Source organism: Lysinibacillus sp. HST-98 (assembly GCF_016757845.1).
Lineage (GTDB): Bacteria > Bacillota > Bacilli > Bacillales_A > Planococcaceae > Lysinibacillus > Lysinibacillus capsici.
In genome coordinates this window covers 345,765-455,534 of sequence record NZ_JAENHX010000003.1, presented here as the reverse complement: position 1 = coordinate 455,534, position 109,770 = coordinate 345,765, and the positions used below count along the sequence as shown (strand labels likewise).

At 38.2% G+C, this 109,770-nt stretch carries 128 protein-coding genes, 5 pseudogenes and 2 CRISPR repeat arrays; of the genes and pseudogenes, 28 read left to right on the top strand and 105 right to left on the bottom strand.

Features of this window, described 5'->3' with window-relative positions:
• Positions 1 to 4: 4 nt before the first annotated feature.
• On the top strand, positions 5 to 97 hold the full coding sequence (locus JIN86_RS10950; RefSeq protein ID WP_370568678.1) for an IS3 family transposase: 93 nt from the start codon (positions 5 to 7) through the stop codon (positions 95 to 97).
• A gap of 30 nt (positions 98 to 127) precedes the next feature.
• Here JIN86_RS10950 and JIN86_RS10945 read toward each other — a convergent pair whose 3' ends face one another.
• On the bottom strand, positions 128 to 1,009 hold the full coding sequence (locus tag JIN86_RS10945; protein WP_004228643.1) for an AraC family transcriptional regulator: 882 nt from the start codon (positions 1,007 to 1,009) through the stop codon (positions 128 to 130).
• Between the two features lie 561 nt (positions 1,010 to 1,570).
• On the opposite strand from JIN86_RS10945, the gene JIN86_RS10940 reads away from it, so the two are divergent.
• A complete protein-coding gene (locus JIN86_RS10940; protein WP_004228646.1) occupies positions 1,571 to 1,783 on the top strand; it encodes a hypothetical protein in 213 nt (70 codons plus the stop codon).
• 37 nt (positions 1,784 to 1,820) lie between these two features.
• Here JIN86_RS10940 and JIN86_RS10935 read toward each other — a convergent pair.
• The 3 genes and pseudogenes from JIN86_RS10935 to JIN86_RS10925 all read right to left on the bottom strand — a co-directional run bounded on the left by JIN86_RS10935 (position 1,821) and on the right by JIN86_RS10925 (position 3,067).
• Positions 1,821 to 2,377: pseudogene (locus JIN86_RS10935) on the bottom strand (isochorismatase family protein).
• 64 nt (positions 2,378 to 2,441) lie between these two features.
• Positions 2,442 to 2,654: an O-methyltransferase gene (locus JIN86_RS23550; RefSeq protein ID WP_004228649.1), complete on the bottom strand. Its 213-nt coding sequence runs from the start codon at positions 2,652 to 2,654 to the stop codon at positions 2,442 to 2,444.
• A gap of 209 nt (positions 2,655 to 2,863) precedes the next feature.
• A complete protein-coding gene (locus JIN86_RS10925; protein WP_004228651.1) occupies positions 2,864 to 3,067 on the bottom strand; it encodes a hypothetical protein in 204 nt (67 codons plus the stop codon).
• Positions 3,068 to 3,264: 197 nt separating this feature from the next.
• Between JIN86_RS10925 and JIN86_RS10920 the strand changes: the two genes are divergently transcribed.
• On the top strand, positions 3,265 to 3,465 hold the full coding sequence (locus tag JIN86_RS10920; protein ID WP_004228654.1) for a hypothetical protein: 201 nt from the start codon (positions 3,265 to 3,267) through the stop codon (positions 3,463 to 3,465).
• 196 nt (positions 3,466 to 3,661) lie between these two features.
• Here JIN86_RS10920 and JIN86_RS10915 read toward each other — a convergent pair whose 3' ends face one another.
• The 3 genes from JIN86_RS10915 to JIN86_RS10905 all read right to left on the bottom strand — a co-directional run bounded on the left by JIN86_RS10915 (position 3,662) and on the right by JIN86_RS10905 (position 5,256).
• Positions 3,662 to 3,817: a hypothetical protein gene (locus tag JIN86_RS10915; RefSeq protein ID WP_004228656.1), complete on the bottom strand. Its 156-nt coding sequence runs from the start codon at positions 3,815 to 3,817 to the stop codon at positions 3,662 to 3,664.
• Positions 3,818 to 4,171: 354 nt separating this feature from the next.
• Positions 4,172 to 4,810: an NAD(P)-dependent oxidoreductase gene (locus JIN86_RS10910; protein WP_483306275.1), complete on the bottom strand. Its 639-nt coding sequence runs from the start codon at positions 4,808 to 4,810 to the stop codon at positions 4,172 to 4,174.
• Between the two features lie 59 nt (positions 4,811 to 4,869).
• The gene (locus tag JIN86_RS10905) at positions 4,870 to 5,256 is read right to left on the bottom strand and encodes a hypothetical protein (protein WP_004228661.1); all 387 of its coding nucleotides are present in this window, start codon (positions 5,254 to 5,256) and stop codon (positions 4,870 to 4,872) included.
• 504 nt (positions 5,257 to 5,760) lie between these two features.
• Between JIN86_RS10905 and JIN86_RS23545 the strand changes: the two genes are divergently transcribed.
• The gene (locus tag JIN86_RS23545; RefSeq protein WP_225340918.1) at positions 5,761 to 5,994 is read left to right on the top strand and encodes a hypothetical protein; all 234 of its coding nucleotides are present in this window, start codon (positions 5,761 to 5,763) and stop codon (positions 5,992 to 5,994) included.
• A 116-nt stretch (positions 5,995 to 6,110) separates the two neighbouring features.
• Here the strand turns inward: JIN86_RS23545 and JIN86_RS10895 are convergent, their stop codons facing one another.
• The 5 genes from JIN86_RS10895 to JIN86_RS10875 form a co-directional block, all read right to left on the bottom strand.
• Positions 6,111 to 6,410, bottom strand: coding sequence for a GPW/gp25 family protein (locus JIN86_RS10895; RefSeq protein ID WP_004228664.1), 300 nt, complete (start codon positions 6,408 to 6,410; stop codon positions 6,111 to 6,113).
• A gap of 159 nt (positions 6,411 to 6,569) precedes the next feature.
• A complete protein-coding gene (locus tag JIN86_RS10890; protein ID WP_004228669.1) occupies positions 6,570 to 6,770 on the bottom strand; it encodes a hypothetical protein in 201 nt (66 codons plus the stop codon).
• A 377-nt stretch (positions 6,771 to 7,147) separates the two neighbouring features.
• Positions 7,148 to 7,831 (bottom strand): DUF1963 domain-containing protein, encoded by a 684-nt coding sequence (locus tag JIN86_RS10885; protein WP_004228673.1) that lies wholly within the window; start codon positions 7,829 to 7,831, stop codon positions 7,148 to 7,150.
• Positions 7,821 to 8,396, bottom strand: a complete 576-nt coding sequence (locus tag JIN86_RS10880) for a DNA-3-methyladenine glycosylase I (protein WP_004228676.1) — start codon at positions 8,394 to 8,396, stop codon at positions 7,821 to 7,823. The genes JIN86_RS10885 and JIN86_RS10880 overlap by 11 nt, the downstream gene beginning before the upstream one ends.
• A gap of 27 nt (positions 8,397 to 8,423) precedes the next feature.
• Positions 8,424 to 9,020: a class I SAM-dependent methyltransferase gene (locus JIN86_RS10875; protein ID WP_004228679.1), complete on the bottom strand. Its 597-nt coding sequence runs from the start codon at positions 9,018 to 9,020 to the stop codon at positions 8,424 to 8,426.
• A gap of 125 nt (positions 9,021 to 9,145) precedes the next feature.
• Between JIN86_RS10875 and aac(6') the strand changes: the two genes are divergently transcribed.
• Entirely contained in the window at positions 9,146 to 9,580 is a 435-nt protein-coding gene (aac(6'), locus tag JIN86_RS10870) for an aminoglycoside 6'-N-acetyltransferase (RefSeq protein ID WP_004228681.1), read from the top strand.
• 62 nt (positions 9,581 to 9,642) lie between these two features.
• On the opposite strand, the gene JIN86_RS10865 is transcribed toward aac(6'), so the two are convergent.
• The 20 genes and pseudogenes from JIN86_RS10865 to JIN86_RS10770 all read right to left on the bottom strand — a co-directional run bounded on the left by JIN86_RS10865 (position 9,643) and on the right by JIN86_RS10770 (position 32,933).
• Positions 9,643 to 9,834 carry a hypothetical protein gene (locus JIN86_RS10865; RefSeq protein ID WP_004228683.1) on the bottom strand — a complete coding sequence of 64 codons (192 nt, stop codon included), beginning with the start codon at positions 9,832 to 9,834 and terminating at the stop codon, positions 9,643 to 9,645.
• 455 nt (positions 9,835 to 10,289) lie between these two features.
• On the bottom strand, positions 10,290 to 11,831 hold the full coding sequence (locus tag JIN86_RS10860) for a right-handed parallel beta-helix repeat-containing protein (protein ID WP_004228686.1): 1,542 nt from the start codon (positions 11,829 to 11,831) through the stop codon (positions 10,290 to 10,292).
• A gap of 213 nt (positions 11,832 to 12,044) precedes the next feature.
• Positions 12,045 to 13,310: a CRISPR direct-repeat array (repeat unit 29 nt; unit sequence ATTTATATTCCACTTAGTTAATGTAAAAC).
• A 60-nt stretch (positions 13,311 to 13,370) separates the two neighbouring features.
• Positions 13,371 to 13,589 (bottom strand): annotated as a pseudogene (locus JIN86_RS23965) (Dna2/Cas4 domain-containing protein); the annotation flags it as partial.
• Positions 13,590 to 13,652: 63 nt separating this feature from the next.
• Positions 13,653 to 15,881, bottom strand: a complete 2,229-nt coding sequence (cas3, locus tag JIN86_RS10850) for a CRISPR-associated helicase Cas3' (RefSeq protein WP_202341930.1) — start codon at positions 15,879 to 15,881, stop codon at positions 13,653 to 13,655.
• 46 nt (positions 15,882 to 15,927) lie between these two features.
• Positions 15,928 to 16,662 carry a type I-B CRISPR-associated protein Cas5b gene (cas5b, locus tag JIN86_RS10845; RefSeq protein ID WP_202341929.1) on the bottom strand — a complete coding sequence of 245 codons (735 nt, stop codon included), beginning with the start codon at positions 16,660 to 16,662 and terminating at the stop codon, positions 15,928 to 15,930.
• A gap of 12 nt (positions 16,663 to 16,674) precedes the next feature.
• Positions 16,675 to 17,553, bottom strand: a complete 879-nt coding sequence (cas7i, locus tag JIN86_RS10840) for a type I-B CRISPR-associated protein Cas7/Cst2/DevR (RefSeq protein WP_004228700.1) — start codon at positions 17,551 to 17,553, stop codon at positions 16,675 to 16,677.
• The gene (locus tag JIN86_RS10835; RefSeq protein ID WP_237497214.1) at positions 17,546 to 19,249 is read right to left on the bottom strand and encodes a Cas8a1 family CRISPR/Cas system-associated protein; all 1,704 of its coding nucleotides are present in this window, start codon (positions 19,247 to 19,249) and stop codon (positions 17,546 to 17,548) included. Before JIN86_RS10835 ends, cas7i begins: the two co-directional genes overlap by 8 nt.
• Before the next feature lie 12 nt (positions 19,250 to 19,261).
• Positions 19,262 to 19,999 carry a CRISPR-associated endoribonuclease Cas6 gene (cas6, locus tag JIN86_RS10830; protein WP_004228706.1) on the bottom strand — a complete coding sequence of 246 codons (738 nt, stop codon included), beginning with the start codon at positions 19,997 to 19,999 and terminating at the stop codon, positions 19,262 to 19,264.
• A gap of 778 nt (positions 20,000 to 20,777) precedes the next feature.
• A CRISPR array of direct repeats spans positions 20,778 to 21,588; the repeat unit is 29 nt; unit sequence GGTTTTCATTAACTAAGTGGAATTTAAAT.
• Between the two features lie 142 nt (positions 21,589 to 21,730).
• Positions 21,731 to 22,690 carry a hypothetical protein gene (locus JIN86_RS10825; RefSeq protein WP_202341928.1) on the bottom strand — a complete coding sequence of 320 codons (960 nt, stop codon included), beginning with the start codon at positions 22,688 to 22,690 and terminating at the stop codon, positions 21,731 to 21,733.
• 71 nt (positions 22,691 to 22,761) lie between these two features.
• A complete protein-coding gene (locus tag JIN86_RS10820; protein ID WP_202341927.1) occupies positions 22,762 to 24,444 on the bottom strand; it encodes a methyl-accepting chemotaxis protein in 1,683 nt (560 codons plus the stop codon).
• A gap of 162 nt (positions 24,445 to 24,606) precedes the next feature.
• A complete protein-coding gene (locus JIN86_RS23540) occupies positions 24,607 to 24,891 on the bottom strand; it encodes a hypothetical protein (RefSeq protein ID WP_237497213.1) in 285 nt (94 codons plus the stop codon).
• A gap of 220 nt (positions 24,892 to 25,111) precedes the next feature.
• The gene (locus JIN86_RS10810; RefSeq protein ID WP_202341926.1) at positions 25,112 to 26,668 is read right to left on the bottom strand and encodes a YndJ family protein; all 1,557 of its coding nucleotides are present in this window, start codon (positions 26,666 to 26,668) and stop codon (positions 25,112 to 25,114) included.
• Entirely contained in the window at positions 26,637 to 27,248 is a 612-nt protein-coding gene (locus JIN86_RS10805; protein WP_202341925.1) for a DUF4166 domain-containing protein, read from the bottom strand. Before JIN86_RS10805 ends, JIN86_RS10810 begins: the two co-directional genes overlap by 32 nt.
• Positions 27,249 to 27,253: 5 nt before the next feature.
• Positions 27,254 to 28,147 (bottom strand): DoxX-like family protein, encoded by an 894-nt coding sequence (locus tag JIN86_RS10800; RefSeq protein ID WP_202341924.1) that lies wholly within the window; start codon positions 28,145 to 28,147, stop codon positions 27,254 to 27,256.
• Positions 28,148 to 28,539: 392 nt separating this feature from the next.
• The gene (locus JIN86_RS10795) at positions 28,540 to 29,106 is read right to left on the bottom strand and encodes a hypothetical protein (protein WP_202341923.1); all 567 of its coding nucleotides are present in this window, start codon (positions 29,104 to 29,106) and stop codon (positions 28,540 to 28,542) included.
• A gap of 470 nt (positions 29,107 to 29,576) precedes the next feature.
• Entirely contained in the window at positions 29,577 to 29,807 is a 231-nt protein-coding gene (locus JIN86_RS10790) for an alpha/beta hydrolase (protein WP_004228725.1), read from the bottom strand.
• 32 nt (positions 29,808 to 29,839) lie between these two features.
• Positions 29,840 to 30,364, bottom strand: coding sequence for a tubby C-terminal domain-like protein (locus JIN86_RS10785; protein ID WP_004228727.1), 525 nt, complete (start codon positions 30,362 to 30,364; stop codon positions 29,840 to 29,842).
• 121 nt (positions 30,365 to 30,485) lie between these two features.
• Entirely contained in the window at positions 30,486 to 31,202 is a 717-nt protein-coding gene (locus JIN86_RS10780) for a toast rack family protein (RefSeq protein WP_009371057.1), read from the bottom strand.
• A gap of 112 nt (positions 31,203 to 31,314) precedes the next feature.
• Positions 31,315 to 31,695, bottom strand: a complete 381-nt coding sequence (locus JIN86_RS10775; protein ID WP_004228732.1) for an SRPBCC domain-containing protein — start codon at positions 31,693 to 31,695, stop codon at positions 31,315 to 31,317.
• Positions 31,696 to 31,724: 29 nt separating this feature from the next.
• Positions 31,725 to 32,933 (bottom strand): MFS transporter, encoded by a 1,209-nt coding sequence (locus JIN86_RS10770; protein ID WP_004228741.1) that lies wholly within the window; start codon positions 32,931 to 32,933, stop codon positions 31,725 to 31,727.
• Between the two features lie 136 nt (positions 32,934 to 33,069).
• Here JIN86_RS10770 and JIN86_RS10765 point away from each other — a divergent pair, with 136 nt between their 5' ends.
• Positions 33,070 to 33,927: a LysR family transcriptional regulator gene (locus JIN86_RS10765; protein ID WP_004228746.1), complete on the top strand. Its 858-nt coding sequence runs from the start codon at positions 33,070 to 33,072 to the stop codon at positions 33,925 to 33,927.
• Between the two features lie 109 nt (positions 33,928 to 34,036).
• On the top strand, positions 34,037 to 34,906 hold the full coding sequence (locus tag JIN86_RS10760; protein ID WP_004228749.1) for a DMT family transporter: 870 nt from the start codon (positions 34,037 to 34,039) through the stop codon (positions 34,904 to 34,906).
• A 34-nt stretch (positions 34,907 to 34,940) separates the two neighbouring features.
• Here the strand turns inward: JIN86_RS10760 and JIN86_RS10755 are convergent, their stop codons facing one another.
• The 19 genes from JIN86_RS10755 to JIN86_RS10665 form a co-directional block, all read right to left on the bottom strand.
• Positions 34,941 to 35,930, bottom strand: coding sequence for a sensor histidine kinase (locus tag JIN86_RS10755; protein WP_004228752.1), 990 nt, complete (start codon positions 35,928 to 35,930; stop codon positions 34,941 to 34,943).
• Positions 35,927 to 36,598, bottom strand: a complete 672-nt coding sequence (locus JIN86_RS10750) for a response regulator transcription factor (RefSeq protein WP_009371055.1) — start codon at positions 36,596 to 36,598, stop codon at positions 35,927 to 35,929. Before JIN86_RS10750 ends, JIN86_RS10755 begins: the two co-directional genes overlap by 4 nt.
• 2 nt (positions 36,599 to 36,600) lie before the next feature.
• The gene (locus tag JIN86_RS10745; RefSeq protein WP_202341922.1) at positions 36,601 to 37,584 is read right to left on the bottom strand and encodes an alpha/beta hydrolase; all 984 of its coding nucleotides are present in this window, start codon (positions 37,582 to 37,584) and stop codon (positions 36,601 to 36,603) included.
• Positions 37,585 to 37,709: 125 nt separating this feature from the next.
• Positions 37,710 to 38,129 (bottom strand): DUF1801 domain-containing protein, encoded by a 420-nt coding sequence (locus tag JIN86_RS10740; protein ID WP_004228761.1) that lies wholly within the window; start codon positions 38,127 to 38,129, stop codon positions 37,710 to 37,712.
• 41 nt (positions 38,130 to 38,170) lie between these two features.
• Complete coding sequence (locus JIN86_RS10735) at positions 38,171 to 39,982, bottom strand: ABC transporter ATP-binding protein (protein WP_004228764.1); 1,812 nt, start codon at positions 39,980 to 39,982, stop codon at positions 38,171 to 38,173.
• Positions 39,979 to 41,712 carry an ABC transporter ATP-binding protein gene (locus JIN86_RS10730; RefSeq protein ID WP_202341921.1) on the bottom strand — a complete coding sequence of 578 codons (1,734 nt, stop codon included), beginning with the start codon at positions 41,710 to 41,712 and terminating at the stop codon, positions 39,979 to 39,981. The genes JIN86_RS10735 and JIN86_RS10730 overlap by 4 nt, the downstream gene beginning before the upstream one ends.
• Before the next feature lie 479 nt (positions 41,713 to 42,191).
• Positions 42,192 to 42,875, bottom strand: a complete 684-nt coding sequence (locus JIN86_RS10725; protein ID WP_370568675.1) for a hypothetical protein — start codon at positions 42,873 to 42,875, stop codon at positions 42,192 to 42,194.
• On the bottom strand, positions 42,872 to 43,366 hold the full coding sequence (locus JIN86_RS10720) for an ECF transporter S component (RefSeq protein WP_202341920.1): 495 nt from the start codon (positions 43,364 to 43,366) through the stop codon (positions 42,872 to 42,874). Before JIN86_RS10720 ends, JIN86_RS10725 begins: the two co-directional genes overlap by 4 nt.
• Positions 43,367 to 43,397: 31 nt before the next feature.
• Positions 43,398 to 43,790 carry a bifunctional adenosylcobinamide kinase/adenosylcobinamide-phosphate guanylyltransferase gene (locus JIN86_RS10715; RefSeq protein WP_004228774.1) on the bottom strand — a complete coding sequence of 131 codons (393 nt, stop codon included), beginning with the start codon at positions 43,788 to 43,790 and terminating at the stop codon, positions 43,398 to 43,400.
• Complete coding sequence (locus tag JIN86_RS10710; protein ID WP_202341919.1) at positions 43,742 to 44,338, bottom strand: histidine phosphatase family protein; 597 nt, start codon at positions 44,336 to 44,338, stop codon at positions 43,742 to 43,744. The genes JIN86_RS10715 and JIN86_RS10710 overlap by 49 nt, the downstream gene beginning before the upstream one ends.
• Entirely contained in the window at positions 44,311 to 45,087 is a 777-nt protein-coding gene (gene cobS, locus JIN86_RS10705; RefSeq protein ID WP_004228776.1) for an adenosylcobinamide-GDP ribazoletransferase, read from the bottom strand. Before cobS ends, JIN86_RS10710 begins: the two co-directional genes overlap by 28 nt.
• Before the next feature lie 20 nt (positions 45,088 to 45,107).
• Positions 45,108 to 45,683, bottom strand: a complete 576-nt coding sequence (locus JIN86_RS10700) for a bifunctional adenosylcobinamide kinase/adenosylcobinamide-phosphate guanylyltransferase (RefSeq protein ID WP_202341937.1) — start codon at positions 45,681 to 45,683, stop codon at positions 45,108 to 45,110.
• A 12-nt stretch (positions 45,684 to 45,695) separates the two neighbouring features.
• Positions 45,696 to 46,304: a histidine phosphatase family protein gene (locus tag JIN86_RS10695; protein ID WP_004228778.1), complete on the bottom strand. Its 609-nt coding sequence runs from the start codon at positions 46,302 to 46,304 to the stop codon at positions 45,696 to 45,698.
• Entirely contained in the window at positions 46,301 to 47,395 is a 1,095-nt protein-coding gene (locus JIN86_RS10690; protein WP_004228779.1) for a pyridoxal phosphate-dependent aminotransferase, read from the bottom strand. The genes JIN86_RS10695 and JIN86_RS10690 overlap by 4 nt, the downstream gene beginning before the upstream one ends.
• Positions 47,382 to 48,338, bottom strand: coding sequence for an adenosylcobinamide-phosphate synthase CbiB (cbiB, locus tag JIN86_RS10685; RefSeq protein ID WP_202341918.1), 957 nt, complete (start codon positions 48,336 to 48,338; stop codon positions 47,382 to 47,384). Before cbiB ends, JIN86_RS10690 begins: the two co-directional genes overlap by 14 nt.
• Positions 48,335 to 49,018 (bottom strand): adenosylcobinamide amidohydrolase, encoded by a 684-nt coding sequence (locus JIN86_RS10680; RefSeq protein ID WP_202341917.1) that lies wholly within the window; start codon positions 49,016 to 49,018, stop codon positions 48,335 to 48,337. Before JIN86_RS10680 ends, cbiB begins: the two co-directional genes overlap by 4 nt.
• Before the next feature lie 204 nt (positions 49,019 to 49,222).
• Positions 49,223 to 49,408 carry a hypothetical protein gene (locus JIN86_RS10675; protein WP_004228787.1) on the bottom strand — a complete coding sequence of 62 codons (186 nt, stop codon included), beginning with the start codon at positions 49,406 to 49,408 and terminating at the stop codon, positions 49,223 to 49,225.
• A 104-nt stretch (positions 49,409 to 49,512) separates the two neighbouring features.
• The gene (locus JIN86_RS10670; protein ID WP_202341916.1) at positions 49,513 to 50,871 is read right to left on the bottom strand and encodes an aspartate kinase; all 1,359 of its coding nucleotides are present in this window, start codon (positions 50,869 to 50,871) and stop codon (positions 49,513 to 49,515) included.
• A gap of 561 nt (positions 50,872 to 51,432) precedes the next feature.
• Complete coding sequence (locus tag JIN86_RS10665; RefSeq protein WP_004228793.1) at positions 51,433 to 52,185, bottom strand: glucose 1-dehydrogenase; 753 nt, start codon at positions 52,183 to 52,185, stop codon at positions 51,433 to 51,435.
• A 202-nt stretch (positions 52,186 to 52,387) separates the two neighbouring features.
• On the opposite strand from JIN86_RS10665, the gene JIN86_RS10660 reads away from it, so the two are divergent.
• The gene (locus tag JIN86_RS10660) at positions 52,388 to 52,999 is read left to right on the top strand and encodes a TetR/AcrR family transcriptional regulator (RefSeq protein WP_004228796.1); all 612 of its coding nucleotides are present in this window, start codon (positions 52,388 to 52,390) and stop codon (positions 52,997 to 52,999) included.
• A gap of 80 nt (positions 53,000 to 53,079) precedes the next feature.
• On the opposite strand, the gene JIN86_RS10655 is transcribed toward JIN86_RS10660, so the two are convergent.
• The 14 genes from JIN86_RS10655 to JIN86_RS10595 form a co-directional block, all read right to left on the bottom strand.
• Entirely contained in the window at positions 53,080 to 53,925 is an 846-nt protein-coding gene (locus JIN86_RS10655) for a nucleotidyltransferase (protein ID WP_202341915.1), read from the bottom strand.
• A gap of 107 nt (positions 53,926 to 54,032) precedes the next feature.
• Positions 54,033 to 56,162 carry a type IA DNA topoisomerase gene (locus JIN86_RS10650; protein WP_004228801.1) on the bottom strand — a complete coding sequence of 710 codons (2,130 nt, stop codon included), beginning with the start codon at positions 56,160 to 56,162 and terminating at the stop codon, positions 54,033 to 54,035.
• 164 nt (positions 56,163 to 56,326) lie between these two features.
• The gene (locus JIN86_RS10645) at positions 56,327 to 57,427 is read right to left on the bottom strand and encodes an alpha/beta hydrolase (RefSeq protein ID WP_202341914.1); all 1,101 of its coding nucleotides are present in this window, start codon (positions 57,425 to 57,427) and stop codon (positions 56,327 to 56,329) included.
• Positions 57,428 to 57,928: 501 nt separating this feature from the next.
• Positions 57,929 to 58,246 (bottom strand): hypothetical protein, encoded by a 318-nt coding sequence (locus JIN86_RS10640; protein ID WP_004228809.1) that lies wholly within the window; start codon positions 58,244 to 58,246, stop codon positions 57,929 to 57,931.
• A 147-nt stretch (positions 58,247 to 58,393) separates the two neighbouring features.
• The gene (locus JIN86_RS10635; protein WP_202341913.1) at positions 58,394 to 59,218 is read right to left on the bottom strand and encodes a copper amine oxidase N-terminal domain-containing protein; all 825 of its coding nucleotides are present in this window, start codon (positions 59,216 to 59,218) and stop codon (positions 58,394 to 58,396) included.
• Positions 59,219 to 59,469: 251 nt separating this feature from the next.
• Entirely contained in the window at positions 59,470 to 60,585 is a 1,116-nt protein-coding gene (locus JIN86_RS10630) for a hypothetical protein (protein ID WP_202341912.1), read from the bottom strand.
• Positions 60,572 to 61,069 (bottom strand): RNA polymerase sigma factor, encoded by a 498-nt coding sequence (locus tag JIN86_RS10625; protein ID WP_202341911.1) that lies wholly within the window; start codon positions 61,067 to 61,069, stop codon positions 60,572 to 60,574. The genes JIN86_RS10630 and JIN86_RS10625 overlap by 14 nt, the downstream gene beginning before the upstream one ends.
• 249 nt (positions 61,070 to 61,318) lie before the next feature.
• Entirely contained in the window at positions 61,319 to 61,816 is a 498-nt protein-coding gene (locus JIN86_RS10620; protein WP_202341910.1) for a hypothetical protein, read from the bottom strand.
• Positions 61,817 to 61,952: 136 nt separating this feature from the next.
• Positions 61,953 to 62,459, bottom strand: coding sequence for a GNAT family N-acetyltransferase (locus tag JIN86_RS10615; RefSeq protein WP_202341909.1), 507 nt, complete (start codon positions 62,457 to 62,459; stop codon positions 61,953 to 61,955).
• Positions 62,460 to 62,560: 101 nt separating this feature from the next.
• Positions 62,561 to 62,791, bottom strand: coding sequence for a hypothetical protein (locus JIN86_RS23535; RefSeq protein ID WP_274772861.1), 231 nt, complete (start codon positions 62,789 to 62,791; stop codon positions 62,561 to 62,563).
• Positions 62,792 to 62,944: 153 nt separating this feature from the next.
• Entirely contained in the window at positions 62,945 to 63,256 is a 312-nt protein-coding gene (locus tag JIN86_RS10610) for a hypothetical protein (RefSeq protein ID WP_202341908.1), read from the bottom strand.
• Positions 63,257 to 63,411: 155 nt separating this feature from the next.
• Complete coding sequence (locus tag JIN86_RS10605; RefSeq protein ID WP_202341907.1) at positions 63,412 to 64,005, bottom strand: VanZ family protein; 594 nt, start codon at positions 64,003 to 64,005, stop codon at positions 63,412 to 63,414.
• A 162-nt stretch (positions 64,006 to 64,167) separates the two neighbouring features.
• Positions 64,168 to 64,659 carry a hypothetical protein gene (locus tag JIN86_RS10600; RefSeq protein WP_202341936.1) on the bottom strand — a complete coding sequence of 164 codons (492 nt, stop codon included), beginning with the start codon at positions 64,657 to 64,659 and terminating at the stop codon, positions 64,168 to 64,170.
• Positions 64,659 to 64,865: a helix-turn-helix transcriptional regulator gene (locus JIN86_RS10595; RefSeq protein WP_004228831.1), complete on the bottom strand. Its 207-nt coding sequence runs from the start codon at positions 64,863 to 64,865 to the stop codon at positions 64,659 to 64,661. Before JIN86_RS10595 ends, JIN86_RS10600 begins: the two co-directional genes overlap by 1 nt.
• Before the next feature lie 253 nt (positions 64,866 to 65,118).
• Between JIN86_RS10595 and JIN86_RS10590 the strand changes: the two genes are divergently transcribed.
• Entirely contained in the window at positions 65,119 to 65,610 is a 492-nt protein-coding gene (locus tag JIN86_RS10590) for a DinB family protein (protein ID WP_202341906.1), read from the top strand.
• Positions 65,611 to 65,770: 160 nt separating this feature from the next.
• On the opposite strand, the gene JIN86_RS10585 is transcribed toward JIN86_RS10590, so the two are convergent.
• From JIN86_RS10585 to nagZ, 5 genes and pseudogenes are all read right to left on the bottom strand, one after another.
• Complete coding sequence (locus JIN86_RS10585; protein WP_202341905.1) at positions 65,771 to 66,664, bottom strand: SDR family oxidoreductase; 894 nt, start codon at positions 66,662 to 66,664, stop codon at positions 65,771 to 65,773.
• Positions 66,665 to 66,945: 281 nt separating this feature from the next.
• Positions 66,946 to 67,884, bottom strand: a complete 939-nt coding sequence (trhO, locus tag JIN86_RS10580; RefSeq protein WP_202341904.1) for an oxygen-dependent tRNA uridine(34) hydroxylase TrhO — start codon at positions 67,882 to 67,884, stop codon at positions 66,946 to 66,948.
• A gap of 165 nt (positions 67,885 to 68,049) precedes the next feature.
• Positions 68,050 to 68,478, bottom strand: a complete 429-nt coding sequence (locus JIN86_RS10575; protein ID WP_004228838.1) for a hypothetical protein — start codon at positions 68,476 to 68,478, stop codon at positions 68,050 to 68,052.
• Between the two features lie 156 nt (positions 68,479 to 68,634).
• A pseudogene (locus JIN86_RS10570) lies at positions 68,635 to 68,859 on the bottom strand (nucleoside transporter C-terminal domain-containing protein); the annotation flags it as partial.
• Positions 68,860 to 68,946: 87 nt separating this feature from the next.
• Positions 68,947 to 70,635, bottom strand: a complete 1,689-nt coding sequence (nagZ, locus tag JIN86_RS10565; protein WP_202341903.1) for a beta-N-acetylhexosaminidase — start codon at positions 70,633 to 70,635, stop codon at positions 68,947 to 68,949.
• Positions 70,636 to 70,827: 192 nt separating this feature from the next.
• Here nagZ and JIN86_RS10560 point away from each other — a divergent pair, with 192 nt between their 5' ends.
• Positions 70,828 to 71,223 carry a glucosamine 6-phosphate synthetase gene (locus tag JIN86_RS10560; RefSeq protein ID WP_202341902.1) on the top strand — a complete coding sequence of 132 codons (396 nt, stop codon included), beginning with the start codon at positions 70,828 to 70,830 and terminating at the stop codon, positions 71,221 to 71,223.
• Positions 71,224 to 71,372: 149 nt separating this feature from the next.
• On the opposite strand, the gene JIN86_RS10555 is transcribed toward JIN86_RS10560, so the two are convergent.
• The 4 genes from JIN86_RS10555 to JIN86_RS10540 all read right to left on the bottom strand — a co-directional run bounded on the left by JIN86_RS10555 (position 71,373) and on the right by JIN86_RS10540 (position 74,153).
• A complete protein-coding gene (locus tag JIN86_RS10555; protein WP_202341901.1) occupies positions 71,373 to 72,152 on the bottom strand; it encodes a class I SAM-dependent methyltransferase in 780 nt (259 codons plus the stop codon).
• Between the two features lie 136 nt (positions 72,153 to 72,288).
• A complete protein-coding gene (locus JIN86_RS10550) occupies positions 72,289 to 72,504 on the bottom strand; it encodes a hypothetical protein (protein WP_004228847.1) in 216 nt (71 codons plus the stop codon).
• 160 nt (positions 72,505 to 72,664) lie between these two features.
• Positions 72,665 to 73,198: a GNAT family N-acetyltransferase gene (locus tag JIN86_RS10545; protein WP_004228849.1), complete on the bottom strand. Its 534-nt coding sequence runs from the start codon at positions 73,196 to 73,198 to the stop codon at positions 72,665 to 72,667.
• Between the two features lie 103 nt (positions 73,199 to 73,301).
• Positions 73,302 to 74,153 (bottom strand): GNAT family N-acetyltransferase, encoded by an 852-nt coding sequence (locus JIN86_RS10540; protein ID WP_004228850.1) that lies wholly within the window; start codon positions 74,151 to 74,153, stop codon positions 73,302 to 73,304.
• A 288-nt stretch (positions 74,154 to 74,441) separates the two neighbouring features.
• On the opposite strand from JIN86_RS10540, the gene JIN86_RS10535 reads away from it, so the two are divergent.
• The gene (locus JIN86_RS10535) at positions 74,442 to 75,614 is read left to right on the top strand and encodes a multidrug effflux MFS transporter (protein ID WP_202341935.1); all 1,173 of its coding nucleotides are present in this window, start codon (positions 74,442 to 74,444) and stop codon (positions 75,612 to 75,614) included.
• Between the two features lie 67 nt (positions 75,615 to 75,681).
• Here JIN86_RS10535 and JIN86_RS10530 read toward each other — a convergent pair whose 3' ends face one another.
• Complete coding sequence (locus tag JIN86_RS10530; protein ID WP_225341028.1) at positions 75,682 to 76,182, bottom strand: hypothetical protein; 501 nt, start codon at positions 76,180 to 76,182, stop codon at positions 75,682 to 75,684.
• Between the two features lie 95 nt (positions 76,183 to 76,277).
• Between JIN86_RS10530 and JIN86_RS10525 the strand changes: the two genes are divergently transcribed.
• On the top strand, positions 76,278 to 76,730 hold the full coding sequence (locus JIN86_RS10525) for an NUDIX domain-containing protein (RefSeq protein WP_202341900.1): 453 nt from the start codon (positions 76,278 to 76,280) through the stop codon (positions 76,728 to 76,730).
• 32 nt (positions 76,731 to 76,762) lie between these two features.
• Here the strand turns inward: JIN86_RS10525 and JIN86_RS10520 are convergent, their stop codons facing one another.
• Positions 76,763 to 77,206: a GNAT family N-acetyltransferase gene (locus JIN86_RS10520; RefSeq protein WP_202341899.1), complete on the bottom strand. Its 444-nt coding sequence runs from the start codon at positions 77,204 to 77,206 to the stop codon at positions 76,763 to 76,765.
• 10 nt (positions 77,207 to 77,216) lie between these two features.
• The gene (locus JIN86_RS10515) at positions 77,217 to 77,549 is read right to left on the bottom strand and encodes a MazG nucleotide pyrophosphohydrolase domain-containing protein (protein WP_009371002.1); all 333 of its coding nucleotides are present in this window, start codon (positions 77,547 to 77,549) and stop codon (positions 77,217 to 77,219) included.
• A gap of 64 nt (positions 77,550 to 77,613) precedes the next feature.
• Between JIN86_RS10515 and JIN86_RS10510 the strand changes: the two genes are divergently transcribed.
• The gene (locus JIN86_RS10510) at positions 77,614 to 78,189 is read left to right on the top strand and encodes an LOG family protein (protein ID WP_004228864.1); all 576 of its coding nucleotides are present in this window, start codon (positions 77,614 to 77,616) and stop codon (positions 78,187 to 78,189) included.
• A gap of 137 nt (positions 78,190 to 78,326) precedes the next feature.
• Here the strand turns inward: JIN86_RS10510 and JIN86_RS10505 are convergent, their stop codons facing one another.
• Positions 78,327 to 78,524, bottom strand: a complete 198-nt coding sequence (locus tag JIN86_RS10505; protein ID WP_202341898.1) for a transmembrane Fragile-X-F protein — start codon at positions 78,522 to 78,524, stop codon at positions 78,327 to 78,329.
• Between the two features lie 112 nt (positions 78,525 to 78,636).
• Between JIN86_RS10505 and JIN86_RS23530 the strand changes: the two genes are divergently transcribed.
• The 5 genes from JIN86_RS23530 to JIN86_RS10490 all read left to right on the top strand — a co-directional run bounded on the left by JIN86_RS23530 (position 78,637) and on the right by JIN86_RS10490 (position 81,076).
• Positions 78,637 to 78,876, top strand: coding sequence for a hypothetical protein (locus JIN86_RS23530; RefSeq protein ID WP_237497211.1), 240 nt, complete (start codon positions 78,637 to 78,639; stop codon positions 78,874 to 78,876).
• Between the two features lie 75 nt (positions 78,877 to 78,951).
• Positions 78,952 to 79,176: a hypothetical protein gene (locus tag JIN86_RS23525; protein WP_237497210.1), complete on the top strand. Its 225-nt coding sequence runs from the start codon at positions 78,952 to 78,954 to the stop codon at positions 79,174 to 79,176.
• Positions 79,176 to 79,298 (top strand): hypothetical protein, encoded by a 123-nt coding sequence (locus JIN86_RS23790; protein WP_255538266.1) that lies wholly within the window; start codon positions 79,176 to 79,178, stop codon positions 79,296 to 79,298. Before JIN86_RS23525 ends, JIN86_RS23790 begins: the two co-directional genes overlap by 1 nt.
• A gap of 235 nt (positions 79,299 to 79,533) precedes the next feature.
• The gene (locus JIN86_RS10495; protein WP_202341897.1) at positions 79,534 to 79,779 is read left to right on the top strand and encodes a YkuS family protein; all 246 of its coding nucleotides are present in this window, start codon (positions 79,534 to 79,536) and stop codon (positions 79,777 to 79,779) included.
• Between the two features lie 130 nt (positions 79,780 to 79,909).
• The gene (locus JIN86_RS10490; protein ID WP_202341896.1) at positions 79,910 to 81,076 is read left to right on the top strand and encodes a Ger(x)C family spore germination protein; all 1,167 of its coding nucleotides are present in this window, start codon (positions 79,910 to 79,912) and stop codon (positions 81,074 to 81,076) included.
• Between the two features lie 340 nt (positions 81,077 to 81,416).
• Here the strand turns inward: JIN86_RS10490 and JIN86_RS10485 are convergent, their stop codons facing one another.
• The 3 genes from JIN86_RS10485 to JIN86_RS10475 all read right to left on the bottom strand — a co-directional run bounded on the left by JIN86_RS10485 (position 81,417) and on the right by JIN86_RS10475 (position 83,689).
• Positions 81,417 to 82,577, bottom strand: a complete 1,161-nt coding sequence (locus tag JIN86_RS10485) for an MFS transporter (RefSeq protein WP_202341895.1) — start codon at positions 82,575 to 82,577, stop codon at positions 81,417 to 81,419.
• Between the two features lie 179 nt (positions 82,578 to 82,756).
• On the bottom strand, positions 82,757 to 82,909 hold the full coding sequence (locus tag JIN86_RS10480) for a hypothetical protein (RefSeq protein ID WP_202341894.1): 153 nt from the start codon (positions 82,907 to 82,909) through the stop codon (positions 82,757 to 82,759).
• A 126-nt stretch (positions 82,910 to 83,035) separates the two neighbouring features.
• Positions 83,036 to 83,689 (bottom strand): hypothetical protein, encoded by a 654-nt coding sequence (locus tag JIN86_RS10475; RefSeq protein WP_202341893.1) that lies wholly within the window; start codon positions 83,687 to 83,689, stop codon positions 83,036 to 83,038.
• A 575-nt stretch (positions 83,690 to 84,264) separates the two neighbouring features.
• On the opposite strand from JIN86_RS10475, the gene JIN86_RS23785 reads away from it, so the two are divergent.
• The 4 genes and pseudogenes from JIN86_RS23785 to JIN86_RS10460 all read left to right on the top strand — a co-directional run.
• Positions 84,265 to 84,396, top strand: coding sequence for a hypothetical protein (locus JIN86_RS23785; protein WP_255538265.1), 132 nt, complete (start codon positions 84,265 to 84,267; stop codon positions 84,394 to 84,396).
• A 10-nt stretch (positions 84,397 to 84,406) separates the two neighbouring features.
• A complete protein-coding gene (locus JIN86_RS10470; protein ID WP_202341892.1) occupies positions 84,407 to 84,595 on the top strand; it encodes a hypothetical protein in 189 nt (62 codons plus the stop codon).
• A gap of 120 nt (positions 84,596 to 84,715) precedes the next feature.
• A complete protein-coding gene (locus JIN86_RS10465; RefSeq protein ID WP_004228879.1) occupies positions 84,716 to 85,336 on the top strand; it encodes a hypothetical protein in 621 nt (206 codons plus the stop codon).
• Positions 85,337 to 85,422: 86 nt separating this feature from the next.
• Positions 85,423 to 85,575 (top strand): annotated as a pseudogene (locus JIN86_RS10460) (IS3 family transposase); the annotation flags it as partial.
• A gap of 324 nt (positions 85,576 to 85,899) precedes the next feature.
• On the opposite strand, the gene JIN86_RS10455 reads toward JIN86_RS10460, so the two are convergent.
• The 5 genes and pseudogenes from JIN86_RS10455 to JIN86_RS10435 form a co-directional block, all read right to left on the bottom strand.
• Complete coding sequence (locus JIN86_RS10455) at positions 85,900 to 86,238, bottom strand: inorganic diphosphatase (protein WP_009370982.1); 339 nt, start codon at positions 86,236 to 86,238, stop codon at positions 85,900 to 85,902.
• A gap of 17 nt (positions 86,239 to 86,255) precedes the next feature.
• Positions 86,256 to 86,840: pseudogene (locus JIN86_RS23960) on the bottom strand (DDE-type integrase/transposase/recombinase); the annotation flags it as partial.
• A 2-nt stretch (positions 86,841 to 86,842) separates the two neighbouring features.
• Positions 86,843 to 87,211 (bottom strand): helix-turn-helix domain-containing protein, encoded by a 369-nt coding sequence (locus JIN86_RS10445; RefSeq protein ID WP_004228886.1) that lies wholly within the window; start codon positions 87,209 to 87,211, stop codon positions 86,843 to 86,845.
• A 74-nt stretch (positions 87,212 to 87,285) separates the two neighbouring features.
• Positions 87,286 to 87,828 carry a hypothetical protein gene (locus JIN86_RS10440; RefSeq protein WP_225340902.1) on the bottom strand — a complete coding sequence of 181 codons (543 nt, stop codon included), beginning with the start codon at positions 87,826 to 87,828 and terminating at the stop codon, positions 87,286 to 87,288.
• A gap of 51 nt (positions 87,829 to 87,879) precedes the next feature.
• The gene (locus tag JIN86_RS10435) at positions 87,880 to 88,512 is read right to left on the bottom strand and encodes a hypothetical protein (RefSeq protein WP_004228889.1); all 633 of its coding nucleotides are present in this window, start codon (positions 88,510 to 88,512) and stop codon (positions 87,880 to 87,882) included.
• 1,731 nt (positions 88,513 to 90,243) lie between these two features.
• Between JIN86_RS10435 and JIN86_RS10430 the strand changes: the two genes are divergently transcribed.
• Complete coding sequence (locus tag JIN86_RS10430) at positions 90,244 to 90,630, top strand: tyrosine-type recombinase/integrase (protein ID WP_202341890.1); 387 nt, start codon at positions 90,244 to 90,246, stop codon at positions 90,628 to 90,630.
• Here the strand turns inward: JIN86_RS10430 and JIN86_RS10425 are convergent.
• Positions 90,584 to 91,540 (bottom strand): PD-(D/E)XK nuclease family protein, encoded by a 957-nt coding sequence (locus JIN86_RS10425; protein WP_370568677.1) that lies wholly within the window; start codon positions 91,538 to 91,540, stop codon positions 90,584 to 90,586. The genes JIN86_RS10430 and JIN86_RS10425 overlap by 47 nt on opposite strands.
• A gap of 12 nt (positions 91,541 to 91,552) precedes the next feature.
• Positions 91,553 to 92,293: a sulfite exporter TauE/SafE family protein gene (locus tag JIN86_RS10420; protein WP_004228897.1), complete on the bottom strand. Its 741-nt coding sequence runs from the start codon at positions 92,291 to 92,293 to the stop codon at positions 91,553 to 91,555.
• Between the two features lie 93 nt (positions 92,294 to 92,386).
• On the opposite strand from JIN86_RS10420, the gene JIN86_RS10415 reads away from it, so the two are divergent.
• Positions 92,387 to 92,884, top strand: a complete 498-nt coding sequence (locus JIN86_RS10415; RefSeq protein ID WP_202341888.1) for a DUF1648 domain-containing protein — start codon at positions 92,387 to 92,389, stop codon at positions 92,882 to 92,884.
• Between the two features lie 55 nt (positions 92,885 to 92,939).
• On the opposite strand, the gene JIN86_RS10410 is transcribed toward JIN86_RS10415, so the two are convergent.
• From JIN86_RS10410 to JIN86_RS10385, 6 genes are all read right to left on the bottom strand, one after another.
• On the bottom strand, positions 92,940 to 93,569 hold the full coding sequence (locus JIN86_RS10410; RefSeq protein ID WP_202341887.1) for a type 1 glutamine amidotransferase family protein: 630 nt from the start codon (positions 93,567 to 93,569) through the stop codon (positions 92,940 to 92,942).
• Between the two features lie 73 nt (positions 93,570 to 93,642).
• Positions 93,643 to 94,602, bottom strand: coding sequence for a helix-turn-helix transcriptional regulator (locus tag JIN86_RS10405; RefSeq protein ID WP_202341886.1), 960 nt, complete (start codon positions 94,600 to 94,602; stop codon positions 93,643 to 93,645).
• Between the two features lie 77 nt (positions 94,603 to 94,679).
• Entirely contained in the window at positions 94,680 to 95,312 is a 633-nt protein-coding gene (locus JIN86_RS10400; protein ID WP_202341885.1) for a hypothetical protein, read from the bottom strand.
• A gap of 8 nt (positions 95,313 to 95,320) precedes the next feature.
• Positions 95,321 to 95,488: a hypothetical protein gene (locus JIN86_RS10395; RefSeq protein WP_202341884.1), complete on the bottom strand. Its 168-nt coding sequence runs from the start codon at positions 95,486 to 95,488 to the stop codon at positions 95,321 to 95,323.
• Positions 95,481 to 95,666 (bottom strand): helix-hairpin-helix domain-containing protein, encoded by a 186-nt coding sequence (locus JIN86_RS10390; RefSeq protein ID WP_202341883.1) that lies wholly within the window; start codon positions 95,664 to 95,666, stop codon positions 95,481 to 95,483. The genes JIN86_RS10395 and JIN86_RS10390 overlap by 8 nt, the downstream gene beginning before the upstream one ends.
• A gap of 72 nt (positions 95,667 to 95,738) precedes the next feature.
• Positions 95,739 to 96,341 carry a CPBP family intramembrane glutamic endopeptidase gene (locus JIN86_RS10385; protein WP_202341882.1) on the bottom strand — a complete coding sequence of 201 codons (603 nt, stop codon included), beginning with the start codon at positions 96,339 to 96,341 and terminating at the stop codon, positions 95,739 to 95,741.
• 229 nt (positions 96,342 to 96,570) lie between these two features.
• Here JIN86_RS10385 and JIN86_RS10380 point away from each other — a divergent pair, with 229 nt between their 5' ends.
• On the top strand, positions 96,571 to 97,263 hold the full coding sequence (locus tag JIN86_RS10380) for a class I SAM-dependent methyltransferase (protein ID WP_202341881.1): 693 nt from the start codon (positions 96,571 to 96,573) through the stop codon (positions 97,261 to 97,263).
• Between the two features lie 193 nt (positions 97,264 to 97,456).
• Here JIN86_RS10380 and JIN86_RS10375 read toward each other — a convergent pair whose 3' ends face one another.
• Positions 97,457 to 97,897: a GNAT family N-acetyltransferase gene (locus JIN86_RS10375; protein WP_202341880.1), complete on the bottom strand. Its 441-nt coding sequence runs from the start codon at positions 97,895 to 97,897 to the stop codon at positions 97,457 to 97,459.
• A 110-nt stretch (positions 97,898 to 98,007) separates the two neighbouring features.
• Between JIN86_RS10375 and pdxR the strand changes: the two genes are divergently transcribed.
• Complete coding sequence (gene pdxR, locus JIN86_RS10370; RefSeq protein ID WP_202341879.1) at positions 98,008 to 99,390, top strand: MocR-like pyridoxine biosynthesis transcription factor PdxR; 1,383 nt, start codon at positions 98,008 to 98,010, stop codon at positions 99,388 to 99,390.
• A 32-nt stretch (positions 99,391 to 99,422) separates the two neighbouring features.
• Here pdxR and JIN86_RS10365 read toward each other — a convergent pair whose 3' ends face one another.
• The 5 genes from JIN86_RS10365 to JIN86_RS10345 all read right to left on the bottom strand — a co-directional run bounded on the left by JIN86_RS10365 (position 99,423) and on the right by JIN86_RS10345 (position 103,177).
• Positions 99,423 to 100,646, bottom strand: a complete 1,224-nt coding sequence (locus JIN86_RS10365) for a GNAT family N-acetyltransferase (RefSeq protein WP_202341878.1) — start codon at positions 100,644 to 100,646, stop codon at positions 99,423 to 99,425.
• Entirely contained in the window at positions 100,643 to 101,371 is a 729-nt protein-coding gene (locus tag JIN86_RS10360) for an AAA family ATPase (protein WP_202341877.1), read from the bottom strand. The genes JIN86_RS10365 and JIN86_RS10360 overlap by 4 nt, the downstream gene beginning before the upstream one ends.
• A gap of 440 nt (positions 101,372 to 101,811) precedes the next feature.
• On the bottom strand, positions 101,812 to 102,369 hold the full coding sequence (locus JIN86_RS10355) for a hypothetical protein (RefSeq protein ID WP_202341876.1): 558 nt from the start codon (positions 102,367 to 102,369) through the stop codon (positions 101,812 to 101,814).
• A 200-nt stretch (positions 102,370 to 102,569) separates the two neighbouring features.
• Positions 102,570 to 102,968, bottom strand: a complete 399-nt coding sequence (locus JIN86_RS10350) for a hypothetical protein (protein WP_004228939.1) — start codon at positions 102,966 to 102,968, stop codon at positions 102,570 to 102,572.
• The gene (locus tag JIN86_RS10345) at positions 102,965 to 103,177 is read right to left on the bottom strand and encodes a helix-turn-helix transcriptional regulator (protein WP_039884758.1); all 213 of its coding nucleotides are present in this window, start codon (positions 103,175 to 103,177) and stop codon (positions 102,965 to 102,967) included. The genes JIN86_RS10350 and JIN86_RS10345 overlap by 4 nt, the downstream gene beginning before the upstream one ends.
• A gap of 317 nt (positions 103,178 to 103,494) precedes the next feature.
• Here JIN86_RS10345 and JIN86_RS10340 point away from each other — a divergent pair, with 317 nt between their 5' ends.
• Positions 103,495 to 103,710, top strand: a complete 216-nt coding sequence (locus JIN86_RS10340; RefSeq protein ID WP_202341875.1) for a hypothetical protein — start codon at positions 103,495 to 103,497, stop codon at positions 103,708 to 103,710.
• Between the two features lie 277 nt (positions 103,711 to 103,987).
• Positions 103,988 to 105,379, top strand: coding sequence for a class II fumarate hydratase (fumC, locus tag JIN86_RS10335; RefSeq protein WP_202341874.1), 1,392 nt, complete (start codon positions 103,988 to 103,990; stop codon positions 105,377 to 105,379).
• Positions 105,380 to 105,531: 152 nt separating this feature from the next.
• Here fumC and JIN86_RS10330 read toward each other — a convergent pair whose 3' ends face one another.
• The 5 genes from JIN86_RS10330 to JIN86_RS10310 all read right to left on the bottom strand — a co-directional run bounded on the left by JIN86_RS10330 (position 105,532) and on the right by JIN86_RS10310 (position 109,735).
• Complete coding sequence (locus JIN86_RS10330) at positions 105,532 to 105,756, bottom strand: hypothetical protein (RefSeq protein WP_004228947.1); 225 nt, start codon at positions 105,754 to 105,756, stop codon at positions 105,532 to 105,534.
• A 392-nt stretch (positions 105,757 to 106,148) separates the two neighbouring features.
• Positions 106,149 to 106,931 (bottom strand): DUF4085 family protein, encoded by a 783-nt coding sequence (locus JIN86_RS10325; protein ID WP_009370962.1) that lies wholly within the window; start codon positions 106,929 to 106,931, stop codon positions 106,149 to 106,151.
• Positions 106,932 to 107,358: 427 nt separating this feature from the next.
• Positions 107,359 to 108,363, bottom strand: a complete 1,005-nt coding sequence (locus JIN86_RS10320) for a hypothetical protein (RefSeq protein WP_202341873.1) — start codon at positions 108,361 to 108,363, stop codon at positions 107,359 to 107,361.
• A gap of 50 nt (positions 108,364 to 108,413) precedes the next feature.
• Positions 108,414 to 109,013 carry a hypothetical protein gene (locus tag JIN86_RS10315; protein WP_009370959.1) on the bottom strand — a complete coding sequence of 200 codons (600 nt, stop codon included), beginning with the start codon at positions 109,011 to 109,013 and terminating at the stop codon, positions 108,414 to 108,416.
• Between the two features lie 164 nt (positions 109,014 to 109,177).
• Positions 109,178 to 109,735, bottom strand: a complete 558-nt coding sequence (locus JIN86_RS10310; RefSeq protein WP_202341872.1) for a GNAT family N-acetyltransferase — start codon at positions 109,733 to 109,735, stop codon at positions 109,178 to 109,180.
• Between the last annotated feature and the right edge of the window lie 35 nt (positions 109,736 to 109,770).

Below are 109,770 nucleotides of genomic sequence, written 5' to 3'. Positions count from 1 at the left end.
GTATATCGATTACTACAATAATGAACGAATTAAACAAAAACTGGCCGGTATGAGCCCGGTAAAATACCGAACTCATGCCAGCCAATTAGCTGCATAACTAAAACTCTAACTTTAAGGGGTCACTACCTTATGCAAGAGGCTTCTTTTTCTGAAGAGGTATCCAAATTTCACTTGTAAAGGTTGGTGAGGAAAAATCCGTGCTTGTATGACGCACGATTTCTGGACCAGCAACCTGTTCATAGCCAGATGATGGGAACCACTCCGCATAAATGCGCCCCCATGTTTCCTGCAGTGTTTGTGGGAATGGTCCAACTGCTTCAAAGACAGCCCATGTACAAGCGGGTACATCCAACTGTGAAAAATAGTGAGACGTTTCGGTTGTGGCTACGCCGATATAATGATCAAGTTCGCCCTTTTCCTCCATTCTGCTCTCGGAAAAGTTAGTGGAGGCTTGGATAATTCCCATTGGTTCTACATTCGATAGCTTTTTTAGGTGCCCAATATCCTCCAATGTTAATGAACGTGCCATTTCAGTTATCGCTTGATTTTCTCCTTGAAAAACGATAGGTACTCTTTTCATGAGACCAACGATGTGAAACGCTTCTTTTTGTTGGAGTCGGTAATTCATTTCACAACCTCCTTGTATGGTAAGTTGGAAGGTCATTCGTGGAAACGCTTTTAGGTGCTGACCATTTTGCCTCGCCTCCGATGGTGTGATGCCATGCATTTGCTGAAAGGCTCTTGTAAATGCATCTGCAGAGCGATAGCCATAACGAATCGCGATATCGAGAATTCTCATAGATGAATCTGATAATTCCAGTGCGGCAAGCGTTAGACGCCTACGACGAATATACTCAGACAGCGAGATGCCTGCCAGAAAGGAAAACATACGTTTAAAATGATATTCCGAGCAATAAGCTAATCTCGCAGCTTCTTGCACATCAATTTCCTCTGTTAGATTGGCCTCGATATACGCAATCGCCTCATTCAACCTTGTTAAAGAATCCACTTCTATCACCTTCCTTATCATTACTTTAGCAGGAATAGTAGCCCTCCATCCGACAATTGGTGCCCCATTTAGTCGCCTTCCAAAAAATAATCTATCGAACAGGCAGATAACTAGCTTTTAAAGCTACTTTCACATACATATAATAGTGTAAAGCTAATTTTAGCCTTACACCTCCTGACTTGATACTTAGGGTCACTGCTCGCACAGTGGCCCTATGAAAATAATAGATCATTGTGTCGCACCATAATTTCCGTTACAATATTTGTAAGAATTGTCTATTGAGCTGAAGGCAGTAACATGAATCGTCTTTTCCAGTGGTACAAGCATTTGCATACTCATTCCTATAATTATTTTAAAATCCTTTCATGATGAGGATGTTTTTCGCCATTCGTAAAAAAGCAAAATTTCTACTGCGTCTCATCCTATTGATTATTTTACTGTTTTTAGCTATAACTGCCATTGTGTATCAAGCGATAATGTCTATTATTTTTTTCAATCCTACTACTAGGCATGTTAGGTATGGCACTTTTTTTACATAGAAAAGATGAAGGAGAACAATAAATGGTGAATAGTAAGCTATTACTTCTAATATTAGGTTGGGTCAATGTGGTAGCTGCCCTTCTCCTATTCCAAGCTTTTTGTGGGCTTATGGCAATTTGTATGGGCATCGTACTTAAAAAGGATTATCAAGCACCAACCCATGGGCTGGTCTTGATAGTAGTTGGTATCTTGAGTACTGTTATAGGTTGGTTGCTCAATCACTTCTATATGTAAAAATGACCAAGAACCTCGATTCTTGGTCATTTTATAATTAGCGATAACTATTGTGTGTGGGTTCAAATAATGCTTCGTCGGCGTTTCGTACAAGTGAGAAATGATCCACATTATAATGGCCATGTAGGATGTCGTTATGGTGTGCAACCGTATCTTCTGGTGATAAGTAGCGGAACCATTTGTTGAATGGCCATCTCCCACCAAAGTGACATCAAAGCCCTGTATAGTTGCTGCTCTAACTGCTGTATCCACACAATGCTCGGTTTTGCAGCCCATTATCACCAAATGCTCTACCTTATTGGCCTGTAAATAATCGAGTAAGCCTGTCTTATAAAAAGCGTTGGTAGCCAGTTTATCAAAATAAACAGCGGTAGTCGGTACTTGGATCGCTTGATGTACCTGAAAGCCTTCCCCTTCTCCACCAGCTACATCCTGATCACGCACAAAGATAATATGTGCCTCTGCCTCAATAGCTTTTTGAATAACGGCATTGATGGTTTTAAGCAATTCATCCTTGCGATAGACGGCTTGTTCATCCTGATTTCCCTCGATTAATTCTTGCTGTGCATCAATGACCACTAGTGCTTGCTTCAAAAGCATCTCTCCCTTATCGTTTGCTAACAATATTTTACCATTAATAGTTAATTTCTGATATGCATTATTTTATAACTTTTGAAACCGTCATGCCATCCCCAATGGCACTTGGGTGTTGCCATTTTTCATAGTTATCCTTATCAGCATCAATGAAAAAGAAATCAAAACACTGTCCTGTTGCCAGAAGCTTTTCAGGCTTTCCAATGCAGGATCTGTTATACGTTACCTGCTCAGCAAAGCCTGCCTTGGCAAAAATTCTTGGCTGCCAGCTGTGCATATTTTTCCTTTAACTCTAGGGAGGTCACTTTGCCTTCCCCTTCCATTCCTCTCGCTAGACAAATTTCTAAAATAGCCTTTAACCTAGTAATCAATACAAGCATCGTCAACAGCTTTCCTGATGATCGAGACACAGAAATAGCAGGCATACCATTTTCGTCAATGGAGGACAGGACATCCTCTAATAGGGCATCGTACTGATAAAATACCTCATCTATATAATTTCATGTGCGTTATCTTCCTCTTGTAGACTGTCGTTTGTTTCATTTTCTTATCGGTGGCTTTTAATTCACCGACTAAAATTTGCTGAATGGATTGAAATTCTGGCTGTTCTAATTGCTGTTTAATGGTTGCTCGCTTCACATGCAGCATCACATCTCTAAAAATGAAATCGCTTTGCCTTTTGCTCCTCACTGTAACGCGCCTTCCATGCCTCTGTGGCACCCTCCACGGTGATGTACCTCTCTCATATGCTCTCTAAATCCAGATCCTTCATTTCTAAAACACCCCTTTTATGTACAAACGTATACAAATTGCCAATTAAACATAATGCTTTCATGCTCCAACATATGTTAGACAATAGTAAACGTATCGGAATGGAGGTAAGATGAGTGAAAAGGGTTATAAAATATGTGTTGGGCATCGGTACATTATTGATACTGTCAGGCATATTTTTAATTGGGGTACAATCTCACTATAATCAGAAGGAAATTAAAATTGCCAGTAAGCTATGTCTCGAAAATGGCGGACAGCCTACTATCATACGCGATTATTTGGCCTTGAATTACTCCTTTTCCTGTCAGAAGAACTGAGGTAGTACATATATGGATGGTGAACTGCGATGCTAGAAAATCGAGTAAATTTCATCTATCTTTCAGGCAAATGGCTAGCTAACAAGATTACTTTTACATACAAATAGTAGTGTAAAGCAAATCTAGCCTTTCCACAGCTCTCCTGTTTTGAGGTCACTTTCCTTGGAAGGTGGCCTTTTTGGCATGAAAAAAGACGTCATGTCGACGTCTTTAATGTTTGATCGATATCCTCAATCAACCTATCCACTTGTTCCTTTGTTATCTTGATGACATATAATTCTGTCGTTTCGATTCCATCAAGGCTTGTTAGGTGTTTAGGATATTGATAGTTATTTGTTATCTCCTTGTCCATACAATCACCTCTTCAATAGATATATTCGACATAAAGTATAGCAAACCTTCTATAAAAAGGAAAATAACAGTATATTTTTTCACTAAAATAGCTATCATTTGGACGATTTAGGATGAAAAAAGGTTAAAACGATAAGTCCATTTAGACTATCCTTGTGTAAAAGTGATTATTGCTTACCAAATTTCGCAATTTTTTTGAGGTAGAATGACCCGGTGAAAACAATGATACCTCCATAGACTTGCAGCATCACATTACAGGCACTTCTTCAATGGTTATACTGAGAAAGGTACACCCAACGACAATGATTACCATCTCGATGATGACAAGAATATATTTCACCGTATTTCCTCTTTTCTAGTAGGCTAGTCCGACACGTGTTTTCATGAATTCCTCGCTAAAGATTTGTTGGTAGGCAAAATCTGCTGTATCCGCTACAGAAATTTCGCTACCTCCCTCTGGCAAGAAGTTGCGTTCTGCTCGATAGTTTCCTGTCCAGGGTCCATCAGGTAAATAAGTAGGACAAACAATTGTCCAATCCATAGCAGATTGCTCTAATTGTTCGAATACACGCTGGTGCTCCTGTGCAGCAAAGGTCGATTTTCGTTTCGATTCCGTTGATTGGTAACGAAGAAGAGTTGGCGTTACACGACTTTGTAAGATCCCAGCTGTTCCAATCGTAATGATTCTTGTCAACTGTTGCTTTGTCATCGCTTCAAGAATCAATGGTAAGCTAGCCGATAATGTAGTGCCTCCATCTGTATTTAATGCACTCACCACCACATCTACATGATGCATTGCCTGCTCGATATCCTGCTTGTTTAAAACATCACCTTTCATTACACACAGCTGTTGGTGATGGTGCGGTAATTTATCAGGATTTCGAACTAAAAGGGTGACCTCATGCTGATCCTTTATTGCTAGTTCCACCAACTGGCTGCCGACACGTCCACTCGCGCCTAATATTAATATTTTCATTTCTTTCACCTCTTTTATTATTATATTACAATTCCCTTTATATGTAAAAAGGCACAAATCACAGTGCCTTCCCTCGACTATTCACGCTCTAGTAGTTGAACATCGACCATAAATAAATGCATATTATTCTTTTGGGCCAGCTCATCGATAATCGATTGAATTTCACTTTCTGTACTGACATCAATTTCTTCCCCATCGTGTAATTGAATAGTGATGACTTGATGCGCTGGAGAGTCTATTAGATAACCGACTGTACTATCAGGTGAGTAGCCTGCCGCTCGTATGGCCTGTAACACTTGTTTTGTAAAATTCGTAGCTTGTAATTTTTCGCCAAGCTCCTCTGCATAGGGAGTTGCTCTTTCAGGGCTCGGGGCTATAATAGAAGGCTCCCTTTGTGCCTTCCACAATGAAATCACAACCAGTAAGCACATGAATAAAAAGAAGATTTGCAGAACACTTTTCATACATTCGCTCCATTTCTCCATGAAATTTACAGGCGGAAGTCTAGCAATCTTTTGCCCTGAAATTGTTATTATTCTCACAGCTATGTATGGCTATTTCTCTCTTTAATTATTAAAAAATAATTTTCTTCTTGTACAGAGGGCAAATTACCAAGAAGTTTTGTTTGTGGCTTCATAGATTAGAAATGTAAAGGTTAGCGCTACCATTACTAAAAAACTAACAAAAAGGGAGATTAAAAGATGCAGGATAGTAGATTTAGTCAATATATGAATTGGAATCATAAAAAAGAAAAGTGCTGTGAACAATATGTAAAATGCTATTGTCATTTAGAAAAAAAATGTGAACACAAACAAGAAGAATGCAAATGCAAACAGAAGCATGAGCATTGCAAATGGGAACAGAAACACCAGCGATGTAAGTGTCATGAAAAGGATGACCATTGTAAATGGGAACATAAGGAGGATTCTTGCTCCTGCAAAAAAGAGGAGGAAGAGTACTACTACGAGATGGATTATTCCAAAGATCACAAGTGTAAAGGCTGTATTTGTCATCAATTAAGATGCTTATCTCCTGGCACTTTGGTAGATGTTATTTTAGCAGGTGGCGGTAGCTTTGTAGGAATTTTCTTCATCAGCTTAGATCCTAAAACTTGCTGTGCTACATTCTTAGAGGTAGATGCAGCAGCAGCAACACCACTTATCATTGATTGCCAGCAAATTATTGCCATTAGAAACGCGTAACTGTTCCATTATCCTATTTGACACCAATTCATATACCATAATCCTACCACTATAAGCACATTTAATCTTCTGCCAGGTTCGCGAAAACCATACCTGGCAGAATTCATATTTTTCAGCTATTCATTGACAATGACTTTGACAATGGGCTCTAATTTTCCTCTATTCACATCGCCAAGATAATCAACATCCACTACGACAGCTCGTGGCTCAAAACGTTGGATACATTCAATGAGGCGTTTTGTGTTTATTTTCTTCATACGCTGGAAGGGTTTACGAATATCAGTCCTTGTCACATATTCGCGAAGCGGACAAGGAATCGTAAACGTCGATAAAATAAATGCTACATTTTGTAATATACCTTCCACGCCTGTAGCATTACCATTAACATTACTTAAAGCCGTTACTTGATGTGTCATTCTATCAACCTTTCTTCTACGTTCATACGATTGGTACGTTGGAAAAAGAGCACTTTGTTATTTATGCTTGCTCATTAAAAATTATGAACGCTTTGTTTTTATGTACCCAATGTTATTTTTATTCAAACAACATTCTAGTTGATAGGTTGACCTACAGGCTTAGCGCATGATGGCATAGTAAATAACATACAGCCAGCTAAAACAGCCGTGGATAATTGCCCAGATGATGGAGTGATGCACACTCCATGAGATCGTAATTGCTAAAACCGAACCAAAGCCAATGCCATTTTTGACCACCGTTTTATGCTCCACTTTTCTCACCTTCCTTGTGCTTTTTAACTCTCCTTCTTGCCATCGCAATCGGTTTCCCTCCTATCTTTTTCTATGTTTATGCATGAACGAACAAGGGCAATCTGAAAGAAAGGATGTGATATTATGATATTTTTCATGCTGACTGCCACGATTGGCATCCCAAGCCTTATGGTGTATCTTCAGCACAAATGGGTTAGCTTTCGCTTTCTTTTCAACATACTAGGCGTCATTGCTGCGATTCTGTTTAGCACGATTGCCGCTACAGCTATAACGAACATTATTCTTGAGGATGTGGTCTTTATGACAACGATTCATGCTGTGTTCTTAAACCCAGTCTTTCTGATTACAGGGGCGTACGCTGGCTTATATCTGATTTACCGGTTCATCATGATAACAATTCATGAAAGAGACAAGCCCCCATCCCTTTAGTAGAAGTCACAATAGACGTGCCAAGTCTGGATGGTTGGATTGTAGAAAAAATAAAAATTGCCATGATCCACAATGTTCAAACGTGCTTTTGCATCGGAGGCAATTTGAAGGACAAATGGCGCATCGTCACCAAAATCAACGCCACTTTGACAAAAGCTCGGATAGCCACCAATTTTATGGAACGGATAGAGGTTTTCAACGATATCCTCAAAATAGTCGAGCTGTTCTTCCTGCTCCAATGTCAGAATCTCTTCCTCCAATTGAGCAGGAATACCACCCCCATCCCATGTTGGATAGTCATTTGTCATATGTTGCGGTAGGAGTGGAAATGCACGAATTTGTTTATGCTGCCATTCGCGCTTCACTAAGCCTTCCAAAGTGGTGTACGTTCTAATATCAAAATAAGAACAAAGATCATCCTCCATGAGATGATCTAATAGACGTTCATCAACAAAGACTGTGACTAATTGAAAAGGCTTTAATGCCATCGGTACGTAGGGTAGGTCTTTTAGAAAGAACGTAGCGAGCGGCTGATAGCCAGATGTTGGCTGCTCTTCTGGCAAGGACCAGCCAACATAGCCAATCCAGCTTTCCAATAAATCATGTGTAGGTCGAATACCACCCGTTTGAAAAATCGTGGCCTGCTTGGCTAATTGAGCCCGAATTTGTTCAATGGCCATCCGCTAGCTCCTTTTGTCGACAGCAGCAATCCGTTGTATGGTCGTTTACCATGCCCACTGCCTGCATAAAGGAATAACATATTGTACTACCGATAAATTTAAAGCCATCTTTCTTCAATTGCTTGCTCATACGATCACTAACTTCTGTCGTCACAGGCACCTCTTTGATGGATGCCCACTCATTCATAACTGGTTTGTGATCTACAAAGCCCCAAATATAATCTGAGAATGAGCCATGCTTTTCCTGTATTTGGAGATATGCTTTAGCATTTGTCACCACACTAGCTATTTTTAATTTATTGCGAACAATCCGTGTGTCTTGCTGCAATTCCTCTAGCTTGTCTGCTGTATAATGGATAATTTTTTCCACATCGAATTGATCAAATGCCTCACGATAGCCTTCACGCTTTTGGAGAATCGTCCACCAGCTCAAGCCAGCCTGTGCCCCCTCCAAGCAAAGCATCTCGAATAAATACTGGTCATCATAGACCGGTACACCCCACTCCTTGTCATGGTATTCCACATACAAAGGCTCATCTAGCTTGACCCAATCACATCTTTTCATTTTTATACCCTCCATTTTATGTATCCTTTACTTAATAGCTGTAATGCAAAGCCATCCTTTACTTGATTTTTCCGTGACATAAACGGTTTGAAAACCGATACGTTCTAATAATTGCTTCGTTGCCTCAGGTGTTTGATAGGCTTTCATATGATAGTTCATCTTGTAGAGCTCTGCTATGATAATAAATTTCCCACCGTTTTTCAGAACCCGCCATACTTCCTCTACATTCTGCTCCAAGGATGGCCAAAAATAGTGCGTTTGAAAGGCCGTAATCGCATCAAAAAACTGATCATCGTATGGAATGTTTGAAACGCTTGCTTCTTTCACAAAGACCCTACCACTGGCAACATTTGCTTTATTCAATTTGATCGATTCCTTCACTGCCTGTGTGGAAAAATCTATCCCATATATTATACCATTTGGATTCAATTTGGATAAAATTTGGAGCGTTTTCCCACCACCACAACCTATGTCTAATACACGATCACCGTCATTGATAGCTCCTTGCCTGATGAACCATGCATTCATACCACGATGGGCAAAATTCATGATTTGTAGCATCGTTGAGCCAATCCATCCATTTGGCTTTTTCGCTTGTTCAATTAACGTTTGCAAGAGTGACATGATTGGACTCCCCCCTTCAAGTAAAATTGTTAAAATAGAAATTAGAGCTTTAAAATAAAAACGCTTACTAGTTTGTACGTACTTCAAAACAATTTGTTTCATTTTTTACAAAGGAGGAAGATTTCATGATACAACAAGCAAAGCAGAAGGACGCTCATGCTGCAGCCTCATTAGCCCTACTACTCTGGCCCAATCATACACTAGAGGAATTTACCGAAGAGATGACACAGCTGCTAAAGGAAGAAAACGCAGCTATTTTCCTTGCCTGTGACGATGACGAAGCCGTTGGATTTGCCCAATGCCAGTTAAGAACAGATTATGTAGAAGGCACCGACTCGAGTCCAGTGGGCTATTTAGAAGGCCTTTTCGTGAGGGAGGACTATCGCCAGCAGGGCTATGCAAGACTGCTTGTGAAGAAATGTGAGCAATGGGCAAAGCATAGGGGCTGTCTAGAGTTTGCCAGTGACTGTGAATGGGGCAATGACGAAAGCCTAAGGGTTCATCTTCAGCTCGGCTTTACAGAAGCCAATCGCATCATTTGCTTCACAAAAAAATTATAAAAATGGCTGACAAAAAAATCACAGGCGTTGCAAACATAACACCTGTGATTTTTCGACATTTTTTAGTTTAGATATGTATTGTTGGAAATATTTCGTTCGCGCTCATCTATGATTAAATGGATCATTAATGCGAGTTGTTGTTCGATTCGCATATTATTTAGATGTAAGATATCAGCAATTACATTCTTTTGCTTCTCTGCTAATTCCATCTCCTCTAGCATTAACATAATTTCTTCTTTTGTCAGCCCAAACATACTCATATCACCCCAATACTCTCTCTATTTATTATTTTAAAATCATTACTCCCATTTCATAATTAACGAAAATTTATCTTATTGCATGAACCATTTTTACTAATTATAGGTTTAAACATGGAAAATAATCAATCTATTATCCATATTTATTTAATATTTTTTTTACATTAAGTAAAAACTTTTATTATGTTGGTTATAACTTATACAAAGATTGTATAAGTTTTCCTGTGGAATATTTCAAAATATTGCAGTAATTGCAACAAGACATCTATACCATTATAAAAATATTCTTGCATTTTGTCGAATTATAGATTTTTTTGCACAAATTAAAATTAATTTACAGCTCAAATGTATTCCTTTACCCATTTTTCACATATTTAAAACATCAATACACGAATCCATAAAAAAAGTAATTTCAAAATTGAAACTACTTGTCTTATTTGTATAATCGGCTTTTATATTATTTTTTTAATATCATGTTTCACTATTTCTATTTTCATGTCCTCAATTTGGGAAACCTTTGATACTGTATCCTTCTGCCATGTCGCTGACTGTACATGTCCTTGCACAAATAATTGGCTGTTTTCCTGGACCACCGCTGGAGCCTTTACTGCAGCTATATCTGTATGACGCATTTCCAATAAGGATTTATTGGACAACGCTAAAAATGGTCTAGCCGCCTTATCCACCCTACAATTTTCAATACGCCCCATTGATTGATCTGACCAAATCATGGCATAAGAGCTTTCTTGACCATCTTTAAAATAGCTATTAGCTATCTCAAAAATTGCATCAATGCACGTGATTCCGTTTCCTTCCATTTGTTCAAAGGTGCAATAGTGTGTAAATAATCGGGCATTGTTGATATAGATATGGTGGCTTTGCAGCTCTCGAATCGTTGTATGATGCATCATGATTTTGGCATGTTCATTACCATAAACACCCCCTGATTGCCCAAATTGAATAATCGATTGCTGTAGCTTTAATCCACTAGCATCAACAATAATATGAAATTGCTGATGGTTTTGAATTTTACATTGGTTCATCGAAACATTTGCTTCATCCACAATGGTAAGCCCGACAGCCATGCCATTGCGAACATGACATGTATGAAATTCCACCTTGCTATTTTCAATCAACACCTGCGCCTTGACATGCCGAGAAACTTGACAATCATAGAACTTAGCTTCGGTTTTTTCTCCAAGATACAGCCCATGACTTTGACCATCTGAAAAAATAGAATCAGATACCATTAGTTCACTGCGATGAACCACCATATTGGTATCAAGATGCTCTTTTATTTCACAGCCATCCATCCTGAAAGTCGTGCTATCAAACAATTGAATGCCTACCCCTTGCCCTTGGTGAACTAGACAATTGGTCATCGCAATCTCACTCGACGCAGCCATTACTTGTGCCTTGTCATGACCATGAATTTCACAGTCCTCCATTGTCAGCTTGACATGGCGAATCGCAAAAATACCATGCTTCTTCCCTTCCAACAGCATACAATTCGTCAAGGTCAGCTCACAGTTTTGAGCGATAATCTGTGCCTTCCGATGATGCTCAAATGTCGTGTCGACTAGAATAACACTGGAACCATTCGCCACACGCAAACCAAAATGATTCAGTGGCGTAGCAAGCACTGCACAATTTTTCATCAGCAAACTACCATAGCTCACCATCATCTGCGTTCGAATCAATTGCTCCTCAATCACACAATTCTCAAGCTGTAAATCGCCTTTCACATACAGCCCCTGCCCTTGCCGGAACCGTAAATTACGCATCGCGACAGGTGTTTGATAGCGAATAAATACGCCACCCTTGATGGTCACATTGCCAACCCCATACAACGTCAGCCGCTTGGCAATATCCAAGCTTTCCTCATAAATCCCATCCCGAATTTCAATCATATCCCCAGGCGCCGCCTCTTCAATCGCCTGCCCGATACTTTGATAACGATGCATAATACTCCTCTTCACCACAAGTACAGCCATTTACACACTCCTAACCAAAAAATGTTCGTACCCTATTTATATACCGAACATGCTTGTGCTTATTCAATTTTGTGTAAAATTGCTGGAATATGCAGGCGTTTATTTGGAATGTTTGACGGTTTAATGAAAGTGGGGTGGTTTTAGGCTTAAATATGAAAAGCGGTTAAGGGTATGCTGTTCGTTTTTTGGGTTGGTATCGGGGTTTTAGAGTCTATTTATATTACACTTAGTTAATGTAAAACAATGACGGTATTTATTGAAGTTGCTGAGAATGACGAATCCTCAGCAACTTATATTCCACTTAGTTAATGTAAAACATTTCGAGATTGCCAGATGGTTGAGTAAATGCTCCATTTATATTCCACTTAGTTAATGTAAAACAGTCACAGGTGGAGGCTCAATTTCAACGTGGTGAAATATTTATATTCCACTTAGTTAATGTAAAACCGCAATTGAACTATTATTTCTGGAGTACCTTCGTTATTTATATTCCACTTAGTTAATGTAAAACTATTTGGAATTTTTTAACTGAATTAGTTGGTACGCTATTTATATTCCACTTAGTTAATGTAAAACTGGAAGTCACTTAGTACCAACAACCGAATATGTCAAATTTATATTCCACTTAGTTAATGTAAAACGCCTGTAATCCCTGATCAGTTAGCTAAAGTTGATTTATTTATATTCCACTTAGTTAATGTAAAACGAAAATACGGTAAGACGACTACGAAATGGTGAAGCGATTTATATTCCACTTAGTTAATGTAAAACATCCACCATTTGTAAATCCACTTGCCGTAGTTTGATATTTATATTCCACTTAGTTAATGTAAAACGCGGTTCTTTAACCAGAAAATTTGAGCAGTTACGTCATTTATATTCCACTTAGTTAATGTAAAACCATGAATGCATTCTCTCGACACCCCGCAAGAACATATTTATATTCCACTTAGTTAATGTAAAACTTGCTGCATTTCCTCGTTATAAAATGTCCAATCATCATTTATATTCCACTTAGTTAATGTAAAACACTTTACCGACGCTAAGTCGTTCATGATAATTCATTATTTATATTCCACTTAGTTAATGTAAAACATTGCACATCCAACAATTACATCATTAACTTTACGATTTATATTCCACTTAGCTAATGTAAAACAATTGTTGAAACCTTTAGTTCCATCATTGGTGATGTAATTTATATTCCACTTAGTTAATGTAAAACTATATAATCAGCGACAATCAATTGCTGCTGTAATATTTATATTCCACTTAGTTAATGTAAAACTATTATTGACGATGTTCATCAGCCCTGCACCAACATTTATATTCCACTTAGTTAATGTAAAACGTAGCGTAACCTTGTACAGCCAGACTAACAGTCATATTTATATTCCACTTAGTTAATGTAAAACGTTAATGCAGCCACTCCTGCAACCGCTAAACCTACATTTATATTCCACTTAGTTAATGTAAAACCCTTGCGGCAGAAATATCTCCATCATCCTGTGACGCATTTATATTCCACTCAGCCTGTTCCATTTTACTACTAGATTTCACTTCTCCTACATAATGCTTGTCCATCATATCAATCCGAATTAAATTTTCTATCCATACTTCTTTTGATTTTTGGCGTTGATAGGACGTATCGTGCAATACCTTCCCTTGCTGTACTTTATCGTCCTCATCCTCAAAGCCAAGTTGATGTGAATGTAACCATAGCTTGCGCTCGCATACTTTCAAATATTGGACTTGCAAACCGGTTGCCTTTAAATCATCCCATTGCAAATGCTTTCACTCCTTGTATGGTATTTTCCATAATTATTGAAAGAAGGCATCTACATCATTTACAAAAATTAAGCCGAGTTCCTCTGTATATTGATAGGTCACAACTGGATATTCTGTATAGCGATCAACTCTAATTGTTGAAGTAACCTCTCCATTTTTTCGTTTTCTTGCATTATCATATGCCCAAGTTGCGATAGGCACTGTGAATTTTTGCAATTCAATTAACAAATTAATCTTCGCCTGCCATGCTAATCTTTTAGATAATTCATTCTTTATATTCTCTATTTCTAATTCATTTTCCCTATAAACACCATATGGTATCACCAATTGATTTTGAATATCTCTTAAGGTCGGCTTATTCTCCTCTTGATAAGGTAATAAATCCTCATACCAGGCTAATGTTTCATCGAATGTTTGAATATATTCGCACTCTGCTCCTAAAGCTTCTCTACTATACACTTGCTCCACAATTTCCATTTTAATTTTCTCATCCATTAGCTGATTGTTATATTGCAGTAGCACTTCCTTGGATTTAGAAAAAATTGTAAAATCAACAACAGATTTTTTGTTGTTCGCAATACCTGATGGCAATGGCTCGCCTGTAAAAACGTAAATATTTGGTATGTTTTTTACATAATCTCGCGTTCGATAAATACGTCCCATACGTTGAAATAAACCTGATGCCTCTGAAAGCTCAGTAAATAAAATATCAAAATCAATATCAACGCTTGCCTCTACTAACTGTGTAGTAATCCATATTCCCGTGTTTAGGCAATCTTTGTTTCCTAATGCTAAAATTGCATCTTCCTTTTCTTGACGGTGCTTGGTGATAAAACGACTGTGTAAAAGAGAAGCCTTTACCCCTGTTTCTTCAAATTCTTTATATAATTGCTGTGCTTTCGTCACCGTATTCACAATGATTAATACCTTTTTTTCCATTGGATGCTTTAAAATTTCTTCTATCGTCAAATCCTTTTCAACAATTTGCATAAAATGACGCTTAATTGGCTGATTATTGGCAGCGAATTTTAAAAATGGGTCTTCTCGTTTTTCAAATGGCACTTCCAATCGTTTCAACGCTTCTATGAAAAGTGGTGGCAATGTGGCAGTCATAATTAAAAACTTACCGCCTATATCCGTAACATACTTCAACCCTAATACGATAAAGGCAGCTAATCTTGCGCTGTACATTTGAATTTCATCAATGATAATTTTGCTATAGGCTAATGTGGCAAGTTTCATTTCAAAGCCTGGATATAACCCGACAAAATCAATAATTTGATCGATTGTCGTCACTGTAAGCGGCATAGATAAATTTTTCGCATGTGTAATCGTTTTTAAATCAAGGTCTTGCTCATCTGCACGTTTGACATATTCAGCATGCATACCACTATGTAGCAATCCTGTATTCTTTTTGCTGCAACCAATTTCATTAATCAATCTGTCATAAATCGCATTGATGGACACTTTTAATGGCAGCGTGAAAATGCCCTTGTCATTACCAAGCCACCAAAGAGCTGCTTCTGTTTTCCCAATCCCCGTTGACGCAATGACTATATGATTCTCTTGTTGGAGAGTATATAAATAGTCTTGCAACTCATTCCTAGTGCGCTTTTTATTATCAAAATACTTTTTCATTTTTTGCGGTAAATCTTCAGGAGGAATTTCAACTTCATAATCTCCACTTGCCGCATAATCCAACTTGTTTAAAAAGCCCTTTATGCGAACGAAACGATACAGTTGCTCACGGTTTTTAAGAAATGTTCGATCGGTAAATTTTCGATAATCAAATTTAGGTTCTTCACGAATATTAAAATCATCATTTAATAGTGACACATATTTTTGTAAATCCTTTTTAATCTCATCACCACTCTCGTACATATTTTGCTCTGCTCGTTCGTGGTGATAATAAACAGCTAAAATTAATAACGTAGCATCCTCTTTACCATAGAGAGTGATTAGATTTTTAATCGGCATAAAAGCACAGCTTAAGTAATTGTGAGGAATTTCATCTATTTCAGGAAATAAATCCTCTATACGCTCTTCTATTGTGCGTACTTTATTCTGAAATTTGGTATTTGCCTTTCCTAAATCATGGTACTTCACCGCTTGTAATAAAATGTCCCAATCTTTCTTTGACAGTGCATTTGGATAAATCTTACGAAATATTTCCCATTTTTTAATTAAATGGTTTGTATGCTCAATAATCGTTTGTGCGGCGGATGTTTTTGTTGCTGATTTTGCTAGTAGCTTTTCAAACATCTACAAACCTCCTTATAAAAAAAGAATGGAGAACATTCCCCCACTCTTATACTAAAAATACGGTATAGCCATCCTTATCGAAAAGCACGTTTTCATATGCAGCAAGATAGTTAGTTGAAGAAGCCGGTACATGGGAAACAATCACCTTTTCCCACTGACGAATGTGCTTTCCTTTAGCAATTTCTAATAATTTATATGTTTTATTTAAACGATAGGATGTACCGACTTTTCCATAAATATCATTCTTGGTCATCGCTTGCGGAATAAAAATATCAAAATCAACTCTCTTGTCTTCATCCATTTTTTGAATTTCTAACTCCACTTCCGTCACTACATTAATCTGCAATAAATCCTCGCGTCTACCTAGTGATAAATATTCAGCAGGTGATTTTAGTGCGTCAATAATGATTGGAATGTATTGCTTGTCCTCTGGTACAATATGCAATACTAGTTCGACATCTACTAATAGCTCTGTTGTGGAAACACCGCGTGTAATCCCCTGTGATTTCCCATCTGATAACTCCACTTTCAACTGATGGCGACCTTGCTCATACGAACTACCAGCAAACTCATAGCGCGTCCATAAATCATTGACCTTTGCATGATATTTCCCCTGAATACTCACCTGCATTGGCACATAACTTGTAAAGCCACATGCCGCATGCACCATGCCAATAACAGTTGAGTACGGGGGCAGTGGATATGATTCCTTTAATTGAAAACTCGTAGGCTTTTTGTAGTTCACTAGGTTCTGATAAGCCTCAATCCGAATCCCCTTCATATGTTCACCTGCTTACTTATAATAATCTGATACAGACTGCTCTAGCTGCGCGAAGAAGTCTGCCATTGGTTTTGCTTGTAAACTTTGCTCAATTTCCTCGTCGTTTGCTAATAATCCTTTGACTAAGCCAACATGTGTATGTTGTTGAATATGTGAATCCAATGCTAAAATTCCCTCAACCGTTGCAACGGCAAGCTTATTATTTTGAAGCTTTAACCGATTTTCGAAAAATGGATTTTTTAAATCATAGACACCACCGATCGCAAAAATTGGAGCTAAATTCTCTCGACGCCCTTTTATATCACGATATAAAAATTTTAATGTACGTAATAAAGAAATAACACGTTTAGCACGTTCCTCTAATGGAATTTCAATTTGATCGTTTGTATCAATCCCAATCTTATCTAAATCCACCGTTAGTGTGTATGCATAAAAGGATTTATGAATTTCACTTTGTGCAATATTTCCACCTCTTAATTCCTCATTAGCTGTTGCACTTTTATGGCGGTCAAACAACCCTTTATTCGTTAAAAATTCTAAATCTGTATTATAACTTTCCAATGCGACAGCATTGGATAAGCGTACCACGGCAGCACGAGTTCTCGGTGGTTTTACCGTTTTCATATAGCCGAACAAATCAATTTCAGGATAATCTGCGATTGTTGCATCTGGGTGAAATTGAATAACGGAGCCATCCATACCCAATGGCGTGTGATTGATATCCATTTGTTCGACAATGTTATAACGCAATGCTTGACGTGAAATATACGTGTACACTTCATGATCTCCACGGGAAATTTTTTTCAAAGAAGCAACGTTGCCAACACCCTCACCATAGTTGGCACTTTCTGCTTCAACTATCATACTGACTGTTAATCCTTTTTTATTCATTTACTTGCTCCTCCTTTGCCATATCCTCTTTTTTGAAATCTTTTCCATTTAATCCTATTAAAAATGCGTAGCCAATTGTTTGGAATTTTTCAATATCACTGAGTGTTGTTGTGAAAAATAGGGGGATACCTAATTTTTCATGGCGTTTATAGCTATACGCCTGTACAATTGTTTCCATAAATTTATTAGGATTTTTTACTTTTAAAGCATTTAACAAACGGTGTGAAATAGCATTTAATTTTGTTTCTTGACCTCGATATACTTTTCTTAATTCGTAGCCGCTAATCCGAATACTTCTTAACTCTTTATCTGTCATATAATGTGAACCTCCATTTAATACATAATTTGAAATTTTCAGAATTTTATAGATAGAAAAAGTATCCGTATATTTATCATCGATTACTAAACGTATTAAACGATAGAGTAAATCACTAAAGCGTTGTCCATTATAAAAACGTCGAATAACTTCTTGATAGAGGCTTATATAGTCTCCGTTTTCCTTAACAAATTTCCCCGTCAAGTAATGGAAGTCATTCCGGTTATCATAAAGCTGCTGTGCTTTGTCACGGGATAACATATTGAATGTATAAGGTCTGGATTCATTATTTTTGTCATATTTAACAATCTGGATATTGTCAATTTCTACATTCTTCTTGTTTTCTGCGTGTTGATACATTTCATTGATAATTTTTGAATATGCCATTTCCTCCAGCTTATCGCGTGTATATTCTTCTCCTCTATCGTTGCGTAACTGAATTTTATTGTAAGCTAGTAACTCGACAATGGATTGATTGCTATTGATAAAGAGACCTATCCCATTTTTCAATGTGAAGCCTAATGGCAGACAACTATACACAATATTACAGATTGGACAAATAAATAGATTGCGCTGATGGTTCCAATAATGCGAGGATTTTCTTGCCCCATCAACCCCTAAATTTTGTACCCAAGTAAGATCAAATGCCTCTGAGATAGACTTCATTTTATTGTCACAGCACGCACATGTTAATTTATTTTTTCCATACTTTTTTTCATCTTTCTTTGACGTTAGAAAATCTTGAGCAGGTTTGATGAAGTAATTAAAATATTCTTCATAGAGATCCTTTTTACTTGCATTGCTATTTAGGAAGGAGACATTGGACCAAAAACCTTGAATAACTTGATATGTAAGGACACGTGGGATGATAAATCGCTTTGCATCCTTATGCTTTAAATGCTCGACAATTTGTAGTAATGCGTCCACAGCGTCTCCAATTTGAGGCTGAATTTTTTCCAAGGTTTCTTTTTTCCTCTGTGTTACCTTTTTTAAACTTTTTGCAGCCTCTAAAAAATCAAATGGAATCGCAGACAGAAATGGATAGACATTCTTATAACTATTCGATGACAGCCAGTATTTCACTTTTTCAATATGGGCATTGAGCCGTTCTAAGTTTTTTTCATCTCCAATGTCAGTTTTCGCTCTTACTAAAAACTCTACAATAGTAGGATTAGTCATTTTATAGTAATTTGTTTCATGTCCATATTGAGCAGATAAATAGGCAAAATAATGTTCTTCAAAGTTCGCTAAATTGCTTTCTGGAAAACTAATAGTCTGATAATCGCTCTTACTATACTCTAGCTTTGCATAGTCAAATACACGGCAAAGTCCCAAAATACTGGCATTGTAAATTGTTTCATCTAACTGTAGTTCAATCATTCACTTCACCTCCTACTCATTCACCATTTCAATGCAGCCTAGCATTTGTGATCTTCTAAAACCAATACCCGTCTGCGTTAATAAAGCTAAATCTTCTGGATGTCCTCCTAGTACAAAGCTTCCTTCAAAACCATTCAAATAAAGAATTCCTTTTTCATTTAAATTTTTAAGCTTGTCATGCTTTAACTGCACAACTTTTTTATGCATCATTACTGATGTAAAAACTAGTGGCTGATGCAATGTCCGCCCAGCAACAGATTTTAGGCATTCATTTGCTGCATAATTCAATTCCTTCTCATAATCAGGATCATCAATATTTAAATATTGATTGTTTTTATCTTTAATAACGATGGTGCTGTTTGTTTTAAATAGAGCTTGAGATTTTGTAGGTAATTTTTCAGATAAAAATTTAACATGCTTAATGTGTAGGGTGTATGACTTATATTGCATTTGCTGATGCTCAAGTAAGCCATTATACAGAGTTATCATAAAATTTATATCAGAAGAAGAAATGGTCATACGAATGTCTTGATGGATGATAAATTCATCACCTTCTAGCGTATAACCATTTAAATAAATCGCTCCTGTAAAAGGACGCATCGCCTTGTTAGCTTGATGTTCCTCAAAGCTATACAAACTTTCCTTTAATTCTGGATTGACAGAAGATAGTCCGGCTTTAACTACACTCCCAGCTAAAAAATGATAATGCTTAGGTATTTTCTCCGCTTCCATAATGATCTGCAACCTCATTTGGCTTCACCTCCTTTTTATTTCATAGACTACTCCTAGATATAGTAAGGATATTTTTAGGAGTTAATTTACATTTATAGTAATTTATTTTTCACATTTAGTCAATATTTTCTAAAAATTAAATTATTATTAAAATTATATAGGATAACTATTTATTTTGTGATTTTATTCTCATTTATTTTCTTAGCTTTTATTGATAAGATAGGAAAATCATGTTTAACTAAGTGGAATTTAAATATATATTTTTAAATAATGTTTAATTTTTTAGAAAACTATCTCATTTTTTATTAACTATGTGGAATTTTACTTACTTCAAGTTCTTACTTTCTTAAAAAAAAACTACAAAAGAGCCTACTTGAGACTATTTCGAGTAGGTTTTTTACATAGCTGATTACTTTTAGTAATTCTAACAAACTTCATTTAATTTCCTTTACCCTCTTCACTAAACGCCGATTACACATGATGAGGATGTAACACAAGTAAGGCAAATTTATAAAGCATGAAAATATTTAACATAGATACAAAACTCCCTATGAGAATGTGGTCGACATGACCTATTACTTGAATAAAATGGATTTTCTCCTCTTTATAAAAATTGCAGTGAATCATTTTACAACATTAAATCCCTTCAATGCTTTCCATGCCAAGCATTGAGGCACTTGAATAACAAAGGGAAATTTTCAAACTACAGATTGACTGCAAAAAAATGATATTAGTCTCAAAGTACAACCTGATAAAGCGTTGAAAAATAAGGTTTTTTTGATTATGCTTAAGGTGGGGTTTTCATTAACTAAGTGGAATTTAAATCATGAATTAGCTCGGTGCAGTCGTTTACTCGTAAACGGGTTTTCATTAACTAAGTGGAATTTAAATGTGATAAAAGCAAAAGAATTATCTCAATCAGAGTTGGGTTTTCATTAACTAAGTGGAATTTAAATGCTAAAACTGAGTATGAATTCCCAGAGTTTGATCTGGGTTTTCATTAACTAAGTGGAATTTAAATTACACAGTTGATCGACACGCTCTGTCACTGCCTGTCGGTTTTCATTAACTAAGTGGAATTTAAATGGACTTGTTTAACATCACTTATGTGTTGTACTTCTGGGTTTTCATTAACTAAGTGGAATTTAAATGATGGCACTTTAATTAGATATGATGCGATTAATCACGGTTTTCATTAACTAAGTGGAATTTAAATAAGTATTTGAGGAGCGATTTGTTGAGTACGACATTGGTTTTCATTAACTAAGTAGAATTTAAATTCAATTTCAAGCAGGATTGAGACTTGAGCATTTGTGGTTTTCATTAACTAAGTGGATTTTAAATCAGTAACAACAGCAAGTCATATCGCAAACTCGTTAGGTTGGGTTTTCATTAACTAAGTGGAATTTAAATAATGGCTCTAATGCTAATGCAAGCTCCCTTAAATTCCGGTTTTCATTAACTAAGTGGAATTTAAATGTTTCACCAGAGCGTGATGCTGAATTAAAGTCTGAGGTTTTCATTAACTAAGTGGAATTTAAATAAGGTAACTTAATCAATATGATGAAAACAGCAGGGGGTTTTCATTAACTAAGTGGATTTATAATAAGTAAATAGGTTAGGAAGATATTGTCCAACTGAAGGCATTTTTATTAGCAAGTGGCATTTAAACCCTTGCAATCTATTATTCGCTAAAAAAACCAACAACAACCCAATCCCCTCGGTCATTGCTGGTTCTTTTCATTTACATTATTTCTTGCGTTTCACAAATACAATAACAAAAATAGCGGCTAGTGCTGCTAGGATGGCGATCATCCATACTGTGTTTGAGTTGGATGTTGTGTCATCTGCTGCGGCTGCTTGTTGCTCTTCTTTTGGAGTAGCGTTCGAAGACTCCATTTCTTTGGCATCCTCTTTCACCACTTGTGCAGTGCTAATTTGCACATATTGTAGTGTTGCTTCATTCGAGGCGGATGCTTCATGCTCGTGGCTGTCGCCATGGCCTTCTGCATGATCCCCATGGCTTTCCTCTTGCCCACCGTCATGTCCATGATGGTGATCCGCTCCTGTTGTAAAAATAGAACGTTCTAGCTGTTGCCCTACCCAGCTTTTGGCATCTGTTGAATCGGCAAAGATGCGAGGGTGTCCTGACAGCATGTATGTTTTACCGTCGATGATGATTCCTGTTTGGTCACCTGTGACTACGTCTTCAATCGTACCCGTTGGTCCTTCTGCAAAGCCGCCCATCTGAATAAGCGTATGTCCGCCCATATCAAATGTAAGGTGCTCTGTTAAGAATGCAATGTACTCTTCTTTCGTCATGGTTGCGTCAGGATTGGCTAGCTCAAGTTTATGATGAAAAAGTGCTGTATTTATTTCCTTGTACGTTATATCTCCCTCTAGCGAAGACACGTAATCCTCTTTTTGAGCTGCTTGTGCTAGCTCATCCACTGTGGCTCCCTCAAGGCCGAAAAAGCCACCTACCCAGCCTGCAAAGTCCTTGCGTGAAAGATTGTCTGTTGGGTTTAAGGCCATATCCTTGCCATTGTACCCAAGAAGCCCAATACTGTGTAGTACCATAATGTCCTGAATATTGGCGGCTGTTTCAGGGACATCCGTGAATAGTGTACTTTTATCCATCGTATGGGCGTAGGCAACGGGTGCCATGAATAAAGTACTCATCAATAATAAAAGTAAATATTTTCTCAAAATGATTCCACCTTCCAATCCCTTAGTATACAGATGAAATGTGAGGGAAGTTTGAAATCCACAGGTAATTTTTATAGCTTAAATTGACAAATCAGGGCGTTTAGTTGTTCAGCCATTTCTGCTAAATGCTCGGCACTATGTTTAATTTCCGCCATGGAGCTTGCCGTTTGCTCAATGGTAGCCGATGTTTCCTGAATGCCTGCCGCTGATTGTTCGGAGACAGCAGCAATTTCATCGACTGCTTTATTAATCGTGACCGTATTGTGAACAACCTCTGCTAGCTCCACTGACATACCTTCAATGCCTGTCGCAATGGCCTCTATAGCATCCGCAATTCGATAGAATGTCGTATTGGTTGCGGCCATTTGCGTTGTGCCCTTTTCTACTTCCTCATAGCCTTGCTCTAGCGAGGAGGCTACTGTATCGGAATCATCCTGGATTTTTCTAACAATCGCTGTAATATCATCGACGGAAAAGGCGACCTGTTCGGCTAACGTTCGAACCTCGTCAGCCACCACGGCAAAGCCTTTCCCCTGTTCCCCAGCTCTAGCTGCTTCAATCGCTGCGTTCAATGCGAGTAAATTGGTTTGGGCAGCTATCGTTTGAATGACCGCCACAAGCTTAGAAATCTCCTGTGTTTGCTTACTTAAGCCATTTACCTGATTCACCGCGTCCTTCACTGTATGCTGGATGGCTTCCATTTGTTTTGTGGAAGTGGTCATTAAGCTTCTACCTTCTTGCGTTAAAGCTTTTACGTTCTGTGAATACTGTAGAACATCTTTACTGCCGTGATGAACCGTAGTGACTTTGCTTGCAAAATCACTCATGGAGGAAGCGACATCAGAGGCGTGACCTGCCTGTAATTCTGTCCCACTTGCCATTTCTGTAACCGTATGAACAATTTGCTCTGTTCCTGTTTTAACCTCTGAGGTCGACTGAAGAAGCTCCTCACCATGTGCCGCCACATCATTGGACACCGTTTGAATATGCTTTAATAGACGATTTAAAATAGCTGACATCGTATTAGTCGCTTCCATCAGTTGTCCCACTTCGTCCTTCGATTGAACCTTCAAAGGCGGCTCACTTAAATCGCCATTGGTCATTTGTTGCATACGCTTGGTTAACGTCACGAGTGGTCTTGAAATACCAAGAGCACTTAATAGCTCAATTATCACTGCTAGAAGAACAATCACCACACCTACGATAATGGCAATTCGCTGTTTCTGTTCCCCAGCGGCAACACTGTTTTTCCCTACTTCATTAATGGCTAGTTTTCGTTGCTCAGCTAAGCCTTCGTAGCCTTCACGAATAGTTGTAGCTGTGTCATCCATTTTTGTGAGGTTTTGAGTAGCCAGATTGGTGTTCCCTTGGTCATATACCGCAAATACCTCTTGTTCAATATAATGGTTCCATTCCTTAGACATCTCCGCAAATTGTCCGAATTCGCCTGAGGAAGAGAATGCTGATCGTTTTTCTTCATTGCTTAGTTCCTTTGCAACATTATCCTGAAATATCTCTTTATACTTTTCTCTCCCAGAAAGTACATAGCCTCTAGCTGCCGCTATTCTTAAATCAATGGACTGTGCCTGCTCGTAATCGATGATTAATAGTTGTAATTCTTGCTGTACTATTTGCTCTGTCGCATCATTGCTTTGCTTGATGGCAAAGTAATTGTAAACAATATATCCCATCACGATTGCAATCACAATGCTAAAAGAAAAAACAATGCGTCTACTGATTGTTTTGAACTTCATTTGCAAAAACCCCTTATTTTCCTAATCTATTCCATCATTAAAAATCTACCATTTAATAAGGGCGATTAGCGGTTTTAGGAATTTTTGCTATATTTCCAGAAATAACTTGGTCAATATAATGTTTTTTATAGCATCTTTTATCGTACGCCTTTAGTACTATTCTTAATCCCAGCCATTGAACATTACATCGCCAATGGTTTGGCTATTAAAATAAGAGACGTATTTCCATTCTGTAGTAGATAGGCTATGGAACGCCTCATCCTTTATTAGTAATGTTGTAAGTGTCTCCGCTTCCAAGCATTTTCGCATAGGAAAATATTTATGCAGGTGAGGCTTGGATAAAAAGGTAAAGCTACTCTCCTCCTGCCTGGTAAAGGCGATGTACGGCATCAAACGATGATGAAGGATCGTCAGTGTTTCTCCATCGATTTCGATCAATGCCTGCATATAAACAAAGGGCGCTTGATCGATAAATTGCCGACCTTCGCTCGTTGTTCGCTTGTCACTAAATGGTACACCATCGACTGAAACATGCGCATGTCCTGCTCAATTAAATGCGCTGCATCGAAACCAGAAATTCCTTTTGTTAAACGCAAGTCATCCATCACTCCTTGTTCTTTGTCTCTATATAGGACCTTCTCGTTTGGATGAGGCATTTCCTGCCAATCTATGCATTTCTTTTAATGTGATAATCAATTTGTAAAAACGGAATACCAAATAACGTCATCTGATGAAGAGCTGACAATGTCTTGTCATCTACCGCAGAAATTTGAAAATGCTCCTGTAAGGGTAGCCTCATCACATTTTTTCCTATCGCCAAATAAATTCCTGCTTCTCCAGCATGGCGACTTGTTAGGTGTAGTTGACCATTTTCTTCGTAGGCATACAAAATGCCAACCATTGTTGAGAACGGGAGTGGTAAGGCTATATTCATATAGGTCGTTTCGTTGCTTGTGTGCTTCGAATAAATCGCGACAAAAACGGTTTGCTGATGAATTGTCCGAATCCATGCACGTGGAGACGGACGGCTATCTTGTGCAGAATCGACCTGAACAATGCTACCCGTCATCTCAACTGGCTTACTGGAAAAGGGTAAATTGAGCTGTTGGAGAAAACGACCCATGCCTTGATAAAGAAAGGCAAAAGGTCGAAACCAAGTCTTCCAATGCACCCTCGAAAACAGACGATAGGTCGTTGTATGCTCATAAAAATGTGGAATGACAGGCGGTAGCTTTGCTGTATTGACAAAATCCTGTAAGGCATCGACCAAGCCAGGGTGTGGTATATTCTCATGATGTAGCTTCCCGCGAATTTGGCTTACAGGGAACTCAAACGGACGCTGTGTTGTTGGGGGGACAGCCATTAGCCAGGCGATGACCCCTAAAGCCCCAAAGAAAACACCATTGATCACACCATGGAATTGAAGCATTTCTGGAATGCCGATGGAAAAGTTTCCGCTGACACGACTGTAAACATACAGACAAGACCCAAGAATCGTCAGACAGAGCGCTCCATAGGAAATCCTCAGCAATAGCCCCTGTCCAAACGGAAGCTTTGTTTTGAGCGCTACGAAAAACAAGCCGTAAATGGCGAAAATATAAAGAGCAACGGCAATGATTTCGATGAGAACGGAAAAGGCAATACCTATCGCAACAAGGATTGGTCCTGCTAGCAATATCATCACCATGACACGATACCCGTTACTATCATGTAATCGACCTAAAAGTCCTACGGAAATGGGTAATAAACAAGCTGAATAATGAAAGTGAATCGCTGTTAACCACGTTATTAATGGTGAAAAACCCGTATCCATGTTAGCGACATAGGCGAAAAACCACAAACCACCAAGAGCTAGGTAGAAAAGCCCCATGTCGATAGCAAACTCCGCAATATTCGTAAAGCCTCGTTGTAAAAATCTTTTCACGCCTTGTATGGCAATATAGAAGGTATACAGTAAATACATGCCTGCCAAAACATTAGCCAATAAGCCATCCGTCGACCAATGCAGCAGTGTAACGGCTAGCATCATCGCCAAAATAATGGCTGTGCCGACTTTCTGAACATCCACAACCATTGATACCATGGTGGGAACGAAAACTAGTTGAGCAACGGTTAGTAACCATAAGTAATTGGGTTGCCCACTAAGCACAAAGCACATCACCGTAAACAAAATCCCTAGTAAAAAAATAAAATTACTTCGATTGTTGCGTAAATTCACCAGCATACAACATGAGCCTCCCTATGAATGGATTATGAATGGAGACATGAATGGTAAAGACATTTTTCGATTCATCAAAGCCTTCCTCTACAATGACTCGGCCCTCTAACAGTCTAGGCATCGGGCATTCGAAACGCGAGAGGACTAACCGCTGCTTACCTGACCGAATGACTAGTGTCCCCGCTCGTGTCACCGTAAAGTGCAAATCAGAATAAAAAAGAGCGGGTGTGCCTAAATAATCTCTCACAATTTTTTGGATTGGATCAATGGTCATCCTTGCATCAAAATGTCTTGTTTTCTGCGGGAAATAAAAGGTGCGCTCCCATAGTACCTCTAGTTCCCCACTTGGTAGGGCTCTGCATGTATTCGAAATGGTAAAAGGGATATCCTCCCCTGACTCTGGGAACAGAAATCGCGTTTTCGCAGCCAGTGTATAGAAGGGACGCATCCATTTAGCACCAGATTTTATTTGATGCATCACGCCCTGAGCAAAAAATGGTTCATCTATTGGTAACGCATAACGTTGCTGTAGCATCGGATGAAGTCTCGCAAAATCATCCCCTAATATTGATTGATAGATCGTCATCCTTGTTATCCTCGCTTTCTTTTGCAACTTTTAGCACTGGGTACATCCTTACTTAAGCTAAAGCCGACAATCGACAACACCCATAAAGCGCTATTAAAGGTAAGTGGATTAAAGGGTGCTTGTACACTTGTCGGGTCCGCAACAGTAGCAGCTATCGTCAAGAGCGGAAAAATGATAATTTGCATACCAAAGAGCCAGCGTTTTCCTCGCGGGTAAAGCCAACATAAAGCAAAGAGAATTTCCGCAACCCCTATCCAAATAACCAGATAATCTGCATGATTTAGTAATGAAGCCGTCATCTTTGATTCCTGCGGATGTAAATGGATAATCTTCGGTACAAGACCATGATAGAACCAGACAAAGCAAAAGAATAGACGCATGAGCATCGTTAAAAAGAATCGTCTATACTGTGCAGCAGGATTTTCTCCTTTTTCTAGCCATCTTTTTAAAACATCAAAGCTGAGTGCCGTCGCCCACCCCATTAATGGACGAAAAAGTAAATCAAAGAATACGCCAAGCTTGCCGTAGCGTGTGTCATAATCATATTGGGTCAGAAATGTCAGCCCCTGTTGATGCGGGATATATTGCCAATAGCCCTTTCCCTCCGCTATGGGTGAGCGCTTTTGAGGCGTACCAAAATGCAGTGAGGATGTTCGCGTGCCATTTTCTTTATGATGCTCCCCCTTGCTTTCTCCCCAGCCGCTTACCTGTAAGCCTGGCATGACCTTCGTTTCATAGGTAAAACGCTGTGGCTCCTCAGTTGCTTTTTTCGGACTATATGTAATCGATGTAAAACGTAAATCCCATTGCTCATGCAGCTGAGGATTTTGTGTATAATCCCACGCTTTCTCTATAGGAGCCTGAATGTCTATCTCGACATAAATAGGCTTTCTGCTCATAAACTCACTCCTTTTTTGATGAAGCCACTATCATTATAGCAGTAAATTGATAACCTTCTATTAAATGGGTATGCAAATTACGTTTCTCAATAAAAATAAAAAACTTGAATCGAAAAGATGACTTGAGTCTAATGGTATCGTTTGTACTATATTTTTAAATAGTTTTAACGAGAATACTAGGCTTTATTGATAATGGTATACCCATGTCCGATTACTTCTTCACATCAGGCATCAAGAGCATGCCTTTATGTTCTTACACTCATTCACTCTCCAGAGTCTATGGGATGAGCCGACCAAGCTAGAAATTTAAATAACAACAGCCCCTCTATTAATAGAAGGGCTGTTGTTTTTCCTGTTCAAAATTATGGTCTTGAAGGGTCCTTTACAAAATGTTATGGTTTTTGACACGCAAAATTATATCCACCAATTTTTCTAGCCTCAGTAGCATTGGTTTGTCCATTTAAACCAGCATCTTCTCGGGAGTCAATGATTGGATTCCCTCCCTGTGCAAAGCATTTGTTCATATAATTCATTTTTTCTTTATGTGTCAAGTATCGGTCCCAGAAGAAATAGCCTATGAAAGAAACCAAACCAATTCCTGCAAGCCATGCTATAACAGCATATGGTGTTACTTCTCCATCTTCATTTTCTTTATAAATAATTGTGCCTTCATAATTGTTCATGTCTAGCCCAAAGGTTAAAAGTTTATGATGAACCTCATTAGGAGATAGTGATTCAAGAGATTCGTAATAATTTAATTCTTCATCTGTGAAATGATATAATTTCTGAGCTGCTTCTTCATCAAACGCTAATGTTTGCGTAGCCAAGTTATAGTAGATGGATTCGGCTAAAACACTTTCTTTACGTCCATATTCATCAGCATTCGCAAAATTCGGAAAAATTGTAGCAACAATTAACGTAACAATCAAACTGCAAATAAAAAATTGAAGCTTCTTCATCACAGTAAACCTCCTTGTTTTATTTATTTATGTTAAAATATTACATTTATGGATAATGTAACATTATCTTTATTATACATATAATCCAGATAAATGTATAATATATAAAGAAAGTGAGGTGTTTTTTTGTATTTCTCAAATATACAATTATTAATGCTTGTATTTGCTTTTGTTATTGCGATTTTGAGTGTGATTAAAGTGTATCAAATAAAAAAAGAATATTTGATTAAACACAGAGAATTAGAGGTGGAATACGAAAGAATCCAACTGGAGAAACAAAAACAAAAGATTCTTTAATTTAGTATGAAACTTACTATATAAAAAGTGCACCTCGTCATTAGATTTTCCCTAACGATTGGGTGCACCTATTTTTTTCTAAATTGCTCTAGCTACTTACCCATTGATTGGGTAAGCTTTAATGTCAAAATGTTTCGCTGGATAAAACACTGACCGAAATTATCGGATAGCCTTCAATCATTCATGACATCTTGCCACCAGTCGTCTACCTGATCGTGTAATAACTGTTCTGGATGAGTGCCATGTCCACGATATAACGGTGCATAGCAAGTATAGCCTTGGTTATGTAGTGCAGTGGCTACTTTCTTCATATCTCTTGTATGACTTGTAAAGGAATGTAAAAGCAATAGGGCATGCTCATTTCCCTCTAAATAAATCTCTTTTGCTGGTAATATGTTTAGCACTTCATCAAGCCCTTTCTTCCATCTACCTTTATTTAAGCCCCAACAAACAGCACTGCCTGTCCGATGGCAATAAAAAAGGCTTCCTGCTGAATGGGGCTGCTGTCTTCAATTTGCAGCGTAATGTCAAAATGTGTCTCGCAGAAAGTCGCTTGCCAGCGTGCGATAGGCTGTTCATTCACAGTAAAAACAGACCAGTCCTCCATTTCTTTGTTAAGCTTGATTTGCTGTTCGCCATCGGTAATGACTAAATCGGGAATCATGATTTGCCAGCCATCGTAAGCAATCATATAGTCTTTACCTGTTACTAAATCCTTGCCACGGAAATGGACACGCCCACGACGGGATACTTTTTTACACGTAAAAAGTGGCTGACCATTGCGATCGTGGACATCAAAACGAACGAAATAACGATAGTCCATCGTTTTATCGAATGCTTTTTTTAGTGCATTGGCATACACGCGTTGAACGGTGGACGATTCCTCCCCCGCTTCATTTAAAATCGTAACGGTCTCTGTTGACTCAATGGCCGCTGGTTGCTTGTATGTATAGGTCTTCAATCTATTCGCTCCTTTGAAACAATTGCTTTTCTTAAAGCTACCATAAAATAAGCGTCAAATACAAAGGATGTATTTGACGCTCCTATTGCGGCTATTTCAATAAAGTGGCCTACTCCATTTTCTATCGATCTAACTTAAAGGTAATTTCCCCGATGCCCAATTCCGAATTGACCTCTAGCACGACATCTGCCTTGTCGTAAGCTTCGTTGACATAGACACCATTCCCTTTTGACATAAGACCCTCCACATTAGACGAGCCAATGCCTTTTTCCGTCGTTAGTTTCACGCCAACCTTTGAAGGTAAAATAACTGTTGTTTGACCGACACCTGTTTCAATAGTTGTTGTAAAGCTCTTCTTCCAGTCGCCACCTAGATTAACCGTTAGATCACCGACACCCGATTCAATATCGAGTTTTTCCAGCTGAAGACCCTGTAAATCGAGGTTGGCAAGAGAGGCACCCGTTTCCACAGTCAGATCCATCGGGATGCTGTCGTTCAGTTGAATCGCCCATGTGTTTTTAATATTGGAGAGCCCCAGCTTTGTTGAGCCCTTATGCTTGATTTCCACTTCTCCTGTATCGCCATGTACATCATAGTCTACCTGAGGGGCTAGCTTTTTTACATTATATTCTGCGTTGCCCTCCACCCATTCCTTTGCACCACTCGATACATTCATTTCGCCAACACCTAAATCAATATCTACCTCTAATGCTTTCGCTTTATCCTTTTCCACCAAAATGGCTTCCTCTCGCATTTTATTTGGAATAAAGGAAAAGCACCCCGATAATACCAATGCTGACGTGCCCATCACGACACCTAAACCTACTAATTTTTTCACTATTATTTCCTCCCACCGTATAATCTACCAATAATTTCATTATATAGGAGAAGGGAAATTAAAATACGACCCTACGCTTGAATTTCATCTAAGACCTAAGACGTAGAGAGGCTTACTGATAAGGAATGTTATGCCCCTCAAGCAATGCCTTTAAATTCGCAAGAGAGGCAGCATAGCCTGGCGAATTAAAGCTCACTGTAGTGCCATTACCCTGTTCGGCTAGCGTAATAGCAATTAATGTTTCAGGCACTTCTAGATAGAAGGAAAATTCCTTATTTTTCTTCACTTGCTGAATCGTTAGCTCCATCGGCAGTTTTTCAGAAAGCTGATTATGTGCATTTGGCATTAAAGTACATGTCATTTTTTCTCCAGCTGCTAGAATAGGGATGTCCCATGTGGAGCCTGTTGCGTACCATTGGGAGAGGGATTGCTCCTCTGTAATCGCTTGCCATACTTTATCAATCTTTGCCTCAATCCAAATCGAACTGGTCATTCGCAGCAACCTCCATTTCCTCTTTTCCATTATTTTACCGAACTTTCAGTAGTTATACTACTTTGGGATGTTCTGTATAAGTGAAATGCCCCCAGTATGACCATCACAGCGATGACATCCAAAGCGAGCTGATAGCTGGAAAAAACAGCAACCAATAATCCATAAACTGTTGGTGCCAAAACAATAAAGAACTGGTTAATCGTTAACGCTGCACTAACTGTCAGTCCTACTGCTTGCGAATCGGATTGTTCCGTGACACAAGTGATATATATGGAATACCAGCCAAGCGCTAAAAACCCAAATACACTGCAAAAAATAATCATGAGGCCCTTACTATGTATGACAAAGGGCAAACAGCCCACCATCAGAAATGTAGCGACCATGACGAGCACTAATAAAGGCTCTCGTTTTTGAGCGAAATATTGATCACTCATCCAAGCAAGTACAATTCGCCCAAGCATCCCACCAAGTAAAATCAGACTTAAATAGCGCCCTGCCTCGGTTAATGTATACCCACCTTCATGATGTAAATAGCTCATAAAGTGAGCAATGATAATCATTTGGAGGGACATCATGACCATGCCCACAAAAAATAAAGGATAGAGCGCTCGATTGTGCCGAATAGCACGCATCTTCTCTTTAAAAGGAATGAGAGGTGCCGTAGCGGTGTCATGCTGTTTTGGTTCTTTGTACAGCAATAAAAATAATAGTCCCCCACCAACCGCCATCAAGCCCTGTGCTAAATGGACAGAGGATAGATGATGATGTTGATACAAATAGGTCAGCAAAGTGGAAGCCAATGCACCTCCAATCGGAATACCTGTTTGGCGAATCCCAATAGCCAGTCCTCGATGCTTGTTAGGAAACCATTTCACAATAGCAGTACTGCCACCTGTTTGCGCACTGCCATACCATATCCCCACAACTATTAATACGAGAAGCAATGTCGTATAATGATTCACGGGTATTAGCAATAAGGCTGACAGGCCCAGTAGTATCGAGCCCCATCCAATAATCTGCTTTTCTCCCTTTTTATCCATGAGATAGCCGAATAGTAGCATGGAGAAAATTGGCCCTATATTGACGGCTGAAACAATTAGCCCTGTTTGGAAGGACGTTAAGTGCCATTCCATTTGATAAAAAGAGGCAACTGGCCCCATTCCGTAGGTCACAAAGGTTGCGGCTGTCTGCGAAAGTGTAGCCACAAGCAATACGACCCATCGATAATATGTATGCATCATAACCCTCCATCAGGTTACTGCTTTTGCAGTCTACCTTTTCATTATCTAGAGTGTACGTGGACAGCTAGCGTACGTAAAATGGAGGAAAATGATAGCGGCTATTAAAAAAATCTATAGGTATGTGAGGAACAACATGAACATTGAAGAAATTGCCTTAAAAATGGAGCTTTTAGAGAGGCAAAACTTGAGTAAATCGGCTGAAATCACCAATTATACACAATCTGCCTTAACAGCAAAGGTGAAAAAAATGGAGCGTGAAATTGGGCAGGACGTCTTTAAACGAACACCCCAAGGCTTAAAGCTGACAGAGGTAGGTCAACATTATTTACAGTTTTTAAAGAAAGTTACCGAGCAATATGAAGACTTTTTACATACCATCGGCCCTACACAAACGAGCATTTTGGTTGGTACATCTCATACAACCATAAAAATATATGGTCCATCCATCATGAACGCACTGCAAACTAGTCGAAGTCCGATAGATATTGATTTCACTGTGGAATCAAGTACAGCCTTAAATCACAAAGTTCATTTGGCGGAAATAGATTGCGCATTAACAAGTAATCCAATCAAGCATTATAGCGATCTACACTATGATGTACTAGCCACAGAGACATTTGAAGTTATCTCAAGCTCCGCTCCTATCATCGACTTTGAACAACGAACACCTGTCACATTGCTTGTGTTAAGTAAGGGCTGCATGTATACCCATGCATTAGCACAATGGCTCACTGACAAACAGGTACCTTTTACGATGAAGGAGATTAAATCGGTTAGTAGTATTTTAGATTTTCTTGAAATCGAGCACACATTGGCTGTATTAAATACCAAATTACTAGCACTTTATCCTTGTCCTGACCTGCATTTTTATGATTTAGACGGGCTTCACAATGCGATCGAAACAGTTTATATCTATAAAAAAGATGACAGTAAGCAGCCTTTCATCCTGCAATTAAAACAGGTCATTGAATCCTTGCTTGAGCAGAATTAGCTCCATAAACCTATTTGGTGCTAATATTCTAAAAACCCTATATTATTCACACGGACTACACTATAATAGGTTTGTCATTATTAATCTTGTAAATGCTTAGGAGTACATCATGTTTTATTACATCTCGTTATTTTTTGCAGTATTTGCATTATCTACCTCAGCAATCTTTGTTAAGCTAGCTGATGCACCACCAGCGATTACGGCCTTTTATCGACTATTCTTTGCGATGCTAGTGCTTCTTCCATTTTTATTGGCAAAGAAGGACTTGCGGCAGGAGCTTGCTAGCCTATCGAAAAAGCAGTGGGGACTTGGCATTTTATCAGGCTTATTTTTGTCCTGTCATTATGTGTTATGGTTTGAATCATTAAACTACACCTCTGTGGCTAGTTCAACCGTCATTGTGACACTACAGCCACTATTTTCTTTAGTAGGTAGCTATTTTTTATTTAAAGAGCGATTTTCGAAAGGAGCGATTGTTGGCTGCTTCGTAGCGATCATCGGCTGCTTCATTATTGGCTGGCAAGATTTCCAGATTAGTGGACAAGCCCTTTATGGCGATATTCTTGCCTTTATTGCGGCAGGTATTATTACAGCCTACTTTTTTATTGGGCAATCAGTGCGCAAGGATTTATCGCTCATTCCCTATTCCATTATCGGCTATGGCAGTAGCTCGATCTTTTTAGCCGTTTATGCCCTCTTTATGAAAGAATCATTTTTCGATTATTCAGCCTCCACCTGGTGGTCCCTTGTAGGGCTGGCTGTCATTGCAACGATTTTCGGGCAAACCATTTTTAATTGGCTGTTGAAATGGTTAAGTACAACGGTGATTTCCATGAGTATTTTAGGCGAAACAATCGGCACCTGTATATTAGCTTATTTTATTTTAGATGAGATGATTTCCGTTCAACAGGGGATCGGTATTTTGGTCATTTTACTAGGACTTGCCCTGTTCTTACTGCAGCAACGAAAATCAGTGTAAAAGAAAAAACAACGGCAAAGGCTGCCGTTGTTTTTTATTGGTGTGTAAAGTAGAAGGTCGTGCCTTGCTTGTTTGATTGTAAGAGAGCTTCGATATTCAGTGTTTTAGCAATATCCTGAATGATTTTAAGCCCAAGTCCGCCATGCTCATCTTCAGGCGTAAAGCCAATACCATCATCACACATGACAACTTGCCCGTCCTTGATCGTTACCTCTAGCTTGGATGCTTGGGCATGCTTTAATGTATTTTGAAAGACATTATCGAATAAACGCTGTAGCCACAATTCATTGCTAAGCCAAGTTGCTTGTAAATCATCATGCTGAAAATGCAGCGTAATATTCTGCATACGATATAGATACTGCCACTTCTTTATCATCATTTGTAACAATGGGACAAGTTGAACCTCCTCCTGCATGACATAGGACTGTTCACTCGTATCAAAGGACTGTAACTGAAATGCATTTGTTAAATTCGTGATATATTGAATTTGTGCATGTAAGGATTCCACTAATTTGGGCTGCCCCTGTAGTTGATCCTCTAGATAAAACAGTTGCAAGCGGATAGCCGTTAACGGCGTATGGATGTCATGTCGCAACTTTTGTAGCAGCTCTTTTTGAAGCTCCTGCTGCTGGGCAAGCTCTAATTCTCGGTAAGTTGTACGCTCAATTAAGAGATTGACAGATTGGCTAAGCCGCCCGATTTCATCCTCACTTTTTATCGTTAACGTGTCAGGTATTCGCTCATTACTCGCTAGTTCTCGTATTGTTTTATTAAGTAGTGTGATTTTGGATAGTAACGAATGAATCGATGTGGAAAATAGCCATGCGAGCATTCCTAACGCTAGCACAAACGCAATCAGCATCACAGGATAGGCATAAGACTCATGAAACGGAATACCGTCATTTTTCATTTTAAAGGCCTTGTCATACAAAATTGACATGGCCACACTAATGCCTAATAGTACAACCGGCACACTCCCAATGGCTACAAATAATAAAGTACGGTATTTTGTTTTTAATGTCATTTTTTATTATAGGTATTTAAACGATACCCTTCTCCATAAATATTTTGCACAATAGTGCCTGCTAGGTCCTGTAGCTTTGTTCGAATTTTTTTAATATGGACATTCAAAATATTATGATTGCGTTCATCGAGCGGCCAAAGATAATCAAAAAAATGTTCCTTTGTTAACACTCTGTCTCGATTGTCAAATAAATAAAAGAAAATTTTTCGCTCGATCGCTGTCAGGGCGATTTCATCATGGATACTACGATGAAATACTTGACGGCGCTCCCCATCAATCAATAAATGCTGAATTTGCGTAAATGTACCATACTGTTGTGCTAGCATTTTTTGCATTCTTAGCAACAGCTCTCGCGGATCAAATGGCTTTGTTAGGTAATCCTCGCCGACCATCAACCCCTCTAGCTTACTTTCAATATCGTTACGTGCCGATAGAAAAATGATTGGAATATTTAAGCCTAATCGTTTAATATTTTTGCTTAATTGATAGCCATCCTCTCCTGGCAGCATAATATCCATTATGACTAAATCCACCTGCTGAATCAGCGCCATCATATCCTTGCCATCTGTTTTCCAGATTGCCTCATAGCCCTCACGCTTCACTATTTTTTGTAGTAGATCACCAATCATGTGATCGTCTTCTATAATTAAGATTCTAAATCCTTTCATACTTATCGACCTTTCTCATCACCCGTTGTTTTCATAAATTCCATTGCCAGTTGATAGATTGCATCTGGCTGATAGAGATAAATACTATGTGTCCCACTGACCTCCTTCACCTGTGCATTAGTGAATTGCTTTGCAAAGTCAGCATAATCCTGTCGGTTTTGCTTCGTATATTTCGAATGTTTATTTTCTTCCGCAATCGCATCAATTAGTAAGATAGGCGTGTCTTGCGGCTTTTTGAGCTGTTCTGATTGTAAACTATTTTCGTAGACCTGCAACAGCTCATTTTGCATATCCTCATTAAAAAATTGCTTAAAGGACAATGCCTGATAGATTTCCTTTTCCTGTGCTGTTAAAAAGGACATGTTCAATACTTGCGGATTATAGACCTGAGATGGCATAAGTCGATGTAAGCCCAGCTTAGTAGCGAGATGCATTCCCCTTACCATCCAACGATCGACCGTCCCCATTTTATGCTTTACATATTGACTAGGTAAGCCAATGTCCAGAGCGATGATGCTCTTTACTTCCTCTGGGTATTTTTGCGCCCAGTAAATGGCCTCTAGTCCAGAAATGGAATGTGGCACAAGAACATAGGGCGGTTCAAGCCCACTTTGCAGAAGTGCCTGTCGTGTTTGCGCTACAATCGTATCGATTCCTCTATCATCATGGGCTACGTCGCTATAGCCATAGCCAGCTCGATCCACTACCGCAATTTGATGATGCTGTGAAAACTTACGATACAGCCCTTTTAGCTCATATACGGGTGCTGCGATACCTGAGCCAGCCATAAAAATATATGTATCCTCGCCAGCCCCCTCCTGATAAACATGGATGTTTTGTCCATCTACATTGTTTAATGTGCCGTTAGGTTGTAAAATAGTTGACTCCTTCTGTATTAAGCTATAGTGATAAATACAAATTATCACCATTCCAAGCACAATCAATGCCCCCATATAGACAATCATTTTCTTTGCTTTCTTTTTCATACGTATCTCCTCTTTTCGTTGATACTTGCAAGGATACACGGTAAAAATAAATTTCTACTAAACTTTTGGAGAAAATAGATAAATTTCATAAAAAAAGCTACCTAACTAATAGGCAGCTCTCTTGATTAAGCATCTGGATAGGTTTTTCGTAAAAAATCGATCGTTTGTTGTATAAGGGCTTTTAAGATGTCTTCATTCACATCAGCTAGCTTATTAATATAAACGCAGGCTTTTCCTGTTGTGTGTTTACCAAATTGTTGTAATAATTGCTCACGTTCATCCCCTGGAGCAAAATATAAGCTAATTTTCGCTTTGCGAGGGGAATAGGCAGCTAGTGGGGCATCTCCTTCATGGCCTGTTTGATATTTGTAATGATATTTACCAAAACCTATAATGCTCGGTCCCCACATTTTGGCTTCATAGCCTGTGACCTCTGTAAAGATGTCCAATAATCGATAGGCGTCTTCTCGCTTTTTTGGATGGTCTACACTTTCAATAAATTCAATGACACTTACATCGGTTTCTTTGGTCTTTAATTCATACATGTCAATCCCTCGCCTTCCGGAAGATGTACCTTTATTATTCCCTATTCTACCTGCTCTAACAATAGTTTTTGTTGAAGATGACGATAGATCCCCTGCTGCTGCATCAGCTCTTGGTGATTGCCCTGCTCGACAATTTCTCCCTGCTGAATCACAAGGATTTGATCGGCATTTTCGATTGTTTTGAGTCGATGGGCAATGACAAAGCTTGTGCGTCCCTGCATTAAATGCTGTAAGCCTTTTTGAATATCCACCTCTGTTTGGGTATCCACACTTGATGTCGCTTCATCCAAAATTAAAATATCTGCATTTTCTAATATCGCACGCGCGATCGCAATAAGCTGACGCTGCCCCTGACTTAAATTGGCTCCCCCTGCCTGTACGGGCGTTTCGTATTGGGCTGGTAAATATTTTATAAAATGATGGGCATTCGCAATTTTTGCCGCTTCCACAACCTCTTCATCTGTCGCATCTAGCTTCCCAAAGCGAATATTTTCACGAATCGTTCCCGAGAACAAATAGGTGTCCTGTAAAACCACACCGACTCTTTGGCGAATCGTCGCCATCTGATAGTGTTCAATATTATGCCCATCAATTAAAATCTCACCTTGATCGACGTCATAAAAACGTGTTAATAAATTGATAATCGTTGTTTTGCCTGAGCCTGTTGGGCCAACAAGAGCAAATGTCTCTCCTGCCTTGGCATGGAAGTCAATGTTTTTTAACACAGGCTTATTTGGCTCATAGCTAAATGATACTTGCTTGAAAACAACATCCCCCTTGAGCGATGCCGTCTTGATAGCATTAGGCTTGTCGGCTACCTCTGAGGGTTCATCTAGTATCTCAAAAACACGCTCTGCCCCAGCAATAGCAGACTGGAAGGTGTTTAATAGATTAGATAGCTGGTTAAGCGGACGGAAAAATTGCCGTGTATAGGTCACAAAGGCGGCAATAATCCCCACTGTAACAATACTCTTTACTGCTAAAAAGGCACCTGTTCCGATGACGACAGCAAGGCCTAAATTATTCATAAAGTTATTAATCGGACCTAGTAAGCCAGAGGTAATTTCTGCTCGTTGGGCAGAGTTTCGTAGATTTTCGTTTTGCTGATGGAACGTATCAATCGTTTGCTGTTCCTTACCAAAAAGCGTAAGTACCTCCGAACCTGTAATCATTTCCTCAATATAGCCGTTTAGCTTCCCAAGATCCCGTTGCCGTGCAGCATAATTTTTACTGCTGCGTTTAATGATTTGCTTGGTTGTGAAAACGATCAGCGGAATAATAATCAATGTCACGATTGCTAATTGCCAGCTTAATGTAAACATGGCGATACTGACACCAATTACAGTTAAAATGGACGACACGATTTGCGTAACACTTTGCGCAAGTGCGGTATTTAAATTATCAATATCGTTGGTCACACGGCTCATTAGATCCCCAAGTGCCCGCTGATCAAAGAAACGTAATGTCAGCGTCTGAAGCTTTTGAAATAGTTCCAATCGCAATGTCCGAATGGTTTTCATCGCCACATGAATCATGACATAGGTTTGCAGCCATGTCAGAATAGAGGCTACTGTAAAAATAACGGCCAACAGGATGCCTAAACGAATCGTTCCGTCGATATCCTTTTTCATAATATAATCATCTATAATATGTCCAATCATATAGGGCCCCGCAAGGCTTAAAAAGGTCGAGGCAATGACAAAAAGGATAGAGAAAAACAGCCCTACTTTTTGTTGCTTGACATAGTGCCATACACGTGACAATGTCTCCCTTTGATTTTTCGCCTTCTCAGCTGGTCCACCCATACGCGGTCCACGTCCAAAATTCATTTGCTTTGGTTGACTTTGGCTCATTCTTGTTCACCAGCCTTTTGCTGTGACGCATAAATTGCTTGATAATGCGCATTGGATTGTAGAAGCTGCTGATGGGTTCCTTGCCCAACAACGTCGCCATCCTCTAGTACCAAAATAACATCTGCCTGCTGAATGGAGGCAATTTTCGACGCTACGATGAAGGTCGTTGTGTCTTGATAATAGGTGGCAATAGCTCGTTGCACATGTTGTTCCGATGCACTATCGAGCGCTGACGTTGTATCATCCAGCACCAAAATGGCAGGCTTTCGAATAAACGCACGACTTAATGCAAGGCGCTGCTTCTGTCCACCCGAAAGATTCGTAGCACCCTGTAACAATTCATGCGCTATGCCCTCATCAAGTCGCTCTACAAATTCACTGGCACAGGCGGCCTCTAATGCCTGCTGTATGTCCTCAGCTGTGGCATCATCCTTACCGAGACGAATATTTTTTTCAATCGGCCCAGAAAACAATAATGCTTTCTGAGAGGTAAATCCGATATGCTCACGTAGGGTTGCGAGTGAGTAGGATTTTAGCGGTTTTCCGTCTATGCGGATTTCGCCACCAGAGGGATCAAATAAGCGAGGTAATAGCTTCACCAGCGTCGATTTACCACTACCTGTTTTCCCAATAATGCCGACCGTTTGCCCTGGTTTGACCGAAAATGAAATCTTTTTAAGGACATCCTCAGCTGTTTCATAGTAACGATAGCTCACCTGATCAAAGTCAATGGCCCCTTTTATTGGATCTGTCAGCGTATGTTCCGCTTCCTTAACAGCAATCTCTTTGTTTATTACGTCCACAATGCGTTCTCCTGAAGGCAAGGCTCGCGCTATTTGCATCAGCACCATACTAGAGGACATCAGTCCATTTAAAATAATCGTTAAATAGTTGATAAACGCAAGAATAACGCCCACTTGAAGCGTACCCGCATCTACCTTAATGGCTCCAAGCCAAAGCGCCGCTACAATCCCTAGATTGACAACAAACATCGTAAAGGGTACAAGCACGCCGACAATTTGCTCAGCTGTAATAAAACGTTTCGTCAACGCCTCATTTAATTCTCCAAACTGTGCTACCTGCTGTTTTTCACGGCGAAAGGCTTTAACAACACGAATACCCGCCAAATTTTCCTGTAACTTCGTATTGACGGCATCAATCGCCTCCTGAACACGACGATACAATACACCCGAATACTTTGTGAAAAAGTACATTGCGATAATCAACAATGGCACGATAATGAGCAATATGGAAAAAAGCTCACGCGCTGTGACAAACACAATAATCACTGCGCCGATAAAGAGCAATGGCCCACGCACAAAAATACGCAGCGTCATCATAAAAGCACGCTGAATACTTTCCACATCACTCGTTAAAATCGTAATCAGCTTCCCTGTTGTAAAAGCATCTCGCTCCTTGGCTGAGTAAGTCATCATTTTCTCATAAAGAGCCTGTCGAACATCCGACGCAAAATGAATCGCCGCCTTTGAGCTATAATACGAGCAACCAACCCCACCAATAAGTCCGAGCCCTGCACTGCCAAGCATCCACACAAACATAGTCAATACGTAGCGATTATCCCCATTGGCAATCCCCGTATCAATCATATGCTGCATGATAGTCGGCTGAATTAAATCCATCGTCACCTCCAGTACCATCAATAGCGGTGCAATCAAGGTGAAAAATTTATAAGGCCCTAAATACTGCCCTAATTGTTTAATTGCCTGCATACATTCGTCTCCGTTCTATTTAAATCCCATTCGTTCCTCATTATAACTGAAAATCATTCCCATTTGATAAATAATTTTTCGGGTCTCGTAATATTATTGGAGTGGTTTAATTGAGTTGAAGAGTCTCATAAGGAGAAAAAATCTGATTTCTATGCAGATTTTGGAGAGGGGTGACTTTTTAGAGCGAATTTCCACTTCTATAGGAGCGGCTTTCATCAGCTTTGGAGCGAGTTTAGCCTCCTTAGGAGCGGCTTTCTTCCACTTTGGAGTGTGGTTACCATGCTCAGGAGCGACTTCCTCACCTTTCAGAGCGGGCATTTTCCTTTACAAGCAACAGCCAGCTACTTTAGATTCAGCGTCATCCTGTTAATTAAGTAAGGAACCACCCAGAGCAAGGATTAGATCGAAGTAAAATAACACTTGCTCTGGATTATCTGGACCTGTCCCAAGAAACAATCATTTGCTCAAACCAAGCCCCATCACTTTTCAGAAATGTGTAGTTTCTCAAAATTTCGCAGGAAAATTTTTTGTGCCTGTGACTCATTGTCTGCAGCAATTCCTAGCAAAATGACCGTACAGGGGCCTGCTGATTTTGCACCATCAAGGGCGCATTCCACATGTCGCTCCCCAAACAGACGGGCAAATTCTCCTTGTAGCCCCCTTGATCCGACTGGCCATATTTGCTGAACAATTTCTGCCTGCCATGCCTTGTATATAGGCAGCAACTGCGCCACATCTTCAGGTTGTGCCAACACCTCTTCCCCTACAAGCGGCAGGCCATAGGTGTACCAGCTAAGCTGATCGTGGTCAAATGCTCGACGCTGCTGGATTTCTCCAAGCATTGTAACAGCTAAGCCTGACTGCAATGTGGGCATATTGGATTCCGTACTCCCCGCAATGGCTGGACATGTAAGATCTGCCTCTGTAAACACTTGCTGTATACCTTTTTCATAGCGAGACCATGCGGCATCTCCAGAAAAATTCGCAAGTAGAACTTGAACAGGTAGTGCCTGTGCCGCTAGCTGTTCTAAAAAGGTCACACGTGCTGTCATATAGGCCGTTAGTTGATCGGGTGCTGACACAACATCTTGCGGTTTTTGTCCAATGGCTGCGGCATTATCCATTGTTGCAATGAACGTGCCAACTTTCATCGCATTTCTCACTGTACACGACCTTCCTTACGCACAAAAACCTTTGACAGAATGGGCATAACTACCGAGACAATAATTAAATTGATCACCGTTGCCATCAGAATACTGCCTAAAGCACCCCAGAAAAATGCTGGACTAATAATAAAGTAGAATGGGAGTGGCGCTACAATACCGTTTAATACTAAGGCAACAGGCCATTTCCAAAAGTGTAAGCCTTTTTTATGCATCACCCCAAAGACCCATACGACAATCCACATTTCTACCGCGATAATGATATGTAATGGTCCTAATGGGAAGCCAGATGTTAATGCCGTAATAAAATGCCCGATCAATCCAGCAACCCCTGCTAAGATGGGGGATAGAAAGACAACACCTAAAAAGGCAGGAGCCGAATCCAGTGCAGCCGTTGAAATAAACGTTGGTACCTTAATCATTGCCCCTACTGCACAGATGGCCGCTACCATTGCTGTCAAAACCATTTTTCTTAATTTTTGTCGTTCCATTTCATTCCCTCTTTTCTGTTGAATGTCTACTTTACTTCAATGGCTCAGCTATTCCATACCAAATCCGTACAACTTGCTCTGCTTCCTTGAACAAAGCTTGGTATAGACGACCACAGGTATCGCGTAGCTGTCGGGCTTGTTTTTCCATTGGCACAACTCCACGCCCCATATCCGTCACAATAAGTGCGAGTGTGCAATGCTGCTCAATCTCTTGTAATGTGGCTAGCACCTTTTGAACGATTAGTTCATCTTCCTCCAAATTTTGTGTCACAAGCCATTTTTCTAAGTTCTTTAGGACAAGGACATCACAGGCGGGCGCTACCTCAGGTAGTTCGCCAGCAATCATAACCATCTGTTGCTGTTCATACAAGCGCCTCACATAGTCGGTTTTGCCGTTATAGGCACCTCCGATAAAGACATGCATCGTACTCCCTCCTCCCAAGCCTTTCTTGTAAATGTTAAAGCAAATTGTTTATCATGTGGCACCTGATAGGACCAAAAAGGCTGTTCTGTTGGTGCAAAGGCAACAAGTAAGGCACGAATAACCCCACCATGAACCACTAAATAATAGCTATCCTCATTTTTCGGTAAATAATGAAATCCATCTACAACACGTTTCATAAAATCATCGAATGCCTCACCCTGTGGAGGGGGTGTACGGATTGGATCATCTATCCATGCCCGATAGTGAGCATCCATTTTTAGCTCCTCATAGGTTTTCCCTTCGAATGCACCAAAGCTCGTCTCTCGAAGGGATGCCTCTGCCTGGTAGCTAGCATTGGGAAAATAATGAGCAGCCGTTTGTCGACAGCGCTGTAGATCACTGCCATATACTTTTTTAACATTTGCATCCACAACAGCAAGCTTGGCTGTATCTGCTAATGGTGCGTCCGTCCAACCAAGGTAACGCTTTTCAAGATTCTCTTTTGTAGGCGCATGCCGCATTAAGCACACAGTAACAATGTCACCCATAGTACAACCTCCATTCCTTCAATGGAGGCACCCAGTAAATCGCCAGATACTCCACCAAAATTACGCAACGTAAATTGTCGAAAAATAAAAAGTGCAATAGCTAAAACGACGACTAGGACAACGGGAAGAAGTAAGAGCTGCGTGCTGATAAAAACAACCGTCATCGCCAATACGAGCGATAACAGCATGATCACTTTTAATCGATTAGCGTTCATATGAGACTTAAAAAAATAAGCAAGACCTTTTTCCTTTGAGCAATGGAGTGACATAAAATAAAAGCTCATGCCCACTCTTGTTAGAAATGGGACGAATAGTACCATCCACAAGGCGAACCTCTGCTGCACAAAAAGCTCATGTAGAATAACAAATTTCCCCATTAATAAAAACACCACAGCCAATACTCCGAACGCTCCCACACGAGGGTCATCTAAAATCTCCAATCGTTTTTCTCGATCTCTATAGGAAAAATAGGCATCGCCCATATCAATAAAGCCGTCTAAGTGCAAACCACCTGTCCATAAAGCAAATAGCCCTATCACAGTGAAAGCTAGCATCACTTCACTGCTTGCTGTCCACTGCATAAGACTATAAAGTACGGCTGCCACCGTTGTTCCCATTAAAGCACCTATCCATGGTAAGCAAGCAAACATGCCTGTGATGGTGGACCTCGTTAACGGAAGCTCTTTATGTACTGGCAATACCGTAAAAAATTGAAATGCCAGTAGGAGGCTATGCCAAAAATTTTTCATCCTCTTGCCTTCCTTCTTGATTATTTCCATCTCTTTACAATGCCATAGTTCATTTCATAGGCCTCCTGTGCCATAGAAACCAACCATTGATGGAACTGTCCGAGCGTTTGTCGGTATAATTCTACTTCATCACTAGCATAAGGAGGTTCATCAAACAGTTCATTGGATACCACAAAAAAAGTCAAATCCTTCTTCAGTAGTGACAAGATCGCCTGCTTGACGGCCTGTAGCTTATTAGCTAAACACCCAGGCTGTTGTAAACAGGGTGTCCCCTTGTCATAGCCTTCGTAAAAAGCATTGGTCAGCCACGTTGTCACGCAATCCCACAGCACCACATCTCCCTCCTGAAGTGTCTCAAATACTTCAGAAATTGCATAGGGAGCCTCCACCGTCAGCCACTGAATAGGCTGGGCCTGGCGATCTGCCTGATGCCGTAAGATTCTTTTTTCCATTTCATGATCTAAGGCAATACCCGAAGCCAGATAGAGCAAGCGTTTCGCTGTACTTGACTGCGCCTCATAATGCTGAAGCGCTGCTTGCTCTGCAAAATGGGATTTACCACTACGTACACCACCTGTAATAAAAATAAGCGGCATGTAGGACACCTCCTATTGTAAATGCTGTAGATTACCAATATCCTTCACAAGCCATTGTTGACCTTGCCGTTCAATCACTGTCACACTTGTCCCATGAATGTACGGGGCTGCCCATAGCTCACTAATGCTGCGCTGTAAAATAGCATTGATGATGCATTTAATCGTTACAGCGTGGGAGACAATGAGGATAATTTCATTGCGATGTTGGGCTGCTATTTTTTTTAATGTAAACATCGCTCTTTCTGTTACGGCTCCAAAGCTTTCTGTATGACTCGCAACAAACTGCGCAGGGTAGTTCGTATATAGCTCATAATCAAGCTTATATGTCGCCAGTATATCGTCGATTGTCTGCCCCTGCCATTTCCCTAAATAGATCTCCCGTAAATCATCTTCATAGGCAATAGGCAGCTTGCGATTGGCCATCAAAATAGCCATTGTCTCTCTTGCACGACCACTTGAACTACAATATGCAGCGGTAAAAGGAATCTGTTGCAGTTGCTTGTGAAGTTTTTCAGCCGCTGCTCTACCGTTTTCCGTTAATGGAGAATCCAGCCACCCCTGTAGTCGATGCTCCTGATTCCATTTCGTTTCCCCATGTCTTACTAGATAAAAAGTTGTCACTTTTCTCTCCCCTTATTTACGTTAAACCACGCTTGTAGACAATTATGTAAAGATGTCATGGCTGCAATGTCTTTTATGCCAATACGGAACCACTCACCCTGCAAACCTTGAAAGTTTTTTGTGTGACGCAGCACAACACCCTGTGCAAGACAATAGGTGAAAAAGGCATCGGCTTGCTGTGTTTTCGGTAAGGAGAAGCACACATAATTCGTCACACTATTCGTTACTTGGCAGCCATTGTCTTGTAAGTAACGATGCAGCCATTCCCTTTGCGCTGTGGCATAGGTAATTGCCTGCTGACAATAGTGCTGCTCGTCTAAACAGCTTGCCCCAATTACAAGCGCAAAGGCATTTAAATTCCAATGCGGCAGCAGATCTTTTAAGGCGCTCACAATAGTAGGTTGTGCAACCAAATACCCAAGTCGTAAACCTGGGATCGCATACATTTTAGTCATCGAACGAACAACAATAACATGTGGGTTTTGTGCACTAAACGGAATCAGCGAATGCGCCTCATCTACCCAATCCATAAATGCCTCATCGATCACAAGCTCACAGTTAACGATTGCTCCGTGTGCCATTAAGGCGAGTAAATCTTTCTTATTTGGCAGTACGCCAGTCGGATTATTAGGTGTACAAAGATAAACAGCATCTGCCGTCATCATTTCCTGCTGTAGCTGCTCTAATGGCAATGTGTAATCGATAAAATCCGTCACGACAATAGGAACAATCGTAGCACCTGCTGCACGCAATGTTCGCTCATACTCTGAAAAAGTCGGATGCACAATGATGACACGCTTATTGGCATAGCGTCTTGCTAGTACACTAAAAAGCTCTGAAGCCCCATTGCCTAGTAAAATCGTATTCTTCGCTACTTGATGAAAAGCAGCGACCTTTGTTAAAAAAGGTTCTCCATCTGGATCTGGATAGCGCTGAATTAGTGGATAAAAAGTACGCCAACGTGCCTCCACAAAGGCTGGTGGTCCTGCCGCATTGACATTTTCGCTGAAATCATACACCACCTCAGGCATCATTAAGCCTAATTGCTGATAAACATTTTGCGGATTTGCACCATGATTAGGTAACTGCATAAATTAACACCTCCACCGCTAACATAACAAGCGCAAACAGCACTGTGGCAATACGCATATGAATAATGGACGTTGCAATATGTTCTTTCGTTAATGGCACTAATTTTTCCCCCATAATTGCTCGATGAGAGACAACGCCCTGATACGTATTTTTTCCTCCTAGCTGTACACCAAGCTGCACTGCAGTCGCTGCCTCTAAATAGCCACTATTTGGACTAGGATGCTTCTTTGCGTCCTGTACCCAACGCTTTAAGCGCTTGCCAAGCGAACGATCTGTTTCATTTTTCGTACCAAGCACGATCAGTAAGCCTGTAATGCGACTTGGAATAAAATTCAGTACATCATCAAGCTTGGCTGAAAACATACCAAAGTCTTTATATTTTTCATTTTTATAGCCCACCATCGAATCCAATGTATTGACAGCCTTATAGCCCCATAAACCAATTGCCCCAAATAAAAAGGCATAAAAGAGTGGAGCTGTCACACCATCACTTGTATTCTCAGAAACCGTTTCTACCACACCACGCACGATTTCATCCTCGCCTAGTTTATCGGTATCACGTCCGACAATCCAAGACAGCTTAACACGTGCTTCGGCAAAATCCCCTTTGACAAGCGGCACATAGACAGCCATCGCCGCCTCCTTCAAGCTCCGCTGTGCCAGTCCGATACCAATCAGAAGACCCTCTACAAGGATGCCAAAAATGATACTCACCTGATAGCTTAATAATAGAGCCAGCGTCACTACAAACATGGTCGTGCCAACAACAGCAAGTGCCATCACTGTCCCACGTAGCTTGCGCCATTTACCCTTATTCCATAAAGCTGTTTGCGATTGAATCAAGTGTCCAATCCAGCGTACAGGATGAGGAAGCTTCGGAGGGTCCCCTACTACTAAATCAAAAATAAGCCCTATGATGCAGGCAATCACGATAGCAATCATTTAGACCTCTCCTCTTTATCTTTTTTGTATTTCCTAACCGCCTCACACATCGTTTCATAAACACCATAGCCAATGACCTTGCCCAGCATGGTGATGGGACCTGCATATTGATGGAAGTCCCCTTCTTCTGTCGAGGCAATAAGTAAGCTATCAGTAGATGTACCTGTAGCTTGTGTGCCTGTCGTTGGATCTGTAATACCTTCATCTACTAAAGCCTTGACCTTGGCTTCCGTAGTTGAAATCATTGCCTGAAAAAGTGCCTCATCAGACAGCTTGCCATTGATCAGCACCCAAGTATTAATGGTGCCTGCATGGTACTGCTCCTCTCGTTGAAAAGCACGGGTAATATCCACCGCATTGCCAAGCCCTGCGGTAATCATAATGACAAGGTGGATTCCCTCATATGTAAAGTCACGAATAGTCGCAAACTTAGCTTGGACAGCCGTCATCATAGCCACTGTCTTGTCATGCGGGAAATGCTGTGCCTGCAAAAACTGCAGCAATTCCTGATGTGGCTGTCGTTCATCATAGGTAATAGGCACCGTTCGATTCATCAGATACGTATAATAACCAAAGCCTGGGTTATGCATGGCTGAGGATACAACCTTCATGGCTGAAGCTGTTTGAAGGGCAACATAATCGTCAAAAATATGAATGCAGTCCTTAGTAAGTATAGGCAATCAATCGCCTCCTCGCGATAAAGTTATGACGGAACATAAAAAAACAAATTCTTACAAAGAAGAATTTGTACGGTCGATTCTTTATTAAAATTTGAACCTTCTGAACATTTGTACAGCATAACAACTTCATAATACTCAAATTATTTATTTTCTTTGAAATTGTATCACAACTTTGGCGATTGTCACAATTCCATTTTCAAAGTGTTATTGCTGCTTTTGTTTGAGATTCTTAAAGCGGATAACAGAGCCAACGATAATAAAGACCCACCCAATGCCTATGTAAACAATTTTCATTGTTTTTGTCGATGACGGTAAAATATCCATAATCGTTAAACAGACAAAAAGTATTCCAATGACTGAAAAAAGCATACCAATTGTTAAATTTTTCACGAATAACCCTCCCAACTATGTACGCCCTCGATTTTACCGTATTCTCAGCAAAAAGAAAACACTAATCCAAGCAAGAAACACTTGGATTAGTGATGATTGTGTCATTATGCTTTTGCATGGGCAAAAAACTCTTCATATAACGCTTGTAAAATGCGGTTTTCATATTCCTGAAGGACACCAAACACGAGGCTCACTTCAGAAGAACCTTGATTAATCATTTCAATATTTGCGCCAGTTTTTGAAATCGCTGTGGCAGCACGGGCAGCTAATCCTGTGTTATGACGCATCCCTTCGCCCACAATCACGATCATGGAAAAACCGTGACGCATTTCTACATACTCTGCATGTAGCTCTTCTTTCACACGACTAAGAATGCGTGCTTCATTTTCTGGTGTTAGTTGATTCGAACGCATGATGACAGAAATATCGTCTAAACCAGATGGTGTGTGTTCATAAGAAATATTCTCATCTTCTAAAATTTGGAGTAGCTTACGTCCAAAGCCTACCTCACGATTCATCAAATATTTAGAGACATATAAAGTTGAAAAGCCACTGTCTGCCGAAATCCCTGTAACTGGACGACCTGTTGCAGGACGGCTTGGTACAATACGTGTACCTGGGGCTGTTGGATTATTTGTATTTTTTATGTTAACGGGCACCCCAATCTTGTAGACAGGCATTAACGCTTCATCATGGAACACTGAAAAGCCTGCATATGATAATTCGCGCATTTCGCGATACGTAATTTCTTTAATTTCCACTGGATCGTTGACGACTTTCGGATTCGCGGAGAACACACAATCCACATCCGTAAAGTTTTCATACAGCTCCGCTTCAACGGCTGCTGCTAAAATGGAGCCTGTAATATCAGAGCCACCGCGGTCAAATGTTCGCAATACGCCCGCTTTAGTGTAACCGAAGAACCCTGGGAACACAATAATTTCTTTTGTGTCTTTTAAAGGGGCTAAATTAGCATACGCTTCAGGTAATGCAAAGGTTCTTTCTGGTAAATCATTGACCACTAAACCTTCTTTAGGACTGACATAGCGTGCGGGCATACCAATGGCATTAAAGTAAGCGGCAATAAGCTTGGCGTTATTATCTTCACCTGCTGCTTTAATACTATCGATGAATAATTCCACATTTGTTTTGTCACCTTGTACACGTTCACGTAAATCTTCTGTGATTACGTCACAAATGGCATTATCTAGCCCCAAACCGTCCGCAATCGCTCTAAAACGATCCACAACAGTCTGCAATTTTTCCTCTGTATTCTCTTGTTGTAACGCTGCATTTGCTAATTGTATTAATAGGTCTGTTACTTTTATATCGTCACCAGAACGTTTCCCTGGTGCTGAAACGGCAACAATCTTACGCGCCGGATTAGATTTTACAATGGTTGCTACTTTTTGTATTTGTTCTGCACTTGCTACAGATGTTCCACCAAATTTACACACGATCATATCTATCAAATCCTAACTTTTTCAAATTAATTGTATTCCTCCACAAAACAATTGACTGTACACAGTGTACAAATTATCGTTTCCTACGTCAATACAATTTAAAAAATTCACGCAATTTTTCGAGAAATATGGACAATTTTCGTACTGTTTGATTTATTATACGGATTTCACATGAAATAGTTAAGGTTTTTGTGAATTTTTTTTCGTGACGTTGACATAATCGTGAAATTTCTCGTTTTGACTTTCTTCTATATAATGAAGAAAACGCTTTCTCCATTTATGATATGCACAAATATCCACTATGTTTGTGCTATTTTTGTATGTATCGTTGATTCCTTCAGCAAAGCTTTTTCTTTTATTTATGAGGGTTCTCTCTCGTATCGAGGGGTTATTGATCAATCGCGGGTATTTGCCTCTCTACCGCGTGTTTTTCCCTTCGATTCGCGGGTATTCATTTCTCTACCGCGTGTATCTTCACTCGATTCGCGGGTATTCTCACTCATCTGCATAAAAAAACTAGGCTCACGTCGAGTGATGCCTAGTTTTGATTTTGCTATTGGATTAAATGGCTGTCCAGCCGCCGTCGATTACGAGCTCTGCGCCTGTCATAAAGCGGGATTCGTCTGACGCTAAGAACACTACGCCATAAGCTACATCTTCAGGTTCACCGAAGTATGGTAATTGCGTGTAAGCTTGATAGTATGGCAATGCACCGCCCTCTTCCATCGTAGGCGCTGTCATTGGTGTTACAATAATGCCTGGATGAACAGAATTCACACGAATTTTATCTTTACCATATTCAATTGCAGCCGATTTAGAAAGCACACGAAGCGCTCCTTTTGCTGCTGTATAAGGGCTTGTACCAGCCATTCCCACGATTCCACCGATCGAAGAAATATTGATAATTGAACCACCGCCAGCTTTTTGCATTTCAGGAATCACATATTTCATGCCAATGATACAACCATTCAGGTTAATATCCATAATTTTATTCCATTCAGCCATTTCCATGTTGGCAATTGTTTTAGGTGATGAAACGCCCGCATTGTTGACGAGGATATCCACTTTGCCATATGCCTTTACAGCCTCGGCAATCACTGCTTTCCACTCATCCTCAGAAGTAACATTATGTTGAAGACCAATAATGTCGCCACCATTTTCTTTAATTTCTTTTACTAAATTATTCAAGGGCTCGATTTGTACATCGGTTGCAATGACCTTTGCGCCTTCTTGTGCAAATAGTTTTGCCTCAGAAGCGCCCATTCCCATTGCTGCTCCTGTAATAATTGCTACTTTCCCATTTAAACGACCCATCATAAAACTCCCTTTCTTCTATATAAATGAACAATTCGTGAATACGTTAACAACTAGTTGTATTATCGACACGGTGTCGTTAATATAATTATAACGCGCAATTGAAAAAGGGCAAACAACACCAAAGCCCATCATGATGCTTTCACAACACTTGCAATCGGACTGTTGTTTAAATAGAAAATTTAATACAAGGAGCTTCAACATGTCGAAAAAAATGGACCCTCGCGTCATCAGAACGCGCCAATTATTAAGAGATGCACTAGTGGCATTAATTGATGAACAAGGCTATGAAAAGATTACGGTACAAGATATTACACAACGGGCTACATTAAACCGTGCCACTTTTTATTTACATTACCGTGATAAATTAGACCTTCTCTATCAAAGCTCAGAAGAAGCCTTGCATGAGCTTGTAAGTAGTATTCATCCACCCTTCGAAGAGAAGAAGGATTTTGATTTATTACCAAATTATGACCAGCCACATGAGACATTTATGCATTTATTTGAACAAATAGCGCTGAATAGTAAGCTATACAAGGTCTATCTCACGGAAAAAAATATCCCTTATTTCTCCGATGGCCTTAAAGACATTATTATCAATTTTGTCTCGAGCGGCATTCAAATGATGGAGCCTGACGACCAAAAGCTGACCGTGCCGCGCGAAATGGCCGTCCGTTTTTATGCAGCCGCCTTTCTTGAAGTAATCGTCTGGTGGTTAGAAAATGATATGCCCTATACCCCCAAATTTATGGCGACCCAGTTAATGCGTATTACCATTAAAGGCCCTTATATTGACAACCCTTTTGAAAAATAAAGCAGAACACCAAATTCCAATTAACAACAAAAGGTAATCACAACGCATATGTGATTACCTTTCTCTATTTGTCTCGAAAGTTATACGATTTTCATGTTTAATTCTCTAGTAGGGTTATAGAATTGTAACCATTTCTCAGCTTCACTGACCATCCACGTTCCAAATTCATTTAAAAACAATAACAAAACGTTCGTATCGATTATGGGTGTTATTGCATATTCAAGTGCCCTTCTCATGTCGCTTTCCTTGTCAGGGAAATATTCCGAGAACCGTTTGTAGGCGGGGTATAAATCCCTTGTATAGGTGTTTTCCTTCGTTATGACAAGTGCAAGCCCTGCTCTTACAATAATTTTCATAATCCACTTGCAACAATCTTTAATATCCTCTGTATCCGCATTATCTTGAAGATCATCACAGGCATTTTTTATTTGCCCCTGCAAATGAATAAGGTGGTCATTCGCTAAAGCCTCGTCCGCTTTATATCTTGATAATCGAGGTATTAAATCCTCTCCAAAGACACATATACTATGGGTTTGGAGGATGAAACTAATGATTGAAAAAGATGTCGTATTTAAAATATCTTCTTTGCCGAATACACTTAGCTCAATCCCATCTACACAAGGATGGTTTTGAGTTAACGCTTGTTCTACTTCTTTTATCCGCTTTACCTGCTGTTTTTTAGGCTTTTGCTTCGTAACCGCTATGGTGTCTAAGTCAGCTACCCCTTCAATACCTATCCCCTTTGGAATTGATCCCCTTATATATAGGCTATGTAAGTCATCTTGGAGAAGGGTGCGATAGGTATGAACCACATCGTTGATGACAGGAAGAAAAATAGGGTTGATTTTATTCCAATCTGCTTGATTAATAATGTATCCATCACGATCTGTCAGACATAAGCTGCCAATTTCTTTTATAGTCGTCATTACATCGCTCCTTTTAGGTGACTGATTTACTTAAAAATAGGATAGCATGTCCTATACAAACACACTAACCTACTTTCATGTTGGAAGTCCTTTGAAACTATCAGCATTTACTTTTCTTTAAATTCAAATTCAATTTTTCCTTCTACCAAACGTAGGGCTGCATTAAATGGTTTGCCACTCTGTGATTTAAAGCCTTTCATCAAAGCAGTTTTACCACTCTTACATAAATCATGAATGTTTTTTTCCGTTAGTTTTTTTCCTAATAGCCTTTGTGGGAACGTTTGCTTACAACCATTTTTATAATTCGAACAACCGTAAAAGCTTTTACGCAAGCCTATTTTCCCTTCCTTGCATGCTGGACAGATGGCAATATCTTTTACCACGGCTGGTTTAAACTGCTCTGCTTCAATTGTCAGAGACTCTAACTGTTTAGGCACCTCTGCTATTAATTGATGAATAAACTTGCCTATGCTTTCAATAAAATGCTTGGCAGAGCCTTCCCCCTTACCAATTTTATGTAAGTAAATTTCCCATTTAGCCGTCATGGAAGGGCTTGACAGTAATGTCCCTTCAATTGCCTGACATAAAAGCTCCCCTTTAGGTGTAATGCTCACGATATTTTTTCGTACTTCAATAAATCCATGCTTCTTAATCGTCTCGATAATGCCACTCCGAGTTGCTTCCGTCCCAATCCCTTCAATCGATTTCAGCACCTCGATTTCCTCTTCATCCTCAACCGATTTACCACAGGTTTTCATCATCGTAATGAGTTGACCTTCTGTATAGGGCTTCGGAGGTGTTGTCGTGCCTTCTAGTATAGCAATCTTACTTTGTACCAGCTCATCTTGGAACACAACAGGTAAAGACTCCTCACGCGCCTGCACCTCTGTCTCATTTGAAAATAATTCTTTCCAACCTTTGACAAGCTCTGTTTTCCCTACTGTTTTAAACTCTACATTTTTGACATTCGTGATAATCGTTTTTTCATCGTATTCATAATCCTGATGAAACATAGCGAGTGTCGTATTGAGGATTTCAAAATAAATATTTCGTTCATCCGCATTCATGGATTGCAACGCTTTGGCCGTCGGTATTTTTTTCGTTGGAATAATCGCATAGTGCTCCCCAACATTGGCACTGTCGACATAGCGCTTGTTCTTCCCTCGATTGATTGGCTGAAATGCTTTTCCCACGAGCTGCTGATAGTTTCCTAATGATTCATTTAAATAGAGAAACTCATTATGCGTAATGAGCTGTGAATCGGTACGTGGGTAAGAAACGAGCTTTTTCTCATAAAGTGATTGCGTAAGTTTCAACACATGTGATGGACTGTATTTCCAACGTTTATTGGCAGCCGCTTGTAAAGTTGATAGCGCATGTAGTTTAGGTGGTGCCATCCGCTTCGTTTTGTTCGTGACACTTGTAATGAGACCTGTATCATGCGGTTCAATCCCATGCTGTTGCAATAACTGCACTGCCTCAGCCCGCTCTTTTGTCTTTAGCTTTGCCTTCCCTTTATACACACCATGTTGAGCTTTAAATACCCCTTCGATTTCATAAAATTTCTCAGGTTTGAACTGTTCAATTTCCTGCTGTCTTTTATAAATTAAATAGACGGTTGGCGATTGTACTCGTCCGATGGAGATACTGCCCTTGAAGCCCTTTTTCTGCAACAGTAGCGTATAGAGGCGACTACAGTTCATACCCACTAACCAATCGCTAATTTGACGCGTTTTAGCTTCTTGGTACATCAGCAAGTCCCGCTCATTACCTTGCATATGATTAAAACCTTTTCGGATTTCCTCCACTTCTAATGAATTGATCCATAAACGTTTAACTGGCTTATTGACTTTTGTCATTTTCAAAAGGGAGTAGAAAATATTTGAACCCTCCCGTTCACTATCACAGCAGTTATAAATCATTGTTACTTGGGGATCACTAAAGATTTTTTTGACTGCATTGAATTGTGGATACATTTTAGAGACCACTTTATCTTCAAATTTTTGCGGAATGATCGGTAATGAAGCAAGCGACCACTTCTCCCATTCCTTGTGATATTCTTTCGGCTCCTTTAATTCAACAAGATGACCAACCGCCCAGGTAATAACTGCACCATGAGGAAAAGTAGAACAAGGTTCCAGTTCAATAAAGGTTTTCTCTTTTTGCTTCACTTTAAAGGCGTCTGCATATGCTCTTGCTTGAGATGGTTTCTCTGCTAATATAGCAATTTTCCCCATTAATCATCACATCTTCTTTACAATATTTTAGTAGCTTTTTCTATAAAAACATAAAACCCAACTAATCACATTAGTTGAGTTTATTTTGAAATACCTTACTACTATTTTACTTTAAACCATATAAAATAGCACTTACTAAAATCTTTGACCACTTTTAAAGCAAATTATAAAGAATCAAAAATTTTCTTTACCCATTCAAGATACGCTCGCATATAGTATTCCTGCTTAAAGCCATGATTCTGACCCTCTGCTACTATCACAGTCACATCCGCGTCTGCGTTTCGTGCAGATTGGATATATTCCTGCGGACCTTTTACCCCAATTGCTAAATCCTTTGTCCCATAAGCTATAAACTGAGGTATATGAGCTGTCCTGAAATGCGTAGATAAATCTGTCTGCTGCAAGAGCTCTTCCCGCTTTTCTGGATTTCTGACATCTTCATCATTAAAAGAAGCAAAGAGCATGGGCACATTATAGCGATACGTCAATGCAGGATAAATCATAGCAGCGGATGCTACTTGATCATCAACAGCATCAATGGCGTCAGGCTGATAACTAGTAGGAAACAGATTTTCACCCTGAATAAGGTTAATAAAGCTACCCGTCTGATAACCTCCAGCACTAAAACCTATTAAACCAATTTGATCTGGATGGAGACCATAATCATTGGCATGGTAACGTAGATAACGGACCGCACGCTGAACATCTAGCTGTGGAATAGGCCACTCATAGGGATTGGAACGATAGTGGAGAACGAATGCATTAATACCTGCTTTATTTAATGATGCAGCTACTTCCTTTCCTTCCGCTGTTCCTCCATCCATTTCCTTAAAGCCATAACCACCACCTGGCATAATAATGACGGCACTGTCACTGTTCGCGACCGTATAAGGAATCAGATAGGGCTCATCTTCATAGGTTGATTTTTCATAGCCCCCTTCAATTTCATGGATATAGGTAAAGGTATCAATGGCCACTTCATTGTCTTTATAGTCTTCTCCCACAATGCCAGTGGAAAATTTGAATGTCGCCAAAAGTCTGTTAGGATTGCCCTTAATATTCATATCGTCTAGCTTGCTTCCCGAATGATTACCTGCCACTTCTGCTCCCCAAATCTCCACCTTGTCTTCAATATCCGCAACTGGCTTGCCTGGTTTATTTCCTAACGGATTAATCACAAGAATAGCGTATCCAATCCCCATAAACAAAGTCAGTATAACTAGAAGGATTCCTGCTATCTTGGCTATCTTCTTCGCTACCCTCATCATCATAACCTCCATTAAATTTACTTATGTATCGTTTACTATTTATTATCTCGGGTAAAGGATTATTAACCTTTAGCTCATTCTTTAGCAAATAACGATTGAAGATCTTTTATAGCATTACAAAATTTTTATTCTTCCATTTTCTAAAGGATTAAAATGACCTTACTAAAGAAATGTCTGAAGACCACAAATTTTTTTAAAAAACTGCATACGTACCTTGCGTAAACTATATTATTAAAACACAACAATAATTTTTTCTAAAGATGGGGTAGGTATTGTAAAAAAAGGAGGGATACGATGTTTGATGAAGCTGCATATTTTATTTTTAGAGCGCTGTTAATTTTAACGGTTTTGGTTGTTGTGGTTGGAATCCCACTTGGTGAAATATTGATTAGAAAAAAATAAAACTGCATCTAAATGGATGCAGTTTTTGATTTTTATCCTACTTTGTGTCGGTAATAGATTTTGGGATTGTTGAAATAACGAACTATAATAGAAGTCTTAAAATGGATTTTCACCTTTTATAAAAGGAATAAAAACTACATAAATTGAACCAATAAAAATGAGCCAAAAGATTACGGATGTACGTCGCTGTTTAAAGATATTACTTTCCTGAAAAATAAAAATACCGACAATCAACGAGTATAAGACGAATAAAATATACGATAATCCAAACCAGTTTACCCATACGTTACCTGTAAATTGAATTCCAAAATTCTCGTATATAGGTCTTAAAATATAAGTTGTAAAAAGTAAACCAATTGATAGAATTACAATGATTTCGAGTAAACTAAGTACAACTTTCTTCCATTCATCCAAATAAATTACCTCATTTCTTCTGACAACATGAAAATATAAACCTGCGTAATGGTACAAACAAAGTTGCAATTTTGTTTAAGTAGAAAAAGGCTCTACTCCTTATTAAAGTAATTCCGTTAAAACAATAGTAAAACACTATTATCCACCTTATGGAACTGTATTACTCATAACCGTCACAAAGCCGTTCATCGAGGCATTATCAATTAATTGAAGTATGCCTAGTCTTGCGGTATCACTGTATGCATACCAATGATTTGCAGTAGTATCATGCACCAATACTCCGCCTAAGTCCCCTGTTGAAAAATAAATATCAAACCGTTTGATACTGTTCGAGTCTTGGTCTAAAAAATCAAATTGCGCATTTTTATCATAGTCCCCTACTGGAATGGGATGAGCATCCCAAGGATTATAAGTAGGTGCTTCGACTTTACTTCTATTATTTTTTATAAAAGTATTATAAATAGCTTCGTTATAACCATTCCCATTAATTTGCTGTATGACTCCGCCTAATGTCATATGATATTCGTATTGCAATGCTTTTACTTTTATACCATCAATAAAGAGAGGCTGTGTCTCAACTGTTACTGTACCGTTATTGTAAGTGACATTGCTGCCAAATGTTTCGGCAAGAAAACGCATCGGAACAAAAGTACGATTATTCCTCATGTATGGCTCTACATCAAGCAGTTCTGTTTTACCGTTTTTCATCACTTGATTACGATTAAGCTTTAGTATGACCTGCATATCGTTTTTAGTAAGTGTGATTTGAGCATCTGTCCAAGTAACATTTGCCCCTAAATTTTCACTAATTACACGTAATGGAACCATTGTCCGATTATTTTTAACTTCTGGGTGTACATCGGATGCAATGGTAACACCGTCAACTTTTATTTGAAAATCGGCTGCATATGTAGGTGATGAAGTCATGATTAGAATCAACACAAGAAAAATTCCTGAGAACACTTTTTTCAACTTTGAACACTCCTTTTCTTAAAACTCACTATTCTCCCCAAAAATACATTTCACTAAATATTTTACCATAAAAATCCACATATATCGTTAAACTATTCTATTCTTTATTCAATCTACATGACCTATTAAAAGAAGACGCGTTTCGAAATAAACGCGTCCGATTGTTAGATAAGGATACTGATGAAAATTATCCAATAACGCTTTAGGAAGGTTTTTGCCTTCATGCGTAAATTGATGTTCTTTCTAAAAAGCTAATAAATTCCTCTACTAAAGGCTGGCTGCCAAATTCCTTGGGCATTTTTTTCCATACTTAGCTCTATTGGTCCTTCAAGTGAGATAAATTTTATAACCCCTGTTGTATCTGTTTGCTGCTCAAACTCTGCATGTTCTAACCCCGCAAAGAGATTTGCGATAATAAGGCGATTTATTTCCTTTGTAAACAACTCCTGTCGTACGATTTTCGTTTTCTCATAATGTCTTCTAACACTTTCTGTTTCATCGTTCCTATTTGTTGTGAACAATGCTTCATATGTTTCATAATCTTTTTCCATATCACTCATTAAAAACATTTTAGTAATCGCTTGGGGTGTCATATTTTTTAACTTTTCCATATTATAATCCTCTTTAAAGGCATTAAAAACTTGCTGCTCCTGTTCAGTCAATTCAAATGTTAGCTCAAAATTTTGGAATCCTACGACCTTACCTACTAATTGTCCCTCACTAATTTTCATAATCGTATGGCCCTCGTCACTGTCATAAACAACCATTTCTTTTTCTTTCGCAGAAATCGATTTGTCATTGAATAGCGCTGGTCTTGTTCCAAAGTTATGAAAAAAGTAAGGGTTTTTCAATGGGTCATTGATATCCTCTTTTTTTATTTGCTCATTTAATCCATGAACTTTTAATGGGATATCATCTACTAAAATTTGCCCTTGCTTCATTGTTACATGATCATTACCTAATCCTAATACAGTTGAAACGACAAGCCCATCCGTTCCATAAAAGGCAATATAATCTCCATACGTAATGGGGGCTTCTTTATCGATAATCATTGGCAAAAAATGCAGCATCCATTGTTTTCCAAGTAGATGAGCATATTGCGGTTGAATGATGTCTAACGAAGAAACATCATCGACAATCGGTAGTAGCTCAGTTTGCTGACTTGCGGTTTGTAGGTTATTCTTTTGAGAAAATTCGACGAATAGCATTAACCCAATAATGAAACAGGCTGCAATAGATACAGAGACTACCTGCCAGTTAAACTTTCTTTTTATGGGTTTCTTTTGCAATATACGTTGCTTTATGTCGTTTGTAAATGGGGCATCTTGTCGCAATTCTTCTTTTAGCTTGTCTTTAAATTCCTTCATAAAATATTGCCTCCAGTTCCGGATTTGTTTTCAACAATTCTCTCGCTCGACGAATCCTTGTACGAACGGTGTTTTGTGAGATGTTTAATAAACTAGCAATTTCAGAAACATCAAATTCTTCATAATAAAACAGTACAATGACTTCCCTATAATGAAGTGGTAATGCAAAGACAATTTGCTTTAAAGTTGCAAAATCCTCAGTTGCTATATATGTTTGCTCAACTGAGGGTTCAGTTCTGCCTAGTGGTAAAAGTTTTGAAATAAATGATTTTCTCTTTTGTTTACGTAGTTCATCGTGACAGCAATTAATAGCGATACGAGTTAAATACGTTTTCAATGAAGCATCTTTTCTAAAATCGTCTTTATGTAATAAATACTTCATGAGTACGTCCTGTGTAATCTCCTCTGCAAGCTGAAAATCCTTCATATATAAATAGCTAAGATGATACAAATATTCACCATATTGTTCTACGATTTGTTCCAACAACAACTCACCTCGTTTCAATCCTACTACTTAGACGCTCGTTTTCTAAAAAATTGTTCAATCTCCTGGAAATATTTTAGAATAGCCTTTTTATCAAGATTGCAGTAGTATGCAATGCACTTATAGATGATGCAACAGTACCTATGTATTAGATGGGCTTACTGATAATGGCCCTTTTCATGAAGAAAGACGCTTTCCTATTATTTCAGAAAAGCGTCCGAGAAGATCGTTATTCAACTTTATCTATAGTTAGTTCAAGAAGGACTGTTCTTTTTTCGATTTGTTAAATAAATCTATTCTTTCTTTTATACTTTCGTTCTTACTAGTATCCCACCATTCAACCACCACATAAATCTCATGTATATCTTTCAGTGTAATAAAGTCACCATTTTTATTGATGTATGGCCCTGCAATAGCACCAGTTGTATATTCTGCTATATTCGTCTCACCAGTAACTGAACCAGTATGAACCACTGAATCATCACTATCGATAACCACATGCGTTTCAAAGTGGAAGAAATCTGTCATATACGTATTGACGTTTTTCATTTTTAAGGTTCCAAATCCTGCTTTAAAGTCTTCTGGTGTGATAACAATTTCATATCCTGTTAGATTCCAGCTTTCACTTTCACCCATCAATAATAAATAATAAGTATTACCACTTTTTTGAGCATTGCAGCCAGATAGTACAAAGAACGACAACATCAAATAAATGCAAGGTACTAAACCTTTTATATGCTTCTTCATTCCATCCCCCTTTGACAAATTTTCGCATAAATATTAAATTCCCAAAAAGAATGCTATTCAACTCTTTAAAAGAAAAAGCCACGTTCCTATATATAAACGCGCCCTTTTCTGGAATAAAAAATGAATTACTCAATATTCATATACTTTTGTAGGCAACTTGAACGATTTGTTGTTCACCATTCTTCTCAAAAATCTTATAATTTTCCATCCCGATTTTTTCCGCAACTTTTTGGGATGGGATATTTTTTAAGGTCGTGTATGAAAATATTTCGGAATAGCCCAGAACATTCCATGCATATTCCTTACAAGCACACGCCGCTTCTGTGGCATACCCTTTATTCCAATACGCTTTAATAATGTGAAACCCGATTTCAGGTAACCATACACCGTCAATGTTCTGCATGGTTATTCCACAATCACCGATAAATTTATGCCCATCTTTTAAAATAACTGCCCATAGTCCGTGATTATATTGCCTATAATTTTTCTCATTCCATCTGATCCAATTTTTAACCTCTTCTTGATTAAAGGGATGAGGATAATATTGCATAGACTCTGGGTCGGAAAGCACTTTTGATAATTCATGATGATCGTCCATTTTTAACGCTCTAAGATATAATCGTTCCGTCTCGATTATCTGCAAAATGCCCACCCTTTGCTTTTAATTTATTTTGCCACAAAATATCACGCATTCCTTTTTAGAAATGCGCAGTACCTGTTTTTAAGCACATTTGAAGCTAAAAGTTACCCAAAGTAATGATGAAAACACCAAACAACAAGAAACAGACTTACGATCCCCCAAGCAGTGGTACTCCATATCCACCAAACTACAGATTTAGCTTTTGATGAATTTTCCTCTTCTTCCATATTCAATTTTATAAAAGCGACCTTACTTTCCATATCTTTTTTCATAGAGGCGAGCACAACAAATCCAATTATTATGAAACCAATAGTTATCAAAAGTAGTAGGTCCACCTATACACTCCCTTTATATAATTGAATTTCACCGCAATTTATTATAATAATTAGATTCTACAAAGATAACAATAAACCCATTGTTCTTTAAATGAAGAGAGCATTACTTATTAGCGAAATGTGCTCCCACTTAAAACACTGGAATCTACTATCCTACTTTTTGTTCTGTCTGTATACAATAAAAGTAAGTCCATTTAATATAAATGTAAAAATGAGAAGAACTGCTGTGGCTATCACGACTGCACGTGTCGTGTCCATGAGTGCCGTCCAATCCTCAATTTTTACTAAATGATAATTATAGAACATCTGAAAACTAATTGAAATAGCACAGGCACTGATGCTGAGAACGGAAAGGATGCCCCAATTAGAATGTTCATGTTTTTTATTTCCCATGAGATAAATAACTGGAAGTATCCAAGCGATTAGTCCTAGTAAGAGACTGCCAATATTAAGCCAACCAATCATAACGAATCCCTCTTTCTATTTTGTATTGCTGTTTAACAATACTTAACGGTAAATTGTAGGAAAGGTTTCAAATAACTGTATTATTCAACAATATTGCCCTTTAAAAGAAAAAGACACGTTGATTAATAAACGCGCCCATTGCCGAAAACTATTATTCAATTAAAACTACCATTATAAACTTTATCTTTTCGCTTCACTTTTATTTGCGTAAATATTTTCACTATTAATATACCAACTATTCCACCAAGCATATTACATAATAAGTAGATACCATCTAGAGAACCAATGTTCCTAGGAACTAAACTAAACGCCCCTAATAGTAGACGTAAAAGCTCTATTCCTAAACAACACAATATCACTATAAAAATGGCTTTATTTCTATTGTTAAAATGGAAAAGAACGAATAAAAATATCCCTAAAGGAAGTAATAATAAAAAATTATAAACTATAGCTGAATAGCTCCACAAATACATACTGAAGTGGATACCATCAAAAATTCCAAACCAATCATTAGCTGTAATAAAACTCCTACTTTTGTCTGCTGGATTTAGAGGTAAAAGTGTTATTCCCCCTACTTTAATTTGAAGTAAACATAGTAAATAGAAGAGAAAGCTATATAAAGTAACGCGTCTTTGATTAGGCTTGATTTCCTTTCTAAAGTAATCAAGAAATACATCTATAAAAATATAGACCAACAACACTAAAAATCCGAAAGGAACAATATTATATAGAACATAGTTTGTATGCAAGTAAACACCTCCTAAATTTTGTAACAACTATCATTTTACTTATTTTAACAATGTTAGTCAAAACCATTTTTCCATTTAGATGCTTTTAATGTCATATATAAAAAACACCCCTATAGACCACCATATCTATAGGGGAAAAAACGGTACGATATTATATGAAGCTTAGTAGGTTACCTCAGAATCTTTTCGCTTTGGCGTAAGTGCCGTAAAAAGCGCAATTAAATTAGGAGGAATACTAAATAATAAAAACAGCCAGTTTGTTGTCAGGATCGAGATGATCGTGAATATAATAATGGACGTCATGAAGACGAATAGGCCCACCTTCACACGCGAGGGCTGTAACGGGGCTGCACTGGACATATTGATGGTCAAAATAATCCCAATGATTCCCCAACTCGCTACGTGTGTTAATAAAAGGATACCTAAAACCATAGCAGTGCTTAATTGAATCCCAAAATTGAGTAACGTAAAGAAAACATACAGCGCTCCTAATGTCACATACCAAGAATAGGACCTGGCCTTTTGCCAAATATGGTAGTACAGCTCGTCTAATCCTCTGTTTTTTCTAGCTTTCTGTCGCCCGAACCACCATCCAAGGAGTCCACCAATCACTCCCCCATACAAACCAATCATACCCCAGATATTAATCTCCATCACTCATTCTCCTCCTCTTCAAATATAAACACCTCTTCAATTGTGCTATTGAACGCTTTGGAAATGTTGTAGGCAAGCTCTAAGGAAGGATTGAATTTTCCTGATTCAATAGCAATGATCGATTGCCGTGATACGCCAACTTGTTTCGACAATTCTTCCTGTGTAATCTTCTTCAATTTTCGTAATTCTCGAATTCTGTTTTTCATAATGCCTCCTTTATAAATGTAAAGCAAACTATACATTTAATGTTAAGTAAAGTTTACTTTACATCACTACATATGTCAAGCACACTTTACAATTTAATTTTTAATTAGAAAATGTCTAGGAGACATAACACCAAGATTCAAAAGATCATTAAAAGCTAAACAATGTCGATCTATTATTATGTACTATTTTTGGAAGATTTGATAAATTAATAGTAAGGAATGTTTTGAGCGTTACAACAAGGAGGTTATCCAAATGAGTAAAAAAGAGCTCTTGCAAAATGGAGTCAATCAGGTGTTTTACGAAGAGGAATGGTACCCACCGTTATCAGACGCATTAAAGAATCTCACTGCTGCGCAAGCTAGTTGGCAACCAGAAGGTAATGCTGCTAATACGATTTGGGAAAATGTAAACCATTTATTAATCTTTAAAGAGCGCTTACTTTCTCGCTTACATAAAGATGAGACATTTGTTGCTCCACAAAATAATGATGAAACGTTTGTCCAAGGAGAAGCCCATGATGAAGATGCTTGGCAAGAAACAGTGAAACGAACACTTCACGTACATGATGCCTTAAAATCTTCATTAGCATCCCTTCAAGAAGAGGCATTAGATCAACCTAGTCCCGCTCTTCCAGTTTGGCAACAATATCTAAATATCCTTTTGCACGACGCTTACCATACAGGACAAATTGTTCAACTTCGTAAACTACAAGGTTCATGGCCAGCTAAGCGCTCCTACTTATAAACGATGATTCCAATTGGTGATTGAAAAGCAGATGCCCCCTAAAGTTAGAGACAAACTACTAACTGTAGGGGGCATATCATTTAGTTCGTTTTCATTATCAATCTTAAGCTGTTTATCTACCATACTCAGATCACTGATGTCGAGAGAGGTTTTATTAAGTTTACAAGTCTATCGGCTTACCACCTGTCACTCCATAAATCTGACCCGTGATATAACTTCCTTCATCGGAGGCAAGCAGAACATACACTGGTGCAAGCTCTACTGGCTGTCCCGCACGGCCAAGGGGCGTATTTTGGCCAAACTCAGGAATCTCTCCTTCCAATTTTCCATTATCCAACTGCAATGGCGTCCAAATTGGTCCTGGTGCAACACCATTGACACGCACCCCTTTCGAAGCAAAATAGGAGGACAGGGATACCATAAAGTTGCTTATTGCACCTTTTGTCGCAGCATAATCCATTAAAGATGAGGATGGATCGAAAGATTGGACCGATGTGGTGGTGATAATTGCACTTCCTGGTTCCAAATGTTCTTCAGCAGCTTTTACGGTCTCGAACATGCTGATGATGTTTACTTTGAAAGTGTCTTGCACTTGTTTAATTGTTAAGTCACTTAGGGATGGCTGTGCGATCTGTTGCGCAGCATTTAATACAAGAATGTCCAATCCGCCAAAGGCTCTCACGGTTTTTGTAACAATCTCTGTCGCTGCGTTATCTTCTCGCAAGTCATACGGTAGCAGTAATGCTTTTCTTCCTGCTTTTTCAATTAATTCTTTAACGACGTTGGCATCTTCCTCTTCACCAGGGAAGAATTGGATGGCTACATTGGCTCCTTCACGTGCATAGGCAATAGCAGCAGCACGGCCAATCCCAGAATCGCCTCCTGTAATTAAGGCATTGCGCCCTTCTAGACGATTGTATCCTTTATATGATTCTTCTCCGCAGTCAGGTTTGGGGATCATTCCATGCTGTAGTGCTGGCGTGTTCTGTTCTTGATTTGGGAATTTTTCGGTATGAAATTTTTTACGTGGATCGGTTAGATGTGGGTTTCCCATCAACTATCATCTCCTATTTTGAATAGTTAGTGACAAACACTTTGCGTGCTTGCACTCTTTAAATCCTGTTACATTTTGTTGAATACCCTTTGAACATTTACTTTAAACAGCATCAGAACCAATGATTGAGTCATTTACTCTTCTTACAAAAGAAAAAACACCCTATATAAGCGAGCAGACTAGTCCAATGTTGAAATGGATAGTTTGAACACTTACATTGAGTGTTTTAAGAACCTTTATAAACCTAGGGTATGAAAGATATTTAATAACGCTTTGTTTGTTTAAATTAACGCCTCAATTGCTTGAGCTACTTGCTCTTCTGTTAAATTGTGACGCACGATGTAGCGATTGCGCGCATGCTTTGTACATTCGATTGTACAGCCACCTAAATGCTTTGCTTCATTTTCTTCGGATGCGATGATTTGCTTGTTACATTCAGGATTTGCACAGTTAATGTAACGTTCACAAGATTCACCGTCATAGTGATCACGACCGACAATCACATGCTCTACTTGATTGATTGGCACTGTTAAACGCTCATCGAAAACGTACATTTGCCCATCCCATAATTGACCTTTTGCAACCGGATCTTTTCCATATGTTGCCACACCACCATGTAATTGACCAACATTGCCAAAGCCTTCACGTTTCATCCAACCTGAAAACTTCTCACAACGAATACCACCCGTGCAATAGGTTAAAACATTTTTCCCTTCGAAGAGCTCACGGTTTGCACGGACCCATTCTGGTGTATCACGGAAATTTTTTACCTCTGGTCGAATCGCGCCACGAAAATGGCCGACATCGTATTCATACGTGTTACGCACATCTAATACTACTGTATTTTCATCTTGCATTTCAGCAAGGAATTGTTCTGGTGACAGGTAGCGACCTGTTAATTCATGGGGGTTGACGTCTTCTTCTAAGCCTAAGTTGACTAACTCAGGACGTGGGCGAACGTGCATTTTTTTGAATGCATGTCCTTCTGCCGCATCCATTTTAAAGACAATGCCTTCGAATAATGGGTCTGCTTGCATGTTTGCCATGTATTGCTCTGTTTGCTCAATCGTCCCCGAAACAGTCCCGTTAATGCCCTCATTGGCTACTAAAATACGACCTTTTAAACCGATTTCTTTACACATTGCTAAGTGCGTTGCTGAAAACGTCTCTGGGTCTTCAATCTTCGTGTAATGGTAATATAATAAAACTTGATAATTCATTGTTTTCCACCTATCATTTCAATATTTGCAGGATATTCCTGATAGTGTCTTTTACGACCTATTAACCATAAAGGATAATCCGTTAATATGCTATCGGTAATTAGACTGAAATGAGTAGAAATATTTTTCCATATTCCGCTAGATGAAAAAAGACACATTTATTCGTTAAACAAATTTTATATTTTTCTTCACCGCATTTTCTACTAAAGCGTAGAGTAAACCCGCAATCCCAAAAATAAGCATGGAATTAACAATACTTACATTATATTCTTCTATAAATCGCGAATCATAGATGATTGTTAAAGAAAAAGCCCCTATTGCCCCACCAAATAAAGTAAAGGGAACCACTTTGAACAGCCCATTTTTCATAAAACGACCCACAATAAATGTTAGCGGTAAAAACGAAATCGGATAGAGAATAAAAGCAAAAGAACCCATTAAGAACATATAACCAACGCCTAAATCACGAAATCCCATCATATATTCTGATGTTCTGATTTTTCTTCCTTCTAAAACCTCTAAGCCAAATCCTGCTAAGGCAAACAGCACTAAAAAAGGTATCCACATGAGTAAACAATGATAGAAAGTTCTCATTCTAATCCATCCTCTTCTGAATCTTATACTATTGGTACAATTAAACCTCATACTATATCAAACGAAAATTGTGGAAGAAAGTTACAATGCTTTTCACCCGTCAAAAGATCAATAAAAAGCCTATTTTAGGGATTAATACGCCTAAAATATGCTCTTCTAATTTCTTCTATTTACACTTACAAGTGAGGCACCGTATAGCAATTTTAATCCAAAGCGTGCCACCACATTGCCCTGCTTTTCATTTAACCCTTTTACGGCATCTACGATAGTACCAATCGAGCCAACGTTAGCAAAGGATATGAGGAAAACAGAGACAATCGCTGCTGTACGCTCACTGAAGCTATCTTGGATTTTAACGAAGTCCAGCATGGCAACGAATTCATATTTGAATTCCTTATCCACATTCTCACCCTATCCATCATTCACAAAAAGGAACATACACTGGTAGCTGTATGTCCCTTTTAGCGTTTATTTCATATACGTATTCAAAACTTTTTCGATGTCTGTATTAAGCTTGTTGATATCGACTGCTGGCACGGGCTGATTGACAAGCTGATATTTTTCTTTTAGTTTTAGGATTCTTTGGACACTTTCATTTATGCGTTCCTCTGTTATTTCCCCATTGCTGACAGCTACCTTCACCGCTTCTATCGCTGCTGTCATATTGGCATATTCATGCGCGATTAAAATAATATCACTACCAGCCTTGATTGAATCAACAGCTGCTTGCCCGATCGCATAATGATTCGTGATGGCTTTCATCGTCATATCATCAGTCATCACAACACCATCAAAGCCCAGTTGCTTTCTTAGCATACCCGTGATAATTTCCTTCGACATTGAGGAAGGATACTGGGGATCAATCTTTGGCAATAAAATATGTGCGACCATGACGACATCTGCACCACTGTTAATGGCCTCTTTAAATGGGACAAGCTCTAGCTGATTCAAATCGTTCAAGCTTTTTGTCACCTTTGGCAATTCTAAGTGGGAGTCCACAGATGTGTCACCATGCCCTGGGAAATGCTTCACGACAGGAATAACCTGCTCCGACTCCAGACCCTTCATTGTTTGAATGCCCAATTGGCTGACGATAGCTGGATCATTGGAAAACGAACGATCCCCGATAATTGGATTATTCGGATTGCTATTGACATCTAATACAGGCGCAAAGTCCAGATTGAAGCCAAATGCCCTTAATTGCTCCCCTAATAATTGGCCTATTTCAAATGAAAACTTGGATTGGTTAATGTCCCCAATTTTTTGGTTCGTTGGGAAATTGTTTAAAGCGCCTGGTAATCTGACTACTTTTCCACCCTCTTGGTCGGTGCCAAGGAAAAGTGGTAGCTGATTCTTCGAATTGGCAGCCATTATGTCATTCATCAATGTGACCGTTTGCTGGGGTGTTTCAAGATTATTGCCATAAAGAATCAAGCCACCTACTTTAGCCTTTTGAATAAGGCTTGTTGTCTCCGGCTGAAGCGTCGTGCCTGAAACACCTGCAAACATCATTTGACCGATTTTCTCGTCCAATGTCATTTGTTCCACCGTATCTGTCGCTTGTGGCTTCAGTTCCGTATAGATCGAAATATGATGAACAGTAGGATTGGCATCACTGTCAGTCGGTTTTGGTAAAATCCACTTTAATTGATAGCTGGCATTTACTTGGTAGACAAGAATAATTTGATTGGTCGTCGGATCCTGATAGTAACGAACTTCATCAGCTTCACCCAACTTATTTTTAATATCTGCTAAACGAATGCTTTTGATAGTCTCTTTCGATGAACGGATATCGAAGGCCTGTGAACCTCGATAACCAATCGTCACATCCTCATAATCTTCATATTGTCCATTGGCAATTTCAGTAACTTGCTGCGGTTCTCCCCATTGCTCACGAACCACTTGTTGTTCTGTATCTCCTGCTGCAAATGGCACATCAGGTACTTTCCCTTCTCGTGCGAATTGAGCAATATCCTGTATGAGAACCTCTATATTCTCTGAACCACCTTCCTGTTCGGACGCATCCTCTTGAACGGGCGTTGTCTCAGGATTTCTAGTCGGTTGTGTGACTGGTCTCATTTTCATGCCGATAAAAAAGGCTAGACCCATTAACATCAGCACAAGAATTAGCAGCACACCACGTCTTCTTTTATGCATGTAAAACCTCCTTCACCAAGCCATTTGGCGACATCGAAACAAATCTATCAACTAACGTTATCATAACTGTCAACTGAATTCAAAGCGCACGCTGTTTTACAGAATCGCAGCCTTCAATAGAAAATATTATCGTAAGCTAGCAAAAATGCAAAAGAAGATGTTAAAATATTCACATAGAGGGGGATATAACATATGGGGAAATTAAGTAAAAGAAATATATTGTGGATTGTGCCAATCGGTATCTTAGCGGTATTTTGGTACTTCTATGGTCCACAAAAAGATATTACCGACAATGAATATATTACATACGTAAAAAACTATTCCTATGAAAATAGCACAAAAACTTTGGAGAGTGCCTTTGCCTCTGCCTGTGAAAATCCATATTGGGTCTATTTTGAAACACAAAAGGGACAGGATGTTGTAGAGTTTGAGGGTGATTGCACGGTTAACAATGAAGTAGCCAAGGTCAATGTACAGTTTCTTGTAGACAACGACATCACAAGTATTCAATCAGGTGCAATGCTTGTCGATAGTAAAATGCAGGAAGAAGCAGACCGCGATGAATTTTTGCTAGCACTTGCTAAATAATGAGGGTTTGCTCTGGGAAAGCGGATAAAATGTGTAAAGTAGTGGATAGCAATCCTAAAGTGACGGATAGCTCTGTGAAAGCGGAGGAAGATTTTGATGCTGCAATCGAATAAAAATGGAGAGGGTTGATCCTCTCCAGAAGGTGGTTATTATTTTTTCTTAGCGATCCAAATCGTCCATCGATCCTTTTCCATGATGGAACCTTCTGTTGTGATCGCATTCCTTATATCCTCAAGAAGGGTCGATAATTGGTTGTCATTCAATTCATGTAATAGACTACGCCCCACCCTGCCCTGTAAATCAGCCAATAATTGCTCCTTATTGGCATAGACCTGTCTCGTCTCCCATAGTTTTAACTCACTCATTTCTTGAAAGCCTACTTCTTGTAAGCTTTCTGTCACCAACTGACTAGTGTGTCTGCGCTCTACTTCCTTTTGAATAAGCGAAGGAAAACTTTCAAAGAAATAGCCCCTTATATGATGAGCATCCCCTGGAAGTAAGCAATCCTCTGGGGTGCGATCCTGTACGATAAAATAACCGCCTTGCTGTAAAAGCCGAAAAGCCTCTTGAAAGCATGTTTTGACATCTTGTATATGATGAATTAAGGCTCGTTCAAGCACGATATCAAAAGTATCCCCTGCAAGCCCTGTATTGAAAGCATTTCCTTGGACAAATGTGATTTGCGGATATGCTCGACAATTTTCTTTCGCTCCGTCTAGCATGGCTAGTGAAAAGTCTACACCTGTTACAGATGCCACCCCCATGTCGACAAGTGCCTTGGCATAAATTCCTCCGCCACAGCCGATATCTACGGCCTTTCCCATACGATGAAAAGGAATATGTTTCGCTAACGCTGCCTTCCATAAGCTATCTGCCTGTCTTGTTGTATAAGACGTACGATGTTGCTGATTGTGGAAATCAATCCCCATTCTCTTCACACTCCCCTTTATTTTAGTGTACTAGTAGATCACCCATAAGAAAAATCTATAATTATTATAAAAATTCATAAGATTACCTTATCAAATGAAAAACCCCATGCAAGGTTATGCATGGGTTGAGCTACCATTAACTATTTCTAGTAGGATGGGAGGACTTTAATATGGTCCGTTCAATTATTCTAATTTCGTTATTTAGTTTTGTAATCGCCGCTTCAATTTGTTGATACCGCTCCATTCGCTTGACCTTCTCTGTTGGAATGGAATCCTTTAAAGCAGCCTGTCCTGCGTATAAGCTTGACAGTAAATCTAGCTTTTGAAAATAAGCTGTGCTATATTGCTCCATAACACCCAGCCCCTCATCTGTTACTTTTTTACACGAACTTATGAATTGTTGTTCATATAAGAACTATAACCGAAAAAAGCAGCCTCAAAACTCGATCTAAATTATTATTTATTATCCATTTCCAAGTAAATGATTATTCTATAAAAGCGCTAAAGCTACGTTAATCATCTTTTTTTAACAAAGAATAGATAAATGTATCATGTGCTTGTCCCTTTTGAAACATATAGTCCCTCAATATACCTTCCTGTTGGAATCCAAGCTGAATTAAAAGCTTGGAAGATGCCTCATTCTCTAAAAAAACAACGGCTCCAATCCTGTTTAAGTTCATATCCCCAAAAGCATAAGCAATTACTTTCTGCACAGCTTCTTTTGTATAACCCTGCCGCCAGTAATCAGGATGAATTTCATAGCCAATTTCTGCTCGCTGATGTGCCGCTGACCATAAATGGAAGCCAACTGTACCAATCACTTCATTCGAGTCTTTTCGTTCAATTCCCCAACGAATCCCGCGCTTTTCCTCAAAGGTTTTGGCAAATTGCTTGATTAATTGCTCGGCCTGCTTTAAGTCGGCAAAAGGCTCCTGCCCATAATAGCGTGTTAAAGCCTCATTGGAAAAGCAACGAAAAATTGCTGGAACATCCTCCTCTGTGAGTTCTCTTAATCTCAGTCTTGCTGTCTCTAATTCTGGAAACATGCTGTTCCCCTCCTCTACCATCCATATCATTCTCTACTCTTCCTTCAAAATCCTTTTTTAGCAACATAAACGTGCAAACCTCAAAGTAGGCTTGCACGTTTGATTAACCAAAGGCTTGTGCTGCTAGAGCAAATAATGTTTGATTTCTTGTAGGTATTTTTTTGGCATTACGGATCATGACAGGTGGTGTTGCAGCCATCGTAAAACCACTCTGTTGTAAAATTGGACCAAGCTCCATTTGAACAGATGGACAGTCGATACGTAATTTCCCCTGATAGCCCTTAGCCAATTCATTGATAATATCATGCGCTATTTCTTTACTTGGCGCGACGATTGGTCCTAAAAGAAGATAAATCGGCCCCGCGATCGTTAAGCCATAGCCAATCATTTGATTGTCTTGATTTTTCACAACAACACAGCGCTGTGCCTGCTGTATTCTTTTACGCAGAAAGATTCTTCTACTATCCCCAAATGCTGCTGCATCAAGTTTGGCAAGCTGTTCAAAATCCTGTTCTTGAAATTCTTTGATGGTGCCTAAAAAATCGGATTCTCTTGTCGTCTCAACAAATTTGTCTGCCAAATATTTATGTACATGCTCAACCGTCGTGAAGCCCATCTTTTGATATAAAGGTTGTCCTTCTTTTGTAGCTACGAGCATAATCGCTGTTTCCACTGAAACACTATCGATACAGGCTTGTATAACAATTCTACCTAAGCCAAAACCTCTGCATTGCTCATGCACAATCACCATGCCAATGGAAGCTACATTTGTATCGTAGGGAATAATGGCTGCACAGGAAACTATTTTTCCTTCCCTATTTTTATGTCCTACTATTCTACCTGCTGCCATAATCGTTTCAATTTCGTAGGCATCGTAATCCCATCCAACGGAAGCTGATAGCTCGATTAATCCCTGAATATCGGTAGAAGTAAATAAAGTTAGCTCAAAATTCAATTAGATACACCCTCTGTCATCCAAATTCAAAAGAACATATGTTCCATTTTACAAAATCCCCCTTCCATATACAAGCAATATCTTTTAGCTTTAGCAATTATTACTATATAATTATTGTAAAATAGCCTATAATAGTTGCTAGACTATGCACTCCTACTTCAAGCATATAAAGGTGATTTCAACATGACATCCTATGAACGTATTCTTATAATGGTCCCGCCGTTTCCCTAGCTACGCAATCTACTTGTATCTAACAAAGTAGAATTTTGCTTGTAGGAGGGCAATATGTTGAAAAAACAGGCAGTACCATCTTTATTATTAATGATTGTTCTTGTGGCTTTTCCACAGATTAGTGAAACGATATACACACCATCACTTCCGGACATTGCCTCTGCACTTGGTGTAACCAATAGCTCTGTCCAATTAACATTAAGTATCTATTTTATTGGCTTTGCATTCGGCGTTTTCTGCTGGGGATGGATTTCTGATTTGATTGGCCGTAGACCTGCCATGCTAGGCGGTTTAATTTTTTATGGAATAGGTAGCCTACTCTGCTTTTATGCAGAGACAATTCCTTTTCTATTAGCAAGTCGATTGCTACAAGCATTCGGCGCTGCCACTGGCTCCATTATTACGCAAACCATTTTGCGTGAAAGTGTGACGGGAAGTCAACGCCATGCAATGTTTGCTCAAATTTCAGCCGTCATTGCCTTTACCCCAGCGGTAGGGCCGTTGATTGGTGGTTGGGTGGATCAAGCACTAGGCTTTCGAGCCGTGTTTTTTGTCCTTGTCATCATGAGTATTTTGTTATTTATCTATGCTTATTGCAGACTTCCAGAAACAACCAATCCTGCAACAAGACAAAGAACTGCGATTTTGCCTGTCGTCAAACGCATTTTCGCTTCACCCATCGTGCTTGTCTATGGTCTACTAATTGGAGGCATCAATGGTATTCTATTTAGCTACTATGCCGAAGCACCCTTTATATTCATTGAGCATTTCCGACTGTCACCTGGCCTGTACGGATTTCTTGGCATTATAGTTGCCCTTGCTTCCATAATAGGGGCTATGATTTCAAAGCGACTCGTCATCAGCCATCCGCCTCAAAAAATCATCCATGTTGGCTGTTTGGTAATGCTTGGTGGCACTTTGCTTTTGACCATCGTCTGTACGCTACCTTTACACGCGAGCATGATGGCCATCGGTATGCTGATTACTATTTTTATCACACTGCTAGGCTCGGGCATTGCACTTCCTAATTGCTTAAGTTTAGCGTTAGTAGATTTTCAGGATGTGATTGGCACAGCAGGCGCTATTTTTAGTCTCGGCTATTACTTACTCGTCAGTGCCATCACATCTGGCATGAGCTTACTGCACAACGGTTCTTTACTAACAATGCCACTTTATTTCTTAGGTCTATCCTTGATGATGTGGCTTGGCGGGAGAAAGTTTATTCGATAATGGAAGAAAGCGGGCTTCCAATCCTATAAAATAGATGAGCCACCCTAAAATTTTAGGGTGGCTTCTCCTATCCTTGAAAATAATAATCCAACACTTCCTGAGGGGTATGAAAAACTTTGTTGCTTTGCGTATTATAAAGAAATTTGGGATTCGTACAGGCTTTCTCTAGACTTTTTGCTTGCTTTAGCTTATCCGTCATTTGCTCAATAATATCTGTGTAGCCATCGAGCTGGTTTGAAATTTTCGGTAGCATCGTTGGTGAGATATCGAGTACAATAGAGACTTGATCCTCAGCATAACTATTTAAATTGATAAAAAAGCATTCTTCCAAATGCTTTGAATGTTTGTCTACATTAATGACAGCCTCTTGATAATTGGCGATTAGCCCTGTTGATGTATTCGTAACTGTAAAACCTTGCTGTGTCAAATGCTGTTCAACCAGCTTTAAAAACTGCTCGACCTCTGCATCTAGCTTTGGTGTAACATTGGATTGAATTAAATCATTACATTTCTGATAAATGGTATCTATTTCAGTCTGTTTTTCGACAAGTAATTTAAAATTAGACATTGAATACACGCTTCATCTCCCCTTTTTACTAAGGTAGACATTCATGAAGCGTTTTAGTCATGATCACGAAAAATAACAATTAAAAGGAGAAGTCGATGATTAGAAATTCTGTCAAAGCCATCATCATCATGGATGGGAAACTATTGCTAACAAAAAATCAAGATGTCGAGGGCTACTTTTACCTTTGCCCAGGTGGTGGACAGGAGCATGGAGAGACCTTTCACAAGACATTGCAAAGGGAATGCCTGGAGGAAATTGGCTCCTCTGTTCACATTGGAGAGTTGTTATTTATCCGTGAATACATCGGACAAAATCATGAGCATGCCGCCTTTGACGCTGATGTACATCAGGTAGAATATTATTTCCTCTGTCAGGTAAATGCGCAAACTTGTCAACCAACCAATCCAGATAGTCTTCAAATTGGGACACAATGGATACCGATTGAAAAGCTTCATACATATAGACTTTACCCCAAAGCACTTATCCAACCGTTACAGAAGTTTATACGAGGACAGCAAACAACAATCTATTTGGGCGATGTCAATTAAAACAGGCTGTCTATTCCTTAGACAGCCTATTCTTAAAGAAGCACTTTCACCATCGTATAATAGCTACTGCCTGGTGGATAATCTTTAATTTCCCCCACTACTTGATAGCCATGTGCTTCATAAAAGGTACGCGCTTGAAACTCGTAGGTTGTCAGTAGGGCTTTTGTTGCCCCCATATCCTTGGCTACTAACTCTGCCTGTGCTAAGAGTTTTGTGCCAATTCCCTTTCCACGATATTCTTCACTAAACCAAAATTTATGTATTTCCACCCATCCCCAGTAGACTTCAGCTGTTATACCACCTATCCATTGCTGCTGCTGATCTGTGACGATTAACTGTAAAGGAAGAACCGCATCCTTCTTTCTACTTTCACGATGATGAGGAGATTGCTCATTATTATAGGCACGAATTTTATCGCTTAAAAAATTCGTAAAATCCTCATGCTGTTCCCGTAAAACCTCTACTTGATATTCCATCTCGCTCCTCCTATTCCTGATAACGCTTTAACAGCTTGTCTTGATGAGCTGCAAATATTTTTTCTAATGGAATATCGTACTGATTAGCAATCACGATAAGATTTCCTAGGACATCCCCTAGCTCTTCAATTAGCTCCTGTTTATTTTCTTCAAAGGATTGTGTTTTTTCATCTGGTCGATCTCTACCAATCTCGATTGCTCGAATCGCCCTTGCTACCTCACCTGTTTCTTCTGCCAAGAAGCCAATACGTGTAAAAATATTAAGCTCTGACCAGCCACGTGCTTCATAGTAATCCTTTACCCAGCGTTGAAAGTCATTTAGTTCCAATTCTACTTCCTCCATTTCCTTCCTCTTCAAAATAAATTATACTATAAAAGAATTCGATCAGATATGGAGGAAATCAGCTATGAAAAGTATTGCCGTATTTTGTGGATCCAGTCTAGGGGCTTCCGACGCTTATCGTCAAGGAGCGATTTTACTAGGAAAAGAATTAGCTAAAAGACAAATTACGCTTATTTATGGTGGTGCTTCTGTAGGCATCATGGCAACAGTAGCGAATACAGTGCTAGAAGAAGGCGGCAAGGTCATTGGGGTGATTCCGACATTATTAGAAGAACGTGAAATTGCGCATCAACAGCTGACAGAGCTGATTGTTGTAAAGACGATGCATGAACGCAAAAGTAAAATGATGGAATTAGCAGATGGCTTTATTGCCCTTCCTGGTGGACCTGGAACATTAGAGGAATTTTTTGAAGTATTTACGTGGAATCAAATCGGTCTGCTTCAAAAACCTTGTGCTATTTTCAATATGGAACGCTATTTTGATTTATTAATATCATTCTTTGACCATATGCAAAATGAACAATTTTTAAAAGCACAATATCGTGAGGCACTTATTGTTGATGAGGACGCAGCAACCCTATTAGATAAATGCGAAAGCTTTGTTCCTCCAGCTGTGAAAACCTATGAATTAAGCAAATAATAACGTGGTGAGGTTGGACCTAATTGGACGAACCTCACCTCTTTATTGACCTAATCTCCACTACTATCCTACATGACAACGCGAAAAAAATGATGGATCTAGTCGTTCAGATTACTAGCGATTTGGCTACTATGATTTCATAAGTCCGCCTTCTTTTCCCTCTTCTTCACTGCTACCACAGCAATCAATACCATCCCAAGCTTCACCACCCCAATAATGGCATACAGACTAAACGAAAGAATCGCTGGGAATAAGACGAACCACCACGACCATGTAATTACTTCTGTTAGCTTTAATACGATAAAGACAATGGTCAACACCTCAGCAATGCCCATCTTTTCACCACCTTACTACCCATTCTTGACTTTATAGTGACTATATACCTTACGCTAAGGAATATAGCAGGAAAAATTCCCCTTTTTTAAATCATACAACAGGATGTGTAAGATGCCGAATATTTTTGTAAAAAGCGAGTTTGCCCCTTTAAAACGAGTTGTCATGGCGCAATCGGCATTTGCTTTTCCGGCTAAGGAGGCTCCACCAGATGATGAATTTTTAACAGAAGAAACTTTAGCTCTTTATGCAAGCGTTGATACACTCGGTAAAAATTTTAAAGATGTCTTTCCAGAAAGACAGCAGCAAGGGGAATTGGAACAAGCAATTTTAAACAAAGTATTAGAAAAATAGAACTAGGGGTTCCCTTCGATTCCCACATAGACGCAACGAAATTTTGCCCGTACGCAATCTTTTAGCGATGTCTCCATGCCAAAGCCTGATATGGCAGATGGTTTGGGTGCTGAGGGTGGCGATGTGTTAGTATTTGATAATACGATTTTCATCGAAAATTCAGGAATAGCCTCCAATAAAAATGGTGTGCAATGGCTGCGTAGTTTAGCAAGTAACTTTGATTATTCGGTGATTGGAGTGCCACTTCATCCAACCATTCTTCATCTTGACTATGGCTTAGCCTCGTTAGAGAGGGTCTAATGATTGTCTGCGAGGAAGCACTCATTGATGGTATTCCCGAACAGCTAAGAGATTGGGATAAAATTCACGTTTCCCTAGAGGATGCCGCAAAACTTGCTACTAACGGTTTACCTATTGAATGAAGAAGTCTATATGACAGACAAAGAATTTACATGGATGGGCAAGCAACTAGCGAAGAGAGGTGTCACCGTAGAATATGTTGATTTTACGATTTCTCGAAGCTTTGGCGGTTCTTTTAAATGTAGTACACAACCCCTATTACGCACGGATCTCTAGCAATTATCTCTCCCCACTAAAAAATAGTATGAATAATGAGCAACCTGAAATGGCACATTACTTGTAGGAGGTGGACAAGAAATGTCTAGAATTATTGGTGTGGAACAATCATTAACGAATATCGAGGATGCTTTAAAAGCACAAGGCTATGAAGTCATCCAGCTTCGCAATGAAGAGGATGCGAAAAAATGTGATGCTTGTATCATTACAGGTCAGGATCGTGATGTCATGGGAATTAGTGATCCAGTTATGGAAGGTCCTGTGATAGATGCGGATGGACTATCGGCAAACGAGGTCGTTGAACGCGTCCAAAAATATTTCCACTAAAATCATTAGTGCTGTCTTTACGTCATTTTGACGAGAGCAGCACTTCCTACATACTAAATGGTCGCTACTTATAATACCTTGCGTTCTTGTACAAACTAATATACACGAACTTCAAAAAGTAGGGAGATATATGAGCCAAAAACAGATTGCACTTGTTATTTTAATGCTGACGACTACACTACTGCTATCCGGCTGTTGGGATGTAACAGAGCCACAACGAATGTATTACGTACAAGGTGTGGGGGTTGACTATAAGGATAATGAATATACAGCATACTTACAAATTATCAACTTTGCTAACGTAGCGAAAACAGAATCAGCTAACCCTAATGCAGCGCCTACCGAAATTGGTCAAGCCAAGGGTAAGACAATAGAAGAAGCCATTTACAAATTGTATCGTTCAATGGACCAAGAAGTATTTTGGGGACATATGACCTTTCTTCTCTTCTCAGAGAGTGCTATGAAAGCTGAACATGCGATTGCGGTTATTGATACTTTTCTACGCTTTCGAGAGACAAGATATCATATTTGGGTTTACTGTACCCAAGATCCTATTGAGGATGTTTTATTAGTTTCTCCATTGTTAGAGAAATCACCAACTGCCGCCAAATTAAGTAATCCTAAAAATACAGCGAAGCAGGAGTCATTTGTAGAGCCTGTTACTTTAAGACAGCTCGTCATTGGCTTAAATGAGCCCAACCACGAAATGAAAATTCCTTATGTAACCGTCAACGAAAACTGGGAGACAATGGATGGCCCCAAAAAAGAAACCTTTTTTGCTGGCGTTGGTATTCTTTCAAAGGATAGTTTTAAAGGCTATATTAAAGGCAAATCTGCACGTGGAATAGAGTGGATGAATGATGAAACAAAGCAAGGAGAAATCACCGTCGAATTAGAAAATAATGAAAAAAGTGATTACTTAACCGTCGATATTAAAAAGCTAGATGTTAAAGTCAAGCCAATTGTGAAAGGTAATGATGTAAAGTTTGAAGTAAATTTAAAGTTCGATACGATTTTAAATGGTTTTAAAGGGAAGCTGACACCCAATCAGGTAAGAAAAAAAGTAGAAAAAGCAGTCAAGGAAGAAATCCTAACTACCTTTGAGGAAGGACTAAAAATGGATGCGGATATCTTTCGCCTATCCGAATATCTCTATCGTAGTAATGTAAAGGCTTGGAAGAGATTAGAGAAGGATGGCAAAATTCCTTTAAGCAAAGATTCCATTAGCAAAATCGATATTCATATTAATAAAGTAAGCCCTGGCCGTAAAACATTTGCAGAAACAATTACTGAATAATAGGTAGAGACCATCCAAATGGCATGGTCTCTTTCTTATGGCCATCTTGTCATGCTCTATTAATGGAAAAGATTTAGGAAAATTTTAACAGACAGGAGATCAAGACGATGATATAAAGGTTTGGAGGAATAGTTTGGCGAACAAAGAATCTATATTATGTAAAATAACCGTAGATCGAAACCTTGATGCTAGAATTAAACGATGGGAGTGGGACAATCTTTAAACCTCAAAACCTCTAGAGAGTATCAAATTTGGCAAGTTTATCAGGGCTAAAGATCCAATACGTTTTATAGTTCAAAGAAAAATGGACCAGCACTTGAGACTGGTCCTTCTTCCTATATTAATGGTTTGTTTTCTTATTAAGAATGTAATCCCGATAGACTAACAGAGCGACAAGAAGGAAGCTAAGGCTAACAAGACGGAAAATCATTTCTATACTTATCCATTCGGCTAAAATTCCTAAGATAAATGCGCTCATACCTACCCCAACATCGAAGCTGGAAAGAAAAGTGGCGTTGGCTGCACCATTTTTGGCTTCACTTACTTTTTGAACAGCCCAGGTTTGTAGGCATGGCATAACGGTGCCATAGCCTGCACCAAATAAAATCGCGGCGATCATCAATGTGAAATTATTTGTAGTATAGGATAACACGATTAATGATAGAAAACCGAAAATCGCTGACACAATAATGATCGACCATGGTCCATGCTTATCAAACCATTTTCCTGTAAATGGGCGTATTAAAGTGGAGACAATTGCGTTGATAAGAAAGAATAGAAAAATATGCTTTAATCCCTTTTGTTCACCAAAAAGAACTAAGAATGTAATAATGGCGCCAAAACCAAGCGTCGTCACAACAGTCAATACTGCCTGAAACCTTACTTCTTTTTCAAATAACGCTTCTATAAACCGAAATGGCTGCTTGTCATTTTGAGTAGGTGCCGTTGCATGCACAAATGAAAGCATTATGATCGCAAATAGGCTGAGGAAGGCTGACGACCAAATCAGCGTGTGAAAAGAAAAGGTACTGTAAATAAGGATCCCGAGACTTGGTGCAACAATCGCTCCCACGGTTGTGGATACCGAGAAATAGCCCATTCCCTCTCCTAATCGAGCTTTAGGGATACTATCTACAGCCATTGTACTATTGGCTGTCGTGGATACACCCCACGCTGTTCCATGGAAAAGTCGGAGTAATAGGAAAATCCAAATCGTGTGAAGCAATGGATACAGCATTGTAATTATGAGTAAGGCTATACTTGCCACAATCGCTAGTTTTTTCCTCTTATGATCCATTAAATAGTACCCTACAAAAGGTCTTATCGTAATGGCACCTAGTGTAAATACCGTCGTCACCAAGCCTACTTGCATCGGATTGGCGTTTATGCTTAATAAATAGGCTGGTAAAATAGGCAATAGCATTTCAAATCCTATAAAAATGAAAAAATTACTTAGAAATAGAAAAAGAAATGATGAAGTAAAAATTGGTTGTTTTTTCATAGTAAATTCCTCGCTTCTAATTATTTTTCTAAATTAGAAGCGCTTGGAACACTGCAACATTCCTTAATTGTCTTAGTTTTTTAAGCAATTAGCTCACCCTCTCTCAGTTTTATCACAACAAAAAAGACGCCATGAAACCGGCGTCTACCAATTACTTTGTATGGTTCAAAAGTCATTTTTCACACATGACTAACAAAGGCAAAAAGCTTCCGGTTACTACCTTCACTATGCTGTTTTCTTAAAAAACCACAGACTGGTCCCTTTGAGCCTAAATCATCTAATTGTAAAAATGTCTTTACCTCAATCGCCGTTCTTCTGAAAATCGTTTCCATGACTTTTTGCCTCCTCTCTCAAGATCAATTGATAGCTTACTATAATTTAATACAAATTTACCATAAAAGCAAATGCAACGTTGAAACTATGTATTAGACGCAAAATATTTTCCTCGCATCGACTATTTATAAAGTTCTTTCCTTGTCACCGTCAATTAATCGAACATGCACTTTGGAGGAGCTACCTCCCTCTATATGATTAGGAACATTTGTTAAATTGAGTAATTCCTTTAGATGAATAGCTTTCTCACGATTAGCCTCGATGGTCACATGATATGGCCCTGCTATATTCATAAGTGAGTTCATCCGCTTATCGCCTTTAAAAAAATTCGTATCGATAAATTGTAAATCAAAGGACACAGCTTCATTGCTTCGATTATGTAAAACAAAGGTACATTCCCCATTCATGAAGTCTTTTCTCACCATATCAAAACGACATTCTCCATCCCCTTTGTATGAAATGGCCATAATGCCACTAGCAAAGGTTTCTTGGTATGCCACGATAAGCCAATGAGGTAAAAATGAATAAAGTAATACTACAATAACAAATGTTCGAAAATGATATTTGTTGATGCTCCTAAGTAGTAGAATCATAGCAATTATAAATAAAATCGAGCCAAAGATGCCAAGTAACACGTATCCATCTTGTGTTTCGATAGGAATTGACATGAATGTAGTATGTGCCATCATCGCTTCATTGTAAGGATACGGAAAAAACAGACACATACAAATACCCAACATAACGATTGACCCTATGAACGCCTTTTTATTGTTCAGCATATGCTGCCTCCTTTCTAAGGTAATATATAAGAATCACATACCAAATTTAACATATATACTCTAAATAAGGAATGAAGCCTATGAAAAACTTCTATTTTAAAAATAGTCAATCCGTAGAAACATAAAGTGATATTTTATTGTTGCTAAGTTCTGTGCACTTATATTTTTTAGGGATTGTATTAGATATTGGACGACCGATAAATCTAATCCTAGACTTTTCTGGAGCAATTTCCTTCTGCTGTAAAGACATTAGAAAACTCCGTTTTAGCCATAGGTGCTTGTGTTGGCAATATCCAACTGGCGCAATGATGTGGTTGTGCATTGTAGACCTTATCTGATTACTGTTTTTGGCAGTCCTATTTCATTGAATCGACGAATGTGAATTTACAAAATATAATTCTATTAAATTAATGGCATTATGTAATTATATGTTATATTTATAAAATATAACATATTAGAGTAATATATTTTTAGTTGAAGGGAGGACATTGGCAGTATTTTTAGCTTTTCACATCCTAGTTAAACTTTAAATCTTCTTTATTAGTATTAAAAATTTAATTTAAAGGGTGGTTAAAATGAAAAAATATTTTAAAATTTTGTTTGCATTAAGTGTTATTTTTGTTATAGGAAAATCCTTTTTTAATATGAGCCATGCTCAAGCGGAAGATAAAATTTCAGAAAATACTGATAACACTTTAAATGTATGAAGCAAAGAAAATGGAAGAAGACAACAATGTCATTACACCGTTCGGTACTTTTTGGGGTTCGGATGGAACAGCGACATTTAATTATATGCCAACTGCAAGATCCTTCTCTTGGACTCTAAATATCCCTGCTGCATCAGGAGCATTTTTATCTTATGTAAGCCCTCAAGCATATGATAACGGGATACCTTTCATGTACTAGTAATAACTGTTTGAACTATAAATAATTATTATTATGACGTTTGAAAAAAAGGTATTTAATTATAAATACTATACCTAATCTAATCCAATAAAGTTTTATAAAAGAGTGAGGTGCAAATTCATGTTTGATTTAAATAATGCTAAAAATAATCAACTCAATTTAGAAGTTACAGCTCCATACTCTTTAAATTATCTAATATTTATACAAAACTTATTTTTAAATAATAGTAGTAATAATAATCCGCAGTCTCCATTCCCTAATTTTAACAGCTCCGGTTGGGGTATCTTACCTCAAGAAAAATTTAATATTAAATTTAAAGAGATATGGAATGAAGTTATAAATAATACTGTGCAAAATCAATATTACGATAGTAATGGGGTTTTGGAAAATGAAAGTACATTCTACCGACAACTATTTGATAGAAACGAAAATGGGGAGTTTGGATTTTCAGAAAGTGTTAAATTATTTTTATCTTGGTGGAATGGATTCCATGGGAAAATAGCTATAGAAAAATTATTTGAAAGTGTAGGCGGACAAGTAATATATAACGAGTTATCACAGTCTCAAATATTGTATGATCTTAATATTAAACAATTTAAGATCAATATTATTTACGATAAACAACGATTATTTCCTACAACTTCATCCTTATCTTTTGCAGTTTTACCTATTCAAGAACTTTTTTTAAATAGTACAGATATTGTGTCGAATTTATTAGGTATTGAGGAAAATTCGAACTGACCCCTTCGGGTTAGACAAAATAAAAAAGCATCTTCAATTGAATTTAGGGTAATGTATCCTGAAATCTATTGGAGGTGCTTATTTTCATGAGAACGAGAGTGAGTTATCCACAAGAAGTAAAATTAAAGGCAGTTGAAATGAAGTTACAAGGTATTCCTACAAAGGTTATATTGGAAGAGCTGAACATTCGTAATGACACCCAAATTGAAATATGGACACGTTGGTATGAAGCAAGCGACCATTTCGATGACTTTTTGGTCACTTGCTCAATTTTTCATCATATTTCTGCACACATAGCTCCCTAAAATTACAGCCACGACAGTGCCATTTTTCTTGTGTTTGTTCAAAGTCCTCGAGGTCTACGGGCTCGTTGGAAAAAATATCAGCCTGATAGTTGACTATAACTTTCATAAAGTTTCAGTGTAAATCAAAAGCTGTATTTATTAAACGAACTTCAATCATTGTGTTTTCATTATTAATCACCGACTGTTATTAAAAGTTTGAGTGTAGTGAACCTCAAAAGTTAGACTTATTTCGGAGAGGAGTTACTCCTCTTCGTTATTTTAATTTAAAAGTTCAATTTTTGAGTCAAACCATTGTTCCATGAAATTTATTTGTTCTCTAATTTGCTCTTTTGTGTAATTTTCATCCTCTGAAGTAACGACCCATTTTTCTTCAATGTCATCATTTCTATGGACAATTGCGATAAGTTTACCTGTAAATTCATCTATTGGCCCCTTTAGCTTATTTGAAAGGATATAGACATCCTGTTCCTCTCCATCGCCACCAATGATTCCAGGTACGTAGCCATAATTTATCGGATAGATATTATCAAAACCATCCTTATAGCCCATTGGCCGATCTACTATTATTTTCAACTTTTGTAGTTTATGAAGTTCCATAACGACTTTTGTCCTTTCTATGCAGCCAATCTTACACGATAGGTGCCAAATTTACTCTTTATTCGCTTGTAATTATAATAGTAGATATACTTATCATTCGCTTGTTTTATTTCTTCAAGACTAGTATAGATAGTCCCATAATACATTTCTTGTTTCAGTAGGCCAAAGAAATTTTCTTTTGGCGAATTGTCTAAGCAGTTTCCTTTTCGAGACATGGTTTGAAATATTTTATTGTTTTCCAGTAGAATTGCGTATTGTTTCATATGATACGCCCATCCCCGATCTGAATGAAAGGTTCGTCGGAAAAGGCAATCTGATGTTCGTTCAATTGCCTCTAGTTGAGCGTCGTGAATTGCTTGTACGTTCGGTCGTTCAGATAATCGATAGGAAATTATTTCACCATTAAACATATCTAGAAATGCATCTAAATAAGCTTTTTTAATGGTTACTTTTCCACCTTCTCCAGTAACGACATACTGAAATTCAGAGGTATCCGTTGTCAATTTTTGATGGGGGATGGATGTATGGAAACGGCGGTGAATACGATTCTTCTCAACCGTTCCAACATTGCCTTTGTATGTACTATATTTGCAAGATTCCCGTTCTAATTCTTGTTCACGCGATAATTACTTTTCTTCCTTCGTTTTCTTCTGTTTGTCTGACATGGATGGACGTCCTTTAAAACCATCGAGTCATTTGGCAGATTGAATTTATGAGCGACATCTCGGATAGATTCCCCACTATTTAAATAATAGTTTATTACATCAAGTTTAAATTGAATAGTGTAATCCGAACGTCTTTTCTGTTTTCTAAGAGAATCAAATCCTAATGCAGTTACTTGCTTCAACCACCTTCTCACCACTCCATGGCCTGAGGAAATACCAAATAGAAGAGCTATTTGTCTATAACTTCCATGCCCTTGAAAGTAGGCTTCAACGACTTTTTTCTTAAACTCATAATCGTATTTTGCCAAAATAAATACACCCCAAAAGTTAGATTTTTGGTCTAACTTTCGGGGTGCTGTACATTTGAATTTGGTTTTGGTATTTATTCATCAAAAAAATCACCTTTGAAAAAAGGTTTAATTCCAACTTCTCTAAATAAATATTTTATTGGATGACAATCATCGACCAAATTTTTGTTGGGAATTAAAATTTTCTCCCTAAGTTCTTGAAATATTTCCGGATTAATTTCTGGAAACCATTCTTCATAAATCATATGTTTATCCTTTTCTATCAAAATTAAATACACAACAATAATCTCAAACATATAAGGAAATTCTTGTTTAATATTTTGATAGTTATCTAATAATGAAGTTATATAATCCTCAAAATTAAAAAATTTTGTTCCTTTTTCATTGTTGTATTTTAAACGTTCCTTTTCAGGTTTAAAGACAAAAGTAGACTTATTAAACCAGTTGCCTAACATGCATGTAAAAATTAATAATGCATATTTTTTAGTTTCTTTATCATCATCATTAAAATATTTAAAATACTCATCATAAATATAATTTTTGGCAGTGGTAAAATACCCAATTTCAATCCCAGAAATAGTTTGTTTCACATTTTGTATAATTTTATTATTTTCCATACCATAGTCACTTTCTTTTAAAATTTCCATAATATAGATTATAACACACGTTTAGAATACAGGGAACATTGATACAATAATCCAATCATACTTTGAATATGACCCTGACCATGAACTCCCTTTTTGAATTGCAACCCTAACTCTTTGTCCTTCTTTAAACGAAATAAATTCTTTTGTATAACGATCTTTAACTGTAGGATCTTTTATCAGTTCGTCTGTTCCATTTATTACTTCCATTGCGATATCCATAGATTTTGCTGGATAATAAGCATATTTGAATTGTGATTTCCATTCATTGTTTACTTGAGTTTCATATTTTATTTTCCCCTTAGAAAACTTCATATGATACTCATAAATATGACAATAACCGTAATTTCTAGTTTTAGCTGCTGGCATTACAATCTTTGAACCAGAGGATGATGTTGCCACCTGATCTTTCATCGGTGACGCTGCTTTCATTGCCTCGTTCTCTTCAACAAAGTTTATTTCATCAGTTGGAATTTCGCTTTCAGGCACTTCTATAGGTTCAAAACCGTCCATTGGACTTAGAGTGTAAACACCACAGTAATCTTGTGCCTCTTTTTTTACTAACTCCGATAATATATCATCATTAGCTTTTGCTGTTACAGGAATTACTAATATAGTCATAAATAAAACTATCAATAATCCGCTAAATTTCTTCATTTTTTCCACTCCTTTATTTTTTCGGGTACACCGCAATTGTATAATTTTACAAATTAAACTTAAATAGTATTTAATTACCTTTTATTAAATGACAAATAGTTACAATTTATAAAGTGTTAAATCACCAATCCATTGCCAAAGAACCTCCATTCTTTAATGATGAAGGTTCTTATATTGTCATCTACTTTTTCAAATCAAGATTCTTCTATAATAATATTTAATTTATAATCAAACATGACTTTAGTAGTGTTAAAAAATACAAATGAAATGAAATAAATTTTAAACCCAACTAATACTTTCTGCTGTTTTATCTATTAAAATGTTACGTTTACACAATACATTATGAAATATAAGCTTTTCGGCTATGTCTTCCCATTCATAACAGTCATCTGTATCCAGTAACGCATATCTACAATGGTATGCTTATCCTCACCAAACTCGTTGTATAAACTTCCACAGTCTTGATGATACGTTTTAGGTTTTGGTAGTAGTCATCATTGAATAGAAGCATTAAGTCACAAATCACCAAGGCTTTTTTATGTTGTAATTTATAAAAAAATACATATTAAGGTGATTCTAGTGACATTTATCAGAAAATACTTAAATATTGTTTACTTCGTTATACTTTTTTTACTTTTGTCTGTTTCGGATTATTTCAAAAAAGGTAATTGGGATTTTCTTAATAATCTCTTCTTTTCTTTATGGGCAGTACTTGTTTATGCTTTTTTAAATTGGGCATGGAATAGTAAAAAATATGAAAAGAAATAGCATACTGTTCATTAACTCTAAGGATAATCTGCAACTCTTTCCCAACGGTTTATCCCATTCTTAATGTTTGGAGATCCTATCTAACACAATCGCTAGTTCTTGTCGCTCTCCAATGTTTAAATACTTTTCAACATCAAGCTCATTAATTATTGTATAATGTCTTTCTTTTCCTTCTAAAACTGTATCTTCAAATGTGGGCTCTCCTTGTGATTGTTTAAAAATAGCTGCAACTTCCTCCTTAATTCGTGGATAACTGTGTTGTGCATTTCCATTCTCCCTTCTGTACAAAATTTATCAAATATTCACTGCGTATCTACTGCTAGTTGCACACATCTCAGGTAAATTTGCTCATACAAATGCTTCGGCAAATGGTGGAGGAACAGAGTTTCCACAAGAGTTGAGAGCACGTGGATTGGCATACATGATACTTGTTCCCTTTTCAAAAATAATACAAGCTCATAAATTGCAAGTAGTGAATCGTTATGAGCTAGCTGATTTTCTTAACGTAACTGAAGACTTTTTAGATGAAGCTCTTGAAGGGTACAAGAGTAAGTAGGATTTATATGTATCTATTGATAATTTCACTATATATTTTGAGACATTAGGGGTATTAGAATTAATTAATTGGTTTGAAACACCTTTTAATCGTTATGGAACATAAAAATTTTTCACCCTTAACAGAACGTACACTCCCTTAAAGGTGGTGGTTATTATTTAAATTTAACAGCAACTATAAGAAATTAAGAAAGGAGAATAATTATGGCAAGTTATACAGTTTTACCACCTACCAAGAAAGGAGAACTTCGAATAAATGTTACTGTTAAACATGGGTATGATGAAGAGACGGGTGAACGACTTATACTAAAACCATACGTATGAAATCCATGTCTGATCGTGCAATAAAGGAAGCTATTACAGATTTCGAAATCGAAGTATCAAATAAGAAGATGAAAAGTTAAAAAAGTGGAATTAAAAAATAAAATGGGTGACGCTTGGAATCCGATAAAAGATGATGATGGTACTCCCTTAAATTTAATCTTTACAAAATCAGATGGTTATCCATCAAAACCTGCTGCTATAGATCTTGCTTGGAGAAGAATTATTGAAAAGTATAGTTTACCAAAGTTGAATTTTCACGCTTTACGACATTCATATGCCTCATTTATGGTCAGTCGGTATGTAAATTTTAAGATCATACAGGAGCAACTAGGTCACTCTGATATAAAAATGACAATCAATACATATAGTCATTTAACCCAAAAGAATAAAAATGAAGCAAGCGACCATTTCGATGACTTTTTGGTCACTTGCTCAATTTTTCATCATATTTCTGCACACATAGCTCCCTAAAATTACAGCCACGACAATGCCATTTTTCTTGTGTTTGTTCAAAGTCCTCGATGTCCACGGGCTCGTTGGAAAAAATATCAGCCTGATACTTTTTCATTTCTAAAACACTGCGCTGAAACGTATACAAAATGTTCTCCATATCGATGTCTGTAAAACTATATTTCTTGCGCTTGCCTGTTAATAAATATTCATTATAGACCTCGATTTGCGCTAGAGACACACGGTATTTTTGCTGAACATAGTAAGCGTAGAGGGCTAATTGCTGACGGTCATCATCAGATTCTCCACCGGTCTTCCAGTCAACAATAATCCATTTATCTCTCAGTTCATCATAATAATGAAAGTCCATAACAACAAATACCTGGACATCTTCTATTTTCATGGAGCGGAATTGCTCTGGCTCCCCGATACGGAGAGAGCCTTTTTGTGAGGTGATTTGCTGGAATGTTTCACTCATTAAAAAATGATTAAAGACAAGTTGTAAACGTTCTTTATAGTCTTGCACTAGCTCAGGAGAAAGGGTGCCATGATAATAGATTTCCTGCATCATATAATACTTATTTGGTTTTTGCCTCCAAAATTCAAGACGACGAGTGGAGTCAATAAAGGCTGCATTCAGCTGCCCGCGCCCCAATTGAATTAGCTCCTCTACAGTGGGAGCTTTTCCTGTTTGTAAATAATCATTAATGGCCTGCTCAATGTATCGATGGACAATTTGCCCAAATAAAATAGGCATCGATTGCAGCTTTTTTAAGCGATACACCTGTTGATGATATGGCTCCACATTGTAACTGAGCCACCCGTTATGTGAAAAGTAATATTCATAGCCGTATTTGCGGGCGCAGCTTGTCAATGTTTTATGACGCGATAGCGACCACGAAAAGGTCGGATAGGGAGAAATTTCAAACAGGACAGTCACCTCCTAAAGCTGATGGATGAAATCATAAACAAGCTGTATGATCAGCACAATCGTTACAATGCGCAGTAAAAGCTTTACCTGATGTGCTTTCACTTTTCTGGCTAGTACAAGCCCAATTTGTGCGCCAATCGTCGAGCCAATCATTAAAATAAGTGTTAACGGCCATTCGATTTTCCCTGTAGCAATATAGGTAATCGCTGCTCCTGAGCACATTGCAAATACCCCTACCCGTGATAGCCCGACTGCTTTAATATAGGAAATCTTCTCATGTGCATATGTATAAAGCGCCAATGTACTACTGCCAGGACCAAACATACCGTCATAAAAGCCAACCCCAAGAAGGATCGGACCGTTTTTTCGATTCATCGTAAAACGTTCCTTGTCGCCAAAATCAGCTCCCCCCATAAAGGACATGACAAGCGCAAAGCCAAGTAAAATAATAGCAATGAACGTTAATGATTGACTACTCATGAATGAAGCGAAAAGTCCCCCCAATGTACCTCCGATTAAAGAGACAAGTAACACCGAACGCATTTCATTCCATGCTAATTCCTTACGTTGATAAATTGTATAAAAGCTTGAAAAAGCACTCACCATATTGGACACTTTATTTGCGCCAATAGCAGAATGGACGGGTACACCCATTAGCATCATCGTTGGCAAGGTAATTAAGCCACCACCCCCAACTAACGTACCAATGACATTCCCAATGATGCCAATAAGTAAAAACAACAAGTATTCCATAATATCCTTCTTTCCCTAACACAAAAAGCAATCATTCTATGATACAGTATAACAGATTGTTATTATCAATGATGATGGAAATGAGGAGCAAGGATGCACATACAACAAAAAACACCCACACCACGCTTTTGTCACCAGCTAACAGTTATTGTGGCGACTATTTTTTTAGCTGGTATTACAGCTACACTTATTCAATATGGCAAGCTCCCAGTCACGATTCCTGTCTTGCAAAGCTTCACGAGTGACCATGCCCAATTCGGTCCAAAAATCGCTATTTTTTATTTACCCTTTGTCGCTCTTATGCTCTTTCTACTTTTACACTATTTAGAGATAAAGGCCGCTTATCCTGTGATGCGTAAAAATAAAGCACCGCTATCCCATAGACAGCGACAAAATGGCATCCTAACGTTTTGTCTCATCAAAAATAGTATTCTATTGTATTTTACCTACTCCCTTTTCAATGATCTTATGGTGGCTTTAGGACGCGAACGTATTTTACAACAATGGCATGCTTACCTATTTTTACTGCTGTTATTTGGCATCTTCATGATGGGTATTGTGCGAGGCATTTTGTTGGATAAAAAAAGTTAATGTAAAACAAAGAGAGCATGTTTTAACAATGAGCATGCTCTTCTTAGACTAATTATTATTCAATGGATGTCATTAATTCATAAAAATATTTTTTCTCCTGCGTCTCATAAAGCTTATACCAAGCATGTAATGTTTCAGGTGTAAAAACATCGAGCAGCCTCAAAACATGGTAGGCAAAATCCAATGGTGCAATGCCAGATGCCGTTACTAAATTCCCTTCAGTTACGGCTGGCTTCTGTTTAAAATGTTCATCCCCCATATAATGTGGACAAAGCATCTTCAAGTATTCGAGATCGTTGCTCGTATGTTGTCTTCTATCAAGCAAACCAACCTTTGCGAGACCAAATGTTGCACCACAAATTGCAGCTACGAAAACATCTTCATTCAACGCTTTGGAGACTTTATTCAATACAGGCTCATGAATAGATTCTAGCCATGTATTGCCTCCTGGAAGAATCAAGATATCCATGCTATTCAAGTGACATTCAGCAACGGTCATCGTTGGAAGTATGGTGATGCCACCCATCGTCGTAACAGGACTTCTATCAATCCCTACTGTCATCACCTCTAAAGGCTCTAGCCCCTTTTTAAAATATCTACCTGTATTTAATTCGGCCATTAAATACCCTATCTCCCAATCTGCCATTGTATCAAATACATAAAGATAGACTTTTCTTGTCTGCATAATAAACACTCCTTTTATTGAAACTATGCTTAGTATAAAAAAACTTTACTGACATTCTCCGTCAGTAAAGTTTTCATTTTTCATAAAAATGTATGAGCTCATATAAAACGTCAATTATCTTTTGCTTTAGACTTATGGGTTCTACTACTTGGATTGATTTTCCATAGGGAAAAAGTAAATAAGGTACATATGTATGTAGTGCTTCCTCATCTACTAAAAATATTGCGTTCTTACTGGTGCGTTCTTGGAGGTGATACTTTAAAAACCAATGCTGACTGATTGCATCCACAGCACTTGTCTTTCCACAAATGATGAAGGGCACAAGGTTCTGTTTATGTTCCTCTTGGGGAAAAAGGCTTTCCATAAAAAAATCACTGGCAGAGAAAGATTGTGGTCGTTGGAAGGGAATGACGGTTTGATGCAGACTGCTAATTCGGCCTACTTTAAAAGTACGGATTTCATTTCTTACATGACAAAATGCAACGACATACCAGTTTTGATTCCAATAAACCAAACCATATGGATTAACCAACCTAGACTTAGATTGCTCTTCATTATTAGTATGGTATTCCATTTCTATAGAGGTTTCCTTTACTATACTCTCTTCTAATTTTTTTAATAGTGGCTCCAATGAGGATTCTGTTGGACCGATTATCTCGAAACCTTGTAAATGCTGTTGAATCATTTTTTCTTGCTCCTGATTTGAATACATTGTAAGCTTTGCTTTTGCACTGTTTAATGCCTCATCTAAAAAATAACCAGCTTCTTTTGCAAAAATAGAAGCATGAAGTAATGCCGCTTTCTCATCAACATCAAAAATAAGAGGACTTTTAATAAAATTATTCAGCAGGGTATATCCCCCATGATGACCTGTTTCAGCTATAATTGGCACACCACTGGCAGAAAGTGAGTTAATATAGCGGTAAACGGATCTGATATTTATCTCTAATTTTTCAGCAATTTCTTTTGCAGTAATTTTCCTACCTGAATTCAGCATCCATAAAATCTGCATCATATGATCTATTTTAGACAAACATTTCCACCTCATTGAATTTATGATTTCTGACACAAAATCAGGCTACCTGATACTATTATCAAGTAGCCCTTCGATTATACCTTTACCAATTCATCTTCCATTTGCTTAAAATTATGTATTAAAGCGTATTTCTGTATGCCACGTGCTTGTTGGATGCTGTCATCTGCGAATTGGCGGAACTTAGCCTGATCCTTTATTGTATAGGCATAAATCGCTTCAATTGCAGGTTGCATCCACGGCTGTGTTAGTTTATCACTTCTCATATCGGCTGATCGACCTTCAAGCGCAGCGATATAGCATAATGCATAGCTAGTTAAAGGCTCCTTATCAATTTGTCTTGCGGCTACTTTAGCAGCTCCAAGATTCTCCTCCATAATCGCCTTAATAAAGAGGTAATTGTACTTAATGGCTGGCTGCTTATAATGATGGATGATGACATCGATTGCCTGAATCTGTTCCTCTTTTGTCCTGTAAGCTGATGCATAGAGGGCAGCAAATATAGGCTCTTTTCGATGATTTTTTACCCATTGATCCACCTGCTCCATATTGTTTGTGCGATATAAAATATGTATATGGCGATAAATCATCCCTACCGCAATTACTGCAAATATCCCAAGAGAGATGGATAGACGAACACCCGCTAAGGACAGCGTCAGTGCCAATAAAATAATAGCTAAATAAAAGAATGTTAATTTAACAATTTTCATATTACCTCCTACTGTAATTTCCTACGCATTTTATGAGAAAAGATATAACCTGCTCCTATAAAAAAGATAAGAGCCATCACTTTCATAATAGGAATAATAAACAGCTTGCTAATAATGACTACAACGAGGATATAATAGACAACCATCGCCAGTAAAAATAATGTCAGCTTATTCACGAGGTTCCCTACTTTCCTTTAGTGCCGCCTCAATCGCTGCTAAAGCTTTTGGACCCATTCCATGAAGATGAGCTAATGTAGAAAGCTCAACTCTTTCTAGCTGCTTCAATTCTGTATAGCCCGCGGCATGTAATGCGCGAATTGCTGGTTTTGCTACTCCCTTAGGCCACTCTGTCATGCTTGCACGTCCCTTCACGAAAAAATCCTCTTTGCCCTATTATGCAAGTGACAGCAAAGAAATGCAAATAAGTCAAAATTTAAACATATACAAGCACGCCGCTATGAAATTTACGATACTATGGATACTCCAACTAGCAATAATAGAGCCCCCAGCAATTCGTTCATTCACCCAGCCCATCACATAACCAGCAAGTGCTGTAGTAAGGACAACGAATAAGATTACTTGAAGTGGAAGTACCGACCATAGCATGGCCCCATGAACACAGCCAAAAACAAAACTTTGCACGACATTACCTACTTGAAAGCCAAAAGTCTTTATTAATCTCTTTAATAAAAAGCCGCGAAATAATAGCTCCTCTGATAAACCTGTTTGAATAATGGCATAGAAAAGTGCTGGAATGACTGCTGTCGCTCCAAGTCCCACGAATTGATTCGCTGCTAGTAAGGAGCGATCAATATAGAAAAAGATGAGCGCAAAGCTCGGTACGAACAGCGCGAAAATGGAGAGTACAATGTACATGGCATACCTTCCCTTGCGTAGCACAATGGGCTTTTGCAATCCTATCCACGTTAAAAAGGGCTGTTTTTTTCTCGCTGTGCAAAGCCACCAAATAAATGGAATCACTGAAAATAACATCACTTGCAAAATGGCACTAATTAAACTATTCATCATCTTATTTCCCCTCCTGTTTACTACAAGCATAGAAGAAAGCACCATTATTTTCAATAGTAATTTAATGATAAACATTAAATTATTTATCTTTATTATTAATTTTTAAATGTTTTACATAAAAATCGCTGTCTACGGGGGCTCCTTTGTCTTTTCAGTTATTTTCATTTATACTCTATTACAGACATTAAAGGTCTGTAATGGAGACATTAAAACACTGGAGGCTATCACAATGGGTACGTTATCTACACATTTATTAGAAAAGGCAAGAACATATGAGCGAAGCACGCGGATATCAGTGCCTGCGTATGACACATTATTTGCCGTGACACAAGCCTATTTCCGCATGCATTTATGGGAACAAGAAGCTTCCCTACTTGTTGTAGGAGCTGGTGGGGGCAACGAGCTTTCTGCATGGGGACCAACAAACCTTAAATGGAAGTTCACTGGGGTTGACCCATCTGAGGAAATGCTCCAAATCGCACAACATAAAGCCGTACAACTCGCTATTGAAAGTCGCGTTCAGCTACTACAAGGAACAATCGAGCGCTTGCCACAATCAACACCAAAATTCGATGCAGCAAGCTGTATCCTCGTTCTTCATTTTATTGAAGATCGACAGGAAAAACTTCATCTACTGCAAAACATTCACAAGCAATTAAAACCTGGAATGCCCTTTGTCCTCGCATGTGCCTACGGAGATCGAGAAAGTGACGAACTACAAGATCGCATCAAAATATGGCAGAGCTACTTTTTAGATGCCGGCTATACAAAAGAAAAGGTAGATAACATGGGCAAGGGCATCATGAATATTTCTTTCCTCTCCGATCAAGAAATCCAACAGCTATTAAGTGAAGCGGGCTTTCAAAACATTACCCGCTTTTTCTCCTCAGGTCTCTTCGCAGGATGGATGAGCCACGCCTAAACACAAAGCCCCCTCCATTACACAATAAATGGTGGGGGCTGAAGTTAAGTTTAGATATAAAGGGGCATTTGAGCGGGCTCTTATTTGGATCATCGCTTTTGCCACATTTAGGAGCGGGTGGACTCTCCTTCAGTTGGATCACTTTCTCCTCATTTATGAGGCTCTCCACCAACATCCATCACATCGAAAAAAATCACCAATAAATACTGTAATAATAAACAGTTTCATCAACCGTCATGCCCATTTTTTCATAGAGCTTCTGTGCTTGGACATTATCTCTGGCGGTTTCAAGCATCATGTAACGAGCACCTTCCTGCTGACAATAGGCATAGCATTGCTCCATCAACGACTGTGCTATACCTTGTTTTCTGGCTTGTTCCGCTACAAATAAATCATTTAAGAGAAACGCTCGTTTCATAGCTACAGATGAAAAGACTGGAAACAATTGTGCAAATCCAACTGGCTTCTCCTCCAAATATGTCAGAAAAATAGTAGACTCTCCTCCCATCACTCGCTCCTGTATAAACTGTTCAGCTTGCTGTAAATCAGATGATTGTCCATAAAATTCACGATAGGCATTAAATAATGGGACTACTTCTCCTATCGTTTCCTGTGTCACCTTACAAATTTTCATGTTATGCTCTCCATTTCTTTTTGATTGTCCTTCTAGTATGATGGTAGTAAATAATCTGACATTTCAAAAGAAACAGTTCCAAACATTTTAACATGTCAAGGTGGTGCCTTATGGACGATTTTATCTTTCTATTAACAGAAAAAGAGGCAAAATATAAGCAAGTGTACCAGCAAATTAAAGCACTTATTATGCAAGGTTCACTTCAAACAGATGATTCCCTGCCCTCTATACGAAAACTTGCAGAAACTTTACAGGTCAGTCGTAATACTACATTAACCGCTTATGAACAGCTTGTAGCAGAAGGATACATACGTGGGGAGGGACGAAAAGGCTATTTCGTCAATGCACTAGAGCAGGTTTTTCTAAAGGAGCAGGAACAGTCCCCTATGACACAGCCAAAAAAGAAGGCTGCATCCTATCTTGTAGATTTTCGCGCTGGGGCTGTCGATCAGCAACATTTTCCCATGAAAACATGGCGCCAAATTGCCAATCAAGTATTACAGGAATCAACCTGTTACGAATATGGACAACTGTTTGGAGAATCAGTGCTAAAGGAGCAGCTTGTGCCGTATTTACTACAAGCAAGAGGGGTTTATACAACGAGCGACAATATCGTTATTGGTAGTAGCACACAGCAAATGCTCTTGTATCTTGGCTTTTTACTAAAAGAATCTTTCCCAAGCATTCTTTTGGAAGACCCTGGCTATGATGGTGCACGGGAAGCCTTCCAGTTACATCACTTCGAAATAGAGCCACTACCTGTAATGGAAACAGGAGCTCAACTTGACATACTCCAAAACTGTCAATCACGCTTAATGTATGTCACCCCGTCACATCATTTCCCATACGGTGTGTCCATGTCTATTCAGCAGCGACAGACCTTAATACAATGGGCTCAACAAGTTGATGGTTATATTCTAGAGGATGATTATGATGGAGAGTTTCGCTATACACAACAGCCATTTCCTGCCCTGGCTTCCATCGACTCATCAAGGGTAATCTATCTCGGCACCTTCTCCAAATCATTTTTACCAGGTGTGCGTTTAAGCTATATGGTGCTACCAAATGCACTTGTTCAGCCCTATAAAGAGCGTTTTGCTCATTTTGAACAAAATGCTTCGTCCCTCCATCAACGCACAATGGCCCAATTTATGGCGCAGGGAGAATGGTCACGCCATATTAAACGAATGCGTTTGACCTATAAACAAAAAATGCAGCACCTTGTACAGGAGCTACAACGACATTTTGGGCAGCAAATATCCGTGTTAGGCGAGCAATCAGGACTCTATGTATTAGTGAAGATAAAGTCTCCGCTTTCCGAGCAGCAGCTAATCCAACGAGCGGCGACTTACGGTGTGAAGGTTTATCCGACAAGCCCCTTTTTTATCCTTCAAAAAAATGAGGAACCAATGCTGCAATTAGGCTTTAGTAAATTAGCGTTGGAAGAAATCAAGCTGGGGATTGAGCTGTTAAAAGAGGCGTGGCAGCCATAACCATCAACGTTATGGCTCTTACCCCATACCACTTAAAAGTAATCAATAAATGTTGGGATACCTACTGGTAAAACCGCCTCCAGCAATGCAATTTCCTCTGCACGTCCCTGTAATCGTTCAATTTTTTCTAAATAGGTTGGACGTTTGTAGCCTAACAGCATGGTAGCCAGTGTTTGCACTGTTAAATGCACAGCATTCGCGTTCAACGTCTCACTTACCTTCTGCACAGCAAGGTTTCCATCTTTCATTTTGATGATGTAGGTACCATTATTCCACGCCACAGTGCGATCACTGACAGCTAGCTGAAGCTCGAAATCCTGACCGTTAAATGGATAGCGCAGTAAAAATTCTTTGACATCGACGATTCTTGCCATGAAATAAGGTGATACCTTTTGAATGATCTCGCTGTCCTCTAATAAAAAGGCTACCGCTTCATTTCCGGTTGTTTTCCCATAGACATTGTAGACCATCGAGCTGTGAGCCGAGACGAAATTCCATAAACCTTTCCGAGCCTCTTCCTGCATATAGACGATTTCATCAATGTAATAATTTTCCTCCATAATACGATAGAACATATAGCCCTGCGCCACATCTTCTTCATCATAGTAGACCGCTGCCTGAAGGTTCACATCACTATCTATAAATTTCTCCTCCCAGAAATCCTCCTGAAATTTCTCGTTCCAGGCAATACTATTGCGCACCATTACGCCATGCGTTTTCTGTGCATAGCGTGCGTAGATATCCACCACATCCTCATGCTTCGGATCAACTCGGCGAATTTTCCCATTAAGCCCAGCATAATGAGGAAGCTGTGTATCCTTCACTTGAAATTCCACAATATCACTCATAATTTCCCATCCCTTTTTGCGGTAATAAGGAATAGAATATGGAAACAAATAGGATATATATTGTCCTTCATTTCGCATACTTTGCAGACTCTCAATGATCAAGCTCTCCATTAAGCCATGTCCTGAATATTCAGGGTATGTCCCAACTGCTGTGATGCCACCCATTTCATAAATCTTACCATGCACATTCACCTCAAAAGGCAAACTTAATATTTGCGATACAAGCTGTGAGCCATCAAACCACCCGATAGCATGCCCTTCATTAAATTGCCTACTCTTAGCATTCACAAAGCGACGATCCTTGTGAATGGACATTGACATTTGAAAGACATAATTCAGTAAATCAATGGACTGTGCCATTTCATCTAATCGGATTTCTCGCATGATTAAGCCTTTTCGTTGATTCATGATTCTCTCTCCTCATCAAATAACTCTCTTAATATGGACTGTGGCGCATCTAAAAAACGTTTGGTCACGATGTAATGAATGGTATCCTCATAGCGAATGGATTCAATTTCTCCTTGATCAAAACTATAAATCGTTGCATTGGGATAGCCAAGCAAAATGGGTGAGTGTGTAGCAATAATAAATTGTGCCTCATGCTCGAGGTCCTTCATGATTTTCAGCAAGCTCAGCTGCCTCGTTGGAGACAATGCCGCCTCAGGCTCATCCAATAAATAAATGGCTTTACCCTTAAAGCGGTTCATAAATAACGCAAGAAAGGATTCACCATGAGATTGATGGTGTAAAGATTTCCCACCAAAAGCGTTGTATCTCCTTGGATCTTCTATCAAATCAATATGGCTGGCAAATTGATAAAATGTTTCTGATCGAAGAAAAAACCCATTCGATATTTTCGGCAGCCACGACAAACGGATATATTCCCCCAATGAAGATTCCGCCTTATGTACTTCATATAAATTTTGACGACCGCCGCCAGCCGTATTGAAATCGCAGCGATCGGCAATCGCCTCCAGTAATGTTGATTTCCCCGAACCATTTTCCCCAACAAAGAACGTGACATTCGTCGGGAACTCCAGCTCATGCAAATCCTGCAAGCTTGGAATATTAAAAGGATACTCCTGTTTATTGGGAATCGTATCCTGTAACATCTTACATGATTTTAAATACATTTCATTTCCTCCTTACTCTTATTATAGCGAACATCCCTCAAGCTGAAACATAATCCACCCACCTGTTTGATTGAAATGTCACCTTTATATGTATCCACCCTAGCCAGCCCAACATAAATAGCCTAAAACAGCTGACGAAGTCCCTACTATTTTCACAACTCGCTATGAGATATTTCCCGAGAAATAAATAAAAAACATGTCGAAAGTTGTAATTCTCACCTGTAGTATCATGTCATATTTTTGATTTTTTTATAAAATAACTGGACATTGACCTCCTCTCTAACTGACTGAGTGAATGATTTCCCCGTAACATGCAGTAGTGCTTCCATAGCAATTTTATTTCGCTGTGGCTTGCTAAATGATTGTTTCTAATAAGTGGGGTACCTCTCTTTTTGATCACCTAGACTTCCTTTCTGAGCGGATATTTTGGATCACTTTCATTACCTAAATTGATCCGATTCAAAAAAAGGCTCAATACCCATTTCTTTTAACAATAATTCCCAATTACTTCTTTTATCTGCCAAATGTTGTTTAGGTATTAAAATTTCTTCTCTTAATCGCTGAAACAATTTCGGGTTATGCTCTGGAAACCATTCTTCATAACTGATCCCTTGATTTAATTCTATTTTTATTAAAAACAAAACAATCTCTTCAAACATATAAGGAAATTCTTTCTCTATCTGCTCATGATGTGCTAACAGTGCATAAAGATAATCTTTAAAACGATAAAATCGCTTCTGGTCTAATGGATTTGAGCTCCATTTCTTATTTTCCTCCCACTCTTGTATTGGCTGAAATATCTGAAGAGAACCTGTTTCCCAAGTACCCAGCATACAAGTAAATGCAGCTATAGCGTACTTTCTCGTTTCATCATCTGGATCTCCAAAATATTTATAGTATTCCTCCCGATACTTACCAAAATTTCCGCTAGTATGATAACCTCCAATAGCAAAACCCTCCAACCCCCGTTTTGCTTGTTCGATGATATTATTTGTCATTCTTCTTTCTCGCCCCTTTTTCTAAATTTTTTTGTCAAGGTAGTCTAATAACAATAACCTATCATAAAATTCCATAGTTATTTTAACATAAATATCCAACAAAAAAATCAACTCACCTCTTAATCAATCTATCGAGGTAAGTTGATCTAAAATTAAACTTCATCAAAATAAATCAGCCTTCTTTACAATGATCAATTTATTTAACTATATTTTTTAGAAACCACAAACTCAGTAATTGGCATAGTAATCCAAGCAAGTCCTATGACAATAACAAGTGGAATATTCTTAATATCATTTAAAGCGGTTACTCTTTCTGAGATCACTAAAACAATAACCATAAATAGCAGTAAAAGATAGTAACTAATTTTTGAACTAACAAGTGTTATATGTTTTTCTAACTCATCTTTTTTTCCTTCATTTACTCCGTTCATTTCTCCCCAAGTAATGGACTGAAATAAAAGACCTATTCCTAAGAATACAAAGAAAATTGTCGCTGCATCAATCATTTCTTTCGTGATCCATTCATATACACCGTAACTACCAATAGAAACAATAATAACTAAAGAACCGATTAAACTTACCTTTTTTGTAATCGTCACTTTTTCTCATTCCTTCCATATGTAAAAATAAATAATTCTTCTATAGGAGCACTTAAAATATAGGACAAAGTAAAAGCCAATTCCAAACTTGGATCATATTTATTATTTTCAATGGCATTAATGGTCTGCCTTGTCACATTGCATAACTCCGCTAATTTACCTTGTGAGAGGCTATTTTTTTCTCGATATACCCTTATTTTATTTTCCATTTCTAACACCACTCCGCTCCTGGCTTGTAAAAGATCTTTTACACCATAATAGTAAGGTAGGACAAATAAGGTGTCAAACATATTTTACACCCAATTATTTTATTAGCTCTTATCACATAGTTTTATGTTATTTACTATGTAGTGAACCAAAATACTTCAGTTTTAAAAAACTGTACACCTAGAGACCCCTTTCAATTTTTAATTATCTTAAACATCTATTCGTTGTTCTTCATTTTTTGATCACCACCTCCAAAGTTCTAACTATTATCCCTTGCTCATAAATTGAGTAACAATCAAAAGTCAGAAGGAGAATCGCAATGTTTGTGACGCATTATTACGAAAACAAGACGTCCGTTTTAAGTCAATTGCTCGTCAAGCTACCTACTGTGGAAGAAGATATTCGCATTAAAGGGCGTAAGGCAAAGGTGTTGGAGGTACTACAAGTTGATGACAACCATTTTCATGTGAAGATATTGTTTGAAAAAATCCCTAAAAAACAGCCTCTTAAAGAGCTTGGAAAGAAAAAGAGATAATCGACTAAAACATGGTTTATTCCCTTAAATTTCGGGAATAAAATAGGTAATGATTACGAATCATTCACTTTAAATTTCTTCAAGCAAAACCGTTGACTTTTTAATTGATAACAATTATCATTATCAATAGATTATTTCTTTCTCCAAATTGCTTTATTCAGAATCCCCTCTTTTTTGAATAAGCATGTATCAAACGGATATTCTTACATCAGACTAAGAGTATCCGTTTTTATCTGTACATGAGGAGAACTTTACATACTAAAGGAGCTGTTTTGACATGGATTATCGTATCGAAAAAGACACTATGGGTGAAATTAAAGTACCTGCTAATAAAATTTGGGGCGCGCAAACACAGCGCAGTAAAGAAAATTTCCAAATTGGTACGGAACAAATGCCAATTGAGCTTGTGCAAGCTATGACGATCCTAAAGAAAAGTGCGGCGATTGCGAATAATAAACTAGGCAAACTTTCTGATATTAAAGCAAATGCCATCGTGCAGGCTGCAGATGAAATTTTAAATGGTCAATGGGACGATCAATTCCCTCTTGTGGTTTGGCAAACTGGTAGTGGTACACAATCCAATATGAATGTGAACGAAGTCATTGCTCACCGTGCGAATCAACTATTAGAGGATGCTGGTGAAGCGGACCGTATTCATCCAAATGATGATGTCAATAAATCACAAAGCTCAAATGATACATTCCCAACAGCATTGCATATTGCGGCTGTTTTAAAAGTGGAAGATTATTTATTACCAAGACTACGTTTACTAAAAGCAACTTTGGAAGATAAAGCAGCTCAATTTAAGGACATTATTAAAATTGGTCGTACGCATTTACAGGATGCGACACCTCTTACATTAGGTCAAGAAATTAGCGGCTGGGCAGCCATGCTCGCAAAATCAGAGCATATGATTATCCATAATATTGACTATATGAAGGAGCTTGCAATTGGTGGAACAGCGGTCGGTACAGGAATCAATGCTCACCCTGAATTTGGTGATCGTGTGGCTGAGGAAATTAGTGTGCTAACAGGCAAACAATTCACATCGGCTGCAAATAAATTCCATGCCTTAACAAGTCATGATGAAGCTGTTGTAGCACATGGTGCATTAAAGGCTTTAGCGGCTGATTTAATGAAAATTGCCAATGACGTGCGCTGGCTAGCAAGTGGCCCTCGTTCAGGTATTGGGGAAATTACGATCCCAGAAAACGAACCAGGCTCTTCCATTATGCCAGGTAAAGTAAACCCTACCCAAAGTGAAGCAATGACAATGGTTGTCACGCAAGTAGTTGGAAATGACGCAACGATTGCCTTTGCCGCTTCTCAAGGTAACTTTGAATTAAACGTCTTTAAACCAGTCATCATTTACAACTTCTTGCAATCAACTCGCCTATTAGCAGACACAATGAAATCATTTAACGACCATTGTGCGGTAGGGATTGAGCCAAACAAAGAGGTACTTAATCATAATTTACAAGATTCATTAATGCTTGTAACAGCATTAAACCCATATATTGGCTATGAAAACGCAGCAAAAATCGCAAAACAGGCCCACAAAGAAGGCACGACCTTAAAGGCAGCAGCCATCGCAAGTGGCTTACTTACAGAAGAACAGTTCGATGAATATGTAGACCCAGCAACAATGATTTATCCGAACGTCAAATAGAAGCAATGCACGTTGACTACGCAATTGATATATCACCATTTTGAGCAACGAATGTTAATGTATTTTACGGCATGTTAGTGGGGCTAATAAAATACGGCTAGCGTATGCGTGAGTAAAAAAGATTGAGGCTAATCGCTTCAATCTTTTTTTCTTTATAACCCAGAACCCCTTTGAAGCTCTTTAGTCTTTAGTGTTATTTGCCTTTTCCTATAAACAAACAGACCAATAATAGAAAAAAGTAAAAGTACACTACTAGCAATTAAAAAGAATAAAGATAAACCTCTCTTTTCTCCCCAGTTGTTAAATGCTTGTGAAAAACCTATAAAAACCATTAAAAAAGATAGTACTAATTGAGGTTTTGAAACTTCTTTAAACAATAAGATACCTCCCTTTTTATTCACTTGATAATTTGAGGTGTTAAATGTAAATTAGGGCTGATTAAAACTGCAACGTGCGTAAAATAACGCGTGAGTAAGGCTATTTAATTTATCTAGTTTCTATAAAAGTAAAAACGCTAGAATTTTGATATAACCTTCTGGCGTATATGTATGATTTTTATGTTAGGTCAATGTTAGCTTAGTTTGAATAGCAACCTAAACGAACGTTACACCTCAAAAAAGCATATCATAATTTGGAATATGCCTTCATATTTAAATTCAAACTCTTTTTAAGAAATTTATGATTGGATATGTGACTTTTAATAAATCAATCATACATAAACAAATTAAGACCCCCCAACATGGGTTGGCTTTTTTAAAAACGCCTCAGTTTACGATAAAAGATTATTTTTATTACTTATAAAGGAAATTTGTTCAGCTGATATAATAAAATCAATTAAATCCATCGTTTCATTTAGTAGCAAAACGTGAAATTCATATTTGTCATTCACTTTATATATTTCCTCATACAGCCACCATGCATCTTCTAACAAATCATCCTGTTTGATCATATTAAAATTTTCAAATATGACCTCATCTATATTTGTATAACTCCCGTTGTTATCAAGGAGTAAATTTAAGGATTGATCATTCTTGATTGATTTTATAATTTTACAATCATGGAAACTAAAATCCCCATCAATTTCTATATCCAGTAATGTTGCGTTTTCTTTTATATATCTTTTATAATCTTCAATTACTGTAGTTACAATTCTTTTATTTTCCTCGCAAAGTTGAGTTACAGCATTTATTACATTACGAGTTGCCTTATCTAAAGCAAACACCCTTATATCTGCAATCTGTTGTACTATTGTTTTTGGTAATTGCTTTTTTAAATACATAAGATTATGTATGAAAATATCATGGAATTGTTCTATTCCCTTCTCTTTATTAAAAGGTTCATAGTGATTATCTTCACCTTTGTTTGCTGTTTCATTAGATTTTAATATTAAATTAGCTTCTTCCTGTAAAGTAAGCCAACTATTTAATTCAAAGTCGTAAAGCTGTTGAAAATATTCTTCGGAGAATGTTTCAGCTTGCTTTTCTTCCTCTAAATGCAGATGGAGATTATTTTTTTGACACAGTTCATGCCATTCTTTAGTAAAATATTTCATTTTATTACCCTCGTCTTTCTAATAGATAAATTTTTCACTAACCTACCTCGCTAGCTTAATAATCTAATTAAACCCTAACTTGGCGATCCTGTAGTAAAAAACCACATGGTCAATAAAATCAACCAACTTATGACAATGCCAATAATTAAACGCTTCATACACATGCCCTCTCAGATCTTACTTCCACTAATCTGCTTTGTAATGTAATAATACCTCTTAACTCTTTCATTTGGATAACTATTTCCATTCACCACTTCAGCCAAATAGCATGGATGAAAGCAAAATTAAAAGACATGAATCCCTATAGGATATCGAATCCATGCCAAACAGCTTCCTAATGAAAATAATTGTATCTATCCTATTCAGTCACTTCATCGGAGAGTGGTTTATTCATCCTCCTATGTAATCCATCCTCCATTACAGATGCTTATAACAAATTAAAATTCTCTCCGCTTATCTCATCCAGCTTTACATTAAAAGACAATTCATCGTCAATTAGATTAAATGTATCACTTTTTTCTTGTTTAGATAATTTTGAAATATAATAATAGTAGCTTGGTAATATTTCAAATTCATCATTTAAATGATCTCGTATTAATTGGTCATCTAGAAATTTTGAAACATCTCCTTTTAACAAATCATGTTTTATTAATTCTTTAGTATTGTTAGTAAAATCAGATACTACGTATGATAGAATATTGTTCTCATATAGCAATTTTTCAGAAGCACCTGAATAATTTAATAAAGATATCAATGTTGCATTATTAAAATTTTGTTGATCAATTAAAGATGAAACCTTCATTAAATAAATAGATTCAAGGTGGTCATGATAAGGATTTTCAATATCTACATTTTTATACATTGATTGCTTTTCAAAGGGTCTAATTCTCCCGGTTTTTAACAGTAATAAGTGATTATGATTGCTTAGATAGATGTTTTTGGAGGTATCTAATCTAAGTAAATTATCTCCATTTGGAAGTAAAGGACTTAATCGTTTTATCTCTCCTGTTGAAGTGTTTACTAAAAAAATACATTGATAAAAAGGATGTCCATAGTTCATTTCTCTTTTCGAAATAAAATACAACAAATATTGATGATTAAGGTAAATTAACTTGGAATAATAGCTTTCATCCTTGAGTTCTTCAGAGGAAAAATAATTGTATAAATTTAATGTTACCGCATTTATTTGACTGAATGTTTGAAGATTAATTCTATGAAAATTTATGCTATTTTTATCTTTTAGACTAAAACAAAATTCATTATTCACAGTATCCAAAGCAAACTCGTCATAGCGGGTGTTTAGTTGTTGTTTGTTTTTGATCGTGCCGTTTTTTAAATGAATCTCACAATGCGCAATACTATCATTTTCTACTAAAATAGCCTCAAACTCTTCATTAATTTCATTTGTAGGGATTAGTTGTTTATTATTCAAAAATATTCCCCCTGATATTTTTCTTTATAGTAAATAAATCTATTTTACTTTTATTCCTTACCAGCCTCTGAATAAAGAAGTTTTTCGAGTTCGTCCACCTTGCTCCCGTCTAATTGGTGTGTGAGCCCATATGTTTCACCCTTGCCATCGTTATTGATGATTACGTTGAGATCGTGAAGTAATTCAGTGAAATACGTAAAACACTTAGTTAATTCTCCATAGAACTCAGCTGTATCTAGACCTTGCTGTTTCTCTACCGATATCACATAATCCAGATGTCCCATCAAAATCTGCAGTACATTTAAATTTTCAAAATCCTTTTGAAGGTCTTCCCCTTGAACCCTAAAATAAATCATTTCCTTCGTGAGACGATCTGCCCTTGGGTAATATTCGTCTACGTCTGTTGTTCTATTAATATCTTGGGCATGAAAGGCAATCCATGCTTCCAACGTTGGTTCAATTCCATAGTTATTGAAGCCTTCAGGGGTTGAAACATCCTTCCAGATTTTCGAAGGGTTTACTGCTGCTACTTGTTTGATTGTCGTTACCTCAGTTTTTACCTGTACACCTTTCGTTTCTTCTTCCTCGATACAACCTGTTAACAATCCACTAATCAATAGTCCTGTCAATACAACTTTTATGAGCTTCATCTCTCTCACTCCTTAGAAGGTTAGCCATTAATTATAATAATACCTTACATTAGTTAATTTTATAATATTTTCCATTTAATAAATACGTGAAATATGGCTGATTTTCTATGTATCTCGCAGTAAAAAAAGCCACCCCTCATAATGAGTGCGACTTTTCTAACCACCTAAAATTCACTTTTCAATAGGGAAAAGATAGCCAGATCCACATACTTCCCTTTTTCAAATTCATGTTGCCTCAAAAGGCCCTCTTGAGTAAAGTTTAATTTTTCCAATAGTTTGATAGATGCTGTGTTTTCTGGCTCTATTTTTGCTTCGATTTTATTGATTCCCATGGATGTAAAGGCAAAGTGGATGATCGCGCTTAAAGCCTCTTGCATCACACCCTTCCCCCAATAGTCAGGATTTAAATCATAGCCAATTTCTATACGATGATGCTCTTTTTCATAATTCAAATAGCCACATGTGCCAATCGCCTTGTTGGTCTGAATTTCCTCGATTACCCATCTTAAGCCTTTTTGTTCTTTGAAGATTTTCTCATACCAATTGATTTCATCAATAGCATCTTCAACTGAAGCAAACAATGGTAATGGCAGGTATCTCACTACATTTTCATTAGAATAAAGACTTAAAATATCTTGGGCATCATCCATTATCCCTTTTCGTAAAATAAAACGTTCTGTTTCCAATTGAGGAAAAACCGTAAATTCGAATTGTGTATGCATACTACTCCCCTTTTTCACCATTTATTAGCATTTTA

Coding starts and splice junctions, on each gene's coding strand:
- JIN86_RS10465 (WP_004228879.1), top strand. CDS start 84,716: ATGTTTGATTTAAATAATGCTAAAAATAATCAACTCAATTTAGAAGTT.
- JIN86_RS10325 (WP_009370962.1), bottom strand. CDS start 106,931: ATGAAATATTTTACTAAAGAATGGCATGAACTGTGTCAAAAAAATAAT.
- JIN86_RS10455 (WP_009370982.1), bottom strand. CDS start 86,238: ATGGAACTTCATAAACTACAAAAGTTGAAAATAATAGTAGATCGGCCA.
- JIN86_RS10875 (WP_004228679.1), bottom strand. CDS start 9,020: ATGTCACTCTTGCAAACGTTAATTGAACAAGCGAAAAAGCCAAATGGA.
- JIN86_RS23790 (WP_255538266.1), top strand. CDS start 79,176: ATGATTGTCTGCGAGGAAGCACTCATTGATGGTATTCCCGAACAGCTA.
- JIN86_RS23540 (WP_237497213.1), bottom strand. CDS start 24,891: ATGCAGGCATTGATCGAAATCGATGGAGAAACACTGACGATCCTTCAT.
- JIN86_RS10375 (WP_202341880.1), bottom strand. CDS start 97,897: ATGAAAATTTGTAAGGTGACACAGGAAACGATAGGAGAAGTAGTCCCA.
- cas6 (WP_004228706.1), bottom strand. CDS start 19,999: ATGAGGTTGCAGATCATTATGGAAGCGGAGAAAATACCTAAGCATTAT.
- JIN86_RS10620 (WP_202341910.1), bottom strand. CDS start 61,816: ATGAAGAAGCATATAAAAGGTTTAGTACCTTGCATTTATTTGATGTTG.
- JIN86_RS10730 (WP_202341921.1), bottom strand. CDS start 41,712: ATGCAGGCAATTAAACAATTAGGGCAGTATTTAGGGCCTTATAAATTT.
- JIN86_RS10690 (WP_004228779.1), bottom strand. CDS start 47,395: ATGCAGTTACCTAATCATGGTGCAAATCCGCAAAATGTTTATCAGCAA.
- JIN86_RS10660 (WP_004228796.1), top strand. CDS start 52,388: ATGTCGAAAAAAATGGACCCTCGCGTCATCAGAACGCGCCAATTATTA.
- JIN86_RS10835 (WP_237497214.1), bottom strand. CDS start 19,249: ATGATTGAACTACAGTTAGATGAAACAATTTACAATGCCAGTATTTTG.
- cas3 (WP_202341930.1), bottom strand. CDS start 15,881: ATGTTTGAAAAGCTACTAGCAAAATCAGCAACAAAAACATCCGCCGCA.
- JIN86_RS10315 (WP_009370959.1), bottom strand. CDS start 109,013: ATGAAGCTCATAAAAGTTGTATTGACAGGACTATTGATTAGTGGATTG.
- JIN86_RS10655 (WP_202341915.1), bottom strand. CDS start 53,925: ATGACGACTATAAAAGAAATTGGCAGCTTATGTCTGACAGATCGTGAT.
- JIN86_RS10865 (WP_004228683.1), bottom strand. CDS start 9,834: ATGTTTGGGCTGACAAAAGAAGAAATTATGTTAATGCTAGAGGAGATG.
- JIN86_RS10755 (WP_004228752.1), bottom strand. CDS start 35,930: ATGACATTAAAAACAAAATACCGTACTTTATTATTTGTAGCCATTGGG.
- cobS (WP_004228776.1), bottom strand. CDS start 45,087: ATGAAAAATTTTTGGCATAGCCTCCTACTGGCATTTCAATTTTTTACG.
- JIN86_RS10360 (WP_202341877.1), bottom strand. CDS start 101,371: ATGTATTTAAAATCATGTAAGATGTTACAGGATACGATTCCCAATAAA.
- JIN86_RS10355 (WP_202341876.1), bottom strand. CDS start 102,369: ATGACAAATAATATCATCGAACAAGCAAAACGGGGGTTGGAGGGTTTT.
- JIN86_RS10310 (WP_202341872.1), bottom strand. CDS start 109,735: ATGCATACACAATTCGAATTTACGGTTTTTCCTCAATTGGAAACAGAA.
- JIN86_RS10515 (WP_009371002.1), bottom strand. CDS start 77,549: ATGGAGGAAGTAGAATTGGAACTAAATGACTTTCAACGCTGGGTAAAG.
- JIN86_RS10645 (WP_202341914.1), bottom strand. CDS start 57,427: ATGAGGGTAGCGAAGAAGATAGCCAAGATAGCAGGAATCCTTCTAGTT.
- JIN86_RS10940 (WP_004228646.1), top strand. CDS start 1,571: ATGGTGAATAGTAAGCTATTACTTCTAATATTAGGTTGGGTCAATGTG.
- trhO (WP_202341904.1), bottom strand. CDS start 67,884: ATGAATTATCAAGTTTTATTATATTACCATTACACGAAGATTGAAGAC.
- JIN86_RS10345 (WP_039884758.1), bottom strand. CDS start 103,177: ATGGAAAATAAAATAAGGGTATATCGAGAAAAAAATAGCCTCTCACAA.
- JIN86_RS10775 (WP_004228732.1), bottom strand. CDS start 31,695: ATGACCAGTTCGATTTGGATTGAGGCAAAGATTGATAAAGTATGGCAA.
- JIN86_RS10860 (WP_004228686.1), bottom strand. CDS start 11,831: ATGGCTGTACTTGTGGTGAAGAGGAGTATTATGCATCGTTATCAAAGT.
- JIN86_RS10630 (WP_202341912.1), bottom strand. CDS start 60,585: ATGAAGGAATTTAAAGACAAGCTAAAAGAAGAATTGCGACAAGATGCC.
- JIN86_RS10735 (WP_004228764.1), bottom strand. CDS start 39,982: ATGAGCCAAAGTCAACCAAAGCAAATGAATTTTGGACGTGGACCGCGT.
- JIN86_RS10380 (WP_202341881.1), top strand. CDS start 96,571: ATGGGTACGTTATCTACACATTTATTAGAAAAGGCAAGAACATATGAG.
- JIN86_RS10765 (WP_004228746.1), top strand. CDS start 33,070: ATGAACATTGAAGAAATTGCCTTAAAAATGGAGCTTTTAGAGAGGCAA.
- JIN86_RS10590 (WP_202341906.1), top strand. CDS start 65,119: ATGAGTAAAAAAGAGCTCTTGCAAAATGGAGTCAATCAGGTGTTTTAC.
- JIN86_RS10760 (WP_004228749.1), top strand. CDS start 34,037: ATGTTTTATTACATCTCGTTATTTTTTGCAGTATTTGCATTATCTACC.
- JIN86_RS10385 (WP_202341882.1), bottom strand. CDS start 96,341: ATGATGAATAGTTTAATTAGTGCCATTTTGCAAGTGATGTTATTTTCA.
- JIN86_RS10585 (WP_202341905.1), bottom strand. CDS start 66,664: ATGGGAAACCCACATCTAACCGATCCACGTAAAAAATTTCATACCGAA.
- JIN86_RS10470 (WP_202341892.1), top strand. CDS start 84,407: ATGGAAGAAGACAACAATGTCATTACACCGTTCGGTACTTTTTGGGGT.
- JIN86_RS23785 (WP_255538265.1), top strand. CDS start 84,265: ATGAAAAAATATTTTAAAATTTTGTTTGCATTAAGTGTTATTTTTGTT.
- JIN86_RS10700 (WP_202341937.1), bottom strand. CDS start 45,683: ATGCCGCTTATTTTTATTACAGGTGGTGTACGTAGTGGTAAATCCCAT.
- JIN86_RS10530 (WP_225341028.1), bottom strand. CDS start 76,182: ATGTCTAATTTTAAATTACTTGTCGAAAAACAGACTGAAATAGATACC.
- JIN86_RS10810 (WP_202341926.1), bottom strand. CDS start 26,668: ATGCTGGTGAATTTACGCAACAATCGAAGTAATTTTATTTTTTTACTA.
- JIN86_RS10720 (WP_202341920.1), bottom strand. CDS start 43,366: ATGGAACGACAAAAATTAAGAAAAATGGTTTTGACAGCAATGGTAGCG.
- pdxR (WP_202341879.1), top strand. CDS start 98,008: ATGGACGATTTTATCTTTCTATTAACAGAAAAAGAGGCAAAATATAAG.
- JIN86_RS10665 (WP_004228793.1), bottom strand. CDS start 52,185: ATGGGTCGTTTAAATGGGAAAGTAGCAATTATTACAGGAGCAGCAATG.
- JIN86_RS10805 (WP_202341925.1), bottom strand. CDS start 27,248: ATGACGATCTATCAATCAATATTAGGGGATGATTTTGCGAGACTTCAT.
- JIN86_RS10390 (WP_202341883.1), bottom strand. CDS start 95,666: ATGACAGAGTGGCCTAAGGGAGTAGCAAAACCAGCAATTCGCGCATTA.
- JIN86_RS10915 (WP_004228656.1), bottom strand. CDS start 3,817: ATGGACAAGGAGATAACAAATAACTATCAATATCCTAAACACCTAACA.
- JIN86_RS10740 (WP_004228761.1), bottom strand. CDS start 38,129: ATGTATGAATTAAAGACCAAAGAAACCGATGTAAGTGTCATTGAATTT.
- JIN86_RS23550 (WP_004228649.1), bottom strand. CDS start 2,654: ATGCACAGCTGGCAGCCAAGAATTTTTGCCAAGGCAGGCTTTGCTGAG.
- JIN86_RS10610 (WP_202341908.1), bottom strand. CDS start 63,256: ATGATTGGTTGGCTTAATATTGGCAGTCTCTTACTAGGACTAATCGCT.
- JIN86_RS10410 (WP_202341887.1), bottom strand. CDS start 93,569: ATGCAGACAAGAAAAGTCTATCTTTATGTATTTGATACAATGGCAGAT.
- JIN86_RS10745 (WP_202341922.1), bottom strand. CDS start 37,584: ATGAAAAAGAAAGCAAAGAAAATGATTGTCTATATGGGGGCATTGATT.
- JIN86_RS10560 (WP_202341902.1), top strand. CDS start 70,828: ATGGGGAAATTAAGTAAAAGAAATATATTGTGGATTGTGCCAATCGGT.
- JIN86_RS10770 (WP_004228741.1), bottom strand. CDS start 32,933: ATGCATACATATTATCGATGGGTCGTATTGCTTGTGGCTACACTTTCG.
- JIN86_RS10710 (WP_202341919.1), bottom strand. CDS start 44,338: ATGGGTGACATTGTTACTGTGTGCTTAATGCGGCATGCGCCTACAAAA.
- JIN86_RS10440 (WP_225340902.1), bottom strand. CDS start 87,828: ATGGAAAATAATAAAATTATACAAAATGTGAAACAAACTATTTCTGGG.
- JIN86_RS10480 (WP_202341894.1), bottom strand. CDS start 82,909: ATGGAAACGATTTTCAGAAGAACGGCGATTGAGGTAAAGACATTTTTA.
- cas5b (WP_202341929.1), bottom strand. CDS start 16,662: ATGAAGGGGATTCGGATTGAGGCTTATCAGAACCTAGTGAACTACAAA.
- JIN86_RS10490 (WP_202341896.1), top strand. CDS start 79,910: ATGAGCCAAAAACAGATTGCACTTGTTATTTTAATGCTGACGACTACA.
- JIN86_RS10415 (WP_202341888.1), top strand. CDS start 92,387: ATGCACATACAACAAAAAACACCCACACCACGCTTTTGTCACCAGCTA.
- JIN86_RS10475 (WP_202341893.1), bottom strand. CDS start 83,689: ATGCTGAACAATAAAAAGGCGTTCATAGGGTCAATCGTTATGTTGGGT.
- JIN86_RS23525 (WP_237497210.1), top strand. CDS start 78,952: ATGCCAAAGCCTGATATGGCAGATGGTTTGGGTGCTGAGGGTGGCGAT.
- JIN86_RS10800 (WP_202341924.1), bottom strand. CDS start 28,147: ATGAGCAGAAAGCCTATTTATGTCGAGATAGACATTCAGGCTCCTATA.
- JIN86_RS10525 (WP_202341900.1), top strand. CDS start 76,278: ATGATTAGAAATTCTGTCAAAGCCATCATCATCATGGATGGGAAACTA.
- JIN86_RS10650 (WP_004228801.1), bottom strand. CDS start 56,162: ATGGGGAAAATTGCTATATTAGCAGAGAAACCATCTCAAGCAAGAGCA.
- JIN86_RS10505 (WP_202341898.1), bottom strand. CDS start 78,524: ATGGGCATTGCTGAGGTGTTGACCATTGTCTTTATCGTATTAAAGCTA.
- cbiB (WP_202341918.1), bottom strand. CDS start 48,338: ATGATTGCTATCGTGATTGCCTGCATCATAGGGCTTATTTTTGATTTA.
- JIN86_RS23545 (WP_225340918.1), top strand. CDS start 5,761: ATGGATTATTCCAAAGATCACAAGTGTAAAGGCTGTATTTGTCATCAA.
- JIN86_RS10595 (WP_004228831.1), bottom strand. CDS start 64,865: ATGAAAAACAGAATTCGAGAATTACGAAAATTGAAGAAGATTACACAG.
- JIN86_RS10420 (WP_004228897.1), bottom strand. CDS start 92,293: ATGGAATACTTGTTGTTTTTACTTATTGGCATCATTGGGAATGTCATT.
- JIN86_RS10495 (WP_202341897.1), top strand. CDS start 79,534: ATGTCTAGAATTATTGGTGTGGAACAATCATTAACGAATATCGAGGAT.
- JIN86_RS10520 (WP_202341899.1), bottom strand. CDS start 77,206: ATGGAATATCAAGTAGAGGTTTTACGGGAACAGCATGAGGATTTTACG.
- JIN86_RS10885 (WP_004228673.1), bottom strand. CDS start 7,831: ATGGCCATTGAACAAATTCGGGCTCAATTAGCCAAGCAGGCCACGATT.
- fumC (WP_202341874.1), top strand. CDS start 103,988: ATGGATTATCGTATCGAAAAAGACACTATGGGTGAAATTAAAGTACCT.
- JIN86_RS10555 (WP_202341901.1), bottom strand. CDS start 72,152: ATGGGGATTGATTTCCACAATCAGCAACATCGTACGTCTTATACAACA.
- JIN86_RS10435 (WP_004228889.1), bottom strand. CDS start 88,512: ATGAAGAAATTTAGCGGATTATTGATAGTTTTATTTATGACTATATTA.
- JIN86_RS10905 (WP_004228661.1), bottom strand. CDS start 5,256: ATGAAAAGTGTTCTGCAAATCTTCTTTTTATTCATGTGCTTACTGGTT.
- JIN86_RS10545 (WP_004228849.1), bottom strand. CDS start 73,198: ATGTTTCCAGAATTAGAGACAGCAAGACTGAGATTAAGAGAACTCACA.
- JIN86_RS10820 (WP_202341927.1), bottom strand. CDS start 24,444: ATGAAGTTCAAAACAATCAGTAGACGCATTGTTTTTTCTTTTAGCATT.
- nagZ (WP_202341903.1), bottom strand. CDS start 70,635: ATGCATAAAAGAAGACGTGGTGTGCTGCTAATTCTTGTGCTGATGTTA.
- JIN86_RS10485 (WP_202341895.1), bottom strand. CDS start 82,577: ATGAAAAAACAACCAATTTTTACTTCATCATTTCTTTTTCTATTTCTA.
- JIN86_RS10365 (WP_202341878.1), bottom strand. CDS start 100,646: ATGAATCAACGAAAAGGCTTAATCATGCGAGAAATCCGATTAGATGAA.
- JIN86_RS23530 (WP_237497211.1), top strand. CDS start 78,637: ATGCCGAATATTTTTGTAAAAAGCGAGTTTGCCCCTTTAAAACGAGTT.
- JIN86_RS10400 (WP_202341885.1), bottom strand. CDS start 95,312: ATGAAAATTGTTAAATTAACATTCTTTTATTTAGCTATTATTTTATTG.
- JIN86_RS10575 (WP_004228838.1), bottom strand. CDS start 68,478: ATGAGAACTTTCTATCATTGTTTACTCATGTGGATACCTTTTTTAGTG.
- JIN86_RS10510 (WP_004228864.1), top strand. CDS start 77,614: ATGAAAAGTATTGCCGTATTTTGTGGATCCAGTCTAGGGGCTTCCGAC.
- JIN86_RS10600 (WP_202341936.1), bottom strand. CDS start 64,659: ATGGAGATTAATATCTGGGGTATGATTGGTTTGTATGGGGGAGTGATT.
- JIN86_RS10880 (WP_004228676.1), bottom strand. CDS start 8,396: ATGAAAAGATGTGATTGGGTCAAGCTAGATGAGCCTTTGTATGTGGAA.
- JIN86_RS10795 (WP_202341923.1), bottom strand. CDS start 29,106: ATGAAGAAGCTTCAATTTTTTATTTGCAGTTTGATTGTTACGTTAATT.
- JIN86_RS10550 (WP_004228847.1), bottom strand. CDS start 72,504: ATGGAGCAATATAGCACAGCTTATTTTCAAAAGCTAGATTTACTGTCA.
- cas7i (WP_004228700.1), bottom strand. CDS start 17,553: ATGAATAAAAAAGGATTAACAGTCAGTATGATAGTTGAAGCAGAAAGT.
- JIN86_RS10670 (WP_202341916.1), bottom strand. CDS start 50,871: ATGATCGTGTGTAAATTTGGTGGAACATCTGTAGCAAGTGCAGAACAA.
- JIN86_RS10895 (WP_004228664.1), bottom strand. CDS start 6,410: ATGACACATCAAGTAACGGCTTTAAGTAATGTTAATGGTAATGCTACA.
- JIN86_RS10750 (WP_009371055.1), bottom strand. CDS start 36,598: ATGAAAGGATTTAGAATCTTAATTATAGAAGACGATCACATGATTGGT.
- JIN86_RS10340 (WP_202341875.1), top strand. CDS start 103,495: ATGTTTGTGACGCATTATTACGAAAACAAGACGTCCGTTTTAAGTCAA.
- JIN86_RS10715 (WP_004228774.1), bottom strand. CDS start 43,790: ATGCATGTCTTTATCGGAGGTGCCTATAACGGCAAAACCGACTATGTG.